Below are 115,343 nucleotides of genomic sequence, written 5' to 3'. Positions count from 1 at the left end.
GTCCAGCGGGGCGGCGACGACACGGCCTTGATGAGGAATCACCTCGGCGGGTGCCAACACGGATTGGCGCACCGGAATGAACAGGCAAGCGAGCAGTAGCAGCGCAGGGACGGCTATTTTCCACCGAGTCTGTCGGCGACGCCAGCGGGTCGTTTGTGGTTCGAGAGCCAGCCAGGCATGGCTAAAAGCCCCGCTGAGTTGCTCTGCCAGCACCTGATCGGTACTTTGCCATAGCTGTTCTCGTGCATACCAAATAGCACCGAAGGGTTTCCCCTGACGATCGTTGAGGGGGGACCATAGCACTTCAGGGGCTGAGAGCGCCTGCCAATCTTTACGGCTTTGTTCATCAAGCTGTGAGGCTTCAATCACCGCGCATTTAGCTAGGGCTTTCTCATCGACTGATGATAACTGGGTGCAGGCACGTTCGATAAACGCAACAAAAGGGGCATGGGGGGCGGGTTGCGTGACGCCAGTCACCGCGCGTACCCGGCCATTGATGATCAGTGCAGCATGGCGAAAACCAAACAGCGGTTGGCTGTCGTTGACGATGCAGTAGGCCAGCTCTTCGGTGCTCTTTGCCGCCCGTGCTTGTCGTTCAACGTCAAGAAAGCGGGCAAACGCGGCGGTACTGGCAGAGGTTGGCGCGGTGCTCACTGCGCCTCCGAAAACTGTGCCGTTCCGCTCATACCTGCCATTAAGGTATTGTCCGCGTGAGCCAGTGTACCGGTGAGTCCCAGAGTTTGGCTGCTCTCATCAATACGTGCACCAAGCCGTGTGACTTTGGCTTGTAACGGTTTTCCGGTTTCATCCGGCGTGAAGGTAAAGGCTAATCCCGGTTTGAGCACCGACAGAAGTCGTGATGGGACTAGCAGGTTGATCTCTAGATTGCGGTTATTCACCACGTCCAGCAGGGGCGCACCTTGCGCCACGCTCTCAAATGCCTGTGCACGGCGTTTCACCACCTGACCGTCGAAGGGGGCTGTGATGCGACAACGATTGACCTGAATTTGGTAAACCTGGCTTTCTGCCTGAGCTTGTGCAAAGTGCGCGGCTGATAACGATACCGCGTGTCTCCCCACTGATTTCATCTGTGCTAATTGCTGATTTTGGCTCAGTTCTGCTTCTGCGGCGCGTGTGGCGGCAGAAGCCGCAGCTAATTGAGCTTGGTAAATAGAACAGTCAAACCGCACCAACAGATCGCCTTTCTTGAAGGATTCCCCTTCTCTAAACGGTATTTCCACAATACGTCCAGCCAGTTCGCTGGATAGTGTGGCTTGTTCCACCGCTATCAGAATGCCGCGAGCCTGATTGTCCGTCGGCGTGAGAGACGGCGTGTCATGAGAGGGGATAGCCAGAAGAGGGTCGCTCGTTTGCGCATGAGCCGTAAACGCGAATAAGCAAAGTGCCAGCAATTGGAAAGTGCGGCGAGATATTACGTTACTGAAACTATCCACACTGACCTGCCTTGTTTGTTGAGGTGTGTGCCACGTCAGAAAAGAGAAAGAGACTTTCTGAATTTTCACTTATTAGCGGTGCTTATTTTGGGGAATATAATGGTACAAAATGCGCTGAATTGACAACTGCAATAGCGTGCCGTTCTGGCCTTAGTTTGTCGCTTAGCGCATGTTTGTGCGATGTGAGGCCTGAGGGATATTCACACCTGAAAATAACAGGGGCAGCGCTGCCGCCCCAATCATACGATGCTGTGATTCCCCACCACGAGGAGAGGAAGAAATGTGCGTACTGTTGTCGCTTACTGGTGTTCCTGATGAGCGTCATCACCAAACGTGATCGCACGTCCACGCGCATCTATTTTCGCTTTATCGCGGTTGAAACCCATCTTCGCGCGAACGCCGCCTAACATACCGCCCCGCTGATAGATTTCGTTCGCACGATCGTGGTTGTACTGGCTATCGGGGCTGATTTCCAGCGCCCGGTCGATCCATACTTTGGCCAGATAGCTATTCTGGGTGACGCCTGCGCCATTACGGAACGCATACGCGTAGTAACCTGCAGCATAGTCGCGGTTATCATCATCCTCGTCGCTCCATAATTCGGGCAGGACGACATCCACACAGCGTGCCTGATCTTCAGGAATGTTGCTAAACAGCAGCAGCGTGCTCAATTCCCTTGCTGCACGTGTCCACACGGTTCTCCCCACGTTGGGGCGATGCAGTATGCCGAACATCAGTTCGCGTGCGCGCTGGTACTGCGCTGGCGACAGCGTTTCATTATCTCTGATCAGGCAATAGGCAATGTTGTACTGGCAAATCTCATTGCCGGCATCTGCGGCTCGTTCCTGCCAGTAGTCTGATTTTTCTTGATCTTCGTAAGGAGAGGGATCGCGTTCGTTGCGGCGGGAAAGGTGGCCGGAATATAAATCTGACAGTGCTGCCATTGAGGAGGCTTCGCCCCAATTGGCGGCTTCGTGCAGCAGGAATACGCCCGCTTCCTCAGAAACGTATTCGAACAGGTTGGTTCCCGCCTGACCGAAGTTCGTCTCTGATTTCAGTACGCGGCAACGTGCGAGCAGCGCATTGCTATCAAACTGGCCTTTTGCGATACCGTAGAAGCCAAATTTACTGGCAAGTGCCGCGATGGTGGTTTCATAGTGCGCGTCGCGCCAGTATTGGCAGCGTTCTAGCCATTTCGGCATTAAACCGAAACTATCTTCAATCCGGACGAAATCCAGACAGCTAATTAACGTGGCGAATGCATCGCTTTCGGGATCGGATTCTGGGAGATCGACCTGCCATGCCTCAACCATCAGGTCATAGGCCAACTGCATGTCCGATTTATTCCAGCGAATGCCGTTTTCATCCTCAAGGCGTGCATAGTTGCCGAGGAACCAGGCGTACTGGCGTAAAACAAGGGCGCGGATATCTGGAAAGAGTTCCAGACCCAGCAGCCAGTCGAACGTTTCCCGACAGTACGTGATGCTTTCGGCGTCGTTTGCGTCTGGAATGAGTGCCGCGTAGCCAACATAGTCCCAGCACTGGGTAACGCGCAGGCTGTTACGCTCGGGCTCTGTCAGTGCTTCACACAGTGGCCCATCAATAAATTGCGTTATTGCCTCATGGCTGCCGCCCCAGCGTGGGTACAGGAAGTAAACGCACTCTTTGCGAATCGCCAGATCCTGTGGGCGAACGGCTAATGTGATGCGCAGCCAATAGTTCATGGGCTCTTCCCACTCATGATCCTCTCTGGCTCGCAGTGAAGCTGGCAGCGCTGTGGGAAGCTCAACCAGCGTTTGCGCCCCTTCATTGCGCAAGCGCTCTAGACCCGCTTCCCACAACGCGGGGTCCACCTGCGACTGACGCTGTGCGTAGGTCAGCGGCTCACCGCCTTGCAGTAGGACACCCAGCCACTGTGGCTCGCCTAAATAACAGGTCAGACGGAACAGACGTGAAAAGGTCAGGGCAGGTCGCTGGTGTAGCGCACTGGCGTGCAGGTAAGCCGCAACGCCCAGATCGCGTGCCAGCTCAGCGCCCATCCAGCGATCGTCTTCGACATATTGCCCACCGTTGGCAGTACGGATCCGCGCCGCGGCATTCTCCCAGTATTGCCCAGTGAGATGATGCGCGTGATAGCTCTCAGGGCGCGCGGCAGCCCAGGCCTGTAGGCGCGAGAGAGTATCGGCATCAGAGAGCGCGGGGTCAAAGAGCGAATTAATGAGCCAAATATAGGTATAAGGCAGGTTAGGACCGTCCAGCCAAATCTGGTGTTCTTGCTCCAGCAGGGTATCAAGCGTATCGAATTGATGTGTCGTGAACATCTCGCGCAACTGCGCGCGGCGCTTCACCAATGCGGTGAGGGATTCAGAGATTGATGTCATAGAGTAAATTCTTAGGCCATTGTTGAGTCATAACGCCGACGGCATCAGCATGCGCAGGCAGGATTTCAGGGGGGAGCTGTATCTCATTGATAATGAATACTGTTATACCAATAAATCGGTATGCAGACATAGATATTTACATAAATGTAAACAATCGTTTAAAACGGTGTAATTGTGGGAGGGGAGAAGAGGCATGTTTGGGGACGTGTCCATACTGCTATCGTGAAACAGAAATCAAATTGTCATCAAACTATGAGAATTTATAAGTATTCCCCTGCCTTTTCATGCTCATTATTTACCCGCGAATAATATACTCAACGGTGAATACTCATAAGAATAGTATTTCCGCTCTCTACCTCATTCATAAAACCCTGTGTTGAAGCAAAAAACTAAAAATGACTGTTTTTTTAGTTTTTTAATATGAATAAACTCATGTGTGCTAATTAATATCCTGCTTTATTAATTTATTTTCGTTCAAATCGATTCCATTTCAATAAGGTAGGTGAAATTAAAAAATAAACAAAAAATTTTTACTCCTATTGAAGTGTTGTTTCCAAGGAATAGAATCACCCTGTTGGTATATTTAATTTAAATAAATATAACGTTGCGTGGTCTTGTTGTTTTTGCGCTTGGTTTACTAGGGAAAGTATACCCCCAACTCTATGGTACATAGGAGATAACCATGTCTGTTATTTTATCTAATCATACCCCGACGGATTCCTATAAAGGGTGCACGCCGGGTTCACGCCGCAGTGCGCTCCGTGAATTATTACAGCAGCAAAAAGGCATTCGTGTGATGGAGGCTCACAGTCCGCTTTCTGCTTTATTAATTGAACAAGCCGCTTATGAAGATGGCGATATTCATTATCAATTTGATGCATTTTGGTCTAGTTCACTCACCGATTCTACTTTACGGGGAAAACCCGATACGGAGTTGGTCGATATCAGCCATCGTTTCCATGCGATTACGGAAATATTTGATGTTACCACTCGCCCATTAATTTTTGACGGCGATACTGGCGGGCAAACGGAGCATTTGGCTCACCGTATTCGGGCTGCCGAAAATCTGGGTATTTCCGCCATGATTATCGAAGATAAAACGGGTCTGAAGAAGAACTCTTTATTTGGTAATGATGTAAAGCAAACGCAGGCTTCCGTAGAGGACTTTTGCGAAAAAATTACGACAGCCAAAAAAGCACAACTGACGCCTGAGTTCATGCTGATCGCCCGTATTGAGAGCCTGATTCTGGACGTCGGCATGGAAGATGCGATCAACCGTGCCCTGCGTTATGCTGATGCGGGTGCTGACGGGATTATGATCCACAGTCGGCATAAGAACCCTTCCGAAATTTTAGCTTTCGCCAGGCAATTCCGCGAGCATTACCCACATTTACCTCTGGTTTGCGTGCCCACCAGTTTTAACGATATTACGTTCGATCAACTGATTGATGGCGGATTTAATATCGTGATTTATGCAAACCATATGTTACGTGCGGCTTATCCTGCAATGAAGTCAATTTTGCCGGAAATCCTCAAGCATGGCCGAACACTGGAAGTTGAGGATAAATGCATGTCGATAAAAGATATTCTGGATCTTATACCTGGTACGCGATAGCGAAATATATTGGGGTGTCAGTATAATTATTTTATAACGCGATTATTAGGCGCGAGAGGCTTGCTGTTATTATTTTATAATAAGCCGATTTGATGAGTTGAGTTATCTTTTTAAGTAAATGACTGTTTTTGGTTAAATAATTATATTACCCCTTATTATTTTTATCACATAATGAAAAATCAAAACGTCATCATCGCTGTTAAATACAGTGGGATGCGCAGGGGAGGTTTATTGTGATTGACCCGAATAAGCTCATTGAATTTCTTGCTCAACGCGGCGTGCATTTTTTCAGCGGCGTCCCTGATTCATTATTAAAAGCATTTTGTCTGGCGGTTGAAAGTAATCATAGTGGGCTTGCGCACCGTATCGCGAGTAATGAAGGCTGTGCGATAGGGATGGCAATTGGCCATTATCTATCGACGCGAACGTTGCCCGTGGTCTATATGCAAAACTCGGGGTTGGGCAATGCGATCAACCCCCTCTGTTCTCTGGCTACGCCGGATGTTTATGGTATTCCGCTATTACTCATTATTGGCTGGCGCGGCGAAGTCGATGACGGCGGCAAGCAACAACACGATGAGCCACAGCATGTGATGCAGGGGCGAGTCACGTTGGCTCAGCTCGATGTCCTTGATATTCCGCATATCGTTCTGGATAGCCATAGCGCACCTCGGTGGGATGATATTCAGGCTCTGCTCCAACGCGCGCATGATGAACATCGTCCCGTGGCGCTGGTGGTGAGAAAAAATACTTTTTCCTCGTCAACCGCACCCGCCAATTCCACGGTGGAACCGGTGCTGATGCAGCGAGAAGCTATCGTCGCCGCCTGCCTGAATGTGCTGCCCCCTCATCTTCCTATCGTGAGTACCACGGGCATGTTGTCCCGCGAACTCTATGAGCTACGTGAGCAGCGGAGCGAAGGGCATCAGCGAGATTTTCTCACTGTCGGCGGCATGGGCCTTGCCAGCCAGATCGCGCTGGGTCTATGTGATGCGCAGCCGCAGCGGAAAGTCGTGTGTCTGGATGGGGATGGGGCGCTGCTGATGCACATGGGCGGGCTGACGAACACTGCCCAGGCAAACAACCTGATACACATTGTCATCAACAACGGTGCCCATGACTCCGTGGGAGGACAGCCCACGGCAGCGTCCCGTTTACCGTTGGCACCCATCGCCGCTGCCAGCGGCTATGGCGACACGTATTACGCCGAGACAGAAGACGCCTTGCAGGCGGCGTTGCAGCAGGCGCTGCGGGCGCACAGCAGCCAGTTCATTGAGGTGAAATGCCGTGTCGGCTATCGCAGCGACCTGGGGCGGCCTGCGACGTCCCCCGCTCAAAACCGCGATGCATTTATGCAGTTTCTTAATACACCTCCTCAGGCCTCTTGATGAGCGGCAATACCCGGAGTATTGCCCATCCCCTTAGCGACAAGGAATGCCGATATGACCCATTCTGTTTCTTTAGTTGGTGTTGGTGTATTAGGAAAAGCGATTTCGCTCAGACTATTACAGCGTCAGTTTTCGCTCAGTGTGTTCAACCGGACTCACAGTAAAGCGAGCGAGGTTGCCGCCGAAGGCGCTCAATCCGTCCCTGAACTACACCAGTTGTTCACGCAGGAAAAACAAGTTGTGCTGATCTGCCTGAAGGATGCGGAGGCGATACGTGACGTTTTTCAGTCGAAGGAGGTCACACAAAAACTGACCCGCTATCGTCCTTTATTTCTCAATATCAGTACGATAGGGCCAGAAGAGAGCCGCTGGATGGCGTCTTTCTTTCATCAGCACGGCGCGCATTATGTGGAATGCCCGGTGTCTGGCGGGCCGGAGGGCGCGCGGCAGGGCAAGCTTGCCGCCTGGGTGGGACCGTGTGTGGATGATTTTGCCCGCACGGTTAACGATATCGTAACCAGCCTGTCGGATCGCTATGTGCTAATGGCGAACAACCACAGTGCACAAACCATGAAGGTGATTAATAACTATTGTGAGGCGGTGCATCTGCTGGTGGCGGCAGAAGCGCTGTTGGTGGCGGAAGGCCACGGCATCGCTCCCGATGTGCTGGCAAATGCGTTAACGCTGGGGCGTGGTCGCTCGACCTATATGGAAGTTATGCTGGATCGCTATCTGAATCCGCGTGAAACCGTGTCTGTCCCTTTATCCATCCGCCTGAAAGATCTCGATCTGGCCCATACGCTTTTCCAACGCGCCGAGATCCAAAGCGAATTCTTCGATACGGCGCGTCAGTGCTATCAAAACACGGCGGATCTTTCGGCTGTGCCTCAGGATCAAACCGCCTGCTTTGCTTATCTCTCACGTACCTTGCCAGCGGGGAGGGAGTAGATGTCAGAGTTAACACAGCGACAGCGCTGGATGTCCATTCTTGCTCACAGCGATCCTGTCGAGCTGGAAGAACACTGGGGAACGTTGAATTTCCCTACGGGTTACCAGCTCTTACGTCCGACGCAGATTGGTTTAATCCAGCTACAGGGAAGAATGGAGGTTGATGGCCCGCGCTTTATTGTGGGCGATATGACCGTGACCCGCGCGGCGGTACAGTTGGAAGATGGAACGTGCGGTTACAGCTATATCGCGGGCAGAAATAAACCGCATGCCGAGCTTTGCGCCTGGATCGATGCGTTACTGCAAACCCGATCCTATTTCCATGAAATATGGGAGCGCATCATCACGCCATTAGCAGACCAGCAGCGTGCATATCGGGAGCAGCAACAGCATGAAGTGGCTGCCAGCCGCGTAAATTTCTTTACTTTGGTCAGGGGGGAGTGATTTGTCATGACAACGATGACGGGCTTCGCCCACCCTGTATTTGGTACTCAGCTTTGCTTTCGCAAAATCGTGAAGGCAATGAGCGAGCCGGGCTCTCTGGTGACGGTGCCGAATGTCTCCGGTCTGGAATCGATATCGTCTGCCACGGCGGCTACGCTGCTGACGCTGACCAGCCACACTACGCCGCTGTTTATCGATCCCCGAATTGGTAACCCGCTGCTGCTGCGTACGCTTTGCCTGCATACGAACGTGCCGATCGCCACGACGCTGGAAGAGGCCTACTTTGTGCTGCTGAGCGGCAACCCTTTTTCTTACGATCTGATGGCGCTCTCCTGTGGCAGCGAAGCCGAACCAGAAAAATCAACCACCGTTATTGTCGAGGTGGACGGAATGCATGACGGGCCTTGTTTAAAACTGACCGGGCCGGGTATCAAGACACATCGCATTATCTCTCCCCGCTTGCCCGGTAGTGTCAGGAACTACCTGTGCAACCGCCCTCATGCTTTCCCTACAGGATTGGATTTTCTCTTTACCTCTGGGAAAAAGCTCTTTGCGATCCCCAGAAGTACCCACGTGGAGGAATGCTAATGTACGTTGCCGTCAAAGGTGGGGAAAAGGCCATTGAGGCCGCTCACCAGCTACAATCCTGTCGCCGCCGCGGGTGCACGGATATTCCAGAATTAGACTGTTCACAGATAGAACAGCAGCTGAATTTAGCCGTCGATCGCGTCATGACCGAAGGCAATATTTACGACCGCCAACTCGCCGCGCTGGCTATCAAACAGGCCAGTGGCGATCTGGTGGAGAGTATCTTTCTCTTACGAGCCTACCGTTCTACGCTGCCACGCTGGGGAATCAGTCAGCCGCTTAATACGTCTGATATGCGTCTTGAACGCCGTGTTTCGGCCATTTTCAAAGATTTACCGGGCGGGCAGCTACTGGGCCCGACCTATGACTATACCCATCGCTTGCTGGATTTCTCCCTGCTGGCCGCAGGCGAGGATCCGGTCGCCCCGCAGCCTAACGCTGCTGATGCGAATGAAGAAGCCGATGAGCACGTTGCTCACGCGTTTCAGTTTCTTGCTCAACAACACTTCGTCCCTGAACGGGATATCCGCGACGACAGCGATCCGCCAGACATTACGATGGTTCCACCGAGTTACCCCGGTACACGTGCGGCGCGTCTCCAGCAGCTGTTTCGCGGCGACGAGGGGTTTCTTCTTTCGCTCGGGTATTCCACTCAGCGCGGCTATGGCCGTAACCACCCCTTTGTCGGCGAGATCCGTACGGGATATATCACTGTCAGCATCGTCGCCGAAGAGGTGGGTTTTGCCATTGATATCGGCGAAATCTTACTGACCGAATGCGAAACCGTGAACGGCTTTGTTAAACCCACCAACGACGCGCCGCATTTTACCCGTGGTTACGGGCTGGCATTTGGCCGTTCGGAACGTAAGGCGATCACGGTGGCATTAGCCGATCGCGCGCTTCAGGCCGCCGATTATCAAGAGGAAATTCGCGGCCCGGCTCAGGATGAGGAGTTTGTGCTTTCTCATGCTGACAATGTGGAAGCGGCGGGGTTTGTTTCGCATCTGAAGCTCCCGCATTACGTCGATTTCCAGTCAGAGCTAGAGCTATTAAAACGACTACGTGAGGAATACCTCGCGTCTGTGCCAAGGAGTAACGCGTGATGGGCCAGACAACGATCTCCCGCCAGACAGGCAGCCGACCAGAAACGGCATACGATGATTCCGACACGGAATATAACTATGCTTATCTGGATGAAAGCACGAAGGGCATGATACGGCGCGCGATCCTGAAAGCGATCGCTATCCCTGGGCATCAGGTGCCGTTCGGCAGCCGCGAAATGCCGATGCCCTACGGCTGGGGCACCGGCGGCATTCAAATCACCGCCAGCATTATCGGGCCGGATGATACGCTCAAAGTGATCGATCAGGGATCCGACGATACGACCAACGCGGTATCGATCCGCACCTTTTTCCGCAAGGTGGCCAACGTACCCACTACGGAAAAAACCAGCGACGCAACGCTGATTCAAACGCGGCACCGCATTCCTGAAACGCCGCTTAAGGAAGATCAGATTCTGGTTTTTCAGGTGCCGATTCCTGAGCCGCTGCGCTTTATTGAACCGCGTGAAACCGAGACGTGCAAAATGCATGCGCTGGAAGAATACGGTGTGATGCAGGTGAAGCTCTATGAAGACATCGCCCGCTTTGGGCACATCGCCACGACTTACGCTTATCCGGTGAAGGTGAATCACCGCTACGTGATGGATCCATCGCCTATCCCGAAATTTGACAACCCGAAGATGGACATGATGCCCGCGCTGCAACTCTTTGGCGCAGGGCGTGAAAAGCGGGTCTATGCCGTTCCGCCGTATACCGTGGTGGAAAGCCTCGATTTCGACGATCACCCTTTCACGATACAGCAGTGGGACAAGCCGTGTGAGCTGTGTGGCGCACGCGACAGCTTTCTGGATGAAGTGGTGATGGATGATGACGGTACACGCATGTTCGTCTGTTCCGATACCGACTATTGTCAGCAGCGCCAGAGCCAGGGAGGAGAAACGTCATGACGACGGAACATCATGTACCCGATACCCCGCTGTTGGATGTGCGACACCTCACTCACCTGTATGCGCCGGAAAAAGGCTTCCGCGATGTGTCGTTTCAGCTGTGGCCGGGGGAGGTTTTAGGGATTGTCGGCGAATCGGGTTCAGGGAAAACGACGCTGCTGAATGCGATCTCCGCACGTCTGGCACCGCAGGACGGTGAGGTGATCTATCGTAACGCCGAACAGCAGGTGCTCTCGATCTATGACATCAGCGAACGGCAGCGGCGCGCGCTGGTGCGTACCGAGTGGGGAATCGTCTGGCAGCACCCGCTGGCCGGGTTACGCCCGACCGTGTCTGCGGGCGGCAACATCGGCGAACGGCTCATGGCTATCGGCAACCGGCACTACGGCGATATCCGCAGCAAGGCCGCGCAGTGGATGGCAAACGTCGAATTGCCTGAAAACCGGCTGGACGATCTGCCGACCACGTTTTCCGGCGGGATGCAGCAGCGCCTCCAGATCGCGCGCAATCTGGTGACGGCACCGCGGCTGATCTTTATGGATGAACCCACCGGCGGGTTAGACGTATCGGTACAGGCGCGATTGCTCGATCTGCTCAGGACGCTGGTAGTGGAGATGCAGCTTTCTGTCGTCATCGTGACCCACGATCTCGGCGTTGCCCGTCTGCTGTCGCATCGCCTGCTGGTGATGCAGCGAGGGCGGGTCGTCGAACAGGGATTAACGGATAGGGTGCTCGACGATCCGAGCCATCCTTACACCCAGTTGCTCGTTTCTTCCATTCTGTAAATCCAGACAAAAGGACGCTTGATGGATACGCAATTACGCATCGAAAACGTTGATAAAACGTTCGTGTTATATAACCAGCAGGGCGCACGATTGCCAGTGTTCCACGATGTCAGCCTGTCCGTGAAAGGCGGCGAATGCGTGGCGCTGCATGGGCACTCTGGGAGTGGAAAATCCACCTTGCTGCGTTCTCTGTACGGTAACTATCAGCCCGATGGCGGCCATATCTGGGTGCGCCATCGTGAGCGCTGGGTCGATATCGTCAACGCGGATGCCCGCCATGTGCTGGAAATCCGCCGTGAAACCGTGGGCTGGGTGAGCCAGTTTCTGCGCGTTATCCCGCGTATTAGTACATTGAACGTGGTCATCCAGCCGTTACTGGAACGCGGTATGTCTCGTCAGGAAAGCGAGATTCTTGCCGGTGAATTGCTGACGCATCTGAACGTCCCCGAGCGGCTGTGGTCGCTCGCGCCCGCCACGTTTTCCGGCGGTGAGCAACAGCGCATCAATATTGCCCGTGGGTTTATTGGCGATTACCCGATTCTGCTGTTAGACGAACCGACAGCGTCGCTGGATGCCAAAAACCGACTGGCTGTCACACAGCTCATCAACAATGCGAAAGACAAAGGGTGTGCCATCGTCGGTATCTTTCACGATGACGAAGTGCGTCAGGAGGTTGCCGATCGCCTGTATACGATGTCGCTGCACACGATGCCGGTAATTTCCAACGCTCAGGAGACCGCAAATGATCATTAATAACGTCAATATGGTACTCGCACAGGAAATCATTCATGGCTCACTGGAAGTGCGCAACGGTGTGATTCACCACATCAGCGATCGACCCAGCCGTCATCCCGGTGCGCTGGATGGTGAACAGGCCTGGCTCCTGCCGGGGCTTGTCGAACTTCATACGGATAATCTCGATAAGTGCTTCACCCCGCGCCCCGGCGTTAATTGGCCTTCTGAAGCGGCGATGCGCAATCACGATGCGTTGATTATCTCCTGCGGAATCACCACCGTTCTGGATGCTGTCGCGGTAGGTGATGTGCGCGATGGGGGGCATCGGCTTGAGAATCTGCGACGCATGACGGATGCCATACTGTACAGCCAGCAGCACGGCGCCAATCGGGCGGATCATCATTTGCACCTGCGCTGTGAGCTGCCGCATCAGGATACGTTTCCCCTCTTTGAGCAGTTGGCCGATATTCCACTGGTCGCGCTCGCGTCATTGATGGATCACTCTCCGGGGCAGCGGCAATTTTCCTCTCAGGAGAAATATCATCAGTATTACAAAGGCAAATATCACCTGAATGACGAGCAAATGGCTGCGTTTGAGGAAGAGCAACTGGCCGGTTCACGCCGCTGGTCGCAGCCTAATCGCGAGGCTATTGTTCGCCTCTGTCACGATAGAGGCATCACGCTAGCCAGCCATGACGATGCGACGCCGGAACATATCAGCGAAGCCCACCAGCATCGTGTGAGCATTGCCGAATTTCCCACTACCGCGATCGCGGCGCAGCAGGCACATGGCGTCGGAATGAATGTACTGATGGGAGCGCCAAATGTCATCTGCGGCGGCTCGCACTCGGGCAATGTGTCAGCACATCATCTGGCGACGCTGGGCGTACTTCACATCTTGTCTTCGGACTATTACCCGGCCAGCCTGCTGGAGGCGGCGTTCATGATTGCAGAGGATGAACGCAATGATTACGACTTGCCGCGCGCTATCGCGCTGGTCAGCAACAATCCCGCTCAGGCTTTGCAATTTGACGATCGCGGCTGCATTGAAGAAGGACGGCGAGCTGACCTGCTGCTCGTCAAGCGGCACGCGCCGCAAATGAAACTGATGCGCGTGTGGCGTCAGGGTGTCCGGGTATTCTGATCATGCCGAAACTCATCTACCTCATTGGGCCTTCCGGCGCAGGCAAAGACAGCTTGCTGCGTGCGATTCGCCAACTGGCGCTGCCCCGACTGCTGGTGGCACATCGGTACATTACCCGTCCCGCTGAAATACAAGGAGAGAACCACATTGCGCTGACCCCTGAAGAGTTTGCTATCCGCCAGCGGCTTGGCCTTTTCGCGCTCAACTGGCAGGCGCATCAGTGCGACTATGGTGTCGGGATAGAGATTGATGGTTGGCTCCAGCGGGGAAGCTACGTCATTGTGAATGGCTCACGGGCTTACCTTAGTCAGGCGCGTGAGCGCTACGGCAACACGCTGTTTCCGATATGCCTGACCGTTTCTACATCGACACTGCGAGAGCGGTTATGCGCCAGAGGACGGGAAAGCGAACAGCAAATCGCCACGCGATTGCAGCGGGCGGAAGAGGAACAGAACCGCTTACAAAGCGACTGTGTGTTATTGAATAACGATGGCGACCTGCAACGCACGTTATCCACCTTTCAGTCGCTGCTGCCGTTCGACAGCGTTAGTGCGGCGCACAGCGAACGATAGGCCGAGCGGCAAGCGAACCAGAGAGCGGGAGAAAACCGATGGCAGCAAATAGGGCAGCAAACAGTGACGGGATCGTTTTTCACTTTTTGGGAACCGGCAGTGCGCAGCAGGTTCCCGCGTTTGGCTGCGAATGCGAGGTCTGTCAGCAGGCACTGCAAGATGAAAGGAAACGGCGGCGCGCCTGCTGCGCGGCAATCACAACCCAAGACCGGGTCATCCTGATTGATGCCGGATTACCCGAACTCGCGCCGTATCTGCTCCCTTATTCGCGCCGGCACATTCTGCTGACCCACTATCATATGGATCACGTTCAGGGATTATTTCCCCTACGCTGGGGTTACGGCGATCCCATTCCGGTCTTTGGCCCCCCGGATGATGCGGGCTGCGACGATCTCTTTAAGCACCCAGGGATTCTGCATTTCCAACCGCCGCTGATACCTTTCCAGCCCTTCGATCTGGACGGCATAACGATCACGCCGGTTCCCTTAATCCATTCCAAATTAACCTACGGTTACCTCATCCAAACGCTGACGCACACGCTGGCCTACTTGACCGACACCATCGGTCTACCGCCTGAAACTGCTCAGTTTCTCTCAGCACACACGCTCGATTATGCGGTTGTCGATTGCAGCCACCCTCCCCAGACAACGCCCCCACGTAACCACAATGACGTCCCCCGCGCGCTGGAGATCTTCACTCAGTTAAACCCCAAACAGCTATACCTGACCCACATCGGCCACGAACTGGATCGCTGGCTCCAGACACAAACGCTGCTGCCTGAGAACGTTCATGCCGCGTATGACGGGGTTGAGTTGGGGTTGTAGGGAGGGTAGGCGAGCGGTTTTAAGGCGAACAGGTAACATAGATGTGCCATCAATAATGATGGCAGCGTTCTATGTTAGAGCATGACTCAGCCTGATAGTCGGTTAGGAGCGAAAGGCGGACTCGCAAGCCTTAATGTGGGAGAAAGAAATGGCGTATTGAATGACTCAGTGACCGTGAACAGTCAACCCTACCAACCGGGTAACAATAGGACGGACAATCAGTATGCAAACAAAAGCAGCTGGCATGGCAACCTGATAGGCATTCATCACATTTTCCATGTAATGTGGCCCCATTCCAAATTCGGCCAGAATGATGACCAGACACATCAGAAATGCCATGATGGTCGCCATATAAAGAGCAAATACGTAGGGTAAAGTGTGCTTCGGGAGGCGGAATCGCGGGGTATTTTTAGCAACAGCATTAGTCATCAAGTTATCCTGGTTAGCAACGGTTAGTGAAACGGTTGCTAACCTATCAAGCTAACCAGAATGGTAGTAGAGCAGCTATGCTTTAATCATTATTAAATAAAAGTAACGAATCAAGCATTGGGGATAATATGGATGTGTTAGGGCTGATTAGCAATTTTATCCGCGTGGTGGAGAACGGCAGTATCGCTGCGGCGGCACGAGCTAAAGGTATGAGTCCGGCGGCGGTAAGCCAGAGCCTTTCACGGCTTGAGACACATTTGGGCGTGCGCCTGCTATCGCGCACTACTCGTAGCATGACATTAACCGAAAACGGTAAACGTTATTTCGAGAAAGTACGCCATATTCCACATGACATTGAGCTCGCCTCGCAGGCTGCGGCGAGTGAAACCAAACTGCAAGGTCCGCTTTGCATCGCGACGACTGCCGCGTTTGGTCGGTACGTTATCGCTCCACTGATGCCTGCTTTCAAAGAATCTTTCCCCGATATTGATATCGAACTGATTAGTACCGATCGCAACGTCAACCATCGGTTGGAAGGCGTTGACGTCAGTATCCGCATCGAGGCACAGCTGAACGATCAACTGATTGCCAGAAAAATCGCATCGCTGCCATTTATCTTCTGCGCGGCTCAGGCTTATCTGGATCGCGCGGGTACCCCTCAGACTCCCGAAGAACTTAGCCAGCACGCCTGCCTGGTTTTCCGCTATCCCACAGATGGACGTTTTCTTCCCTGGACTTTTATGGTCAATGGGCAACCTGTTAACGTGAAGCTCAACCCCAAATTCATCAGTGATGATATTGATATTATTGCAAAAATAGCAGCAAACGGAGGCGGCGTTACCCGTCTGGCAAGCTTTGTTGCCCAGCCGTTGATAGACAGTGGCCAACTCACGCCTTTGTTCTGCTCAGACCGCAGTAACGGTAACCACGTAGAGTCTTTACCGATGAATATTTATGCCTGTGTCAATGAACGTTCGGCACTGAATTCAAAGGTAAGGGCATTTATTGCGTTTTTAGAAGCTGAGATTTAAGACGAGGACGCAGCGATTTTCTGCGTGAATGCAGTTAAATGTAGGATCAGTAGCTAGGCTGGTTTCTTTGAATTAGTGGTGCCCGGACTTGGACAAACGCCGGAGGCGTTGAGCTGCGCACTTGTCGCGCTGGCCCCAGAAGGGTGAGGCTTGCGGCGAATAATCGAACGGTGTTCGATGGAGAATCGATACGCCAGAAACGAAAAAACCCCGCCAAAGGCGAGGGTTAAGAATTAGTGGTGCCGGACTCGGAATCGAACCAAGGACACGAGGATTTTCAATCCTTTAGTTCTATTGTTAATCAAATGTAGAGTTTTTTTGGTGTGAGCATATACATCCTGATTAGTTATCAGGTGAATCTATATGCATGTAATTCCTGTAATTTCCACTAAAGGTGGGGAAGGAAAGTCTACTCAGGCCGCAAATTTGGCGGGGTTTCTGGCTGATGCTGGATTAAAGACTTTATTGATAGACGGCGATTACGCCCAACCTACATCAAGTAGTATTTTTGCTCTGGAGTATGAGGCTCCTTGTGGTTTGTATGAGCTGTTAATGCAAACCGTCAATCTCAACGATCCCACTCAAGTTATCTCCAAAACCGTTATCTCTGGGCTGGATCTCATTATTTCAAATGATCCTAATGCCCAATTACCTATTGCGATGTTAAATGCGCCAGATGGACGGTTTCGTCTGCGCAATATTCTCCAGCACCCACTTTTTTCTCAATACGATGTGATCATCGTCGACTCACAGGGGGCTCGAACTATTATGTTGGAGCTCATTGTTCTGGCGGCTACGAACACCGCAATTGGTGTTATTAAACCTATTTTGCCGGATGTAAGGGAATTTATACGTGGCACCATCCATATGTTGGAAAGCCTGCTGCCGTTTTCTGCATTTGGGCTGGTATTGCCGCAGATAAAGGTCCTCATCAACTGCATGAAATACACTCGTCGCGCAAAGGAAACATACAAGGTTCTTAGCGAAATTATTGATACGGGTAAGTATAGCCAGCATAGCCAGTCGATTTCAGTTTCTCTTTTAGATACATATATTTATGATTTAGATATTTATCTTGAGGGACACTCAGTAGGTCAACCTGCCCATCGCCTTGAAAGTGAGACCAAACGCGTAAGTGATTCCGCTGCAACGACGATGCATGCATTGGCGTGTGAATTATTTCCTCAGTGGAAAGATAAGTTTGATTCCGCAGTGCCGTTCCAAATTAGTGCAGAACGCGAGGATTCATGATGAAAACTCTCCATCGCGCAATCTGTTTCTGCTCCGATTCTCAGTATCGCGGTTTTGATGAGCAGTATGTCTTTTTTGAAACGGTAAATGATGAGCATGCTGGGGAACGCCTGCAGGCCATGTTATCTGAGGTCTGGGCTGTCCATGAATCTGCCGTGGGCATTTGTAATATCTCTTCGGAGAAACAACTGGTTCTTGATTCGCATGATGATTCTCCTGGACGTGGTGACAAGGCCCTGTTTGAAAATGGCTGGGATAATGGCTGCGTTCGGTATATTTCCCATAACGATTGGCCCTTGATGTTAGTTTCTCCCCGAACTCACGAACGTCTGCTGAAAGTCTTTCTGAGTTTGAATGAAAGAAATGTGGAGGCGAACCATGGCTAATCAAAAGCAAAAGGCATCACCTCCTCTCCCTTACTCCACGGGAGCTGAGCAATCTGTGCTCGGGTCGCTGATGCTCGATAATGAACGCTGGGATGAGGTTGTTCTCATTATTGGCGAGAATGACTTTTTTAATCTCATGCATCGCGTGATTTTTCGTGAAATGGCTCGTCTGGTTGGTGCCGGACAGCCTATAGACTTAATTACGCTGTCCGACTCACTGGAGAAGCAGGGAAGCTCTCGTGAGGAACATATTTTTGCCTATCTTGCTGAGATGGCGAAAAACACGCCAAGTGCAGCGAATACAGTAGCATATTGTGAAATCGTTGCCAGAGACAGCCGGGCCAGACAGCTTGCCGCTCTTGGTGCAGATTTGACTCAGCAGGTTAGCCAGCCTCATGCTGATATCCCCCAGATTATGGAGATGGCTGAACGACGAATTATTGATATTGCAGAAAAGGCGGAACCGCAAAAGACAATCACAGTTGTTGACGGGCTTGAAAAGGTTGTGGCTGAACTGGAGGTTCGCCATCGTTCCGCTGATGGTATCACTGGAACGGCAACAGGATTTATCGAGCTGGATGCAAAAACCTGTGGTCTACAGAATGGCGATCTGATTTTGTTGGCAGCCCGCCCTTCAATGGGAAAGACGGCGTTAGGGCTAAACATTATCACCGGAACGCTAAATCACAATAGCGCGAATGTTACCCAGATATACAGCCTTGAGCAGCCTTCGACTCAACTCCTTATGCGTCTTATCTCTTCCATTGGGTTTGTTCCATTGCAAAACCTGCGTAGTGGCGATCTGACTGATGAGCAATGGTCACAGATTGGCTCGGCAGTTGAAACCATTACTAAATGGCAAAAAAGACTGGTTATCGACGATACCAGCGATCTTACGCCAGCAATGCTGCGGGTGAGAGCCCGCCGTAATGCCAGGAAATACGGTAAACCCGCGTTGATAATGGTTGACTACCTGCAGCTAATGCGATGCCCCGGCATGGAGAACAGAACGCAGGAAATTGCTGAGATATCTCGTTCGCTAAAATCTCTGGCCAAGGAGATGGACTGTCCTGTTGTCGCGCTTTCTCAGCTTAACCGCTCTCTGGAGCAGCGTGCTGATAAACGCCCCAATAATGGTGATTTACGTGATTCCGGTTCGCTTGAACAGGATGCGGATGTCACGTTATTTATTTATCGTGACGAAGTTTACAACCCGAATAGTCCAGACAAAGGATTAGCTGAAATTATTATGGGTAAACAGCGCCAAGGGCCAATAGGAACTATAAAAGTTCAGTTTGACGGGCGTTTCACTCGCTTCACGAATATGCCTTTCGATGCTCGTGGAGGTTACTGATGGCGAGTAAACCGAAAGCGCTGAATATGACGGATGCGCTCCTGATGCGAGGAAAATCGCCAGCTCAACAATCGCAGGTTGCTGTACTACCTGTGAGTGAAATGGCGATGGTACTGACGCTCGACGAGCTGCGTCCTAACCCCGATAACCCCCGTACGTCGCGTAACCCTAAATATGCGGACATCAAAGCGTCTATCCGTATGCGCGGTCTGGATTCATTGCCTAAAGTGACCAGAGACCCTGATGGTGATGACATCTATATCTTTAGTGACGGAGGGAATACACGCTACCAGATATTGTGTGAACTCTATCAGGAAACCGGGGATGAACGATTCTATCGGATCCATACGATATTCAAACCCTGGCCGGGACGTCTGCAATGCGTGATTGGTCATTTGGCCGAGAATGAAGTCCGTGGCGATTTAACCTATATCGAAAAGGCATTCGGTATTCACAAGGCTCGAACGATTTGGGAAGAACAACTGGGGCGTAGTGTCACACTGCGTGAGCTTTCCGAACTGTTAAATCAGCAGGGTTATCCGATTGATAACTCCAGTATCAGCCGTATGGAAGATACACTGAAATATTTGCATCCCCACCTGCCAAACCTGCTGAATTCTGGCTTAGCCCGTGTGAGAGTTTTACCACTATTGGCACTGCGCTCAGCGGCAGAGAAGACGTGGGCAAAGCATCAGATGCAGGTGGAACATGAATCTGTGTTTGATGACGTTTTTGGTCATGCCTGTCAGCAGTTTGATGACCCTGATCGGTATTCACTGGAAATGTTTCGTGATGAGCTGATTGGGGAGTTATTGAAAGCGCTGCCGCATCCGTCACTCAACTATGATCGCTGGTTGATAGAGTTGGATCCCAAAGAGCAACAGCGCCGAGAATTATTTGGTGAGCCTCCGGCTCCACCTGTTGTGCAAGAGCCCATCCGTCAGCCATTAAAAGAGAATGTCACTCAGCTTCCGCCACAAACAGGGCCAGAGAATCCGGTGACTGGTTTACGTTCAGGGACGCTTGTCGGTGGAGTAACTCGCCCCGAACCTGCTCCGGGTAACGCTCCAGAAACAGGGCTGACTCCTGATGAGGGTATGCAACCGATTGATGCAGGGATAGCTTCCACTTCGCCATATCGTGCCGAGCTTCAGCCGGATCTCTACGGTGGCCAGACTGTGATTGGTGGTGAAACGGTAAGCCCTATGGGAAATGGTTTTTCGCAGACATCATTGATGTCCGCGTTATCTGAAAACCGTGACAGCGCATTATTAGAAGAAGGACATGTTTCATCCTCTTCATCTGTTTCTTTCGCGGCTACAGGGCTGGAGCCTGTCGCGGATATCTGGCACATACCTGCACTTCAGGACGACATTGAGCACCTACAGGATATGTCCTACAGACTGGCTTTTGAGTTGGCTGAAGCCATGGGATGTGCCGACGATATTTCAGAAGCTAAACGTTGGGATCAGGCTGGCTATACCACGTCGGACACAAACAACAACGAGTTTGTTTTGTTCCTTGCCGGGCTGACTGGGGAAGATCGCGAACTGCCTTTTAATACATTCGTTTTTTGCCTGAACTTCCTGGGTTTTCCTCAGAAATCCGGCTCTCCCGTCCTTCATGATGTCCATGTCGTGAAATTTATGCGGTTGATTCGCGTGCTGCGCCGCTTGCGTGAACTGCAACGTGATGATGCCCGTGGAGGTGACCATGTCGCATGATCTTGATGATGAAATGGCAATGGCCACAACCGAACAACTGTTGCAGAGCAGCTTGTCATTGATTCTTAGAAACGTTCATAACGGGCGTATTTCAAATACATGCTGTGATGCATGCGGGAATGAAATCCCCGAGGCTCGTCGTCTGGCGGTTCCTGGTGTAGAGCTTTGTGTCGGATGTCAGGAAGTCGAAGAACATCTGACAAAAGTCGGTAGCCGGAGGGGGAAATGAATAACAGTACCAGATTACCTAAACGTATTCGGAAACTGATGTCTTTAGTCACGCGAAATAACGATCTGAATGACATCACCCGTGCATTGCGTTTGGCTCAAAAGCTCATTCTGCGTCATTCAATCCTGGAGCAAGAACCTGAAATTTCATCGATTCGTGAATCGATATGCCGCCGAGTCCCATCAGATGCGGTCAGTATTCCTGGGTGGCTTAACGGACTTGCTGCTGTTGTGTGCATGGCCACAGGTTGTAGCTGCTGGTTTGATCTATACAGCACGACCAATCGTTATCGAGGAATGTGTCTTCGCCGTTCGATCCACTTTTATGGATTCAGTGGCCGTTCTGATATCGCCGCTTACCTTTTTAAGGTGCTCTCTCAGCAACTAAGGGGAGCGACTGAGCGGCATATGAAGGATTTTCCTCGTTTGAAATCCCAGCTCCGCCGTATTCGTACTGACCAGTTTCGGGAAGGCTGGGTGGGGGGCGTGTGGTGCGCTTTGGAACCATTCACTCCATCTGAACGTGAAGGCCAACTTCTCAAGTCGTGGCTACGCCTGCGCTGCGTGAAAAACGCATTATCTCCCTCTCCGGCGTACCACGCTCATCAGGATAGTGCTTTGAATTCTCCCGATTACCAATATGCAGGGGATATTCATGGATAACTTACTGAAAAACCTGGCTGGAAATACGTTTTTGTTCATTTGTTGCGGGATGAGTTGGGCTGTTGATTTTTTGTTGATCGTCGATTGGGTGAATGGGGGGCAGCTATGAGCCAGGGATTATCTCAGGCAACAAATGCGTTATTGACGCATATCTTAATGGAACTGAAGTCAGGAAATATCCGTCGTTGTGAAGCATTGGGAATGACGATGGAAGAGGTTCGTCAATTGAGCCAACTGACGGTGGACGATCTGTATTACCTGACGCAAAGCAGTGTATCCGTACTCAACTTTCAGATTAATCACGACAATTTTTGGTCAATGGTTAACCAGGCTCGTACTGAACAAAAACGGTTACAGCGAATTGATCGCGCTCTGGCGTTAGGTGGCTCAATAGAACTGATGCAATTCTACTTTGGCCTGTCGACGTCGGAAGTTAGCTCAAGACGCCGTTTAAATGGTGTTGAAACACGGCAGGGGAGAGTTCAGGCCCCCACGGAAGAAGAAGACGCTGCACTATGGGAACAATGGCGCAGCTCTGGACTGTCATCGCCTGATTCACATGAGGCACTGGACGTCATGATGTTGGCGGCAGAACAGCAGAATGTTTCTCTCACTGCGGTCTGGACTCGTGTTAATGCCTGGTGCCGTGAAGCAGTACTGGAAAGAAAGGAAAAGGCGGGAGGCTGAGATGCAGCTTGCTGAGTTTCGTATATGTCAACGCGCAACCCCTAGTGTTGTGCGTAAAGCGACTCGTTTCATCGCGGCATGGCAGCGCGGTGAACGAATTTACAAGCGCTTGCAAACCAATGGCTACCTCAAAATCGACATTGGGCCGTTTTGGCGTTTGTTAAGCAAGGATGGTGGCGGACATTGGCATTTGATGAGCCATGAGACTTATAACAGGGAAATCAAAAAATGACGATAAAGCGCAAGATCTGGGCTGCCAAGACGACGCTATGGCTACCGTCATCCCGCGTTCAACTGGATGGTGACGTTGAGTCGGTAGTCGTCGAATTGTTTTGCTGTTTACCGGAAGAAAAGCAACAGTCATTGCTTGCCGCAATACACCGTGCCCATGTTCGTATGGGCAAATTACCTCAGGAGAGCAAGTGATGATACTTGCCGATAAATCGTATGTTCTGGGGGCGATGTTCATTCAGTTCCTGCTGGCTGATGAGCTGTGGTATACAACAACCAGAAGCGAAGGGATCATTTATCATGTGATTCATTTGGGGTTCTCATCGTTAAAAAAACCGTCTTCCCGCTTTCCATTTCGAACTTTTCATATCATTACGTTCTCGTTTCTTATCATGAATGTCCGTGTTGGATTGATTCAAACAAACGGTAAGCGATGATGGGATTACCTGCTGACAGTGTCATCGCATTCACACTCCAGAGAATGGAGGAGGGTATTTCCCGACAGGGAAATAGTGACTCCTCGAGCCCAGTCAATGAACGTAGCGGATTGCTTTATCTGGGGAATGTGCATGATGCCGTTCCCCGGCGACTGTTTCTGGATAGCAGGCTTAGCCCGCTGGATAAAACAGCATGGGTGATGATCCGTTTGTATGCCCAGCAAAATGATGGTGCGGTATTTCCTACATACGATGAGCTGCAACTCCAGCTGGCTTCACCTCACGCTGAGAAAGCCTCGCGTGAAACCATCAGCCGTACGCTGCTAATGTTGCGAATAACCGGCTGGCTTAGTCTTTGTAAACGTGTGCGCGATGAGTATGGGCGCGTACGCGGGAATATCTACGCTCAACATGATGAGCCGCTGAGCTGCCGCGATGCGGAAACGTTCGATCCAGGCTGGCTGGATTTGGTTGCACGTAGCTGCGAACATAAGAATAAATCGGTACGGATGACTGCACTCAATGTTTTGGAGGCGATCCGCAACGACCCCTCGATGCGACATCGCCATTCCAGAGTATCCATGATTGAGGCACGCCTGGATTCACCATCAACGCCCTCTCAACTGGCATCACTCCAGCGGGGAATGCAACCGGGTTCGAATTCCGAACTCAGTAAAAAACAAGGCGAGATAAGAGAAAAATCACTGAGTTCGGAATCCGAACTTAGTGATGGGAATAGCAATAATACACTGAGTTCGGAATCCGAACTCAGTCTAAAATCAAAAGGTTATAACCAAGTTCGAAAATCGAACTGTAACGTACGTAGTTTCACACACAGTGTGAATAAAAAAACGTACGTACCCGAGGGAAGGGATCGTTTAACGCTGCCTGAAGCGTTGCTCAGCCGGATCAAGCCCCATGATGCCGACATGTTGACCAGGCAGCTCTCCGTATTGCCGGTTGAGCAAGCATCTGCTCTGCTGACCATGCTGAATACACAGCTCAAGCGCGGGCAGTTAGCCAACCCACTTGGTTGGCTATTGTCGATGATGAAATGCGCCCGGGAAGGGCGGCTGGTGCTGCCAACTGAGCAAACAGAACAATCAACAGGAAGCGTAGCGCTTTCTGAAACGGCGAAGGGAAGAGCGTCGGCAACAATGACACCAACGGTGGAGCGTCCCGCTCCTGAGCTGGCAGAAAGCCTTCCTGGGCAGCCAGCCTCCAAGGCGAGTCAGGAAAGAGTTTCCAGCCTGGTTTCTGATATCAGAGCCAGAATATTGAACGCTGGAAAATAAGGTGGTTAAAAATTGTGCTTGCTGCCAGTGGCAGCAAGGTCAAGAAATGAGCGACCTGATATCCAGGATGGCATGCGGGGTATCTGGCTAGTACGGATTTGGTGTGGTGGTTAAAAAGTGTACTTTGCTGCCACTGGCAGCACGGTATGAAAAACAACCAATGTGATATTTAGGGTGATATTCGGGGTACCTGGTTAGCGTGGATTTGGTCGTGTGGTGAAAAAGCGTACTTGTTGCGCCCCGCAACAAGGCTAAAAAACAACCATATTGATGCGCTTGCGTCAAATTCGTGAAACCAATATTGAGTTTCGCGTTGTTGGGGGAGTCCTCTTTTATTAACTATTTAGTCTTTCTTAACTGATTAATTAACAAGTTAGAGAGACAACGATGGCTGAAAGAGTGGGAAAGACGACGGGTGCATTGCAGTCTGAGTTAAAAATTGAATTGCATACTAACTATGCAATCAATCTCTGGGTAGGGCGCCGAAGAGTAAAACAGAATGACGAAAATAGTGTTGCTGCCCGTCCTCCTATTATGGGAATGCCCGGGTTCCTGCATCAGGCTGCGCGTATCAACAGCGATTCGCTGAAGAACAACCCATGGGCTGACAAGACCATGTTGGCTCTTGAGGAAAAACTCAATGAGGCCAGCACATTGATGCATGAAGAAATTGCATCCCTGGATAAGGAAATGAATGTATTGCCTCGGGGAGTCACTCTGACGGAAGCCGTTGCTAAAGAGCCTCTGGACATCAAGGTATACAGCAATTCGCCACTGGGATATCGCTGTGTCTATCTGCTGATTGGGTTTGACCAACTGGCTAAACAGGTTTTACAGGCATTTCACTATGGCTTGATTTCACGTAATCGTCGCGATCAGTTACTTCAGGGGAATGGTCGATCGCTACGCCAGATCTACTCGATTGTTTTGAAATACCGATCGGTTCCAGTGTCACGAATTGACGCTATCGAACAAAATGAAGCCTGGCAGAAAGCCTGTGAGGCCTTAGGTGAGCCCGATCGTGATGTATTACTGGGTAAGAAACGTTCCATATTCTCTCCGCCAATCCATGAGGCCAGTGTTAATTTGTTGCTCATGCACGATAAAGCGCGTGCGACTCCTACGTCCACTAATCGGTAGCCTGGAGGGACGTTGTGCGCCTCTTTATCTGTGAAAAACCCTCCCAGGCCAGAGACATCGCTGCTGTACTGGGAGCAACAAAGCGAGGGCAAGGTTTCTTATCTGCTCCAGGAATAACCATAACCTGGGCCCGGGGGCACCTTTTAGAAACCGCCTCACCAGAAGTCTATGGCACCCAGTTTGAGAAACCGTGGCGAATAGATGTGTTACCGGTTTTGCCCCCCGTATGGCAGATGGTTGTGAAGTCAGAATCGTCAGACCAGTTCACGGTCATCTCCCGATTGTTGAAGCAGGTTGATGAAGTCGTCATATCAACTGATGCTGATAGGGAAGGAGAAGTTATCGGATGGTCTCTGTTGGAATATTGCGGATGGAGAGGTCCCGTTTTTCGTTTGTGGCTGTCTGCATTGGATGAGTCCAGTATTCGTGCTGCATTAGCTGCTATCAAACCAGGTTCAGAAACAAAGCCGCTTTATTATGCTGGCCTGGGGCGTTCGCGAGCGGACTGGCTAATAGGTATGAACCTGACCCGGCTTTATACCGTGAAAGCGAGGGATAAGGGATATGACGGGCTTCTGTCTGTTGGGCGAGTGCAAACCCCTGTATTGGCGATGGTCGTTAATCGTGAGCGAGAAATAGCGACGTTCGTCCCTAAACCTTACTGGCAAGTATGGGTAGCACTACAGTCTAATGGTGTCCGTTTCTCTGCGCAGTGGGTTCCAGCGAAAATGTATGTCGATGAAGAGAAGCGCTGTATTCATCAGGACATCGCTCAGCAAGTTGCACAGCTTTGTAAACAAACAGGCAAGGCAACGGTAATTGAGCAGGAAACAAAGCGAGAAAAAGAGGCTGCACCCTTGGCGTTCACCATGGGAACGCTACAGCAGGCCTGCGGCAGACTTTGGGACATGAGTCCTCAGAAAGTGCTGGACATAGCACAGAGCCTGTATGAGACGCATAAAGCAACGTCTTACCCGCGAACCGATTGTGGGTTTCTTCCTGAGTCAATGCGTGAGGAAATTCCTGATGTCCTGAGTGCATTGGTGAAAATCGACCCCTCACTACAGGCGTTGATTTCTCAGCTAGATACTCGTTTTGTTTCCCGCATATGGGATGACAAAAAAATGACTGCCCACCACGGTATCATTCCGACACGGCATGTTTGTGACATGTCGAAGATGAGCGATCAGGAAAAGCAGGTTTACGTGTTAATCAGACGACATTATCTAGCCCAGTTTTTTCCTCTGCATGAAGTCGATTTCACGCGACTTTCCCTAAATATCGGAGGCCAACTGTTTCAGACAACGGGGCGGGTCGTTGTTGTTCCTGGGTGGAAACGTTTGTTTAGTCAGGATGACGGTGAACATAAAGAGGCTGCGGCAGATGAGAAAGACCAATCTTTACCTATGCTCGTAAAGGGAGATAACTGTGGCGTGGCTGGCTCTGAGGTAAAGGCACTGAAAACAAAGCCTCCCCAGTATTTTACATTCCAATCATTGATTGCGGCTATGATGAACGCTGCGGCGTATGTGACCGATTTAACGCTGAAAAAAGTACTGAAAGAGAACGCAGGGTTAGGCACAGAAGCGACGCGTGGTGGGATTGTCGAAACGTTACTGGCGCGTAACTTCATCAGCATAAAAGGGCGTTACTTGCGTGCAACAGATATTGCGATGGATCTTATCGATGCTTTACCTCACGCGTTAAAAGAGCCCGGTATGACGGCGCTTTGGGAACAGGCGCTCGATGAGGTTGCTAAAGGGAGTATGACGCTGGATAGCTTTATGTCCCGACAGACTCAGTGGATTTGTCAGTTGGTTTCCCTGGGAACTCAACAAGATGTTGTCGTTCGTGTTCCTCCTACGCCTGCTTGCCCTCTTTGTGGTAGTAAGACGCGGTTACGAAAAGGGGCAAAAGGAGCATTTTATGGTTGTGAAAAATATCCAGACTGTAAGGGCATGATAAATGTCCCTGGCCAGAGCAAGAATGCGGCATCTAAAACACGAAAGAAAAAGCAGAATTAACTGATTGCAGGCGGGGGGATGAGTTGTTATTGTTCATCCGGCTCTGAAGCCGCACCCCGTGACTGCGGTCTCTGTCAGCGTTTGCATAGCGCTGTCAGTGAACAGTCTGACTGACAGCTCCCTCACCTGAGAGCCGAGTCTGAAGGCACTAAAACTCCGTGAAACCAGTGTCGGGTTCTGAACATACCCCGGAGCTACTGTGAAAACAGATATACCGAAGATCGATGGTGCAGATCGTATGGCGGTGCCTTATGGCACCGCTTTTTTTTGGTTTTTTTATTTTCATTCTTCGGTGATGAGTTTTTCCATAGCTTGAAGATTGACTTCTTTTTCACCAGGTTTAATGATTAACAGGCCAATCGTTGTCTCTGACAACTGCTAATGTTCCCGTGATTTGAGAGGAACGCCTTCGGGTAATCACATGCCAATGCCATCGTTAACCTGAGAGATGGCGCTTTCGAGCGGTAAATCTGTTTAACCTTTGAAAACAGAGACCGAATACCGGTTAAGGCCCACTTCACTCATACAGCCAGTCAAAGGCTCAATTGTCTTTGACTCCCCTGCGGGAAACATACTCCCGCCAGGGATGACTGTTTCTCCGCTACCTGTTTATTTTTTACTCCGGAGAAACATCATGACTGCAAATAAATCTACCCAGAATCAAGCGACTAACACTCAAAATGGCAAAAGCAATGAGTACTTCAATCTGAATGTTACTGGATTGGGGTATCTGAGCGATATTCGCCATGTTACTGGACCGAATGGCGCATTCATCAGTTGTGTCATCAATGCCTTAAGTGGTCAGAAAGACAATGCGAATTATGTTCGCTTTGACGTGACCCCAGCAGGTAAAGAGACCATCGCTTTGATTAAACGCTGCGAAAAGTCTGTTGATGAAGATAAGAAAGTGCTGATTAATTTCACACTGAGTAACTTGTCTCCCAGCATCTTTACGCTGAACTCTGGTGACCATGCCGGTGAACAACGTGTCAGCCTCAAAGCCCGTTTAATCAAGATCACCAGGATTAAAGTGGGTCAAGAAGAGGTCTACAAAGCGGAGAAGTCTGATTCATCTGACTCCACGCCAGTTCAGAACAGCCCTGCAACCGCAGCTTCTAAAGCGTATGCGGAAAATTCATTCTGATAACAGGCATCCCTTAAACCCTCTATTTACAGAGGGCTTCAACAGGAAGGAGAACGATTATGGCTTCACGTGGCGTAAATAAAGTAACACTTATCGGATTTTTGGGGCAGGATCCCGAAGTCCGTCATATGCCAAATGGTAACGCAGTTACTGGTATTACTATGGCAACGTCAGAAACCTGGCGCGATAAACAAACTGGCGAAGAGAAAGAGCGTACTGAATGGCACCGTGTGGTGATATTTGGCAAGCTTGCAGAAATTGCCGGAGAGTATTTGCGTAAAGGATCTCAGGTTTACATTGAAGGGCAACTTCAAACACGTAAGTGGCAAGATAACGCGGGTGTAGATCGTTGGACGACCGAAATTGTAGTCAGCCAGCGTGGCACGATGCAGATGTTAGGATCTCGCCCGAACGACGGAAATAACAACCAAAGTGCGGCCAACACTTCATGGGGAAAACCTCAGCAGCCAGCAGCACCGGCACACAGTGGTACCCCTCAGTCTCAACGTCCAGCTGGCAATGAACCGCCGATGGATTTTGACGACGACATACCGTTTCTGGGGTTTGGCTATGGCGTATGTCGTAAAGCGATTTATGCCGTATCTTAATCTCATGCGCCAGGTTTTTTCTGGCGCTTTTCTTATTTACCTTTCCTTGCGGGAGAATTTCCCCGCGGGAAAGTTCTCCTAATCAATCAGGAGAACCGAATTTATGATCAACAATATACCTTCTTTTTTTCATACACCCTATGAACCAGGTATTTCGCTACGCGAAGACATCTTCAACAGGCAGTTCACCGCTGACGTTATGGGCAGTGTTGAGTACCTGGAAGATGATCGGAGCTATGGTTCCTTTTACCGAACTGAATCACTTCAAATCTCTGGCGGTGCAACTCTTGTTGAGGCGATTGATCGATTGATGACCCTTTATAGCAGTGATAGCTGGCCGTTTCGTGATGAAGATGCTGATTACTATGATCCCGACCTTGGGCATGATTGTGGGCCACAAAGTTTTTATCCTGGCCAGATCAGAATTCTAGACAGATTCGGAAAGCTGGTTCTCGGTGGTGTCTTTGCTGGGGATGGCATTCAGTGGACTAAGCCAGTTTCTAGTGATGTTGAGGCGAAACAGTTGTATTCCCAATGTGAAGAACTCCGCAAAGAAGCGGCGATTGAAGCATCATGGGATAATTATTCGACCGCCGAACGAATGAGGGAACAGGCAAACCGTCTATTGCTTGCTGATGCGGATCGGCGTTGGCGACAGCATCCAGAAGTTCTCGCTCTTGTTAGCTAAATTGACGGGTACTTTCTTACATGACAGACTTAGTAGAACACTTACTTTTTCTGTGATCCTTCGGGGGTAAAATGACTACTCATACTCGATACGAGACTGATGTTGTCGCCTGGTCTAATGAGCAGGCGGAACTTTTACGCTCCGGTAAATTTTCAGAGATCGACTGCGAGAATATCGCGGAGGAGATTGCAGACGTGGGTAAGAGCGAACAACGGGAGCTGGCAAGCCGCATGGCTGTCTTGATTGCTCACTTACTGAAATGGAAATATCAACCGGAACGTCGTGGTTCGAGCTGGGAAAAGACGATCAAAGCGCAGCGTAAAGATGTGGCATACGCGCTGAAAGAGTCTCCGAGCCTGAAAACCAAACTGAATGACCCTGATTGGTATGATGTGATCTGGTCTAAAGCCGTGGCCATTGCGGCGTCGGAAACACAGCTGGAAAACTTACCGGACGAGCAAATCTGGACGGTAGAAGATGTGCTGTATTCTGAGTTTTGGCCAAATTAACCTTTCTCATGTAGCTATGGGACACTAACGCTGGCTTCGGTCAGCGTTTTTCTTTTCTGAGCTCGTTTTTAGTTTAGCGTTGTTCAGTCCGGGCTTGTCGGCAGAATAACCACCTGATTTTGAGATTTCTCTTAAACACGGTGGAGACTGATGACAAGACCTATGCGGCACCCTCGAAATACGCCAGCTACGACGACGCTGGCATGCCTTTCTGCTGCAATGCTGGTAGTGGGGTGTGCACAACAAACAACCTCTTCAGTTTCCCGCCCAGCTGTGCAGCCAAGGACGAACGATATTTATCAAAATCGTTCACCTGAAGTCGTGCGTTATGACCGTTACACACTGGTCAGCACTCGCCCTGCAGATTCACAACGCGATCCACTCAACCAAGTTATCGACATCACGATGCCGCCGCAACTGGTGCGTAGCGTCGGGGATGGATTTCGTTATTTGTTGCTGGAGTCTGGTTATTCGTTGTGCCCCTCAACGTCATCAACGTTTTCTGAGCTGCTTGGTCGACCTTTGCCAGGTGTCCAGCGCAATATTGGTCCGGTTCGTCTCAGTGAAGCGTTGCAGATAGTTGCGGGGCCCGCGTGGCGGCTACGAGTTGACGATGTGAATCGTGAAGTCTGCTTTGCTCTGCGTGACGAATATCGTTCGTTTGCTCCGGCCGCTTCTGCATCATTGTCTACTTCCCCCGTTAAATCGGCCATTTCTGTCCCGCCTCGCACTTCCGGAAATCCTTTTACGAACCCAGGGGCGCAGACGAAGTCAGGCATGTTAAAACCGGACAGCCAACCCTTACCTGTACCAACCCTGACAACGCTTTCGCCGACAGCGACAGAGAGTAAACCTTCGGTATTGGCCACGGGGGTACCTGTTTCTGTGAACAAGCCGGTCGCTTCTGCCTCCATATCGAAACCTTCTGCTGCCGCCCAAACAGCCCCGTTGTCTGCGCTGCCATCACCTGTAAAATCCTCAGTCGCTCCAGCTCCAGCTGCAAAATCAATCCTGGCACCGACGACAGCATTGCCGCCGGCTCCTGTCGCGCAGCCGCCAAAAAAAGATGAAACGGCAACGTTGCTTTCGACGTCGTCTAAGACGAGCCCAGCAGTAGTTGCACCTGTGGTCCCGACGCCAGTAGCGTCTCCAGCCCTAGCTTCTGAACCCAAGTCCGCACCAGTTATTACACCCGTCTGGAAAGCAGAGCCGGGCACCACCACATTACGTGAGTTTTTGACGCGGCAGGCCTCCACGGTGGATTGCCCGTATGGCGGTAAATGGGCCGTTGTTTGGCCGATCAATGTCGATTACCCCTTGCCGCCTCGTCTGGTTATCCATGGCAGTTTCGATGCATTTGTGAACCGCATTTTTTATTTATATGGACCAGAAAGGGTGGATGGGAAAGTGGATACCCCGCTCTATGGCCTCGCTAACCGCAGCCAGTGTGTTGTTGTGGTCTCTGATAAACCCCTAAGAACAGGGCTGAACTGATGCAAGGCATGTTGGTGTTAATGGCGTTGTTAGTCCTGGTTGGCGGATACCAGGGGGCACGCTCTACTGGTGATTTGTCGGTGGATACGGTCATAGAAACTTCTACGGCACGCCAAATGCTTCAGACAGCCAACACGCTAGGAAGGTTAAAAGCTCTGGGGGGAAATGTCCTGTCCTTATGTCCCGGGAACCGTCCTTCGAATCTGCTTTCAATCCCTGGTTTGGAAGATAACCCAGACATTTACTGCACCGAATATAACGGACGAGTTTTCGTGTGGGCAAAAGAAAAACCAGGTATGGCCAGGGTGTTACGTGAATTATCACGCGACTCACGGCTTCTGGCTCGTATCAACGAAGGGCGTGTGAATACTCTTGTTGACCCCGCTCCCTGGCCAGTTCCATTGCCTGCCGGCATCACGGAAGGCTCTTTGGTATACATCAACTAAGAGAAGACGATGTCACAATTTACCCCGCATTTTACATACCGGAACGTTGCGCTGGCATTGCTTGTTTCTACCGTCCTGAATGGTTGTGCTACCAACGGGTTTAGGGGGGCAGATGAGCAAGCGGAGCGGGATATCCGAACGGCTGAGCAGTTACATGGATTATCTCGCACACAGCCTTCCTCTCCTTCACTTGTCTGGGTTGACGAGCCCTGGGTCAATCCCCGTCCTATTCGTGTCAGTGCACGGGCGCAACAGGTCAAGTTACCTCCATGCAGCCTGACATTGATTATTGATGGCAGCTTGTCTCTGTATGAGGTTGGCCAGCGTATTACCCGCAGTTGCGGGTTCCCTGTTGTGATAACGCCTGACGCCATGAGTGCGCTATCCGGCTCAGCATCACAGGGGGGCGCTGGGGCGACTCGCGCTATCCAAGGGGCACTTCCTCGTCCGGATGACGGTGGGCGTCCCGCACTGGCCAGTATTGGCGGCGTAACGTCTACCTCGTCATTTTCACCGAATATCGGTGCGGGACTGATTACTGATATCAGTTGGGAAGGTGAGCCTCTCGGTGGGGCACTGGACCAAATCACATCGCGTACGGGGCTTAACTGGAAATTCGAAAACAATCAGGTGGTGCTGTATTACCTGGACACGCGAACTTACCGATTAAAGGTTCTCAACGCTGAAACATCCATGAATTCCAACTTGACCGGCACTAGTAGCTCGACAGCCGGAGGTGATAATAGCTCGGTAAGCGGCAGCCAGAATTCAGGACAGAGCACTAGCGTTAAGCTGGAAAGCAAAATTCATAATGACATCGGTCAATCCATTAAGTCGATGATCAGTCCATCGGGGAGCTGGCACCTTTCTGGTTCAACGGGCGAACTTGTTGTAACAGATGTTCCCCAGGTACTGGACAGAGTTGAGGGTTATATCGACAACCTGAATGTGCGTATGAATCGGATGGTCAAGCTTATGGTCAGCGTCTATTCGGTTCAGCGCAAAGGTTCCAGTCAGACGTCACTGGACTGGTCTGTCGTTGCTAAGCGTCTCGATCGATTTGGCTTAACGTTGGCAGGGACGCCAACGGCTACTACTTCGATTTCATCCGCAGGTATCAATGTTATTGATGGAAAATTTGCAGGCACGACGGCGTTGTTTCGGGCGTTAGAGACGCAAGGCAAGGTGTCTGTTGTGATGGCTCATGAGGCAACGACGACTAATTTGGTTCCTGCACCATTTCAGATTGCGGGGCAAATGGTTTACCTGCGTAACCAGAAAACAACTGTGTCTGAAAATTATGCCACGACGGACATGGAACCCGGAAGCATCACTACGGGGACGCAGATGACGCTATTGCCTGATATCCGTGATGAAGGGGATATCCAACTGCAATTTAACTTCAGTCACTCCGATCCGGCTCAGTTGCGCAAAGAGTCATCTGAGGACGGAAGAACCAAAATGGAGATGCCGTATACCACCGTACGGAGCTTAAGTGAACGGGTTAATCTGAGGCCGGGTCAGACGTTGATCGTCAGTGGTTATAACTCGCGCAATCTGACTACATCTCGGGAAGGCGCATTTGATCCTGATGTCACTGTCGCCGGCGGTGGTAAATCCAGTGAAACGGATGATGTCACCCTGATCATCGCCGTTACGCCAGTTCTGATGTGAGGGCGGCGATGTGATTACTGTACCTCATGAGAATGGTGGGTTAGTCGCAGGATTGCGCTGGGAGCCGACAGCAGAGAAAAGTGTCCAGCGGTTTGGGCGCGATATGTTATCCCTGAAGCTCAACCCTGTTCGTCGGCGCAATAAAGCGAACTCAGCTCCAGCTTCCGATATTCATTCTGGTGCGTCAGCGGTCACGGGCGCTTGCCCATGGAGGCCTGGTCGGTTGTGGTCACTTGCCGCACTGGCGACGAACTGGACGGGGGAAAACGGGTATGGCGTTGTCCAACTCGGTGACGATGAATATGTTTTTTTAGCGACTATTCACGGTGTTCCTGCGCTTAACGGCGACATTTGCGGTACGCGCGACGATATGTTCGCCATCACAAATGAATTTATTAACCTCACGCTTGCGCCGGAAGCGGGATGGCATGTGGCCTCTACGCCGGATGCGCCTGCGGTACCCGCTGATATCCTGCCGTTGCGTCGTCGCGACTGGCCAGCACGTTATCGATTGACATGTCCCGCCAGAATACAACGTACGTTATTGATTAGTGTGCCTGTGCTGTTTGCGGTCAGCATTGCAGGGATGTGGGGCGTGCAGTATTGGCAGAACTGGTCTGCTCGCCAGGCCCAGGCAGCAAAAGCAAAGTTGGCTGCGATGGCTGCAGGGGGCAACGAGCTTTCTCAAAAAGAAAAACGTGTATTACCCCATCCATGGGTGATGCAACCATCGGCTCAGACGTTGCTAACGGTCTGCGAACGTAAATTGGATGCGCTTCCTCTGGATCTGGGTTTTTGGCCATTGTCCTCTGCCGACTGCCGGGCTGATGGCGTTATGACCGCATGGGTGCGGGATAAGAACAATCGACTGGCGACGGTCAACCGCCTGATTCAGGCTGTGCAGTCTCTTCCAGGCTCACCGGTTGTCTTTATCGATGAGAGTGGGGATAACGCGCAGGTGGCGTTCTCCTATCCTGCGCTGCCCAGTGGCGGTGACGATCACGTGATTGACAGTGAAACTCACCGTCGACTTTTGCTGAGTTTCTTTCAGTCCCGGGGGATCCCTCCATCACTCCAGAATGTCCCGCCAACATCAACTCCGGTGGATGAAACGGTCGAGTGGATTCAGGACTGGAGCGCATTTGCCTTTTCTCATACCTCTCGCTTAGCCCCTTCCTTTCAGCTGGCAGGTTTGTCTGCGGTGGGACTCCGTCTGACGCGTATTGGACTGAAGGTTGAGGGGCGGTCATTGACCTGGTCATGGGATGGAACGGCGTACAGTCGTGCCCAGGACAGCGTTGCACCAGAAGGAAATACACCATGATGAAAGTTTTTTCCCTATTTCCGTTGCTGTTTACAGCATCGTTTACAGCATCGGTATTGGCTTCTGATATGACGGAAATTAGTCCTGTTCCCTCAGGGGACGTCCTGGTTTCTGATGAAGTGACAGTCAGGACGCTGAGAGCTGTCGAGCTGGAAATTGATTTGATAAAAACACAGCAGGCTCGTCAGGACGCGCAGAACGCACTGGCGGAAAGTCGGTTGAAGGGGCAAACGCTGAAGAACCGACCCGATATGTTACTGCCTTCAGCTACACCAGGTGTTGGGCTTGGGACTGCGAGCAAAGGCGCCGGGGTAAGCCTGGCTATTACGGCTGCGCGGTTGAAAGAGATATGGAGTGAAAACAGAACGCTGCGCGCGGCGGCTGAATTTAATGGTCGCCGTATCGTACTTCAGCCAGGCGATACCTGGCCAGGCAGTGAGCATCGCGTGAAAAGCATCACTTCACGCGGTGTCGAACTTAGCAACGGACAGATGATCCAGACAGGGGTAGCGCAGTAATGAAAACGGATAACCATCAATCAGCTGATGCCGATTTGGCCTGCCGCGTTCCAGAGCCATACAGTGATGACATTGAGCTCATTCGTCTTGATAACGAGTCTGTGAGTGTGCGCATTAACCGGGAAATTAGTAAGGAGCCGGAATTCATCAGCTGGTTTGCCGGATTGCGCCGGGCCGGGCTGAAGCCATTGCCGCCTGAATTCGTGATGAAAAGTGAGCTTGGTCAGGTAGGGCTGGCCAATACGCATGATGTGGAAGCGGGGATCAGTGGTGCTCAGCGCGAGGTCCGTCGGATGTTCCGCGATGTCATCTCGATGAGCGCCTCTGATATTCACGTACATCTCGACCGTCGCCAGGGAAGTCGGATCCGTACCCGGATCAATGGGTTGTTGTACACCATTCGTGAACCGGATTTTGAAGAGGGAGGAACGCTGCTGTCGACTATGGTGGAAAGTATGTGTGACACCAAATCTCAGGGTTACAACCCGCGTGTTGCTCAGGATGGTCGTGTTAAACCTGAATTTCTGGCGGATATGAATTTGTATGCAGCCCGCTATAGCCATCGTCCGACTGACGATGGTGGTGTTTTTGCGGTGATGCGCCTGATTGAAGACGATCGTGGGCGTACCCGAACGCTGCAAAGCTTAGGCTATCAGCCGGAGCATGAAGCGGCGGTGGAAGAAATTGAGCTGACATCACAGGGACTTATCGGTCTGTGTGGGACGACCGGGTCGGGTAAATCCACTACGCAAAGGGTACTTGCAAGTCGATGGCTGGCCAGAAACAACGGACAGGTCAGTCTACAAACCCAGGAAGCGCCGATTGAAGGGCTGATTTTGGGCGCAGTGCAGTGTGCCGTTAATACCGACAATCTCAGTCTGCATCAGGCGGGAGAAGCCTGGGCGGGCAGTGTGGTGATGTCCATGCGTCTTGACCCGGATGGTATCTATACCGGAGAAGCCCGCGACTACGCATCAGCATACGCTGCATTGGAAACGTCCGTCAGTGGCCACCCTGGCTGGTTTGGGCTCCATTGTACCTATCCGCTGGATGCACTGACCCGCATGCGTAACTGGGGAATTGATGCGCGTGAGCTGGCGAACCCGACGTATTTTCGGGGACTGATTGCACAGTCGTTGGTGAATACGCTCTGCCCGTCCTGCTCATTGCCGTGGTCTGAAGCCCTTAAACGTCAGTTGATCCCGGCTTCGCATCAGACGCTGGCAAAGCGCATGTTTAATGCGGATGAGCTTGAGCAGTTACGTTTTCGAAACCCTGACGGTTGCGGTAAGTGCACGAAGCAATTGCTGGGAACCGCGATTAACCAGGGGATTAGTGGACGAACCATCGTGGCTGAAATCGTGCGCCCCGACCGTCATATCATGAAAAGCTGGCTGGAAGAGGGGAGTTTTGTGGCGCGCCGGCTCTGGCTTCAGGCGGGCGGGTTTAGTCGTGGGCAGCATTTGCGGCGTCTGCTGCTGGCTGGTCAGACAGACCTGGTGATGGCCACAGAGCACATGGATCCAGATGAAGACCGCGATTTTAGGGAGTGCGTCTAGCTATGGTGACATTACTGATAGTCATCTTCTGTGTGCTGCTGGTCTTAGGGATTTTGCTGATCCTCTCTGTAACTTGGCCGCCGATGATGCGCCGGACGTTTTGGCTGACGGAACGAATTAAGTTTTGGCAGATGGTGCGCACATTCTGGCGTATGGGGATGCCGCCGGCAGAAGTGTTCGACATTATGCGGGATATCTACAGCGATAACGGAAAACGGCGTAATCGCGGTAGCCTGCTGTGCCAGCAATTGAGTGATGCGGTTAGCAAACGCACATTCGGGGAGATGAATCTGCCCGGCCCCCGCGATCAGATAGCGACACCGGAAGATGTTCTGGCAGCCTGGTGCTCGCCACTAGAAGCTGTGCTTTTTCGGGTGGGTAATGTCTCGGGCAATATGTCTGAGGCATTAGCCCAATCTATCAGCCTGCTTAAATATATTCAGCAAATACGCAGTGCGATGGTCCCTGCATTGGGCCAGATGGGCCTGGTTCTGTGCTCTGTACCCGGGATACTCTACGGCGTATCACAACATCTGTTGCCGGCAATGTCCAAACTGATCCCAGAGGAGCGCTGGACGTTGCATATCATCATATTGAACAGTGTCAGCCACGGGATACAAGAGCACGGAGCCGTTCTGTGTTTTGTCATCGGTATGATCACTTTCCGCATTATCCACACTATTCCGAAGCGTGGGGGCATTATCCGTCGCCGCTTTCTTGAGTTTATTCCTCCCTGGTCGATCTACGCCACCTTGCAAGGGGCGCTATTTATGCTCAGTGCCGGTTCGTTGCTGAAGGCGGGCATGTTGCCGCTGGACGTCCTGAATACGCTCAGTAAGCACGCCTCTCTGTGGCTTGTCGCGCGCCTTGATGCTGCGGCTTTCCGTGTGCGCAGTGGCCGCAATCTGGGGTTGGCGCTCTATGAAAGTGGCTACAACTTCCCTTCCAGGGAAAGTGCCATCTTTCTTAGTCGTGCCGGCGCCAGCCGGGATATTGCTGATGTGCTCAATGACTGGGGGCAGGAGCAAATGCCTGTCGCACTGGAGCGTATTCGGTCACTGAGTAACTGGCTGACCTTTGGTCTGGGGAGCGTGATCGGCGCTTTTCTGATTTACGTCATGTTCGCTGTGGTCGGACTGACGATGACCTTGAGTTCTCAAGGGGTTTGACCCGTATCACTACATTATATTTTTTTAACGCTAGTTATTTATCAAGAGGTTATTGAATGGAAATGGAAACGTCTCTGATTACGTCCCGCCGTAAAACTGGTATCGCGAAGTGGCTTATCAGCCCTGCACGGGGAGGTAATTTGAAAGATGCAATTATCGCCGTGGTGGTCATTGCTGCGGTCATTATTCTGGTTTTTCAGTTGGGTACTTTTCTGTGGGGATTGTATCAGAACAGTGCTACACAAACTGAAGTCACAACCATGCTGGAGCAGTCCCGCAAGCTGAAGAGCCGGGCCGGGTATACCGGTGCATCGATGGCAACCCTGCGGGCGGTCAATGGTGTTCCAAACTCGGTCGATCGCACCGGCGATGTTTATTACAACCGTTATGGCGGAACGTATGCCCTGGCTCCTGCCAGAACAAATGGTTCACCCTTCAACAACTCAGTTGCATTGACGTTAACGGGGGTATCGGAAGGGGGGTGTGGTGATCTGGCGCAAATGTTCCTGAATGCCGGGGAATCAATCTATTCCGTCACCATTGGTAGTACGGCGATGCTGACAGCAAATGTCACCACCGGCACATCAACGGCGGCGACGCTGATTGGTACCCAGTGTGATGGTGGTGACAAGACATTGATTCTTACCACGTCGCGTTAATGATAATCATGGCCAACGTGTTGCTGCTTATCACTGTTATCTTGCTGGCGTATTTCCCAGGCAACAGCGTTGCTCAGGGAAATACGCCGGTGAAATATACGGTGCAGCCCTGGCTGGTCTGCATTAATGCGGCAAGTGTGAAGTATTTCATCGACGCGTTGTTGATTGAGGCGGTGATGGAGCAGGAAAGCAGCTTTAATCCGCAAGCCGTCAACCGCAGCAACTCGGATGGTAGTGCGGATTACGGTCTGATGATGGTTAACTCGGGGAATGTACCAAAACTGATCCGGGAGGGCATTATCGCGACAGTGCAGGATTTGCTGGATAAGCCGTGCCTGAATATTCAGATTGGTACCCGATTGTTGGCATCCCATTTCCAGGTGTGTGGTGTGAGCTGGAACTGCCTGGGCAGTTACAACGCGGGGTTCGGCGATAAGCGCCACCGGCTGCGTGAGAAATACGCCAACCTCATCTGGGAACGCTATAAACGGTTGTTACGCGAACGGCGGGGTATCGTACTGAAATGAGTCTATTCATTTTAGCCCCGTTACTTTTCGTTGTATTGACGATGGTCGCCTGGCTGGCTTGCCAGCATGTTCGCTGGATAGAGCGTTTTTTGGCGCTGCAACCTACACGGGTGCTGAACGGAATGACCTTGTTGTTGCTCGTTATTCCGTTCTGGCTTGCCAGTCTGGTATCACTTTATGTTCATGAGTCCGGCTCTCTGTTGCTACTGGTGATGCAGGCGGGTCTGCTTGCCTGTGCTGTGGCTGATGTGGAAAGGGAATGGCTACCTGAGAGTTATACCGTCCCGCTGTTTTTTCTTGCGCTGAATTACTCACCGTTGCCAACCTACATCATTCAGCCGGTGATGGTGATGTCTGCCGTGGTTGTGGTGGCTGCGCTTATTGCTGTTATTGTCCGACCGTCGCTGTCCGCTCTTCTACCCGGGCGGGGAGACATCATGCTGTGGCTGGTATTGAGCGCCTGGGGCGGAGTTGCAGGCAGCGTTATTCTGTTTGTGTCTCTGGTTACTGGTGCGCTGACGATGCAACTGACCAGACGCGATCATACGCCGATTGGCCCCTGGATGGCAGGATTTGGGGGGCTGCTTATTCCTTTTACGACGGACATCCAACGGTTAACGGACCGTTGGATGTTTACGCTCTGGCACTGATAGAGGTTGCCTTATGTTTTCGATAATCCAGTCATCACAGGGCTTTTTGAGCCGCTTTATCCGACGCCAGCCCGCCCGCGGTAGCTTAATCAAAGATTCGATCATCGGTGTGCTTGTTTTTATTGCGTTGATTGGTCTTGTAACGCAGGTGATCAGTAACTACGTGACTGAGCTGCACTATCAGACTGTGGCTCGTCACGCGAGTAAAGTCTCCCAGGCTGCAGGTAAGTATGTATCTGATAAACATGATGCTTATTTATGTCAGTTGGCGCCTGCCTCCTGTACTACGGGAACGTCTACACCCTTGCCACAGCCTTTCACTGCTCAGACGTTGATTGATGCCGGATATCTGGATGACGGGATGGGTACAACGACGGTGGACAGGCAAGTCTATCGTTTCGGGGTCAGGGCTAGAACACTCAGTGGGTCAGTTAAACCATCACTTGAAGCCCTGATGGTGACAACAGGCGGTGACGCGTTGGATGAGGGCGCCGTTCGTCGTATTGCACAGTTGATTGATGGGATGGGGGGATTTATCAGCGATCCATCGTTAACTGAACTCGGTGGGCAGGCAGATACCGCTTATGGTGCTGAGCTTTCCTGGTCACTTCCTGTAACGCCGTTTGGGTTAACTGCGGAACCAGGGCATATCGCTGTAGCCATTAGCGGCGGTGTGATTGGAGGCCTTAACAAAGAAAGCGATCGTCTGTACCGATTTAGTAGTGATGCGCATCCGGAATATAACCAGATGAATACTGCTATCGATATGAACTCGAACAACCTGAACAATGCTGAACAGGTCAACGCAAATGAAGTAAATGCCGCAAGATTTGTGGCATTGGAGAGCAATGGCTTTTTTGGTTGGCGCAATGGGAATGATATTGAGGCCTGGCTCAAATGGAATAATGACAAAAAGCGCGCGGAGCTCAATGCAGGGATTAATGCTGAAGGCGACATTAGTTCAGAAAAAAGCGTTAGTGCTGCTGCTGATGTCAGTGCTGGTAAGTTGGTTATTGCTGACCAATTTTTGTATCAAAAGACAGTTGTTGTTTCGGGCGATTCCTGTGATGCGGTGACGCTGGGACTGACATCAATCAGTGATACCACTGGCCTGATAGGCCATGATAGCACTGGAGCCATACTTACTTGCCAATCCGGTGCGTGGAAATCATCTTCCTCTATCCAGCCCGGCACCATCACTATGTGGGGGACACCCGTCCCTCCCGATGGTTGGCTGGAACTCAATGGTCAAGTGTTTAACCCTAGTGGAAATCCCGTTCTGGCCAGCCTGTATCCCTCCAGTCAGGTACCGGATTTCAGGGGATACTTTCCTCGGGGCTGGGATAATGGTGCTGGAATTGATACCCCGCGCGTTTGCTTTTATCTGCAAGCAATATCTGAATTAGGGAACATTACCGGTACCGAGTTTCAATTCGACTGGAGGCTATTCCAACTGGCGGTATTCTAGTAGTTACGGCGGGCCTTACGCTGTCTAACTCAGGTCAGCAAGGAGCATTGAGTAACAAATTGATCCATCTGAGTTCAGTCCTAAAGCTGGTTGAGGTTGTTCGAGAAAAAATCCTAAATATCGCTGTGATGTTCATCATTAAAGCTGGTTGAACCGCTTGTGAGCACCTTGATGCAAAACCAATCCGGTGCCTGGAAATCACCTTCCTCACGATCCAGCCCAAGCCATCACTATGGAGCTTTTCCCTTAATAGGCTGGAACATCATGGCTGTTTAACCCATAGGTTAAATCCCGTTTATAACTGCTTGTATTTCACAGCGGTCATTCACAACATTTTCAATTTGAAAATGGGATAATGGTGCCAGTCGGTCTCCTGATACCAACCGCTGATTAACCAGCTATCAACCTGACAGGGAATGAAGAACATTCTGCCCGCTCTATCAAATGTCACATCGATTAAGACCATATACATGGGGTTGGTCGTATTTTTTCCAGAGGGATGGCAAGGTGCTCACATAATGCAACCAGCTTTAATATGAACATCACAGCGATTTTGTGGAGGTGTTCTGACAACCGGCCTGTTGGGAACATCGCTTGATGCATCATAACCGGTTGATTGATGCGATCAACAGCTGAAAACCTCCCGTTAACGGGTAAGGCCATGCAAAACTACACCTAAATACACCCCCCGAGTTTCATCATGAGCCTCCAGGATGGCAAACAGTCGCCTGGATAGCTTGCCAGTATAGCAACCCTAATTTTTCAGGTTATTTTAATTCTGCTGTCAAAGATCTTATATTTCACTCGCACCATTATCAACATTGCAGGAAAATCCCCTGTTCCGGTACCTGACTGGAGGGAAATACCTACTGAAACGGGATTTCCACTAGGGTTAAACACTTGACCATTGAGTTCCAGCCAGCCCTCGGAGGGACCATGTCCCCCACATAGTGATGGTGCCGGGCTGGATAGAGGAAGATGATTTCCACGCACCGGATTGGCAAAGTGATTAATTTACTTAATTACATCGTTGCGTATGCAGGCAAATGACTGGCACGGTAAGCACCCGCTGATGTAAATATGGAACTGTTGATAGGCTGTGTAGTCAGTTGGACATGAGCACGATCCCGTCATTGGATTCGCGACGCATGAATAGCCATCCCAGCCATTATTAGTCCAATAACTCCCTCCGAAATTGGATTTTTCAGCACTTTTCCAGGCACCGGATTGGCAAGGTGCTCACAAGCGGTTCAACCAGCTTTAATGATGAACATCACAGCGATATTTTTAGGTCGATTTTCGTCTGCTGTAGGAACAGTACTAGAGGCGTCAATTTGTACTACTGAATGGCTCCACGCCTGAGGAGTGCCAGACACGGAGGATCCGCTTCTAGATTGGTGAGAGAACACGCCAGTTGGCGAATAGCCGTTGTAGTCGAACGTTTGAAACGAACCGGTAATGTTCCTAATTGCATCGTTTTGTTCAGATAAAAGCAAACGCGCGTGATCGGTATCAAGGCCAGCACCATTATCCCAGCCCCGAGGAAAGTATCCCCTGAAATCCGGTACCTGACTGGAGGGATACAGGCTGGCCAGAACGGGATTTCCACTAGGGTTAAACACTTGACCATTGAGCTCCAGCCAACCATCGGGAGGGACGGGTGTCCCCCACATAGTGATGGTGCCGGGCTGGATAGAGGAAGATGATTTCCACGCACCGGATTGGCAATTAGGCAAACTGCGGTATTGTCTTCCCTTTTAAATTTTAGGGACTGACATTTCTGATGAAAAAACGTATAAAAAAGATGCTATTAAGCAAGGCGCTGGACAAATATTTCGCTACTGTCTCACGCTATAAACGGGGGCAGTTGCAAGAATTTTATCGAATAAACGTTATCAAAAGATCACCGCTTGCTAACCGACATATGGATGAAATTTCATCTGTTGATATTGCTGGATATCGAGATGACAGACTGGCCCAGATTAATCCACGCACAAAAAAATCTATCAGTGGCAACACTGTTCGTCTTGAGCTTGCGTTGCTCTCCGCATTGTATAATTTGGCCAAAGTCGAATGGGGAACATGCACGATTAATCCAGTTGAACATGTAAGAAAACCCACGGTTTCATCTGGCAGAGTGCGTCGATTAACGTCACAAGAAGAACGAGGTCTGACACGTTACTTCAGAGGTAAAAAACCTGAGTTATTAGCTATTTTCCGGTTGGCCATTGAGACCGCAATGCGGCAGGGCGAAATACTGTCATTACGATGGGAGAATATCGATCTGCGACTCGGGATTGCTCACCTGCCGTTAACAAAAAATGGCTCTGCTCGTGATGTGCCATTGTCTTCAAAGGCGCGTCTGGTTTTGAAGGAAATTGGCGAACTGGGGCGTGATGATATGGGGAATGTTTTTACATATACGTCGAGTGGCTTTAAAAGTGCCTGGCGTATCGCATTACAATCCTTATCGATTAATGATCTGCATTTTCATGATTTGAGGCATGAAGCGATTAGCCGGTTGTTTGAATTGGGGACATTAAACGTCATGGAGGTCGCTGCGATATCGGGGCATAAGTCCATGAATATGCTAAAAAGGTATACGCATCTCAGGGCTACTCACCTTGTCAGTAAATTGGATGCTCGCAAAAAGCAGGCACAAAAACTGACCTCAATATTTATTCCTTACCCCGCAGACATTTACACTTATGATGGTACGATCACCCTGAAGTTTTCTGATTTTGATGACCTTGAGGTGACTGCTGCAACTCACGATGAGGCATTACGGAACGCATCGGTAGAGCTGTTACGGTTCCAAGCTATAGCAGCTAAAAATGGCGAAAGGCTCCCCCCTCCTGGTCCTGTATCTGTGAATTCAGTTAATAGGCTTCTCATCAGTCCCTTGTAACAAGACTTGGTAATTTTCACATGACGGTATTGAGTTAAATATCGTCATTCTTCTCCGTATTTAGCACTGTACATACCTCATTATATTTGAAAGGGCTTTGTTCAGTGGCTACTGAGATATTTCCTGGTACAGCGTCGTCACCCAATGATGATGCGCCGCGCGCCAAAACGACTTCTTGGGGGCGCCGCACTTTAGTTAAACCTGTTTTATACACATTCCTGGGGTTGGGAACTGCTGTTCCATCTATTCTCTGTGTGATTTTTTACCTGCAAATGAGTGAGATGGATATACGTCTTAACTCTCTTGAAGCCACGCTCCGTAGCGGCCAGCTCAATCAATTGTCGGTTTCTGTTACTGAGTTGGAAAAATATGTGGCAGAGCAGGATTTACGCTTTGCAACTAATGAAAAACTCGATGCGGGTATGCAGGATCTTTCTTCCCGGGTTGATAGGAATGTTGCATCGTTATCGAAAGAAAATGAGGACATTCGTCAGCAACTGGTGCAGGACGATAACCGATTCATTGAATTGAAGTCAGCTTTCAATCAGTCGCTATTACGTCTTGATGCTCTAAGTCAGCTAAAGGAAGCATTTGAGAAGAAAAATGCTGAGCCTCCTTCTAGTGCAGCCAGCTCTCAATCTCGGCCTGCTAATTCCCCTGCTAAGTCAAAAAAGTCGATACGGTCAGCCAAAAGTGTGCCACTGGCTGCACCGTTTATTCTGACGGGCATTGAACAGAGGGGAGGGCAAAGGTACGCCGTAGTTATGCGTCGTGGCGCAACAACGCTATCAGAAATGCAATTGGTTGCAGTGGGCGATTCTGCATGGGGATGGACACTACGAGATATGCAGGGCCATGAAGCGATATTTTCCGTCGGCGGCAGTCAACAGCGCCTTTCAGTTCAATAGGACACCCTATGAAAAAATGTAGCATTGCTATTTTGAGTTTATTTTTTGTTTATTCCCTTTCTCATGCGGCTCTTCCAGGGCCAGTGCAACAAAAAGAACTGCAACAGCGTGATATTCAGATCAAAGAAACTGAGCAGGAAGCACAGCGGTGGGGGCTGAGCCATTCTGAATGGGAAAAATACCAACAACTCAAGCAAGGTAAGCGTGGAATACAATCCCCAGGCTTGGATCCGCTGACGACCCTAGGGATCGAAAGTGATAGTTCAGCGGAACGACGTCGTATGGCTGAGCTTTGGGTTAAAGAAGAGTATCAACGTACGGAAAAAGAACTGGCTTTTCAGCGTGAAGTGAATGCTGCCTGGAACCGCCTGTACCCTAATGCTCTCTCTGTAAACATGGGTAACGCTGCCGGCATCGCTCATGATACTGATGGTCGGCTGGCATTATTTGTTCGCGATAACTGTACCCGTTGCGATACCCGATTAGCGGCTGTTCTGGCTGATAACCGAGAGGTAGATATTTATTTGGTTGGGAGTGACGGAAAAGACGAAACAGTCCGACAGTGGGCAGTCAGCCATAGTATTCCTGTTGAGAGAGTCAGAAACCGACAGATAACGCTCAATCATGATCAGGGATTGTGGGCGCGTTATGGTCAAGGTCAAATGCCAGTCATCCTGCAACAAGGGGAAAATGGATGGCAAATCGCAGCATTTTAATCAGTATGCTCATCGTACTTGGGATAATGCATAGCGGTATTGTTAGCGCACAAAAACGTCCTGTTGCCTTGCAACAAATCCCAGCGGCATACCGACAAATTGCTAAAGATGCGCGTGTGCCAGCTGAGTCACTTTATTCACTTGCACTAACGGAAAGCTCTCGTCGATTGCCTTACGGTGAGCGGCCATGGCCGTGGTCGATCAATGTTGCCGGAAAAACGTATCGGTATGAGACACGCGAATTGGCATGGCAGGCATTGCGCCAGTTTATTCGCCAGACACCGCTAAAGAACATTGATGTTGGGATCGCTCAGGTTAATTTGGGCTGGAATGGACATCGTTTTCGTTCTTTTTATGACGCATTTGAGCCGTTTACTAATTTACGTGTTGCTGCCCGAATCTTACGTGAGTGTTATGACGCAAAACCTGGTAGTTGGTTACGTGCCGCAGGGTGTTATCACCGTCCTGCCGGCGGCCTGCCAGCTGAAAGATATATGGCGATTGTGCGCCAAAAGCTGAAGCTTATTTCTCCAGTTCAGGAACCATTGGAGTCATCACCGCCCATCCTGCTTGCATCTTCCGAAGCAATTATTCCCAGCTACCAATTAACATGGATAGAGCCAGAATGAATACGTTACGCCCTTTCTTATTATTCACATTGTCGATTATTTTCCCTGGTATTTTTTTATTGCCATCTTTCGCTTCAGCGGAACTTACTGTTGTAGCCGATCTTGGTGGGGAATCTACTGAACCGTATTTTGAAGCGATTAACGCACAAACGGATCCGAATTTTTCCGGCTCCATACCGCCTCAAGAATTATCCTCTCCTGCCACAGGTCCAGGTCTGACAATAGCCTCCGTTCTTCCCGTCACTACACCTGAACTTACTCCAGGTAAGGTTTCACCAAGAGCGTTAAGACTCACTGGTATGCCGCCAATTTTCATTATTGGTGATGATCCTCTGTCTCGGGATTGGGTCGTGAAACGAGCAGGGGAGCTGCAGCGTCTGAAGGCCACTGGGTTTGTGGTCAGTGTTTCTACAGAAGCGTCTCTGCGTGAGCTGCAGGTTTTATTGCCTGAAAATGATATTGCCCCCGTATCAGGAAGTGACCTGGCGAAGCGTTTACAGCTATCCCACTACCCCGTACTGATAACTGAAACCGGATTGTCACAATAATAGGGCGCTAAAAGATGAAAATTAATTATCAATATGGGTTACGGACAGTAATGTCATTTATGGGCGAATTAATAACATTTATTTTTAGAATGTTTATTTATTGGCCATCCATTTTTGTTGGCGGATTCGTCGTTGGATATTTTTCTCTAGGATTGCTATCTGGTGAAATTATATCTGATTTGAGTAATGTATTATCGGCCTTAGCACAGGCGTATCAGTCTGCTCCCCCGGGAAAGCTTATGGTAGAGCTCTGCTCTCATCATTATTCCGGAATTGATTTACCCGGAGGTTTGGCCTCGGCGAATGTGTGTATTTTAACTCGAGAAGCCATGACGCCGGCTGATATTGTCGCCCGGGTTATTCAGCTTGCAAATGGTGTCTATTGTATTCTTGTTGTAGTTGCGGGATGCATTGAAGCACTGATTCGCTATGGTTATCCTTTCACTCGCTTTAGTTCGCTAAGCCGTCGCTGTGAACCTGTAGTATGTGAGCATGGTTCATACAGCGCGAGTCGGAATTATCCTCATAAAGGTGAGGATAAAGTAGATGAGTGACCGCTATGTTATGGAATCATTACTGCGTCCCGCTGTTGAGTTATATACGGCGACAACGGCGTGGAGTGCGACCTATATCTGTCTGACCGCCCCTTGGGCTGTTGCTCTTGCTCCATCCGTTAGCTGGGTTACGGCTGCGGGGTTTGGCGTGCTGGCATTGAAGCGTACGAGGCAAGGGTTGCGGATCCTTCGTTACCGTCGCAATATCCGGCGACTTCCCCGTTATGTGATGAGTAGCAAACAGATCCCCGTGAGTAACCGTTATCTGTTTCTCGGAAGGGGATTTCAGTGGACGCAAAAGCACACCCAGCGATTACTGGAGGCGCGCCGGCCAGAGACAGAGTGCTATGTTCAGCCATCAGTGATTTATCGTATGGCCCGTGACCTGGAGAAAAAGCTGGAGTACAGCCTGCCATATCTCTGCCGGCTTACTCAATCCGACACCGTCTTTAATCCCGTCAGACCGTTACCTCCCGTAGGGGGAAGCCCCATCTATCACGGTGTTGAACCTGATGAATCCGATATTGGTTATGATCTGGGGGAACGTGTAGGGCACTCGTTAGTCATGGGAACAACACGTGTTGGTAAAACACGCCTGGCAGAATTATTGATCACGCAGGATATCCGGCGTGGCGATGTCACCATCGTATTTGACCCCAAAGGAGATGCTGACCTGCTGAAACGGATGTGGGCGGAAGCGCGGAGAGCTGGAAGGGAAAGTGAGTTTCATGTTTTCCATCTTGGTTGGCCAGATATCAGCGCACGTTATAACGCGATCGGGCGTTTTAGCCGTATCTCTGAAGTGGCTTCGCGTGTTGCCGGACAGCTTTCAAGTGAAGGTAATTCTGCCGCTTTTAAGGAATTTGCCTGGCGATTCGTCAATATCATTACACGAGCGCTGGTTGCCCTGGGCCAACGGCCTGATTACAGCCTGATACTCCGTTATGTCACCAATATAGGCGACCTCTACGAAACCTATGTTGAAAATCTGTTAAGTACCCAAGCTCCAAATCTGTGGGGTGCGGTAGAAAACTTACTTAGCTCAGGCATGCTCAATGAACGCGATCTTCCCCGGAATATGCAGGGGCAAGCGAATGCGATGAAAGTGTGGGCCATAGAGACCGTTCTTGGCAGTGATGAGGGTAAAAAAATATGGGATCCGGTACTGGATGGATTGCGGTCAGCAGTACGTTATGACCGGACCTACTTCGATAAAATAGTGGCGTCGCTATTGCCCTTGCTGGAAAAACTGACGACGGGAAAAACAGCAGCGTTGTTGGCACCTGATTACACCGATATGGATGATCCTCGCCCCATCTTTGACTGGCAGGAAGTCATTCGAAAAAGAGGGATTGTGTATGTCGGACTCGATGCGCTGTCGGATGCTGAGGTCGCATCAGCGGTAGGCAATAGTATGTTTGCCGATCTTGTGTCTGTGGCGGGTTATATCTACAAGTTTGGTATCGGCGGTGAAGCTCCACAGAAAAAAATCCCCATTAACCTCCACTGCGATGAGTTTAACGAACTGATGGGTGAGGAGTTTATACCGCTCATTAACAAAGGCGGCGGCGCAGGGATTCAGGTAACTGCCTATACACAGACCTTGTCGGATATTGAAGCCAGGATTGGCAGTAGTGCCAAGGCCAACCAGGTGATTGGTAACTTCAACTCGTTAATCATGCTACGGGTTAGAGAAAATAGTACAGCGGAGTTGCTGACCAGCCAGCTTCCTGAAGTGGATGTCTATACCAAGACGCTGGTTTCCGGCGTAACGGATATTACTAATCCTGACCAGGGTTCTGACTTTACCAGTAATGTTCAGGATCGTGTCAGTAATGTCAGGATGCCAATGATTACCCCAGCTGACATTATCAACCTGCCGAAAGGGCAGGCGTTTGCATTGCTTGAAGGGGGGCGGTTGTGGAAAATCCGTATGCCATTACCTGATAGCGCAAATGACCCGTTTATGCCGGAGAGTATCAGCCGCATTGCCGAGTACATGCAGCAGAATTACCGCACCGGCGAAACCTGGTGGACGGGGAGTACATTGCCTTCTGATAGCCTCACAGGATCTGCCTTTGAGCCAAAAGATGAGGTGGCGTAATGGCAGAGCAGCCCCAGTCATCTCCACAGCGTCAGGAGCCGCCTAAAAAGCCGGGTTTGTTTCAAACGCTATTATGGGTTTGGCCACTGAAAGTGATTGGCATTCTGCTGGTTTCTTTGTTGGTTAGTTTGCTTATTGAATATATCGGCATGCTGTTTTTTTGGACCAATGAAGGCGCAGAACACAGCCGCCAGGTGATGTTGACGGAAAGTGGTTATCTGGCTGAAGGGTTTACCCAAAGCTTATTGATGTCAGAACCGGTTACTCTCATAAGCGGCATGGTTCACCAGTCCTATCAATGGATCTTTGTAGACAGCGGGTTTATCAGTTGGCTGCATCAGGCAAAACAGATGAAACCGCAGGATGGGGCGGCGCAAATGTTTAATTGGTTTGGGAGCTGGCTGGCACTTGCGCTGTGGGAATACTTACAGGCGACGGTTTATGTCACGGTCATTTTTGCGATACGGGTTGGCATTTTGGTGCTATCGATACCGCTTTTTATCATGGTTGCTGTGACAGGGATCGTTGATGGTTTGGTTCGTCGGGATTTACGGCGCTACGGTGCTGGGTACGAATCCAGTTTTATCTATCATCATGCGAAGCGGTTTGTGAAGCCTGCTATGTATGGCCCCTGCATGCTGTATTTGTCCTGGCCAACTGCGGTATGGCCTAATCTGTTGCTCTTACCCGCTGCGGTGCTATTGGGTATTGTGTTGTCGATCGTTACTGGTGCGTTTAAGAAATATCTTTAGTTGTACTTGCAAATCATGTTGGATGATAAATATGCATAATAGTTATGTTGTCGTAGGAGCTGCCCATCCTCAAATTGGTTGTCTTTTTTTAGAAAGAATTCCAGATAGTGAGGTTGGCTACGTTGATATTTATCAGATTACGAACTTACTTAGCCGTGCTGACGTTCGTACTGCCGGATGGCGAGAGCATCTATCTTATGAGAATCCTCCCTTTGATATAAGGGCTGTTAGCGAACATATTCGTCGTATTGACTGGTATGATAACAGCCATGTTCATGACATCTGTTGGAAAAATCATATTCAGATAAAAGAGTTAAGAGAATGGAGCCTTGATATCCAGCGCTGGAAGGACATCCCTGTTATCGCCAAACGACATGGAAATGACTACGAAGCAATGACGATCATTTGTTGTTAATCGGGTATTGTCCTTTCTGATGTTCTAAATTTTCATCCTTTCATAAACAGTTTCCTGCTGTGCTTATCCCCCTGTTACGTCAGTCTTTCTCCTCGCCGTTATGCGCTACAGGAGAAGAGAGATGTGCCGATTTATTGGGCTGAGTGTACTGCTGGCTTCGGTTTGCGTAGTTCAGGCCCATGCTTCCGAAAAAGACGAACTTGCACTGGTTATGCGTCAACTTGATCAGGTTCAGGCTGGATTAGATCGTGCCCGGGTGGTTGCCAATCAGAATAGCCAGGATGCACGCTTTTATTTTGATTACAGCAGTGCTTCCCGAGACATATCCGCTATGCGGAAGGGTATTGAGCAATACCTTGAGCCCTCTCGTGCCCAACCTTCGGTACCGCTGTCTGTCAGTGGGCAATATCGCCAGGAGAGAGGGCAATGAATGCTGCACAGAAGGCCGCCTGGAGCGCAGCATCGGGTAATACCGATCCCTCAGTACTCAATCTGCTGATCCTCGGTCTTCTCTTCTCCATCTTATTTCTGTTTGCAACTTGGGCATTAGTTACGGCTTACAAGGGTTGGACCTCAAGAACTATTGATGCTGAATCAGCGGGTTCATTTACGCTCCGGCTCGTTCTGCTTCTGGTTATCTCCATTTTTCTCTTCGCTAGCTGATTTTCACACTGAATAAAAAGGTTAATTCATGAAAATAGTCTCAATGATGCGTCGTGCCACAGAACGTCTGACAACGTTGGCTGTACTAGGAGGACTCTATTCAGGTCAGGTGCTGGCAGATTTGCCGCCTATTGAAGCACCATCAAGTGGAAGCGGAGGCGGTTTATTCGGCACTCTGAAGGGGTATATCAAAGATGGGGTATCTCTTACTGGGCTTGTTATTGCTGCAATCGCGTTTCTGATCGTTGCCAAGATCGCTATATCTGCGTTTCATGATGTCAGAGGGGGTAAGGCTGACTGGGGGACCTTTGTTGCGTTTATCATTGTCGGGGTGTTACTGCTGGTTGCTGTTATCTGGTTAGCCACTAAGGCGCTGGACATTCTGTAAGGAGCGGGAGCATGGCCGTGATTGAGTTTCTCCCCGATCGTTTGAATGTTGCTCCTATGGTTTATCGTGGATTCACTACAGGTGAGCTAGGACTGGCTGCGGGGTTAGGGGTTGCACTGGGAATACCGTTGGCATTTCCACTGGCATTTGTCCCTTTTATTGGTTGGATTGCTTTTCCTACCTGCATGCTGATAACCCCGTTATTTGTGGTGTTTCTTGGTGGTAAATGGATCAGTTCATTTAAACGAGGGAAACCCGAAAATTATCTTTGGCGGCGGTTGGATGAGCTTAAAGCAACATGGGGCATGAGTCGCGGCCTGATCCTGATTTCCCGCTCATGGGAGTTGAAACGTACTCGCTCCGTTTTTCAGAGGAGTAGATCATGAGCCGCTTTCGTAATGCTGTCAGTGCTCGCGACAATCATATTTTTACCTTGCGGGCCATCGTTGTTGGCCTGTTTTTATTGCTGATTTTCACTGCTTCGGGCTGGATGATGGCGCCAAGTAAACTGACGATCCACAATCCTCCAGACCTACGTTCTGGTAGCACGCGCGAGTGGTGGCGAGTTCCACCCTCAACGGTATACAGTTTTGCCTTCTATATTTTTCAGCAACTCAATGCCTGGCCAAAAAACGGTGAAGTGGATTATCCCGCGAAAATCGCGCAGTTAAGTCCTTATCTGACACCTGCATGCCAGGACTTCCTGAACAAAGATGCTCGATTTCGCACTGACAATAGCGAGCTGCGTGATCGCGTTCGTGTTGTGTATGAGATCCCCAAACGCGGTTATAGCAGTAAAAGCGTCGATGTTTTGTCTGATGATGACTGGATTGCCCGTCTGGATTTGGTCGCTGACGAGTATTACCACACTGAACCCGTAAAACGGGCAATGGTGCGTTATCCATTGCGGGTCATCCGCTGGGAAGGTGATCCAGAACGCAACCAATTTGGGTTGGCTCTCGATTGCTATGCCAGCACGCCTCAACGACTGGAAGCGATGCCGGTTGCTGCTCCTGAGAAAAAATCGGGGGTATTCCAGTGAAGCTGAAGGCCTTATTGGCGATATGCGTATCTCTCTTGTCATTACCTATCAGCGCACTGGAACTCATGAAGTGGGAGCGTATCCCACTCCAAATTCCTCTGAATGTAGGGCAAGAACGTATTGTTTTTGTCGACAAAAACGTACGAGTTGGATTCCCCCCGTCACTGAGCGGAAAACTGAGGGTCCAGAGTAGCGGAGGATCGGTTTATCTCAGCGCCAGCGAGCCTTTTTCTTCTACACGCCTGCAATTGCAGGATGTTGAGAACGGTGAGGTGATCCTCCTGGATATTAGCGCTGTAGAAGGGAAGAGCGTTCGTGAGCCTGTGCAGGTCGTTTATGCCGGGGAGGTCTCTTCTGTCTCTACCAATGATAATGCAAAGGTTAGCGGCAGTAGTAACAAAGCAAGCCATCCATCTTCCTCCCGTGAGTCAGCAGATAAGGCTGAACGGCATTCTCCCGTTTCTTCTGTCCCCGTTCCTGTCCTGTTGACGCGCTATGCAGCACAAAGTTTGTATGCGCCATTGCGCACCGTTGAGTCAGTCCCTGGGATTGGGACTGTATCCCTTAAGCTACCGAGCCCGATAACAACATTATTTCCTTCTGAGCCGGTCGTGGCTGTGCCATTGGCGGGATGGCGACTGAATAATTTTAGTGTTATCGCATTGCAAATACGCAATACCTCATCCGGTAAGGTGATCTTGGATCCTCGCAGGCTACAGGGAAGATTTGTCAGCGCGACGTTTCAGCACCGTTGGCTGGGGAATGCCGGAACGCCGGAGGATACGACCGTCGCCTATCTGGTCATTGATGGTCAACCGGAAAGCGCATTTCTGCCAGAACCTGTGCTACCTGCCAAACCGGTTAAATCAACATCCAGGGGCGTGACAAAATGAAAATGCAGTCAAATATGCTCGTTAAACTGGCAGTACCGCTAACGTTGCTGGTGACGGTTTTTATTGGTTTGAAGGCATGTTCTCCCGACAAGGCGCAACAACAGCCAGATACTGCGGCAAAAAATGATGCCACCCTGAACGATGTCACTCCTGAGCAGTTAAGGGCGCTGGGGATTGAAGGGGACACGCCTCAGGATACGCTACGTACGTTGATTGGTCGTCTGAATACGGTCACAACCAAGCAAGATCGGCTGGATGCTGAAAATAAGGCGCTGGCTGAGGAAAATAAGCGTCTGAAGCAGACCAATCAAAATGTGGATGAACGTATTGGTCAGGCGATTGCGAATGCAAAAACAGAAGAGAGTAGTGAGAAAAGCCAACTGAAATCTCAGGTGCAATCGTTAAGCTCTACTGTCAGCGATCTCGTGCAACAACTTAAAGAGGTCGGAACGCCAGGCTCGACGTCTTCAGCGTCTTCCGGCAGTCATGTCGGACCGGGGAGTGATATCCCGATAGGGTTGGGGTTGGATGGCGGTTTTACCGAACAAGGAACGTCGTCTGGATCGTCTGGTACTGATGGATTTCGATGGATTGAACCGATAGATGCTGTTGCGGTGGATGCCAGTGGTAAACCCGTGGCAGAGGGAAGCAGTAACAGAGCGGCGGGGTTTACCTTTGCTACTTCTTTTCTGGAAGAAAATCCGGTCACTCGGCAGCAAGCCGAACTGGCCAGACAAGCAGGGAATGGACAAACGTTAAGTGGAAATAATGCCTCTGAAGGCCCTGTTGAGCCCGTCTATACCTTGCCCGAAAATTCAACGTTGATTGGCAGTCGTGCCATGACGGCCCTGTTGGGGCGAGTGCCTGTCGATGGGAAAGTGACAGATCCGTATCCATTCAAAATTCTCATTGGCAAAGACAATCTGACCGCAAACGGGATCGATCTGCCTGATGTCCAGGGGGCAATTGTGTCCGGTACGGCGACAGGGGACTGGACGTTGTCATGTGTCCGCGGTTCGGTATCCAGTATCACGTTCGTCTTTAGCGACGGAACGGTGCGTACGTTACCGCGGCCATCTGGTCAGACGGAAGGTAACAACAGCCAGAACAGTAATAACGGGGGAAGTATTGGCTGGATTTCGGATGAAAACGGTATTCCGTGTCTTTCCGGTGAACGTAAATCTAACGCATCGACCTATCTACCTACACTATTTGCTCTATCGGCAAGTTCTGCGGCGGGTGAGTCATTGGCACAGAATCAAAATACCACACAAGGGAATGGGTTTGGCGGTGTGACGTCTTCACTGACCGGTGATGCCGGACAGGCCGTAATGGGGAAGGCGATTTCAGGCGGGATGCAGGAAACCGTTGACTGGGTTAAGGCGCGTTATGGCCAGACGTTTGATGCTGTTTATGTCCCCCCGGGCATGAAAGTCGCGGTTCATATTACCCGTCAGCTGGCGATCGACTATGAAGAGAAAGGGCGGAAAGTGAAATATGACTTCAATCTTGGCCAATCTGGCACTGGGATGGATTAACCATGATGACTGAAAATTATCGTTTTGTTGAACAGGTACGATCTGCTCCGCCCTCGTGGGCTAATGATGAGATCCTTCGTTGGGATGATTCGTGTTTCCGTCGCGAGAGAGATTTCATCACCCGTCATTACTGGACGACACAGGGTAGCATCAACGTCTTTCGCATTATTGGTACTGATCACCCACAGTATGCCGGTATGAGTTGGCTGGAGCTGCTGGATCGTGGAAAGCGGATGGATATCAACATTCCTCTGCTGGAAAAGAACCCTGGCTATTACACGGAGCCTGGGCATAAACGGTCGAGCATGAATTTTAACAGTCTGGATGGGATTAATTGGTTTATCGGCTCAGATGGTAATCATCGCAGTTGTCTGGCGCGCTTTTATTTTCACGTCAATGGCCAGGGGGTAACGCAACTGCATGATGTGACGATGAATCACTATGATATCGACCACCCGTATTATGAAGCGTGCAGTGAGATGCGAAAGATTATCGATGCGATGGCTCAACTGGGCATCTATTTGAAGCTTGAGGTGCGGAACCAGGCTGTACATCGTGACGATACGCCAGGATGGAAGTTGGATCATTTTCAGATAGAGGCGCAACTGCACCAACTCGGGGAGCATGATCTCCCTGAGCTATTCGCCGTCAGCTACATGCAAAATGCACAAGATGCCCGAACGTGTCTTTCTGTACTGAAACAACGTTATGAAGAGCGCCTGAACTCGCAACAGGTAAAACCTGGACGAGCGAGATCGAGTTGGATACGTTGGTTAGGACTGGGGACATCGCATGAAAGAAAATAACGGCAATCCCATTAGATGGACCACTAAGTGGTACTTCAGTGCTGGCTCTGGCTATTCTGTGGCGGTCAGTCATGGTGAGTTTGATCTCGAGTTGGCTCAACGTGTTGCGGTATTTCAACAGGCATCTTTGTTTTGGGAGCATAACGCATTAATTCTGATGCTGGGTCCTACCCGTATTGAGGTGCAAGACACTCAATTAACGATTGCTCGGTTGTTTCCTGAGGCGCTTGAAAGATGCAGGGTAGCTTGCTTTCTGGAGCACGTTTCTGCGAGTAATGGCGAGATCATATCGATGGCTCTGAAAAGATTACATGGTGAAGAGTACTGGCAGATGATGCCAGTTCATTTAAGTGAGATGCATCGTGTCCCTGAGCTGCAATCATTCTCCTATGTTTCCAGTCGCTGTGCGCTTTCAGATTCTTCAAAGGAAGGTGATCGGCATGAATATTAAAGCTCAATGCGCGATAGCCTCGCTTTTTTTCGCCGTAACACTTTCAGGATGCAGTACCAGCAAAGAGCAGATGCTGCCTCCGGGCGACAGCACCATGCTCGAGTTGTGGAATGGTGGGGCGTCAACGACTCAAGCCAGGCATGAAGGGCGCACTACTCTGCGGCGCACCCTGACGGATACTGACCAGGTCAATGTGCTGCGGGAGGCGGAAAACTATAGCCGCACTCAGGAGAATGAGATCCAGCAGACGTTTCCTCGTTTGCCGAATCCTGACCTGGTGATGTATGTCTATCCCCATCTCAGTAAGGGTAATACTCCGGTGCCGGGGTATAGCACGGTATTCCCGTTCTACAGCCAGGTGCAATATGCCCTGCCGGGTGAACGGACGGAGGCATTTTAATGTTTTCACTGTTTCAGCGTAGAACGACATCTTCAGATGAAAATCTGAAAGGGAATGGGCCATTTGCGGTAAATGGCCATGAACCGCTTAGCCGTGATGGGCGATTAACTGAGAGGGATGAACAACAACTTTATGGCGTTGCGCCATCCATTATTGATTATATGCCCTGGGCGGAATACCTCTCTGCGGATCAATGCTTGTTGTTGGATGATGGCGCGTCTGTTGGTGCGGTTTATGAAATTACGCCAGTGGGTACGGAAGGACGGCCGGCTGAGCGCCTGGAAGAGATCCGCGATGTGGTTGAAGATGCCTTGCAGGACAGCTTGCCTGAGTTGGATAGTCACCAGTGGGTCGTGCAGCTTTACTGCCAGGATGATACGGATGTGACGGCGTATATGGATAAGTTACGTGGTTATGTCAAACCTTGGGCGGAGGGGACGGCATTCACACAGGCCTGGCTGGCTGAAACCGATCGCCATATGAAAAGCATTTCGGCAGAGAAAGGCCTGTTTGACGATAAAATTGTCACGGGTGCACCCTGGCGCGGACAAACCCGCCGCACACGTATGGTGATTTACCGCTATGTTGAAAAGCAGTCCCGCGATCCGTTACCGCCGGCGACCATGCTGAACCAGGTCTGCGACCGTTTAACCTCAGCATTGTCCGGCGCCGGTATTCGTTGCCATCGGCAAAATGGTGAACAGATACATAACTGGCTGCTACGCTGGTTTAACCCTAAGCCGGAATGGGTTGCGCCCGAACTGCTGTACCGTACAGCGTCACATGACGACGGCGCACCCGATTCTCTTCCTATATTGAACGATTTTAGCGAAACATTGTGGTTTACGCGGCCGCGCAGCGATGCCGAACGTGGAGTATGGTGGTTTGATAATGTGGCGCACAAAGCAGTACCCGTAGAACGGCTGAGAAAAGCACCACAGACGGGGCACTTGACCGGTGAAGTCAGGCGTGGAGAGAACATCAATACGCTGATGGATCTGATGCCGCAGGGAACGGTTATTGCGATGACATTGGTTGTTCAACCTCAGGATGTTTTAGAAGAGGAGTTCGCCAGCCTGGGCAAAAATGCAATGGGCGAAAATGTTGAATCTCAGCGTGTACGCGCAGATGCGGCAACAGCCAAAGAGTATCTGGGTGAGCGGCACAAACTGTATCGCTCATCGTTGACGTTTCTGATCAAAGCGTCAGATCTGGATACGCTCGACAAACGCTATCTCGATATTAGTGCCAAGCTGCTCAATGCCGGCCTTCAGCCGATCAACCCTGAACATGATGTTGCGCCACTCAATGGCTATCTGCGTGCTTTACCGATGTGTTTCAACCCTGAAACGGATCAAAACCACTGGTATACCCGGCTGACGTTTGTACAGCACTTTGCCTGCCTGCTGCCAGTTTTTGGCCGTGATACGGGAACGGGTAATCCCGGCCTTTCCTTTTTCAATCGCGGAGGGGCGGCATTGTCATTTGATCCAATGAATAAGGCAGACAGGACACAGAATGCCCATTTACTGTTGTTTGGACCGACAGGTTCGGGTAAGTCAGCGACATTGTGTAGTGTTTTAGCGCAGGTGATGGCTATCCACCGTTCACGGCTGTTTTTACTGGAGGCGGGAAACTCGTTTGGGCTGCTTGGCGATTACTATGAGTCATTAGGGTTGACGGTGAACAAGATCAGCATCAAACCTGGGCGTGGTGTCTCACTGGCACCGTTTGCCGATGCTCACCTGTTGTTACAGGTAGATCCCAGAGAACTCATTACTGATGAGTTGTCTTTGCCTGAGCTGGATGATGATGCAAAAGAGCCGGATGATGACGATGAGGAAAAGCGCGATATTCTGGGAGAAATGGAGATAGCTGCACGTCTTATGGTCACGGGGGGAGAGGCAGCAGAAGAAGCAAGAATGACGCGTGCCGATCGGGGCATGTTGCGTGAGGCTATTCTGGCTGCGGCGAAACAATCGTATGAAGCTGGACACCAAATGTTGCCCTCGGATTTGATGTCTGCGTTGGAGCATATCGCCCGGGATAACACCAAGGACAGTGAGGGGCGAGACCGCCGAACGGCAGCAAGGCGTGCGCGTGCTGAGGAGATGGCTGAGGCGTTGCGCATGTTTACCGAAGGGTTTGAGGGAGAACTGTTTAACCGCCCAGGAACGCCCTGGCCAGAAGCGGATGTCACTATCATCGATCTCGGTACATTGGCGCGTGAGGGCTATGAAGCACAGATGGCCGTCGCTGTTATCGCCCTGGTGAATACCGTCAATAACATCGCTGAACGTGATCAGTACCTGGATCGTGAAATCAATATGGTTATCGATGAAGCCCATATTGCGACGACGAACCCCCTGCTATCACCGTATATGACTAAGGTGGTGAAAATGTGGCGTAAATTGGGGGCGTGGCTCTGGCTTGCAACACAGAACTTGGCGGATTATCCGGATACGTCGGAAAAAATGCTCAATATGGCAGAATGGTGGTTGTGTCTGACCATGCCACCGGATGAAGTGGAGCAAATCTCGCGGTTCAAAAAGCTGAATGAAGAGCAAAAGGCGATGTTGCTCTCTGCGACAAAGTTACCCCGATGCTATACGGAAGGTGTGGTTCTGGCTAAACGGGTAGAAGCTTTATTCAGGGCCGTTCCTCCCAGCCTTTACCTTGCGTTGGGGATGACTGAAAAAGAAGAAAAAGCGGAACGCCGGCAACTGATGAACGAACATGGCTGCAGTGAGCTGCAAGCGGCTTTTCTCGTGGCGAAGAAGCTGGATAAGGCAAGAGGGATTATGACCGAAACGGAGGCTGCGTGAAGCGATTAACGATGTCTAAACCTGAAGTGGTGCCGGATAATGCACTCCCGTTTTCTGTCCTGTTTGATGTGCCTCCGCAGGGTGTTGCCCGTATTGGTGAAGGTGATTCACTCCAACTTGCGAAGTTGGGCGATGAAGTCAGAAAACGCCTAGTCTGCCCGGCTCAACTTTCTGTGTTACCTCATCGTGTTGGTAACCGTTGCTGCGTTTCGGTACATATTAGCGATCCGACAGGAAAGGCGCTTGATCTCCTGATTACGGTTGCCGGCAATACCGTATGGCCAGATGATAATGAATATGCCCGTGGTATGCGCTGGTACATCAATGTCTCCGATGCGACAGACATGATGTGGTTGCTAAAGGCTATTGAGCAGGTGACAGGCGAAAAAGGGTAATTCGGGAACTGGTGCGGGGTTCGCAAAAGCTTTTCTTTGCGGAGCCTGCGCCAGTTGAACAAGCCGCAGGCGCGTTAGTGGGGTGAGGTTGTTAATACCATCCTGTTTTTTACGGTGGCAGTACATGCTATAACCACATGATTACTCAGTCCTATCGGTATTACTCACCATGAACGTTTACAAACTTTCCGTAAAGACTCAGGCCTATTATTTGATTGAGAAAAATGACTATGAGCAACGTACCGCCCGCCGCCCGCCGTGGTACAAAACAAACTCCAGCGGTAATCCTCAATACTTTGCTGTTTGCCCGGCCTGCAATAACCCTATTCAGATAATCGGCTTGTATAAAGCACTGGCCAATACCCCTAATCCCTATGGCAAGCATTGCGGCAGTTCCGTGTACGGTGTCGGTATTTATGACAACGAGGCGTATCTGTGGTGCCCTTATTCGAATACTAAACGCGATGATGGCGATGGCAGACCCAGACGTGCGCCAGGCATACTGACGCAGCAAATCCTGTCTATTCTGATCAATCATTTCGATAAAGTAGTCTGGTTACTCAGTCGGGCGACAGGGATAAAGATTGATGAAGGATTGGCCAAAAGCATGCTACAGCAATATCGTCGGGAGGAAGGGTGGCTGTATGCACGGGCGACATTGATGAATATCCCCTGGGTTTTTCTTTATATGACCGATTTTCAGGCGATCCTGTATAAAAAAGTGGATGCAGATCTGGCGAATGAACTGGTGAGCCGAACATCAGGTCGTCTGTGCTACAGCGACAAAGGCTATGTGATCAAAGATGCAGCCTGCCGGGATTATATTGAGCTTGGTATTTACCAGACGCTGCACCGTTCCCGAGTGGAAGAAGATGAACTGGTTGAGATGATGGATATGGTGTTTACCCTAAGAGAGGGAAAGGAAGCGCCAACAGAAATCTATCGTCAGACGGTTGGTTTTGACTTTAACTATTTCAATAACCTCGTCAACTTCAGTCACTGGAAATCTTCAGCATTCAATGACGCATTGCTGGCGCTGGCCAAAGAGACCTTGGGAGATTTGGTCAATTAACGCAGGGAAGGGAATGTCCCCTGAAGTGTGTGCCACCACTCACTTTCCAGAGGAGGGACTTCGCCCTGTTTTTCTGCTTCTTGCAGGCAAAGCAATATGTGTTCTAGTGACACAAAAAATACATGATGATTGTCCTGCATTACAAAGTGTGTTGTGGGTAACTCGATAGAAGGTAACACGATCCCCCGTGGGTGAGCCTGAGAGGGATTTTTTTTGTCTGACATGTGGGCTTTCCTGTCACGCTTTTACAGTGGAATACTGTGTCCGTTTTTGCCCATGATTACAGCGCTAAACTCATTTCGTGCTGGATATAATTTCTTTCGGTAATTGTGATTACTTCAAACAGAGTTGTTGCTTCTCTCCCGTCGCTGGCTATCGAGAATGGTTGTTTACCTTATTAAGGAGAACACATTCATGCGATACCCTTTCGAGCTTGATCCCCAGATTATTCATCACATTATATACAGCCAGGCGGGTTCCCTGGGAAAAGCCCTGATAGAGCTGCTCATGAACAGCGTTGATGCGCAGGCGTCTTCGGTATTATTGACGGTGTCCCGGGAGGGATTTAGCTGTAACGATGATGGTCATGGTTTTGCATCAAGAGACGATGTGGTGAATTACTTTGGTCGTTTCGGCACACCGCACATCGAGGGGGATGCGACCTACGGCCGCTTCCGGTTGGGGCGTGGGCAGATTATGGCGCACGCCAGAACACTTTGGCGTTCACAGTCCTGGCAGATGCATGTCGATACGCGCCTCATGGGTTATCACTATGACCTGGACGATCTGGGAGAAGGAGTAGCCGGCTGTCAAATCACTGGCGAATGGTATGAACCATTGAGCGAGGCCGAATTGATGTCAGCCATTCAGGAAATCCGCGATCTGGTCCGTTATACCCCGATTCGTGTAGAGCTCAATGGACGGTTGATCACCCGTAATCCGGCTACGGAGAAATGGGATGCTGAAGATGAGTTCGCCTGGTATCGCGTACGTGAAGAGGGGGCTGTATCCATCTATAATCAGGGTGTACTGGTTCGCCATGATCCTGGACATATGTGGGGTGTTGGCGGCCTTATCGTTAGTAAACGTGCTATCGGACTTAATGTCTCACGAACGGAGATCCTCCGTAAAACCTGCCCGGTATGGCAAGGTATCGCTAAACGCTTTGGTGAGTTGGCCGCCGCGCTGGCGAATCAGCTTGGTCACTACCGTAAGACGGAGTCCCGTAGAGAGAACGCGGCGCGTTCGCTGATTGCAGGAGATAGATCGCTGGTCACCTTGTATCGGAATGAAGAGGTAATTACCTTATTGCCAGGGAAAAAGCATGTCACACTGGTCGATTTTCTGTACAAATGCAGGCGGCAGCGACCTGGAGGATATGAAGGGTGTTTCACCATCGCCCGTGGCGCTGATGTTCCTCGCGGAGAGTTGTTGGCCAGCGCCGATATTGTGGTGGTGATGCACCCAATTACACTGACCCGGTTCGGCTGTTACAGCAACGATGAATTTATTGAGTGTCTGACTCAGATCCATAATAACTTGCGTGAGCGCGATCAGACCGAGAAGGGTGCGTGGTATGTTGAGAGAGCCTTTGAGCCTGCCATTATTGATTTCAATACGCTGAGTAATGCTTTTGTCGAACGAACTCAACTGGTCAGGGAAAAGGATGCACTCGATGCTGAAACCCTTCGAGCCTGGAGAGCATTACGTTGGTGCCTGATTCAATATGCCCGTCGTTGCACTGGAGGTAACGGTCGCTGGGCAAACTACACCCGTGGTGGGAAAATTTTTCATATCCTGTTAGGGGAATCGACGTCGGCAGAAGCCTGGACGGATGGTGAAAGCTACATCGCTTATAACATTAAAGTGGTTCAGCGATTGCGTACTGATCCATTACGCGCTGCGAGTTACCTCTTTAGCCTGACGGAGCATGAGATTGCCCATGAAGGAGACAGCATGGACTGTGGCCATGATGAAGCATTCTATCAACGTTTCCACGATGTCAGTATCCGTATGGCGGAAGAACGTCAGCGATACATGCACGTTTTTCTGATGAAATACACCACCAGTATGGAGCGTGAGGGTAAGAAAGCGGCAGGGAAAGCCTGGCAGGAACGCTTTCTGGTCGACCGGGTTGGCAGCGGCCGTGAGAAAAGGGGGTTACCCCGGCTCACCGATGAAACAAAAATAAGTGAAGAGATCAATGAGGTTGTTCCGGATGAACCTGCGTCGCTGATTCAGTTGATTAACCTGCAACCACGGCAACAGTGTGGCGCCAAGCCTGAACCTGACTGGAATGAGGTTATGCTGGAAGGGATTGTTTCAGAAATCAAGCAGTCCCAGCAGAAAAACGTGGAAGATGAGGGCGAGTGGCTTGATTGGATGCTTGGGGGGACTGGGGAGAATGAACGTATTGATGACCGTGAATACCAGGAGTTTATGGAGCAGGTTAACCTGGATATGCATAAGCAGGACCAGGAGGAGAGAGCCAGAATGCTCTCCGTGCTCGAGATCAATTCAGCCCTTCTGACAGAGGATATTTTTTATTTCCTGTATTACGAAACATCAGATGATGACGATTTGCGGGCAGCATGGCAGGAAAAACGCTGGGAGCAGAAGCAAGATACTGATGATGAAATAGAATTGCCTATACCAGAGCAGTGGAAGCCTTATATGCACCCCGAAGAAACACGCTGGATGATCGAAAGAAACGCAGCGGCAGCAGGGTTCTGTGGCTGGCAGGCGGAATTGAGCTATTTACGCTGGCGAACTGAACAGGATCATGACATGTTGGGGGAGTAAATTCCCTCTTGCTTTAGGTCGTGTAAGCAGCCTTTTCCTGTTCTTCCTTAGAATTCACACATATGAATTAAGACTACGGCATTCTATGCCCGAAGGCTATGCTACGTCAGCCTGTCGGTGTACGATAAAAATCCAACTTTCCAGTTATGAAGGTGTGTAGATGATGAGAACAATAGCGATCGTTCAGGGCTCAAGGAAAGGATATGTACTTCAGCAAAACGAACATGGACGATTCGACATGCGGGCACCTGAAAAGGATCAATCAAAAAGTAAAGATCGAGAGCGTGATAAAAATGATTATCATGTTGGTCGTGTTGAAATAGAAGGAAGCATCCATGAAATAGCTTATGTGAGCCGCCCTGGATATGCAGAAATCGTTGCCCAATTGCATTCCATGGGATTAATTCAATAGATAGCTAACTGTTTACCATGGCTGTTTTTCTATCTATTTTTATTAATTTGAATGTTAGAGCTCGATTTTAAATAAGGAACCTACCAAATGTCAGGTATGCCTCAGGCTGAAAATAAACTAAACGATATTTTTTTAGCAAAAATCATTCTTAATGAGTCGAAAGGCATAATTTCTGACTTGGCGTGTCAACCTAAGCTAATGATCCCTTTTATGGGGGTGAACGAAGATGAGTATGATAATTGTTTGAATTATATATCAGAAGTAATGGTAACCTGTTTTCGTAATGGAGAGTTGAAAGTACTCATTAACTGTACTGGTGAACGGTTAAATGGATATGCAGTATTTTTCGATCATCCGGACACTTCATTTTCTCGTTATTGCCATAAAATATTTGTCTTTGAAGAGTTTCGTAATCAAGGGATTGGTTCGAAAATACTAATCGATTTACTTGAGGAATCTAAAAACCTCACATTACTTTGTTCACCAGATTTAATACCATTTTACGAAAAATCAGGGATGACCTTCGTCGGATATAAGGAAATTCCTGAAAGGACTGATGGGTTTGAATTCACAAGAGATATGTATCACGGTTTAGCTGTAATGAATGGTCCAGAAGTATCAGGGCCATCACCTGTTTTCATGTTAAATGATAACGATATAAAAAAAATTCTATCATTTATTGGTAAAACACTAGCATAGATATTCTAACTGCCATGCGAATTTTCCCATTCGATGCAACTGGTAACCTAAATTTTCACAGCCCCATATAGAGTTGTTTACTGACGTATCGCATTGATGATCGCACCTTAGACGGGTATCTGTCTAAGGAGTGTTCACTATGATAAGAGTTATCAGCGTGCTGCCGGTCATGTGTTTTGCTTTGAACGCATTTGCCGGCACGGTGATTTATACCGACAGCGCGCACCCCGTTTCCTCAGTATCTTCAGATATCCCCGTTGTTTATCTCGATGCGGTTGCTAAAGCGGAGCAGAACCTGTTCGGCCAGTTGCCCACTGACGCTGTGCAGGCTGAAAAACAAGCTCGGGAGATAGTGGGATCGCCTGCCTTTATTCAACAGCAGCAACAGATTCAGGATGCTTACCAGGGCGTTGTCCGGGCATGGTCATTGGGTGTAAAGAAATACCCGGCCATAGTGTTTGACGATCGCTGGGTAGTGTACGGAACCACCGATGTCGACCTTGCTCGTCAACACCTGACGCACGCGCAGGAGGCGAAGCCGTGAAACTTTCTTCTCCTCGTAGTCGGCGATTACTTTTGGCTGTCTTGCTCACTGGCAGTGGCTTATGTACTGCCAGTGTCAATACCGCCAGTCTGATGGCCAGTGCAACATCAGTGTCTTGTATTAGCTGGCGTGTAAAAGGGATTTGTTACTGGCTCCTTTGTACCCCATTTGGTTGCTCAATTAAGACGTCGGTAAAAGTGGAACACTTTATTCCTGAAGCGGTGGTTTCTGCCTATGCCAATGAGGGCGAAAATCCCTGGGTAGAAATGGCGACAGTGAGCCAGGCCGCGGGAAGTGGTGAAAGCGCGCTTGTTGGCTCACTGTCCGGTGTTGCGACTGGCGGCGGAAATCAGGAACTGAAAGCGCCAGGGTTGCGCAAGAAAAATATCCATTTCTACTATGCAGATGCGTATGGCCATCCTGCAACCTCAGCGATCGGCGGTATGGTGTCTGGCTATTCATGCCAGACGGCTGCTACGCCGTTTATGCCGTATTTTATGAGCTCACTTGATGCGCTGGTCTGGCGCAGCGGTATTCCTGAATCGCTTTATCCTGAAGCATTGATCCCCGGACAACGTGAACTGGGGAGCCAGGCATCAGCGAATATGTGGGGGAATGTTTATCCACGTAGTGGCTTTGTAACGCAGCATGACGGGTATAAATCTGCCGCTTTAGTCGCACAGCGTGTTGCTGATGTCATTACGCGCAGTGGGCAGCTTCATGTCTATCAACCCCTGGTTGGACAACGCTCACCCGGCTACTGGCCTCCTGACCCGGTTCGTGAAAATACCGGGACGCAAAATCATAAATGGCAGCGCTTATCCCCTCAGTTATCCAATTCATGTGCGGTTTTTCCTGATAGCGGTGCAGTTGCACAGAATGGCCAGTATGCCTGGACATTGTGGCAACCCTATAGCTGTTGCAAACGGCGTGGCCAGACTTTCCTTTACAGCACTGATTTCTAAACAGGCAGAATACCAATGAAAACACAGCAAACTCGTTATTTCCCGTCAGTTTCTATTTTATCCGGCATTCTGGCCATCATGATCCTCGGTACTTCAGCCCATGTGGGAGCTGAAATTAATACTTCACCCTCCGGGGCATCTGTCAGCGGTGCGGTCAGTGACGGGTTGTTCTACTCGATCGGTGGCGGTACGGTGATATCACCTCCGTCATCACGAAACAGCATGACGCGTCTGGGCGTTACCGGTGGTTGGAGCAGCGACCTGATGTGCGGTAATTTCGATATGAAAACGACAGTCGGTAATCAGCTTAACGGTATTACCAGTGGCTTTAAGGATCTGATGGGAACTGTGATTCAAGGGGCTACCGGTGCTGTGGCCAGTATGCCGGCGATGGTCATCCAGCGTGCCAATCCTGCGCTGTATGAAATGCTGACCAATGGTGTTTTGCAGGCAGGACTCAGCTTTGACAAGGCCAAGCTGAGTTGCCAGAGCATGGCCAACAAAATGGCCGATTATACCGTGGGTAATAAATGGACTCAGGCTGCAGTTGTGGAGGAATACAAGGATATTGTGGCATCCAGTAACGGCGATGCAGTCAGTAGCGACCAGAAGTTGCAGAAAGCAACAGGGGAAGAAGGGGCAACCTGGATTGGTGGCCAAAAACGCGGCGGAAAGGGACAGGCAGCTATCAGACCCACCCGGGATTTGGCGAAAGCCGGCTTCAATATGATGAACAACCTGCCAGTGACGAGTAACAGCAGTGTCAGCTCATCAAGCTGCAACGGTACGTCATGCCAGCGTTTCCCTTCTTCTGAAAAAGCGGCTGAAGCGGTCGTCAAGGTACTCGGCGATCGCTCGATTCGTACCTGCCGGGATGCCAGTCAGTGTTCAAGTGGCGGCGTGGAGAACGAACCTGGGAGCAGTGTTGCCGGCACGGGATTCTCCCCAATGCTGGAAGAGGCAACAAAAGAAAATACGGAGCAGTTGGTAAAACTGGTTGGCGGTGCTGAAGCGCCGACGGCCAGCAATTTGGCCAAGCTCAAAACAGGCAGCATGGTTGTGACGCGTAGCGTTATCCAGTCCCTGAAAGATGATCCGGACAATAGCGCACTCATTCAGCGTTTAGCCGGTGAACTGGCGATGTCGGATACCGTTGAAACCGCACTGACGATGCGCAGGATGCTGACTACGGGACAATCCGAACCGAATGCAGCCGATCAACCTGAAGCGCTGTCTGAAGGTGACCGGCGTATTGATGCCCTGGACAGGGAATTGGCTGCATTGAAAAACGAAATGGATATTCGTAAAGCCATCAGTAACAACAGCTTGCTGACCACGCTGGAGCGTCAGGGAGTACGTAATCAAGGCAACCGGTTCCAGCAAAAGAGTGGGAGCCAGGATCAAGGCTTTAACGGATTGAGCCAGAATCAGGGAGGGCAGTAACTGTGGCGAACTCTAAGACCAAGCCTTATGGCTACTGGCGGCGTTATCTGCTGTTCTTCATTACTTGGTTGTTACTTATCACGCTATTGATGCTGTTGGCTGCCGTGCTGTTTGAGAACGATCCGGATGGTCAGGGCATAAAAGTCTGGTTGCATGACAGCCGTTATATCTTGCTGGCCTGGCGCATGATGGTATACGCCGGACTGGCGTGGCTATGGTTTTATGCTGTTCGTCCCAGGCTCATTTCTGCCACTGCATCGCCAGCTTACTTAAGGCGACTGGAATGGTTGGCCGCTGGATTCCTCCTCTTCATCGAGCTGGCCAACTTACGCGCCTTAGTGGCATAAGGAGCGATTGTGACAGCGAATAGTTTTCTTGAATATTTCCTGGTGCTTTTTGGCTGGATATTGAATAACGCCTTCTGGGACATTCTGCTCAGTACCGGGCTCTTTGCGTTGCCATTGGTGTTTAAAGTGCTAGGTATCTGGCTGAAGGTGAGGGAAGAAGGGGCTGATGAAGGGAACAAGGGGATACTGGCATTACCAAGGATGGAGCATGCGCTTTACATTGCGTTTTGTATGATGCTGTTTTGTTGCATTCCACTGTTGCCAGTCGATATCAACGCGATTAAGTTTGACAGCTCCCGGGCGAAACAGTGTGGCATAAACGTGCCGTCGCCGCAGAACTCTGGTTACAGAGGGATGGTTAATGACTTTGATGGCAGAACGGCTGAGGTACCGGTGTGGTGGTATATGTTGCATCTGGTATCGAAGGGAACGACGCAGGCAATGATAGCGTCAATCCCCTGTGGGGATAATCTGCGTCAATTACGTTTCGAAGTGCAGAATACCAAGCTGCGAGACCCTGTATTACAGGATGAAATCCAGTCATTTGCAGACCAATGCTATGCCCGGAGCTATTTTCGGCTGAAGAGTACAAATAGCCAGTTAAGCGATGCGACGATTAACTCAGTGGGTTGGATAGGCAGTAGCTATTTTCTGACTACGTCTGGCTACTACGATACCTACACATCGACAGAGCCACGCAGCCAATGGCCGTATGACAGCCAGCGAGATAGTGGATATACCGACGTCGGCCGCGGAGGATATCCAACCTGTAAGCAATGGTGGTCTGATGGTGATAATGGTCTGAAGAGTCGGGTACTCGCCAATATCAGTGATAGTACAAAAAAAGGGTTGCAACGTAGTGCTGGTAGCCAATGGGAAGAGGCTGCTTTACGTTGGCTGGTCAGCCCCAGAAATGTTGGTCTGTCTGGAACGGGGGAATCCTATACCATCGGTGGTAATGAGAACTATGCAACCGGTGGTTTGTCTGGGGTTTCGTCATTCCTGTCTCGCATGGCATCCACGGCTGGCGTTGGCATGAAGCAAATAGAGGCCGCGCCGGGATTTGATGCGTTGAAGCAAGCACTTCCAATGATCCAGGCGCTACTGGAAATGATGGTGATTATTTCCATACCGATATTAATGATGTTCAGCGCCTATGAACCTAAAACAGTCGTGACGATTTCTTTTGTGTTTTTCGCATTAGTGTTCATTACGTTCTGGTGGGAATTGGCTGGCTGGCTTGATGACAGGCTAATCACAATACTCTATGACAGCATGGCCGAACAAGGTTTGACAGATAAGTCCCCAATGGCTCCATTGACGGATTTTCTCAGTTCGGTATCAGATGGCTGGATCATGAATCTTGTTATGGGGGCGATGTATATTATTTTCCCAATGTTCTGGATCGGTATGTTTAGCTGGATTGGTGTGAATTTAGGAGGGGCAATAGCAGCTTCGTTGAAAGATGGCGCTAACATGCCTCAGCAAGCAGGCCAAGATGCGGGTAAGATGGCTAAAGATACTGCGATATCACAAGGGAAAGGAGTTATGAATAGTGTAACCAAATCTAGGTGATTCAGTGGGCGATTAGTATCTTTCAGGCTAATCGCCTACCTTTATGCTACCACAATAGAAACCAGGTCCCTCATTACCAATTCGGTAACCATCACCTTCGTTTGAAGTGCTTTGATGGTGACTGAGTGTATTAGCAACACAGGATAATACAATAGCTCCAGCATCATGGGTCGCACTGGGGAGGGCTCCTGTTTCCAAAGTCTTACGCTTTAGCTTGCTCTCATCAATGTGACGGCGTTTGCTGTAACGAGCAACAATGCTGTCGATGTCATTTGTGTTAAATCCTTCTTTGCTCATATCCCTATCCTCGGATAAAAAATCCCAATTAATTGTACCATGAGTGTTTTTTGACCGCAATTATTCAAAATACTCCTGACTAATATTTGTGTCTTTGTAGGTGGCTAATTACTGTCAATAATATTTAGCTAGAATTGAACTGTGAACTGGTGTGCAGTATTAATTGACGAAGCGATATGTCGGGTAAATGTAACAAAGGAAAAATAAAAGGTGATACGGAGCCAAGGAAAATGATGTTTGAGCCGAAGATATTTGTGGGAGCTCTGGCGTTTAGGGACAATGTTGTGCCGTTGGAGTTTGAAATTTTGGCGGATGAAGATGGATTTTTGTCTATCAGGCCACTACCTCTGGAGGCTAAAGATCTATTGAAGCTAAATGGTGCTATGGGTAAACCTGGATCTTATGTTGAGTCCTTAGTGCTTAAGGGGGTAGCTAAAGATGGTTCAGCTTTTTTATCTGAGACAATAGAATTGCAAGGTATGAGTCGCGGCCCTGATAAGGGTACTGTTTCGCTCAGGGCGAGAGAATCGATTTTGACGTTCAATATCAATGAACCTGCGAAGGAGCCGTTTATGCGGCTATGGTTCAGGGGGTTCAAATCACATCGAAACCCTGTAGTGACGATGTCCCTAGGTAAGGTTGAAGTCGGTGGGTCGAATAAAAAGACAAGTAAAGATGAGATGTCAGGTTTTGTATCAGTTTATGCTTCTGAAGCAGAATTTCCCGATATAGATAGTTGGGTGAAAAAGACCGACGCATTTCTCACATTTATGCATCGCGGGCTTGGATTTGCCCACGGAGGCCGTCTACAGACACCACGTTTGGATGTAGTTATCGGGACTCGTTGGCAAACAACATTCTATGATGGCCATGGTTTTTTAAAAAACCTTTCGCCGATTCACCATTTGAGTCAAGGTCCGTTTATTGAGGCATTAGCCAAACGTTTCGATGATCCCGCTCCTTTTCCTGAGATGCTATGGACAGCAATAGGTTGGCTTTATGATGACATCTCAATACCCGAGGGGCGTTTTCTCATGGCAATGACTGCTCTGGAAACTGTTGTCGAACATCTTGTTCCGAAGATTTGTACAACTGTTATTCCTAAGACAGATTTCGCCCCCATTCGTGAAAAGTTGATCGGAATTTTGGCGGATTATGAATTAGAGGAAACGGCAGCAAAGATATTTGAGAGTAAGCTCAAAGGACTCAATGCTCGAACATTGTCGGGGAAGATCCAAGGATTAAGGGATTACTATTGCCTATCTGACACTATTTTCCCTAATAGTATGATTGTTGACATAATCAAGATGCGAAATGACATTACCCATACAGGCCAAAACAAAAGACAGCAGGATCTTTTGGCAAAAGAGATATTTATTCGTGAGTTTATCTCTCAAATAGTATTTTGTGAGATTCATTACTTGGGGCCATACCAGAGTTATATTAATGGTTATCAGATTATACCTTTTCAGTCTAATTATAATAAAGGTTGAGCTGTTATCCACATATCCACGGGGAAATAAGCCAGTGAGCGAGCCCCAACCAAGGGGGCTCGCGAACGGGAGCGGTCGGCGAGTGTCGAGCCGACTTTCCCGGTGGGTATGTAGATAACTGTATTTAATTAATATTTTATTTTAACTCGGATTGATTTAATGGACAGGCTAATCCTGCTTCTTTCATTTTTTCTTTTATATGCCTAAAATATTTATCCGATGATTTTGGATGTGTTCTTATTTCATCTATTATTTTATTTAAATCATATTTAACAACAAACCCATTTCCTTTTTTATATATATCATTTTTAGGGTCTTTGCCATTGCCTAGATCTTTATAAGATCGCTCCCCCCCGATGCATGGAATTGATTCTAAACCGCCTGAAAAAGGTGTTAGTACATTTAGTGTAAAATTATCTATGACGAGCCTAAATTCATTTTCAGAATGAAATTTCTGATCTTTATATTTAAAGTTGTCAGTGAAATCATTATTGTTGTTTTTGTCTCCATATATACAGTCATAATGGGTTATTACTTCGCTTAAGCTATGAGGAATCATCCATATTATTTTTATATCATTACTTTTTATTACAACTCCTTCATCAGCGTTCTTTATGTAGTCATTCCACATATTTATATTTTCGTTGTTATTTTTATGCCAGCAAGAAATGTAATTATGCGATGGTGAACGATCCCTTATTCTATTGCTCATTTCTTCTGCACTATTGATGGCGTTCAGAGTATCTTCATCTGACTCATTCCTTCTTAAATTTTCAAAATATTTATCTTGTGTGTAATAACCTTCTCTTTTGTCTTCGAAATCAGATGCTTTGCTAAAATAAATCCCCTTGTCATTTATTAATTGTTCAAATTTCTCAGTAGTTAAATATCGCCATATTGTAAGATGATTCATCTTGTGCTTCCTTTATTAGATTAAATATAAAGTTAATTTTCTGGCTCATATTGTAAACTTAAGTAATGTTCAGGGATTTTATAAAAATAGGTTGAGTTGATCAATATAAACAGATAGCTAAATTTTATTGATCTCGTTATCTAATCGGATCTACTATACACGCGTTGTACTGTTGCTCGAATGCAACATGCCAATGTCCTGGTGATCAGAGAGGGACGCCTTCGGGTGATCACATTGCCAATGTCATCATGACCTGAGAGATGACGCCTTCGGGCGGTAAACCTGTTTAACCTTTGAAAACAGGGGCCGGTAACGGTTAAGGCTCACTTCAAACTTTACGTCTTGCGATATGCAGGCGCTTCTTTAGCAGACTTCTTGATGTCTGCGTACTAACGTCATTACGTCTTCAAGGCTTATCTTGCTTTGCTTACTGGCTGCGAACTTTACGGCTCGTGGGTATGCCAATTGGAACATTTGGCATCTTCCACGTCCGGATTGAGAGCAGAAGTATGCGCGCGTCACTTGCGTATGAGCATCGCGAATACCAAGTGACGCGCGGGCGCGTATACGGTCAGAGCTTACGCACTGCCCGATAGACGGTTTCTATACCATCTGACCAACACGTAGTAACGGTTTTACGGACGTATAAACGTCGAACAACCGTTAACGGTCATGAATTTAACAACCAATCCGAGTGTATGAAGGACATCATCATGAGGACATTTCAATTAGTTAGGAGGTAAATCGGCACGACATCGACGGCGACATCTTTAGTTTATTTTTAACGAACTGATGGCGGAGACGGACGGCGCAAGCAGCGTCGCAAAGGGTTAACACCTGGAGAATCTCGCATGAGTTCAACATTTCGCCCCCCGATGCACAGATGTCTGCTGAGACGCAGGAAGCGCAAAACCAAACCGTGTCATCGGGGATGAAATGTTTCAGGGAATTTGTAGTTAGGTGTTCCCGGTGAGTCAGGTATTCCGTTCACACGGACGGAATACCTGACTCACCTCATTAGAATAGGAGGGCTAAATGGCCAAATTAAATAAAAGCTTGGTAACTCTGGCTCGGCATGGTGGCGGAAGTTTCAAGACCGTTCATGACCGTATGAAAATTGCAGATCGCGTTGCAGATAGGTTGAGAAGCCTAAATATTCAAATTCGTGATGCTAAAAATATCAAACCAAAACACGTCGAGATGTATATGAAGAGTCGACGTCTTGAAAATATATCCATACGGACTCTGCAAAATGAGATGTCTGCGATACGCTGTATCTTACGTGCGTGTGGTAAAACGATTATGGCTAACCCTGAACATGAAACGTTAAATAACCGGGCATTAGGTATTTCTGGGGCCAGCAGAGAAGGGACGAAAGTTGCCATTCCGGATAGCGTATACGAAAGCGTCTTGGAAAAAGTTAAAATTGTCGATCAAGGTGCAGCTGCTGCAATGGAACTATCACGGCTTCTTGGTTTACGTAATGAAGAGACCATTCAATCTGTAAAATCACTTAAAACATGGCAGAAAGCTTTACAAAATGGTGATGAAAAAGTTCGTGTGGTTTTTGGAACGAAAGGAGGGCGCCCTAGAGATACGACTATTATTGACAGAGATAAATTGTTAATCGCAGTGAACAACGCAATCAGCATATCTGATAAAAACAATAACCGTCTGATTGATAGCCCTGCCTTACATTTGGCTATTGAAAAATACCGTAATATTGTAAGAGGTGCTGGACTTTTTGGTAAGTACGCACCTCATAGCCTTCGATATGCGTACACTAACGATGTGACCAATCTTCATATTAAAAATGGCTTTAGCCAAAAGGAGGCTGAAGCATTAGCTTCTATGGATCTGGGTCATGGAGATGGTAGGGGGCATTATGTTGCTCGTGTTTATAACAAAGTTGACCAAGAATAATTCTAGTCCATATTAATTTAGGAAATTAATTTTATGAAAAATGATGAGAGTAATAATACACATCACCAAGTCATGTCTATGTATGTAATCGATATATATGTTAATTGCCCACGATGTGGAGAGAGGCAAGACGGATTCGTTGGTAATCCTGCAGGAGCTTCATTTAAGTGTGACGACTGTGGAGAGACTTACTCTATAGATAAAGATGCTAATGTAAATTTTCGGTAATTGCGCTTTGATATTTTACCAGGCTAGAGAGTTGTAGGGCTTGTCGGCGTTGAAGATTTTGTGTACGATTATTTTGCAAACCGTTGTCTCTGACAACTGCCAATGTTCCAGTGATTTGAGAGGAACGCCTTAGGGTAATCACATGCCAATGCCATCATTAGCCTGGGAGATGGCGCTTTCGAGCGGCAACGAAAATCTGTTTAACCTTTGAAAACAGAGACCGAACATTATCGGTTAAGGCTCACTTCACACAACTGGCTTTTTGCCATTCACTTTTCAGTCTAGCGTCGACTCGTTCTGCAGTTGACAACCACCCATGCGGGGAAGATTTCTTCCCGTGTGGGCAGAAATGTTCTCCGTTTTTCATTTGGAGAACATGATGCAAACTTTAACTACTCAACGTTTGATGGTTTTTGGTAAAGCAGTCTCTGCTTTACTGGGGCGAATGCATTTTCTTAAATGTTCCCCAACATCCGTTGAATCCGATTGGATCATAAATCGATCACGAAACATGAGTTTTCAAGCTCAGGTTGAACGAGATACTGATGGTTTTTGGTATTTTCGCATTTGTGCGCGTACTGGAACCCATCCAGGTAACTACCGATTTGAACATTTAAAGACGCCACGCGAAGCTTTTATTAACAATCGTCTGGCGTTGCAAGCTGGAGAATTGCTGGCTAAGGAACTGGCAACGCTGCGTTACCGCTTCCAGTGACTTAAAACATACCCACATGGGGATTTATCCCCGGTGGAGATAAATCCCTTTTCGTTTTGAACCGAAAAAAGGATTTATCGATGCACGATTTCAACACGAAACCTTTCGTCTCGCGCCTGGCCATTTTGCGACGCGATGATGAATTTTTACAACGTTCCACAACAGACCTCATCAGGATTGTCTCTGACATTGAGTCTGTATTGATGGAAGCGACTGCGCTCATACGTCTCGACATTGATACGATGGACTGGGATGACTTAGCGATGATGACGCTTAACCAGAAAAAGATAGCGTGGGTTGCACGGCAGGTCGGTGAAATTATCAACCTGGAACTGCTACCGCGCACTTTTTTCGACAAATACTTCGCAGATATTCTTGAGTTCGGCCTTTCCGTTAATACTGCCCTGTGGCAGTACTATTTTAATAAAGGCCTGAAGGATGCTGCCCGTGTTCATGAGAGCCCTGATGCGAGCATTTGGCTCATTGACTACTACCTTTACGTGCTCAGTGTAGATGTTGAGCGCAATTGGTATGAAGGCCGGACGTTCTACTGACCGACTGCCATATCGTGACTTAACCCATGCGGGATCTATCCCGTTGGGGATAGATCCTTTCACATTGAATTTAGAAGAGGATTTATCCATGACTCAGACTAACAAAGCGTCAGCCTTTGAAACTTTCTACTCTTTCATGTCGAAAGAGACTTACGACGTATTCGTTCAGTACATTATTGAGGTCTGGCAGTCTAAGCTCCATGTTAGCAGTGGTAGCTGGAATGACTGGCACCCTCAGGTGACCAACGATCTGGAAACCCCGGTATATGCCGTTCCTGACGGTGATAAACTTTATAATGTTTACGCATCCCGGTTCCGAGTCCAAGTAACAACGGATGCATTCGGGTTAATGGTGACGTTATGCGCCCTTCATGGGGTGCTACTCGATTTCAAAGATAACCGATTGCCAATGATATCGGACACAGAAGGCAAGCAAATCCAGGACGCATTCGACGATTTGCTGCGTTACGCTCGCACTCATGCGGAAGCGAATGCAATAACGCCGGAGTTCGGTTCAGACAACAGCAGTTATCGTGATTTGGCTACCGAATCTGTTGATGATCTTCTTCATCAGCGTGCTCTTTTCGCCAATGCAATTGGCGAAGGCGCAGTGAAGCTCGGGATTATCGCGGAAGGTACACCTTTGACCATGCCACAATTGCTTATGGTATTGGGTGACATCATCGAATATGCATCTCGTAACCTGAATAAGAACAGCCATGCTGGCTGAGGTTTGCCTGACGCTGTTTAACTTAACCCACACGGGGATTTATCCCCACGTGGAGATAAATCCTTTTTCAAATTGAAAAAAGGATTTATCCATTATGAATACTTTACTTAACCGTCTTGCTCGTAATCGTCATTCTGTCGTTGACCTGCTGTGTGTGATTTCTGACATAGAAGGAAAATTGATGGAGGTTGGTGCATTCGAGGCACTTCAGATCAACTGTTCCCCTGATGAGGATGGTTTTACAGACAATGACTATCAGATTTTCGAAATCGCAGAATGTCTTGGCGAAACCGTTGGGCTGAATTTTATCCCTGATAATTACAGTCATTATTTGAATGATGTGATTGCACTGGGCAACAAAGTTGCTCAAGGGTTTTGGGACAAAGCCTTTCAGAATGGCGTCCAGGAAGGTAAGCATACTCGCTGGGAATTTTCTTCCTGCCTGGATGGCAACAGCGATTTTGATGGTTATATCACGTACCTCAGTCGGGCCCACTGAATACAGTTCTCGATGCATTTTTTGTTACTTAACCCATATGGGGATTTTTCCCCTCTGGGGATAAGTCCCTTTTCAAATTGAAGAGAGGATTTATCTATGAATACTTTGCTTAATCATCTTTATCGTAATCGTCATTCTGTCGTTGAGCTGCTTTGTGTGATTTCTGCAATAGAAGGCAAATTGATGGAGATGAGTACATTCAAGCAGTCTGATATCAAAAGTGTTCCTGATCATAGTGGCACTATAGGTCATGATTATCTGATTTTCGAAATCGCAGAGTGTCTAGGCGAAACCTTTGAGTTAGGCTTTATTCCCGAGAATTACAGACATTATTTTGATGATGTTATTTCACAGGGAAAGAAAGCTGGCAAGGGGGTCTGGGACACCTATTTTCACTATGGTGTCACCGACGTTAAGTATACTCGTTCGGGTTTTTCTGATGAGGCTGCGCACATTAAGTACCTTAGCGAGTCAAAAGTTATAAGACTCGTCTTGAGTGACCAGTGTGTACGGCTCGTTCCCAACACTGAGTGTAAGCCTTTGCTTGAAGGTTGTTTGATGCACTGACAGTCTGTTTTACGTTAATTATCGACTTACGATAATTTTACCTTTCCCCTTAGTGGCAATGTTTTCCGCCACTAAGGGGAAAGCATTCGCCCGTAAAAGGTCTTTTATGCGCGAATTAACACCCCCCAGTACTACGGCTTATACCGAGCGTGAGGCACGTGTCATCAATATGGCATTGGCACTGCTTGAACGGAGAGTCAGGAAACGGGAAGTCATGACATCCCCTGAAGATATTAAAGCTTACTTGCGTCTCAAATTGGAGCACATGGAACGAGAAGTTTTTGTTGTTATGTTCCTAGACCGTAAGGAGCGTTTAATTGCCTGTGAGTCCATTTTTGCCGGCTCGATTGCAAACGTTGAAGTCCATCCACGTGAAATTGTTCGTCGTGCCATTTCTCTGAATGCGGCCTCGGTCATTTGTGCGCATAACCATCCGTCTGGTAATGCTGAACCCAGTAATGCCGATCGACAAATCACCGAGGATCTGGTTAACGCACTAGATCTGATTGAAACACGCCTACTAGATCACATAGTGGTTGGCCACGGTGAAATGGTGTCGTTTGTTGAACGCGGCTGGTTATAACCACATAAATTAAATACTTTCGTCTAATCAGACGTTACCCCACGGGGAGAGCCTTCTCCCGCTACGGGATGACTCTCCCTTTTTTTATCACCAAAAAGGAGAGTTCATGTCTCATATCACTCAAGAAGCTCCCACTCAGGATGCTTCGTTTACACCAGAGCAGGAAGACGCATTGTGTCAGCTCATACGTCGTGAATGTTTTCGACGCGATCGCAATGCACTGCTGAAGCTGCTTGGTTATCTCACGTTGCTGAAAGTCGCCGGTTCTCTGGTGCTTTTAGCTGTTGTCCTCGCACTTCGCGGATTAACGCATTGAAAGGAGGGGTTATGCCAATGCCTTTACACATACTGATTGTTCTGTTTACAGGGCTGTGGTTCATCGTGCGCTGGACGAGCAAATTGTCTGCGCGAGCGCTTGTCTGGCTTTATCAGACCTGGCGACAGCGTTCAGAGCCGATGGAATCGTCAACTCATCGAATAATTTATACAGGGAAGTGGCTGCTTGCTGACGATCACCAGTGCTGTGGCCGAGCAATCGTACTGCAACACCGGCACAGCTATAAGCCTGGCGTCGAACTGCTGTATTTCGGCGAGGAGGCAGCTGAACCGTTTTACGGTGAACGTTATATGGATAGCGAAGACGAGGCGGTTGATACCGCATTGGCCATGCACCAGAAGTTATTACGTAATGTGCGCCAACGACCTAAACCTGAAAGGATGCCCGCTGTCGTGACGATTTCGTCAGCTGCTCAGAATGATGAAGCAGCATGATGGACAGGCCTCATTCCTCTCCGGCCGTTGCCATTGATGACAGCGCCTGGGAAAGACTCGTCGCGTTTACGACCGAGCCGGCATGCGAGACTGAACGGCTACATCGTCTGATTCGTCATGCATTAAAAGCGCTGGCTTCAAGTACGCATTCAGAAGTAACGACAGGTATTTTTTGTTTACCCTGTGATGGCGATAGGACGACACCCTTATGGCAGCAGTTTTATCTGCGCTATGAGAATGATGTTGTTCATATCAGCCTGACCGTGACCGACTAATACAGCATCTTACTAACCCTGACGGGGACACCCGCAGGGGGGGACCCGTCTTTTTTTTTCGGAGTCCATACCATGAGTTTACTGACCACTAATGAACACCAAGAATCGGAATCGGCCCTGGCCACGCAAGGCGCAATGAAGTCTCTGACTCGCGAGCCTGGTGCCATCGAACGTACCCGTAACCGTTTCTATGACTGGTTACAGGCTGAGTTTGATCGGCACTATCACACGTTGAGAGACGGTGGGTACCGGCGTTTTCTTGAACAGCGTCATCCGGAAGAACTGGAACGTTATGATGCAGCTTGTGAAGCACTACGGCGTGAAGAGTTCAGTCGTTTTGCGGAACTGCAAACGCTGGGACTGTTTTTGCACACACAAGTCTCAGAGAAAGAAGCACTGTTCCGCCGGCGGCGTAACCAGTTTCTGATGGCCATGTCGGCGACAGGGATAATCACATCTGCTGTTGTCTGGGCCTATCTGCATCATGAGCAGTTTGTGCAGTTGTGCCAGCAGGCTGTTATTGCGGGTCACGCAATTCTGCAACTGTTCACCACTGTACTCTGATTTTTGATTTTCCTGAGGGAGCCATCCCTTAGGGGATGGTCCCGATTTTTGATGGAGACCATGATGAAAACTTTCACATTACAGGATGCTGGTGATATTTGCCGGCTGTTAACAGAGCGTTTGATGCAGAGTGTTAAGGCTGGAACGGCTCCGTGGCGACAAAGTATTATTCGCCACGGTATGCCAATTCACGCACTGAGTGGGCAACTGTTTACCGGCATTAACGCTTTATTACTCTGGCAATCAGCGTTACAAAACGGTCTGATCTCAAACCGTTGGCTGACTGGCGACGACTTGCGTTCTCTGGGGGGCAGGATAATACCCGGGCAGCGTCCAACCACCGTCGTCAGGTACAAACCGTCACTCTCACTGTTTCGGGTTATCAATATAGAACAGTGTGACGGATTACCAACGGAGCTGCGAGCAGGGTGGCCATGGCCGCCATCTCCCGTACCTGGTCTTGAACGTGTGAGCGGCTGGCAAGCAGCGTTGCAAGTTCCGATACTGTTCAGGGCACAATATCCAGCTGCGTATCTGCCGGAAAGCGATCGTATCGAGTTACCCGCTCCCGATCCAGATAGTCTTGTCGCATTGCTCGTTAGAGCGACAGGGCATCCGGACAGACTCGCTCGTTTCGATTGTCTAAGCAGCATTCCGCTCGACGATTTGAAAGAATCGCTGATTGCAGACTTGGGGCGTGCGTTCCTGGCTGCGAGAGCAGGGTTACATCTTGCCGGTGAGCCGATGTGGCATGGTGAACTGGGTTCGGACCCATGGATACTGTTTAAATCTGCTTCTGAAGCGGGGAAGGCTGTCGACTGGATTGAAACACAGCGGTTGGTCACATTGCCATACGACGATGTTCAACATTGGCAGCAAGAGGCTAATCATTTACTGGCCACGCACTATGGTCAGCAGTTGGATGACACGACGCTAGTGTGTGACAGTGCAGTTCGTCAGCACTTGCGTTACAACATTTCTCCAGGTAATGCGGTAAATGCGCTGGCCCGGATCTACGACTGGCCACGGTGTGATATGCCGACGGCATTGTTTACGCCTGAGCTGAATAGCGTTGCTGAGGCACTGGCGCGTTTCTCACTGAATCCCGGAAGCCTGGCTGTTCATCGTGTCGCCAGCGACATCGATGATAGCAACGAGCCTCAGGATATTCCTGAACTTGAAACTCTGTTGCTACCGCCACCGTCTGCCGAATCGATTGATGAGGTTGCAGCTAACGATGAGGAAGAAGGGGATGACCCGGACGATCCGGGGAATCTTGCCGCGCTCCCTTGGGTAAGAAACCAGGGACGTTCCAATCCACATCGGGCAACGTTTATTCGGCAGTTTCAGGAAATTGCACCGTATGAGAACCGTTGGACGGTCTTCAGCGATTTTATTCACATGTCGGCAGCGGCGTTACATAACAGGTGCCATTTTGTGCAGGAAATCGAAGATGACTACATGCGGCGAATAAAACGTTACAAGGCAGTTGATCAGCGTCGTTTCCCTGCACTTTTCAACACGCTGGTCGAAGGCATGGAATTCAGTCCTTCGGATTTTCTTGGATCTGTATTCATGGAGCTCGAGCTTGGCGATCGACGCCGGGGGCAGTATTTCACCCCTTACTCTGTTGGCTACATGATGGCGAAAATGCAACTGGCTGATGGTTTGCCTGCACTTACAAGCGGGGAACGGGATTTCATTACTGTCTCAGACCCTGTATGCGGAGCCGGTGGGCTGATTGTCGCGATGGCGCAAGCCATGCTTGACGCGGGCTTCAATCCACAGAAACAGATGATGGCCGTTTGTGTCGATATCGATCCCGTTGCAGCCATGATGGCGTATGTGCAACTGGCTTTATGTGGCATACCTGCGATGGTGATTGTCGGGAACAGTCTGAGTATGGAGTTCCGTCAAACCTGGCGCACGCCCTTCTGGCTGATGTTCGGCTGGGAGCGTAAGTGGGCTCTTGAACAGGAACGACAAACGCAACAGAACGTCGCCTGACATAACAATTTAACCCTAACCGGGCGTTTCTCCCGGAAGGGGAAACGCCCTTACTCTATTTGTAAGGAGCATCATGACAGAGCAGTTTATTCAACAGATATACCTGAAGGAGATGAACCTCTTTCTCCATCCGGATGAGTGGCAGATTGATATCAGTAACGATCTGCAGGACTACATGAATACGGATATCGTGTTTCACAGCAATCGACTGTTACCGATCATGCAGTTTATGCTCGATCAGATCCCCGGAAATCGTCAGCTGCGGGCTCGTTGTCAACTGAGTGAACGCATTCTGACCCTGTGGATTTTGGGACTGGATGCGCTGGCCACAGCCAGTGGCAATACACGATTGTTGCCGCGGACGTCTCCGGAGAGCAGTGGTCGGGTTGATTGCCTGTTACCTGGTGAGCCGTCTGCCTTGCTGGATTTGTCTGACGACGACTTTATCCGGCTGACGTCCCAGGGCGATCGACATGCTGATGACGTTATTCCCCGCGCGCAACTGGCACAAACGATGCAGCACTGGTCACGATTTGAATCCTGGCTGAGTCGCACGTTGGCGCAGACGGGAGAGCATTGCGTGGCGCAGTTGGCTGCATTGCAACGGCGTTGTGATATTGATGAACGGGTTGTCCGACGTTTTGATACGGACTTCGGGTTTATCACGGTGAATCTGGGGACGGTTAATGCAGAGAGCGTGAGTGCGACAGATCCTGTTGAGTTCGTCAAACGGGTTTGCCGCCGCGAGATACACCTCGTTGCGTTGGAGAGCCGGATTCACTATCACAATGGTGCCATCATTGGTCGTTTTTCCGTTCAGAAAGAAGTTGTGAATGTGGACCGGCTGACAGTAGCAGACTACGGTGATGTTGTGCAGCAGGCGATAGCCTGGTTGCGTGACGAACGTCGACGTCTGCAACGTGATGACGACTCACCGGCGCCAGCGTTACGTCTGGTTGCCTGACTTATTACTTAACTTTACCCGGCAGGGGGAACGCCCTGCCGGGCCTCCTGCCATCACTATTTTGACAGGAGTAGATAATGTGCATTATTCATGAATACATTCAGCAGGCGTATCAGCGGACATTAGGTTACGCACCAGATTATGACGAAATATGCTGGCAGTTGGATGATGACGCCGGTATTACTTACGTTAATACGCAAACGTTGTTTGAAAACGAGCAACTGACGGCCGTGATGGAAACCATGCTGGAACGCCTTGATACAGACGACGCTAAGCGTGAACGTAGCAGGAAAGTTCTGACGTTGTGGATAAACGCCACGAACTGGCTGGCTAATGGTAACGGGGTAGAGCATGGGTATTTGTATCTTCCCCGTGTTCACCCGCAAATCAGTGGTCGAACCGACCAGTTGCTGCGCGCTGACATCATGCCTCTCTACGAACTGGATGAAGCGATGTTTCGTGAAGCTTCTGGGCAACGTGACAATGCATCCGAGGAATACATCACGTTGGCTCAGTTTCGGCAGAGTGAACGCTACTGGTTTCGATTTATGGATCACCTGGAGCGATCGTTGCGTGATGTTTCTCATCAGTGTGCAGAAACGCTGACGCAGTTTGTCAGCAACTGCACATTTGAGGAAAAACAGATACGGCATTGGCGTGGCAGCGCTGGTGAAATACGTTTGTATATGTCTCAACAGTCCATTGACGAGATAGATATCATGGAGTTTGAGGATGATTTTCTGACCCAGCACGTCGATGCGATAGCCGCGGGAATTTATGTACCAGTCACATTCCGTGCTGACATCTATTACCGTAATGGTGCGGTGATGAAAAGCTTTACGGGGGATACGGAGGTCAATGATCCTGAACACCCGAATGCATCGGATTATTATGAGGTTATGGTCGATGCAATTGAGTGGATTAGGGAGGAATCAGATCATGTGGTATCGCTGTTAAACAACATTAGCCAACCAATCGGTGCAGTTCACCAGTTGGCTGCTTAAGAGCAGAAAGCACTCCTTCGGGGGTGCTTTTTGCTATGGACACGAATCACCAGGGAAAATGAAGTATATTAAGATAAACGAAACAGAACCAAGCAGGAGAAACTGTGACGCACAATTTAGGCGATTTGCCACGAGAGGAACGGGAAAAAGTGAATGTCGATTTGGCAGCATCAAGCGTTGCATACAAAGAACGCCTAAACCTGCCTGTGATCGCTGAGCATGTTGAGAGGGAGCAGCCCGAGCATTTACGCGAATATTTCCGACAACGCGTGATGCATTATAGAAATGTGAGTAAAAGTCTGCCTCATGGTACAGATCCTTTATATCAGAAGATGTCAGAGAATAATGGTAAGAAATAAGTGATTTTAGTAAGAATGCTAATTTATGAAAGCCTAATGGTTTTTTAAAATGCATTAGTTCAGACTTGAATTGACAGTTTTTTTCGGACAGAACACACTCAAATCTGACTTACGGTTGTATTGTCTGGTTGATATTTTTTGACAAGAATCAACCTAGGATTGGAATAGATAGTCTTTACTGTCGAGGCTTAGGCGTATGATTCTGCGATAAACCTTACACTGACAAAATTTTCTAGACAAATTTTAATAAGGTTTATCCTCATTTGACATAAATACAACAACAGGGTGGAATTGTGCTCATACTTCATTTGTCAGATATACATTTCCGTAAATCAGAAATTGGTACTGCTCAAGACCCGAACTTCCATCTTCGTAACGAGTTGATTCGTGATGTCGAACAACAATGTAAGCGATTAGGCCCGCCTGATGTGATTATTGTTTCAGGTGATGTTGCTTTTGCGGGTGATCCAGAAGAGTTTGAGTTTGCTACGCGTTGGCTGACAGAATTATGTCAACGAAGCGGTAGCTCAATGGAAACTGTATTTGTGGTACCTGGTAACCATGATGTCGTCCGTGAACAAGCTGACAGCTACATGGTTCAGTTAGTGCACAAGGCCATCAAGGAAGCCGGTGATAACGCTAGCCAGGAAATAGCAAAGCAGCTAAGGAACACAGAAGCACAGCGATTGCTGTATCAAAGCCTGGGTAATTATAACCAGTTTGCTTTGCAGTTTTTTTGCGATCTGCTGCCGCCGGATCGCACGCGCGTCAGACGTGATGTGAAGCTGAATGATGGATCTATTCTACGATTATGGGGGCTGAACAGCGCATTTGTTTCAAGTAGCCACGACAGGCCGGGGGATCTATTTGTGGATCCGGCGAGCTTGCAAATTACCCGAGAGTACGGTGTGGTCAATCTGGTTGTGACCCATCATCATCTATCATGGCTAAGGCAGTCACGTGAACTGGAAGATCATCTGAATTCCGTTGCGCCGGTACAAATTTTTGGCCATGTTCACCTTAACCGAATTGACAGACACATTGAGTATCTCAGGCTTACGGCTAGTGCAGCCAACCCTGACAGGTCTGAGGGCGGCTGGGAGCCGGGCTACAACTTCATTGAGCTATTGGTAAAAGGAGAACCTAATGCACGCATACTGCATACGCAATCACACGTCAGGATTTGGCAGGTTTCTTCTTCAAGCTTTCTTCCAAAGATTGACAAGGATTCCCTCATTTTTGAGCACAGTATAAGTCTCGAAAACTGGCATCCGCCTCAGTATGTGGAGCCAGCAATATGCACGTCTGCATCGTCCATGCCTGAAATTGCGGCGATGGAGTCTGGTAGGGGAGAGGCTATGGACAGTCTCAGGGACCTGGGGCTTCGATTTTATCGTCTTTCATTCAGTAAAAAAATGGAAATTACGGGGCGCCTTAATCTTCTTGAAGAAGACGATATGCGCCTGCCTGACTATGAACGTTTCCGGCGTGTATTCATCCGCGCAAGTGAACGAGGTATTGTGCGGGAATTTAACAATGCTGTAACGGCAGCAGAACAAGGATAAAAACAAGCATGACAACTTATACCTTTGCGGATCGCTATTCAGAGGCGGGGCTAGCGCCTACAGCGGAAAAAATTCTTTTGCGAGAGGAGCCGGTCAGGCAGATTGTCAAGACTATTAAAGGTCAACAAATTGTGGACCTTGCCCTGTTTTACTATGACTGCTCTGGAATTGATCTGACTTGGTTCAGGAATGCCTTTGTGGAAGCAGATGCCAGTTTCAGTATGGTCAATAATGAACGTGAAGCTCGGGTGCTATCGGCTCTGGTGCTAAGTGAATTAATCAAAGGACATAATACAAATGCCATTCTGGCGGTCAGCACTGGAAGTGTCAGAGGACTGAGGACGCCACCTCAGTCCTCTTGGCTTGTATACCAAGCGGAAGAAGCCTTTTTAACATGTTCAGTGGAAAATCGCGCTTACAAACACGTTCCATCCAAGGTTTCACTAACAGTCAGTCAGGAACTTATTGATGAACTGAAATCCGCATCAGAAGCTCCTGACACCGTGACACTGGCTTCTCTGCTTATTAAAGTGAGAAATGAGTTTCATTCTTCAACTCTTACTATGTCAAAGCAGATTTCGACTGCACTAGGTGAATTCGATCATCAACTTTCCCTAATGCGAGAAGAGAGCCAGATGCTCTGGTGGCTCACTGGAGGGTTCAGTACAACCTTTTCCCGAAGTTTTGCAGCTTTTACACCGGCACAGGCCGCACTTATCGGGGCGCTAGATTTAGGTAAGCTCACGACCTATACGCATTTGGGACCGGTTGCTATACCTGCTATGTTGGACAAAATAATTGCGCTCGCAAAAAAAACTCGTACGAAAGGTGAAGTCTCACTAAATACACTTATTGACAGCTTTGTGCCTGAAGATCTTGAGCAGTTTAATGTTTTTCAGTCATTGCCTCCTTACATTGCGCCTGTCACAGCAGCGATTGATTGTGCCAAGACGATGGGTGCCGGTGCGTGGCATGCCCGATTTGCACAGAAAACGGGCTTGAATGCATCAATGTCATTGGATCCGAGTGTGATGGCAGAGCAGCTTTATCGTGAACATTTATTAGGGCAACTGATGTGATTGATGAAAAGAATGATGTGGATGCCCTTGTAGGTGCTGATGAGGATATCGATGTCTTTGACGTTTCTGACAGGGAAGGTCTGCCTGATGTATCACCCCGATGGGTCGAATTACCGCAATCTTCCGTCTTGACGGTTAAGGATGCGGATGATTTTTTGTGCTGGCGCGATGCTGCGGTTGTCGCAATAGTGGGTGAGCGAAACGGGGGTAAAACAACTCTGGTGACTGAAATGTACAGCTGTTTTCTGCGAGGTACCTTTGCTGACGCTGTGTTCTGCCACAGTCTAAGCCTGATGGGATTTGAAAAAAAATGTTTTCAGTCTCGGGCTGATTCGGGTGGTTTACGTCCTGAAACACCTAGGACCTCTGCGCAAGATGGACTCAGTTTTTTCCACCTTGCGCTGGCGAATGAATCGGATATGAAGCGGCGCGATTTGCTTATTTCAGAGCGGGCGGGGGAGATTTACAGAGATATACGCGATCGCCCGGAACGCGCCGCAGAGATGGATGAGTTACGCAAAGCGTCGTCGGTTGTCTTTATTGTTGACGGGGAAAGGGTTGCCAGCGAGCGTAAGCGAGCGGAGGCGTTTGCTTCCGTCCGTCATCTAGTTCGCGCGATGCTTTTTTCAGGTAACGTTTCTGCGCAGGCGCAGGTACAGTTGGTGACCACAAAATATGATTTACTGGAGGGAGAGCAATTTGCAGAAGCGCGGGAATCGCTGGTCGCATTTGAACGTGCCATAACTGATCTTATCGCCGGTAAACATGAGGTCGTTACTTTTCACACCGCCGCACGCGATCCTCGACCAGGAGTGGCACCTGCTAAGGGACTTGACCTTTTACTGCGTAGTTGGCTACGACCGTCGTCTCCGCTATCTTTTAACGACATTCCGCTGCCGGTATTAACGGATGAATTTGATCGGCTGCTGCTTAGCAGGGGGGGGCTGTGAACACGAATTTTACTATTATGGGACTTCCCGCTTCAGGAAAAACAACGTTTCTGGCTGCTCTGTGGCATCTGGTCGAGGCGAACGAGGCCGAATGTCGACTTAAGTTCCATGGCAGCAGCGGGGATTTTACCTATCTGAATATGATCGCGGAGGCGTGGCGTAGCTTTACTCCTGTACCACGAACATCTCAGATTGGTGACAAAGACGTTATTATTCAGTTAACTGATTCAGAAACCCAAGTGAGTGGTCAGGCATTCTTCCCAGATTTAGCGGGTGAGACGTTTGCTCGCCAGGTTGAAGAGCGGGTGTGTCAGCCTGAATTTATTGAGGCGCTGTCGCAAAATCGGGGCATTTTATTTTTCATTAATGCTGATGTTAAAGAAGATTCATTATCCATTAATGAATTTAATGCACGTATTCCAGTTCAAGTGTCTGATGTTAACTCTGCCAGCGACATTAAACCCGACGAACCCACTTCTGAGTTGCGCGAATGGGTACCGCGAGATTTACCTGCGCAGGTTAAAGTTGTTCAGTTGCTGAGTGATCTGATCCGGCCTCCCTTTGAACCCCTGAAACGTCGGATTGCGGTGATGATTTCTGCCTGGGACTTGGTCCGGGACATGGAACTGACGCCATGTGACTGGCTTGCCTCGCATATGCCACTGGTGGCGCAATTCCTGAGGGCGAATCAGACTTATTTCGAGTTTCAGATCTACGGGGTCTCCGCACAGGGGGTAAGTCTTGAAGACGAGCAGGCGATTAGCGAAGTTGCGCGACATGCTCCCAGCCACCGCATCCAGATTGTGGGTCAAGGGGGGGAGGGGCATGATCTAACAGAACCTCTTGTCTGGTTAATGTCGGTGAAAGAATGAACGTGGATCAGTGTCTCTTTGGCTATGAGGATGGGCATCGACTTCTGGCGTCCTCACTTCCGTTGGGAGAGGCGTTATCACTCCTGACTGAACTGAGCGATCTTGCTCCAGGTACACTTTTTGGCGATTCCGAGGGCTACTGGACGGGAGTTCCGGTTGCCTCACTGGGACGCTACGTATTAATGCGAACATGGCCCGCCCCTGAGATGTCACGCCCAGGGTGTGTCTGGACGCATGCTTTGCTGATTGAGCCTAGACTTCTGGAAGCCATTGATGATTTAACGATATTGCAATCCATAGTTATGCGGCCAGACAAGCATACAAATCGTGCGAGATACCAGACGAAAGTAGAGATAAACGTGTCTATGGCTGCTCCTATAGCCGACCGTAATGATGGCAGTGTGATCAGCACACTGCTTTCCGCGTTGTATGGCACTCTGACGTCGTCGGTTGAAATTCAGCAACCAGGAGAACTGGATGCGCCGTTGTTTGCGGTTTGGTCTCAGCAGTGGCCACGCTTGCGACGCAACTTTCGCTTTCAGACGGCAGCCTCCCGTGGTGTGAAGACAGGCACTGCGGTACGCTTTGATGCCCTCTCGCTCTTGGCCTCCCCTGACAGGTATTCTGCTATAGCGGACACTTGCTATCCGGAATGGTTAACCGTTGCGGCTAAAGATGCGCAATGCATAGGACATCAGGGGCTGCGTGCCTTTCTATGGCGTTATGGGGGCGATGTGCGGAAGCAGCGTGGCTCGTTCCGCCCGCTCACGGAAATTTACGTGCTGAACAATAACGAATCAGAAGATTATTCCGCCCGCGTATTCAGACTCATAAGTTGGGCATTTCCTGATGCGAATGATGCACTGAGGCTAAAGCAAGATTTGATAGATGGCCTGCTGATACCGGGTGCGCAGGCGGGGCTTATGCAAAGAATGCTGGAATATGCTGCCCAAGGCGAGCAGGTATTCCCTCGGCCGACTTCAGCCGGAGTGGAAAAACTTGCTGCTTTATGGCCTGCACAGGCGGAGACGATTATCGGACTGCTTTCTGTCACAGTCAGTGCGCAGGATAGTGTTGGTGTACTAATCCAGTCAACGTTGCTTGAAGTTGCCAAAACGGAGGCCTTCTGGCTTCTGAGCCATTCATTACCAGCCTTACAGGAAGTAATGGTGAAAAGCAGCCCCGCGTTTCTGCTGTCGTCTGAGAGATTGCTGGACGATGAGCGGCTCGCGACATTAATAGGCTTCATCCCAGAAGATACCACTGGGTTAGACGAATTTATCTCTGCACTTTTGTGCAGAGATAATCCAGATTTAACTGACGCCGTTTACGAGCATTTTTCAGTCAGAGCGGCGACGGCCGTGGTCACTCGACTTTCCGATAATAAGGGGGACATGTCTCCTCTGTGGATGATGTCGCTAATACAGCATCCCAGTTTGTTACTCCAGGATGCAGTGCTGGGGCATGTGCCCCGTACACGCTTATTGTATGATATTGCAGAACAATTAGGCTGGTTTTCTCCTGCGGTTTTCAGCGCGGGCATAAAACCTTGGTTACATGGGCTTGTGCATGCTGAAAATGATATCCAGGGTGAGGAGATGGAGACGCTGGGTTGTTTTCTGCTGATTCTGGCGTGTCATTCTGGTGGAGAGGAAGGGCTTCAGAGTGTTGAGCTTTTTTTCAGTCATCTTCACCGAAAGCTGATGGATTCGACCCTGTCATCGCGTGCTGCGGCCTTACTTTACCCGTTTCTGCCGGGTATCGGGTGGTCTCGTGACTGGGATATGGCACTGCGTTTACGCATTATCATCGCGGAAGCCTTCATAAAAAATCGCTGGCCACCGGCGCGTTATTTCACTCTGGCGAAGGGGAAGAAAGAACGCGCGTTGCTTGTCAAAACTACTGAGGGAATGCCTGGCGGATACTTCTACATGGATACTGATTTGTATTAGGAAAAATACCACACAGACCGCTTGCGTTCGAATAAAAGCACTAATTTGTATTAGCTCAGACCTGAGCTGGCAATCTTACAGTCAGCTCTTGCCATGAGCGGACATTATTTATCCCGAAGCCAGGGAGTTATCGTCAGTCCTGTGAGCAACCCTTAAGGGCTCAACAACGGGTGACTGTTTTCCCCCACGGATCTTTGCGGTTAGCCACCAACAGTTGCAGTGAAACTCGTATTTTTTAAGGCGCCCTTGGACTAATGCCGATCGTTTAAGGATCGGTTGAACGATCCAGTGGCTAGTGTAAAAAGGGTTCATGTCTCTACATGGACCCTTTTAAAATGGAACTTTCTCAGGCTCTCGGCATTATTAATCTTACCGCCCCAGATGACGTTCAAACTCTTGCCGACCTGCTTTCCCCTGACCTCATCCAGCAAGCTTTTTCTCTCACTGATACCGTAACACTGCGCAAGCGCAAGCTTCCTCTTGAGTCCATGGTCTGGTTGGTTATTGGCATGGCGATTTTCAACAATAAGCCGCTTTCCCACATCGTTAATCTGATGGATATCGCTGACCGCACTGGAAGCCCCTTTACAGCACCCAGTTCTGTTGTTGCACGCCGAAAAACGCTGGGTGAGGATGCCGTTCGGGTGCTCTTCGAGCTCACACAGCAACATTGGAATAAAGAGGCCAGACATCCGCTTTGGCACGGACTGACCCTGAATGCGGTTGATGGTGTCGTTTGGCGCACGCCGGATACGCCAGATAACGCGAATACTTTCGGTAAAGCGAGTAATCAGCATGGTGAACGCGGATATCCGCAAGTGCGCATGGTCTGCCTGATGGAACTAAGTAGTCACCTGCTGCGTGCCAGCGTCATAGATAGCTACGATGTCAACGAGATGCGCCTGGCTGCCAGATTGGCAGCGCAAGCCCCAGATAACAGTGTCACGCTGTTCGACAGAGGGTTTTGGTCAATAGGGCTGCTGAATAACTGGCACAACGCGGGAGAAAACCGGCACTGGCTGCTTCCACTTAGGAAGGGAACCCAATATGAGGTAATCCGCAGATTAGGTAAGCAGGACGAGTTGATCATGCTGAAAACGACGGTACAAGCCCGCAAACAATGGGCCGGACTGCCAGATGAATTAATAGTGCGGTTAATCAGACGTAAAGTAAACGGCGTAGAGCGGCAGGTAGTGACTTCCATGACTGATGCGATGCGTTACCCGGCAGCAAGCGTGGCAGAACTGTATAAACACCGATGGGAAATCGAACTGGGTTACCGTGAAACTAAACAGTTTTTAATGGGTAATAGGTGGACGCTACGAAGCAAACTGCCGGAAATGGTGAAACAGGAGCTATGGGGAATACTGCTGACATATAATCTGGTTCGCTATCAAATGGTAAAAATGGCGTTCAGTCTTAAGGGTGAATACCTGCCCTATCAGTTGAGCTTCAGCGGAGCTATATCAGAAATATTAAGACTCTTGATCAGCCTACCATGGGCATCACCGGGAGCAATCCCGGGCCAACTGAAACAGTTTTACAGCAATGCTGCAATGCTGATATTGCCCCCGAGACGAGAACGGGAATATCCTCGGGAGGTCAGAGAAAAACGGTCAAAATATCCGTTAAAAAACAATGCCAGCCACCTTAAGTGACTGGCATTAGCCCTTGGACGCCTTATTTATTACTATTTTGCCAGTGACAAACATAGCCCTTGAACTGACCTGGAGTTTTAGTGCACACAGACTGTGTCATGCATAAAATCACCTGTTACTTCATTCAGTGCTGCTATTTACCACCGCAGGATCTTTCTGATCCAACTCATTTTGGCATTGAGTGACAAGCGAGGGTTGAATTGCCATGCTAACGCATAGCTGTCCTCAAAGCCTTCCTCATCTAAAGAAGTCGTCTGAAAATACCTCTTATGATTATCCAGCAGATAGTCGTGCAGGCGGACAAAAAAATCCTCAAAATCGACATCGTAATAACATTCTGACAGGTATTGTGACTCAAAGTGACACGCTCGTTTTGTCAGGCCGCTATCGTAGCGGAACACGTCGTCAAGATAGTTTAGAGCACTGTGTTCAATACGTTTGAGTTGTTCTTTCGTTGTGCTTTGCTGGCACTGAAAGGCACAAAATAGGTAATAATTGGGATTAGCGGAGCTGTATGAGCGGGATTTTAGATCATTCATCGTAATCCCTACTTTTGCAAAATTGAGGTTTCTGCAGTCAGCGCCCACGTAAAACCATATATTGGGAGATTCAAAATTTAACCTGTCACGTTCCATGACTGCTGCCATTTTAAAGTCGTTAGGAATTTCCAGGTCGTATGACTGGTATGGCTTTCTCACGGTTCCCTCTTTGAATCTGGGTGGACGAAAAAGAACTACCTGATATAACAAAATTTAAATCAGCGCAGGAATGCACCAACGATCATTGGATCGTAACTGGCGTTGCGATCCAGCCAGTTGTAACCCTGGCGGTCGCAGTGCTCCCGGATTTGCTCGAAAGTCTCACCAAGCAGCGCGTCGCTAGCAGGCTGTGGCTCCTGGCCACTGGTTATGTCGAATCGGCGGGACACGAACTGGCCCTGGAAGTCTCTGGGGTTATCGTAGATCGTGTCGATGTGTCAGTTACCATTCTTCTTCAAACTCGCCTTCGCGCAACTCGCGCTTGCCATCAATAATTTCCCACGCATGAGCCATGCCCATACTCATCAGCTTAATGGTACGTTCGCGGCTGTTGGAATAGGCACCCACAAATATAACGTATTCCAGTTTAGGTTTACCGAACTCAGGCGAGCAACCGAAATCATGGAAAGCAGCCTGCCATTGAGTACCTCCTTTCTCATCTGGTATATGGAAGAGTTGCATAGGGCGTTCGCCAGGTTCAAATTCAATAAAGCTCGCAGAATCACTCTGGGCTGTGAGTACCCGAACATGGCCATCAAAAAAATAATTCCGGGCACTTCTCATTCCTTCCACATAGAACAACCGGCCATCAGATAGCTGTTTCAAGACCAGATACACTTCACGTCGCTGAATACTCATTATTATTCCTGTAGTTATGGGCAGCGTTAGATATTAAGTATGCCCCTGCGAGTGCCAGAGAGATAGAGAAAGAGTGATCGCCTTCAGAGGAAATTTTCAGTTATTTGAGCGATGCCCCGATTTCAATCAGTTTGGCCACAACCTTGTTCAGTTCCTCGTTGCCAGTTGCGCCGCCATGTAGAAGAGGATGTGTAGCGACATCGTGCGCGGACTTTCGCCGCCGGTGTATTTACGCCACTGGCTATTGCTGACCACGCCAGTGAGATCCACAATCTGGGTGCCGATATAGGCAAGGCTGTCTTTCAGCTCGTTTAAGTCTTCCTGTAAGTATCCCAGAAAGTCGCGCCAGTAACATTTGAAGCCCCCTTAAACTCACAGGACAAGCTGTCATTCATGCCCTGTTCCCCATTGCTGTTGGTCTATCACTGCGCTGAGTTATCTCCCTATTTTCCCCATTGAGGTTCCGTTAATTGCTTGGTGCAGCCTGGCGTGTTTGCCAGAATTATAGCCAGCCGAATATGCATCGTCATCACCACGACAACTTTTCGCTTCCCGGCTTTCAAGTTTACTAAACCCTTCGGAGATCTGTTTGTAATACAGCAACATTAACTGCAGCTCTTCTGGCTCAGCAGAAAATTGGCTAATCGCATTCCAGGTACTACTCACCCAACCAGCACAAAATTGATCAGCACGATTGGTCTTTGTGCTGCGTTTGATTCGTTTATTTTGTGAAGTAACGTATTCCCCTCTGGCTTTAACTAACTGGATACTCAATACATCGAACCCGTACGCAGCAATCTGCGGTCGCTCATTCGGACCATAGAACGCAACAGAGCGTCGGTGGTTCCTTGCCCAAGTGTAATAACAGCGCACACCGAATGCATAGCACAGCATGTTGGCTAGGCTGACCACATATTCAGGGAGTTTGTTAGCATCAGACGGACAATTTTCGCTCTGAAACTCTTTAATAGACTTCAGATCTATATCCAGTTCACTAAGGCCAAATTTACGCATTAAATTTTGAGCCTGGTTGATGGCATTTGCAGCCTCATGCTCATTTGTACTGCGTTTTGCTAAATGGAGTAGTTTTTGGATTTTCTCAATGTATTTCTCTTTTTCGTCACTCACGGGCTTTCTCCTTTCTACTGATATTCACAGGAGGGGCTATTGGTGAATAGCCCCTGTCCATCGTCAGAATGTGAACGTCAATTGAGCAACAGCACCATACGTTCTGTCTGTTCCTGCCATGCCGGTGATATCCAGATGTACGACATCGAACGGGGACAAGCCAATGCCAGCAGTGAAGTAGGAGTTATCGCAGTCATGAATATCTGTACGATACCCTGCACGCAGTTGTGCCCATTTCCAGGCATTCAACTCACCGCCCACGCTGACAAACTGGCTGTCTTTATCAGAGTTAAAACGGCTTGCTGGAGTCAGATCGACATCGAGAGCAGTAGTAAAGAAACCGTTGCTGTATGCCGTTCCCAGCGTTGCCTGAGGCTTGATTTTGAACGTGTCTTTGACGCCGTTGACTTCTTTCGTCTCGATGCTGCGTGCAACAAGGTTCTGGCCGACAAGCCCAACAATCCAGTTATCACTCAGATTGGTTGAAAAACCGACATCTACGTTGGCGCCCGTTTTATCGTTACGATAGTTGCCACTACGAAAATCCGAGCTGTCATAGTTATTGATCGCAACGTTGTAATTGAATGTATAGACGCGTTGTACCTTCGGTGTAATACCGGCAGAGAACTCGAATCCGCCAACGTTGAATTCGTGCGCCATCGCAACGCCCACGTCTGCAACGACAGCGGCACGGCCATTGGCGGATGACGTTAACGAACTCAGATCTGAGCCGTTTGCAGTACCGTTTGAAACCCCATCAAGCCACTGGAGATCGCTATCTGTCACGTTGGTTTTTACTGTTGCCGTTCCCCACGCCTTAGCAACGACCGCAAAGGGCAGAACGCGATTGGGAACTGCAGCAACAGTTGACGCACCGGCATGTGCCTTAGCATGGCTTCCAGAAAAATCTTGTAAGGATCCACGCAGCTTTGACGCAGCTAAACTGGCATCTCCGCTAGCACTAACGATACGCTCAAACGATTTCCAATCATTGTTGATGCGATCGACACCATCCTCCAGATTATCCGGGTCTGAAACCTGAGCGCCGACTGCCGGCAAAATCAAACTAAAATCATCTGACTTGTTGAATTTCGTCAGCAGCGCGGGGTTAACCAACGCAGCAGCGCCGTAGTGTGATGATGCAACCCCTGTTCCGCCCATCGCATCATTGCGCGCTTCCGTCCATGTTCCGGCTGCATTAGCTGAAGCAGCGGTCACGATGCCCGCAATAATAAAACCGCGTGTAATTAATGAGTGTTTCATTCTTTATTCCTATATGGAGGTTAAATATTTATGATTATGTTTTTTGGATATTCCCTGGTACTGGCACAACATTCACTTCTGAATTTTTTGACAAAAAGATCCCCTGATGCTGGCGCACCATAAAATACAAAGATGATTAATTAATTTTATTTAATACTATTTTACAGTGGTGAGCTGTTTATCTTTTTTCTTCAGAGAGAAACTCTGATACATCCCAAGGAGGACTTTCTTCTATAGTCTTCAGCAGCATAATAGGAAGTAATTCCCCCATAGATAGAAAGAACGCATGTTGCTTAGGGAGTGAAACTGCTTTCCATGTCAGTGTTTTACATTCACTGGCGCATTCACAGTAATTAATCAATTTGGCGATATTTTCCTTGCTTACGTCATTCAAGTAATAGGAATATGAAGCAAACACAGAGTCAAATTTAACGCCATTAATATTTCGCCGTTCTTTTATTATAATTCCGTACTTACGTGAATGTGCCCCCTCTTCTGAATTCCAGAATATAACCTCATTAGCGCGATGTTTATCCCTGTATTCTTCACTGTTTTCCGCTTCCAGGCATAACCCGTTCGTCAGTGGAACGGCTGGTGTACAACCCGTGACGAAATGGCGACATATCGCTTCCGGCTCCACTTGCTCATACCAACTATAACTGGCGCTGGGGGCGATGAACCGTGATTCACCCGTTAACCATTCTGGCGATACCCGGAACCATTGCGCTACAGTGGCTAGCAAATCGCTGGTTAGATAGTCCATTGTTCTTTCACGGTTTTCCAGAATGCTAAGCTTCACATTCCAGGGGGCTAGCAAGGCAGCAATATCGGTTACCCCTAACCCATGAGCATCCATCAGTAATTGAAATCGTTCATAGACGCTTGCAGCACGGTTTTCCAGAGGAAAAAAAGTGGAGCGAAACAACCCGTCGAGCATAATATTGGTCACCTCAGATGCGGTAATCCCCATACGCTCAGAAAGCACGTCCAGTACTGCTTTAACTTTAGGCCGGTAACGGATGGATGTTGGCTGAAGAGGGAGTCCTTTACTGTTCTCAGCTTCTTCACGTAACATGTCCGCATCCACGTTGATTAACATACCTGCCATAATTGACGTGAATGTACTATTTGCGATTTTCATTTTACCTTTTACCTTTCCTGTCTATTCAGGCTGTGTTCTGGCCTCTGAATCCAGACTAGTCCTTCACCTGACGTATGTATAACGAGTAATTTCGATCATTCAGATCGACTACGTTTATGTATTGATTTTGAATACGACAGAACCCTGCGTGAAGCGTTAATTGTTTTCTGTCTGCTGAAAATTCTTTTCCTTCTGATAACAACAATGGCTCCTGTGGTTGCCGGATAAAACCAGCGCCATTCTTTCAGAAAAACCTCTATTTGCAGCCCGATGGCTTCAGTCGTCCCGACAGTTCTCCGAACGATATGGAAGTGATAATCCGGTCCAGGGAAACGTTGACGCAGTCGGGAAATCCTCCATGAATTCAGTAAATGGGAAGACATCACTACGGTTGCGTTCTCTTTTTCCAGCATCGTTGATGTGAGTGTCATCAATCCCGACCAGTAGAAACAGAGGCGATCCATTGTTAATCCGCCCGTTTTTGACCAGGGATTTAAATGGATGTGATAGTGGTTTCGCCTTTGATTGCATTGAAATGCCTGTGTTTTAAAACGACCGATGACGGCGGAGACAGGACGAAGAAGCAAGGGGGATAAGAACAAAGAGAGCGATAAAACGCCAGTGACCAGTGAATGTTGTGTCCCGGTCTGGCTCGTCATGACAATGGCCACCAATACGCATGCTATACCCCAGAATCCGAGTACTCCTGAAATGATAAATTTGCTTTTCATGATCCCCCCTTATGAAAGTCCCGTATTCAGACATGCCAGGTGTACGGTTGCATTACGAAATTCTTCACGAGAAGGAAAAAGAAAACTTCAAGGCCTTAATGGATGTGGCTCGCTATACACTTTTCACTTGTGTAGTGGGGGATAAAACATAGCGTAATGCCCCTTTCCCCCGATTAAACACAAGGACCTGCATGTTAAAGTGGTTCAGAAATAAAGTGGGCGCTACCACGGAGAGCATGCCGATACCCCTTCAACAGGTAGACGGATGGTTTACTCCGCAAAACGCGGATGCACTGCTGTCTACTAAGGAAAGAAAGCGCGCGCTCCAGCAATTGTGGGATAACAGCCCGTTTTCTCAGGACGTGTGGGACATTTACTGGCTGCAAACAGTGAGATCTCTGGCCGTTACTGTTCAGCAACTCCCCCTCGATAATGAAGACGAATACTGTCGTCCAGGTGGTTTCCTGGATATGGCTCTGGATGTGGCTGTATGCGCTGTCAGGCTTTCCAGAGGATATATGCTGCCTCCAGGCGCACAGCCAGAAGAGCAGGCTGCTCAGAGCTCTGCCTGGACGTCTGCGATTTTTTGGGCTGCATTGTTACACAACATAGAGCGTTTATCAGGGTTGAAGGTTGTTGTGCAAAACGGTGTGTGGATCCCCGGTTTGTCAGTTCCTGATGCGCCATGGCGTGTCAGATTTGAAGTGAGCCCTGGTGATGTTCATGCCAGAACTGCGGCAGTGGCGTTACGACTGATACCCTCTCCAGGCATCACATGGATCGCTCGCTGGCCTCATATTCTGGATTTACTGCTTGTTTATCTTTCCGGTAAAAAATCTGAAGCTGGCATACTGAATGCGATTGTACTTAACGCCAGAGAAAAGTGCGGTATCAAAACGAATGATATTGCGCTCCCTGCACCGGTCGAACTGGCGATTCCTGCTGCCACTATAGAACAGAATCCTCCTGTAGTATCCGTTGAGCAAGGGACAGCCACGGTAATTTCATCACTCATTGATTCTGTTGATAATAATTACAATGATAATCAATTAAAGGAAGCGCAGCCTGTTGTCTCTGCGTTGGTATCTGCAATTGATCAGGATGATTTATCCGACAGCTCATCAGGGATTGATGAATCACAAACTCATCTCCCTGTTACTGCTGATTTACTGAATGTTCTTGACCAGCAATTAACTGCAACGGTACCGGCTACTCCGGCTCCCGAGGTCAGTATCACTTCATCGAATGAAATGAATGAAGTAGAAAAAAAACCAGTCCCTCAGGAAGAACTATTTTGGGTGTGGTTGATTAATGCTGTCAGGGATGGTTCGTTGACGATAAATAATTCGGATAGCCTGGTTCATATTATGAGCCAGTATGTTTTCCTGCAAACGCCAGACTGTTTTTATCGTTTTTTTTCTATCTGTAATGATTCTTCTATTGATAAGGATACGCTTCAAAAGAATTTTGAAAGTCTTAATCGACACTATTCACGGAGCGGAAAGGGAATTTATATTTATCGAAAATATGAAAATGAAAATAAAGAGGGGCGTTATACAAAAATGTCGGGGTATATGATTGCATCTGAATTGATATTTGATAAGGGGGCATGTCCGTCAGATAGTATCTGGTTATCGCCTAATAAGTGATTTTTTAATTTTAAATTAGTTTTTATAAGGAAATAAGGTAATGACTGTAACCTATGAAGATATCATTCAGGATTACTTTTTTAGTAAGCCTTTACGACCTGCAACCGAAATAAGCTACAAGAAAGTCCTGAATCTTTTTTTACGATTCACGGGAGAGAAGGTTTTGCCGGCTGATGTAGATCGTCATACGGTGCTCAGTTGGCGGAGACATCTGTTGAATGAACGCCAGCTCTCTACTATCACATGGAATAATCGGGTAGCTCATATGCGTGCCATTTTTAATCACGCAATGAAATATGATTTTGTACAAATGAAAGAGAATCCCTTTAACAGTGTGGTAGCCAGACCTGACGTTAAGCGTAAAAAAACGCTATCAGAAGAACAGATCCGAAAAATCTATTTGGTGATGGAAGCCAGAGAAGAAAAAGAGTTTGAGGATTGTGATTTCCGAAGTGCACTACGCCCAGCCTGGTTCTGGCTGACAGTCATCGATACGCTGCGCTATACGGGCATGAGGCAAAATCAGCTGCTACACATTCGCCTGGAAGACATTAATCTGGATGAGGGCTGGATAAATCTGCGGCCAGAGGCTTCCAAAAATCATAAAGAGCATATCGTCCCAATCACGACGTTACTCAGACCACGTCTGGAGCGACTTTATCATGCAGCGCTTAATCAGGATGCGAACATGGGGGATCAGCTTTTCAACGTTCATCTGTTTAAAGGACGGAAAAGCAATGTATCTAAAAACATGGATCCTCCACCAATGCGGGCTTTTTTTCGTCGACTGTCAGTGGAATGCCGTTGCACGATAAGCCCACACCGATTCAGGCATACGATCGCCACCGAGATGATGAAATCACCGGATCGCAATCTTAAAATTGTTCAGACGCTACTGGGGCACTCGAATGTCAGCGTGACGCTGGAGTATGTGGAAGGGAACATGGATATTGTCAGGAATGCACTGGAGCAGGAATTTAGCAGGAAAAGTGTGCGCGTTGCCGGCATAGTATGATGAAAATATCGTAATTTTCTTTACACAAGATTGACATAACCAACGTGGCACTGTAAAAATCCGTTTCGGAAAGACGAGAGAAACCAGAGGCATCTACTAAATGCCTCTGGTTCTTAAGTCCCGTATGTTCAATCCACGATGTAAATGCTCTAACCATCTACATGAAGACGACTTGGGTGCTTTTTTCATGCCCGTTAAGGATCTCATCTCTTAACGAACAGGCTCTGAAGAAGTGGTGCCCGGACTCGGAATCGAACCAAGGACACGAGGATTTTCAATCCTCTGCTCTACCGACTGAGCTATCCGGGCAACGGGGCGCATTAAACCGTATTGGCCGCGTGGCGTCAACGGGTTTATCAATGAAAGCATGGAAAACCCTACTGACTGCCGACTTTTCAGCCAAAATGCGGGCTTTACCGCATTTTGTGCCTGAAATCAGGTGAGTGCGCCGTTTTTGCGGCACAGCGCAAAGCGTAAGACATCTTCTGCCAGCCGCTGGGCGGTGGCGATGCTGGCGGCCTGATGTTTGACCAGCAGGTTGCTCAGGCAACCTTCCAGAATCAATTCCATCTGCTGCGCCACCATTTCGGGATCGTCGGTTTCCAGCTCTTCCAGTAAATCGCGGGTGTACTGATAAGAGGCTAGCTTTTGCTGTTCCGCGATCTGGTGGATGGGGTGATTGATATCAGGGAAAAAGCTGCACGCGGCAATAAACAAGCAGCCCGGATAGCGCTGTTTGTTCACCGACTCATGCAGCACCTGATAACGTGCCAGCAGCTTCTGCTCAATGGTTTTCTCGTCGTCTAGTAACAGCTGACGCCGCCAGGTATCGACCTGCTGACTATGGTGGCGCAGGCCGTCGTACAGCAGCGCCTCCCGATCCGGCCAGAATGGTGTCAGTTCTTCTACCGGAACCCCCAGTCTCTCCGCCAGCATATCCAGCGTCGTCATCGCGAATCCGTGCTGCTCCAGCAGAGTAAGCGCATGTTCAAGAACGTCTTCCCGTTGCATTAGGTCTCCTCCAGAAGCACAACAAGCGAATTGAAAGTGTCGTTTATGGGCTGAACTTCTGCAAATGTGCCTGAAATTGTTCAGCGTTCATAAAACCGGTGACGCGTGAGCCGGGGATCTCTTTCCCCTGAGCGTCAAAAAATACGATGGTTGGCAGCCCTAAAACCTGTAGCTTTTTCAGCAGCGCGTTTTGTTCTTCGCGGTTCGCGGTGACGTCCGCCTGTAGCAGCGTGATGCGCGACAGATGGTTCTGCACCGCCGGGTCGCTGAACGTGTATTTCTCAAACTCTTTGCAGGCCACACACCAGTCAGCGTAAAGATCGAGCATAACAGGCTGAGCGCTCTTTGCCAGCGCGCTGTTGAGATCGGCAATATTGGCGACAGGGGCAAAGTTCAGTGCTGAGGTGTGGGCTTGTGCCACGCCAGCCGGAGGAAATACCCAGTCTTGCAGCGGCTTGGCGCTGATCACCACGCCTGCCAGCAGCAGTAACTGCACGCCACGCATCCAGCCTTTGCCGCTGCGCAGCGTCAGCATAAGCGCCCAGCCGAAGAAGGCGATACCCAGCGCGCTCCACAGCCGCATTCCCCAGGCTTCGCCAAGAATACGTTCCAACAGGAAGACGGGCAGCGCCAGAATAATAAAGCCAAATGCTTCCTTAACGTACTGCATCCACGGGCCGCTACGCGGCAGCAGTTTGTTGCCGAACAGCGTGACCAGAATGAGCGGCAAGCCCATGCCCAGCGCGTAGAGGTAAAGTGTGCCGCCGCCTGTCAGCATGTTGCCGCTCTGGGCGATGTAAAGCAGGATGGCGCTGAGCGGGGCGGTAGTGCAGGGCGAACAAATCAGCCCGGCCAACGCGCCCATGCAGAATACACCCGTAACGGAGCCGCCTTGCTGACGGTTACTCCACTCTGTCAGTCGGGTTTGTACCGATGACGGGAGCTGGAGCGTATACAGGCCAAACATAGAGAGCGCCAACGCGACAAACATCACTGACAGGCCAATCAAAATATAAGGATGCTGGAGCGCGGCCTGAAAGCGCAATCCGGCCGCGGCGACAACCAGCCCGAGCAGCGTGTAGGTCAGCGCCATCCCCTGAACATAGGTCATCGACAGCAGTAGCGTGCGGCGTGGCGTCAACTGCTCTTTTCTGCCCAGCACCAGACTGGCAATCAGCGGGTACATCGGCAGAACGCAGGGAGTAAAAGCGACGCCGATACCAATCAGCAACGCCCACCACGGCGAGAACGGCATCGGCGTGGTCTGTGGCGTCTGGGCTGATGCGGTATTCGATGTGTCTGTGCCTGCGTTAGCCAGCACCTGACTGAGAGGAACAACTCGCGTTTCCGGTGGATAGCAGAAACCGGCATCGGCGCAGCCTTGATAGGTTACTTTGACGGTCGCACCGCTCTCGGCCTGTTCAATGGGAACCGCTAGCGCCAGCCGATCCCGCAGAATAAAGACCTGACCAAAGAACTCGTCGTTATGGCTTTCGCCCTGTGGCAGCTCCACCTTGCCAAGCGTGGCACCGTTCCCTTCGATCTTGATCTGTGCGCGGTACAGGTAGTAATCAGGGTGGATATCCCAGCGCAGGTTGAGCTGATTGTTTTTCTGCTGAAACTCAAAGGCGAACGCCCCATCAACCGGCAGAAAGCGCGATGTCGTGCTGTTGCCAAACAGTTTTTGGCCGAAAGAAGAAGCAGCCACATTCGGTGTGCCGAAAGCCGTCCATAACAGGAAAATCAGCGTAAAGATGCGTTGAGCCATGTCAGATAATCGCTATCGCCCCCGGATACCGGCAGAACTAACAGTTCCGGCGTATCGTAAGGGTGTTGTTGTTTCAGATGAGTCAGCAGGGCTTGCTGATGTGAGGTATCGCTTTTTATCAGCATTTGTACTTCTGATTGCTGTTCGAGCTTACCTTCCCAGTAATAGAGCGAACGAGCGCCGGGCAGCAGGGTGACGCAGGCGGCAAGCCGCGTTTCCAGCAGCGAATGGGCAAGCTGTTGCGCACAGACCTCGTCAGGTGCGGTACATAATATGACGACGGCATCGCAAAGCGGGCGGTCAGACATCATATCCTCCGTGTCAGATGAACAAATCCCAGACAACCAGAGCCACACTATACCTTGCTTTATTTGTGTGAGGAAATGATGCGGATCGACGTGTCAGGTCGATCCGCGAGGGTCTGTCAGAAAGGCAATCTTTAGATCAGGATGCTGCCGAGGATAAAGCCAAATATCACCGACAACGTAATCGCGATCACGCCGGGAATCAGGAAGGAGTGGTTAAACACAAATTTGCCGATGCGCGTTGAGCCAGTGTCGTCCATCTCCACCGCTGCCAGCAGAGTGGGGTAGGTCGGCAGAACGAACAGTGCGGAAACGGCAGCAAAAGACGCTACGGCCGTGACCGGAGAGACGCCCAGCAGCAGCGCCGCAGGCATCAGCGCTTTCGCCGTTGCCGCCTGCGAGTAAAGCAGCGTCGCGGCGAAGAACAGCACGACGGCCAGCATCCACGGGTAGCTTTGCAGCAGCGCGCCTGCGGTGTCCTGAATATCAGAAATGTGTGCTTTAACAAAGGTATCGCCCAGCCAGGCCACGCCCATCACGCAGATACAGGCGCTCATGCCGGACTTAAACGTGCTGGCAGAGAGGATGCGTGCGGTGTCGATTTTGCAGGTGATGCAAATCAGCGTGGCGATGGTCAGCATGAAGACCACAATGGCTTCGTTACGAGGTAGTACCGGGTTCTGAATCAACCCAACGGTGCCGCTGATTGCCGTGGCATACAGAACGACCGCGACGATACCAATCAAAAACAGCACCACGGAAAGTTTGGCGCCCGGTTTGATCTCATGTTGGCTATTACCACGCAGCGTAGTTTCACCTTTTTTCAGACGTTCCTGATAAATCGGATCGTCTTTCAGCTCTTTACCCAGGAAATTGGTCACTATCGCCGTCAACAGGATGGCTGCCAGCGTGGTAGGAATACAGATCCCCAGCAGCAATAGATAGCTAACCCCATGTGGTTCAAGAATACCGGCGACAAACACCACCGCCGCTGAGATTGGCGACGCGGTAATCGCGATTTGCGAGGCGACAACGGCAATCGAAAGCGGACGAGAAGGGCGAATCCCCTGCTCTTTGGCGACTTCGGCGATAACGGGCAGGGTGGAAAACGCGGTGTGTCCGGTTCCGGCCAGAATCGTCATGAAGTAGGTGACCAGCGGCGCGAGAAAGGTGACGTATTTCGGGTGTTTACGTAGCAGTTTCTCCGCCAGACTGACCAGATAATCCATTCCGCCCGCCACCTGCATGGCGGCGATGGCGGCGATAACGGCCATAATAATTTCAATGACATCAAAAGGGATTGCGCCGGGCTTTATCTGGAACCCTAGCGTAAGTACAAGCACCCCTAGGCCACCAGCGAAACCAATGCCGATGCCTCCTAGTCGTGCCCCCAAATAGATGGCGAGCAGAACGATGAATAACTCAAGACCAAGCATGACTATGCTCCTTAATTAATAAAAAAATTCAATCTACTCGTCATACTTCAAGCTGCTTGTGCGTTGGCTGCCCTTACTCACCCCAGTCACTTACTTGTGTAAGCTCCTGGGGATTCATGCGGTTGCCGCCTTCATGCAACTCGAATTATTTAGAGTACATAACTTATTCTTATGGCTGTATGCAGCAAAAAATAAAGGCACGCTGTTCTTCGTGAACGGACGTGCCTGTTGGAATTAAATGTTGGTGTTAAGGAAGCTCGTTTTCATCGGTGTAGCGTTTAGCTTTGTACGCCGGGTGCATCAGGTTCTGTATGGAGAAAATGTCATCCAGCTCGGCTTCGGTTAGCAGGCCGCGTTCCAGTACGACTTCGCGTACGCTTTTTCCCGTTTCCGCACAGATCCTGCCGACGATGTCGCCGTTATGGTGGCCGATGAACGGATTCAGGTACGTCACAATCCCGATGGAGTTGAAGACATAGGCTTCGCAGACGCTCTTATTCGCCGTGATGCCGTTGACGCATTTCTCCAGCAGGTTGTAACAGGCATTAGTCAGGATGTGGGTCGATTCAAACATGGCCTGACCGATAACCGGCTCCATCACGTTTAACTGCAATTGCCCGGCCTCTGATGCCATCGTGACGCAGGTGTCGTTACCGATGACCTTGAAGCACACCTGATTGACGACTTCCGGCACGACCGGGTTAACCTTGGCGGGCATGATCGAGGAACCCGCTTGTAGCTCCGGCAGGTTGATTTCATTCAGGCCAGCGCGTGGACCGGAAGAGAGCAGGCGCAGGTCATTACAGATTTTCGACAGCTTCACTGCCAGACGCTTCAGCGAGCTGTGTACCATGACATAGGCGCCGCAGTCTGACGTCGCTTCGATCAAATCTTCTGCTGGCACACACGCCAGGCCGCTGACTTCCGCCAGACGCTGCACCGCCAGTTGCTGATAGCCGTCTGGCGTATTCAGACGCGTACCGATTGCGGTAGCCCCCAGATTGACTTCAAGCAGCAGCTCCGCCGTGCGCAGTAGGTTTTTGATTTCTTCCTGCAACAGCACGTTAAACGCATGAAACTCCTGGCCGAGCGTCATCGGCACTGCGTCCTGCAACTGGGTCCGCCCCATCTTCAGAACGTCTTCAAACTCTTTGGCTTTGCGCTCGAAGCCATCGCTCAGTTTCGCGATCGCTTCCGTCAGCTTCAGTACGGAGGCATAGACCGCGATACGAAATCCGGTGGGGTAGGCATCATTCGTGGACTGGCATTTATTCAGATGATCGTTGGGGTTCAGATACTGGTATTCGCCTTTCTGGTGGCCCATCAGCTCCAGACCAATATTGGCTAATACTTCGTTGGTATTCATATTAACTGACGTGCCAGCGCCCCCCTGATAAACATCGACCGGAAACTGATCCATGCATTTTCCGTTATTCAGCACTTCATCACAGGCACGGATGATGACGTCGGCGATTTTTTTCGGGATAGTTTGCAGCTCTCTGTTCGCCAATGCCGCGGCTTTTTTCACCATGACCATGCCGCGTACGAACTCGGGTATGTCGCTGATTTTATTGTTGCTGATGTAGAAGTTTTCGATGGCACGCAGCGTGTGAACGCCATAATACGCGTCTGCGGGAACTTCTCGGGTGCCTAACAGGTCTTCTTCAATACGGATGTTTTCTGACATGAAAATTCCTATCCTGTTGTGCGACTAGTGATGTGACTAGACGTTGTGGGCTGGTTGTTCGGATGGCTTACTTCGGAAAACGCCTGACTTTAGAAAACAATGCGACTACGGATAAACCGTCTTCTCTCAGCAATAGCCTTGGGATGTTTGACCAACCATATATCCATTGCCGTGAGGATATGTCGTTACGACAGTGAAAAACAGGTGTTTAGATCACTATACTGGCGTTCTCTACCGTTACGGTAAATGAACTGTGATTGTAGTCACGAGTCATTATTTTAGAACAATAATCGAGGGGTGACGGCTTGAAAATGTGCAAAGACGCCTCCATTTACGTAATCACGATGTGCCGAATCGCAGAGCAGGCGTGCCTTTTACCTTATCCATTGGTCGTAAAGCCCATTGGTAGTAGAGCGTACTGATTTTTCAATCGCGACGGCTTAACACGTTCTTATTCACACTCGTTCTGCTTAACACAGTACGCGTAAAAACACACAGGAGAACCGGGTGCGCTGGTTACCGTTATTACTGATTTTTCTTTTAGCTTACATTGAGATATCGCTGTTTATTCAGGTGGCTGAAGTGTTGGGCGTCGCCATGACCCTGCTGCTGGTGGTCTTCACGTCTTGCGTGGGCGTGTCGCTGGTGCGCAATCAGGGAATGAAAACGCTGGTGCAGATGCAGCAGAAAATGGCGGCGGGTGAAAGCCCAGCGGCTGAAATGGTTAAAAGCGTGTCGCTGGTGCTGGCTGGTTTCTTACTCCTGATTCCGGGTTTCCTGACCGACTTTTTGGGCCTGTTGCTGCTGCTGCCACCGGTACAGAAAAGCCTGACCCTCAAACTGATGCCTCATCTGCATATCTGGCGTTCTGGCTCCGGCGCGTCGTCGTCTTCTGGTGGTAACACCTTTGAAGGTGAATACCAGCGCAAGGATGGCGGGAGCGCAAATATTGAACATCGCGACGATCGTGACGACCGTTAACGTCAAGGTGAACTGAAAAGCAGCTAAGGATTATCATATTGATAATCCTTATTTTTTATCTGCTACCTGCGACGAGTGGGCACCTAACGCAAAAAAAATGAATTTTCTCCCTTGAAGGGCGACGAAACGCCCCCACTTAGAACACCACAAGGCCAATGATGAAAAGCATAAGCAAGACATCGTCGGCGTTTATCCTAAACCGATATGGACTTTCTCAAAGGAGAGCTATCAATGAATATTCGTCCATTGCATGACCGCGTGATCGTCAAGCGCAAAGAAGTCGAGTCAAAATCTGCTGGCGGTATCGTACTGACTGGTTCCGCTGCTGGTAAATCTACCCGCGGTGAAGTTCTGGCCGTAGGTCACGGACGTATCCTGGAAAATGGCGAAGTGAAGCCGCTGGACGTGAAAGTTGGCGACATCGTTATTTTCAATGATGGCTATGGCGTGAAGGCAGAGAAGATCGATAACGAAGAAGTGTTGATCATGTCTGAAAGCGACATTCTGGCAATTGTTGAAGCGTAATTGCGCGTAATCATCTGAACTGAACGAATTTAAGGGAAATACACCATGGCAGCTAAAGACGTAAAATTCGGTAATGACGCTCGCGTAAAAATGCTGCGCGGCGTAAATGTACTGGCTGATGCAGTGAAGGTTACCCTGGGCCCGAAAGGCCGTAATGTCGTGTTGGATAAATCCTTCGGTGCACCGACCATTACTAAAGACGGCGTATCTGTTGCGCGTGAAATCGAGCTGGAAGACAAGTTTGAGAACATGGGCGCGCAGATGGTGAAAGAAGTTGCCTCTAAAGCGAATGACGCAGCAGGCGACGGCACCACGACCGCAACCGTATTGGCGCAGGCTATCATCACTGAAGGCCTGAAAGCTGTTGCAGCGGGCATGAACCCGATGGATCTGAAGCGCGGTATCGATAAAGCCGTTATCGCCGCTGTTGAAGAGCTGAAAGCACTGTCTGTACCGTGCTCTGACTCTAAAGCTATTGCTCAGGTTGGTACCATCTCTGCTAACTCCGACGAAACCGTCGGCAAAATGATTGCTGAAGCGATGGACAAAGTCGGTAAAGAAGGCGTGATCACCGTTGAAGAAGGTACCGGTCTGCAAGACGAGCTGGACGTGGTTGAAGGTATGCAGTTCGACCGTGGCTACCTGTCTCCGTACTTCATCAACAAGCCGGAAACTGGTGCTGTAGAACTGGAAAGCCCGTTCATCCTGCTGGCTGATAAAAAAATCTCCAACATCCGCGAAATGCTGCCAGTATTGGAAGCCGTCGCGAAAGCCGGCAAACCGCTGGTTATCGTTGCTGAAGATGTTGAAGGCGAAGCACTGGCAACGCTGGTGGTTAACACCATGCGCGGCATCGTGAAAGTGGCTGCGGTGAAAGCACCAGGCTTCGGCGACCGTCGTAAAGCCATGCTGCAAGATATCGCGACGCTGACTGGCGGTACCGTTATCTCTGAAGAGATCGGTCTGGAGCTGGAAAAAGCGACGCTGGAAGATCTGGGTCAGGCAAAACGCGTTGTGATCAACAAAGACACCACCACCATCATCGATGGTACCGGTGAAGAAGCTGCGATCCAGGGCCGTGTTGCTCAGATCCGTCAGCAGGTTGAAGAAGCGACGTCTGATTACGACCGTGAAAAACTGCAAGAGCGTGTGGCTAAACTGGCTGGCGGCGTAGCCGTTATCAAAGTTGGCGCAGCAACTGAAGTTGAGATGAAAGAGAAGAAAGCACGCGTTGAAGATGCCCTGGCTGCGACTCGCGCCGCGGTAGAAGAAGGCGTGGTTGCTGGTGGTGGTGTGGCGCTGGTTCGCGTTGCCGCTAAACTGGCTTCTCTGACTGCTCAGAACGAAGACCAGAACGTGGGTATCAAAGTTGCGCTGCGCGCGATGGAAGCACCACTGCGTCAGATCGTTTCCAACGCTGGTGAAGAGCCATCTGTGGTTGCGAACACCGTTAAAGCGGGCGAAGGTAACTACGGTTACAACGCAGCAACGGAAGAATACGGCAACATGATCGACTTCGGTATCCTGGATCCGACCAAAGTTACCCGTTCTGCGCTGCAATACGCCGCTTCCGTTGCGGGTCTGATGATCACCACTGAATGTATGGTAACCGACCTGCCGAAAAGCGATGCGCCTGACTTAGGTGCTGCTGGCGGTATGGGCGGCATGGGTGGTATGGGCGGCATGATGTAGTGCGACGAGAGTCGTGTAGGTAGCTAGCCTAGCGGACTACTTCCATAGTGAGTATTAACGAATGTTATGCTCACTATTTCCCGCTAAATTAGCACAAATATGATAAATGTCCGATGTTCCGGACTTTAAATGCCTCCGGAACATCGGCTCTTCGCTAAGCGAAGAACTAACTTCTGGATATGGCTTTAAAGTCAGAATCCCCTAAAACTTACAAATGTATTAACTGTTATAACTATTTGAAATTTATCAAATATAGTAACGATTATAACTATTGTAACGTCCAAAAGATTCACGCTGAAGCAAGTTGAGGTTTGACTTGTGATGTAGCGGGGTAACTATCGTCTTTATCAACACTATGTGCACTAGCGCCTACCGGTGTGAAGCTGTACTGATGATTGTCTGACTGTATTGCTGTTTGATGCAGAGCCAGACCTGTTATGTAACTAACAGTAGCCTAGGAGCAGCGCGTTACCAGTAATGGTGAGGTGTGAGAGCGTTCTGACAATGTACTCCTCGATGTGTGGGCATTGCGTTACTGTGAGGTAAGCAATGGATTTTGCCAGTAGCAGGCGGATGAGAGGCTAGGCTGGATCATAGGGTTAACGTTAAGTGAACTGTTGTAAGCACCGTCAGCCGCAAACAGCAAAAGCTACTGTTATGCTGTGACCAAAAAAGGTACAGGGTCGGTTATTCCTTTTACATCTGGGAATACGTTGCCATCAGACCTTCGGTGTATAGGCAGAACCTAAGTGATTCGTGTCATGAGTACGGAACTCGGTAAGCCCGTATTTTTGCCCTTGTGGCAGGGGAGTCGTAAGACAAACTGTTGAGAGTGCGGGTAGAGGAGGTTGGAAGAAGCGAATGCCATTCTTTAATCGAGTGGATAAGGGGTTAAATGTTCCCCTACCGGAAACGGGGCAGACTTCTGGCTGGTCTTTAATTGTGTGCAGTAATGTAAAGCAATCTAACGTGACAGAAAGTGATTAAGGCGGTATCCGCCATCTTAATCTTACCCTTGCGGGAGCAGATAACACTCCCGCAAGGGGGCTGTTCGTCTGCTACTTGCCTGGGGCTTTCCAACATAGCACTGAGGAGGGTAGCAAGATGAGTACGTTAGTAAAAGTACCTGCGCCTTTCGGCAGGACGAATGATTGGCACCGCATCGATTGGGTACAAATTCATCGTCATGTCAGAGGGCTACAGATACGAATCGCAAAGGCAACGGAGCAACAGCGCTGGCGTAGGGTGAAAGCCCTGCAAAGGATGCTGACGCGCTCGTTTGCAGCTAAAGCACTGGCTGTCAGACGAGTTACCGAAAATCGAGGCAAAAAGACAGCCGGAGTGGATCGCCAGTTGTGGAACACTCCCGGAAGTAAGTGGCAGGCGATCGACCAGCTAAAACGGACAGGTTACAAACCTTATCCGTTAAGGCGTGTTTACATTCCCAAGAGCAACGGCAAACTCCGTCCTCTAGGCATACCGACGATGAAGGACAGAGCTATGCAGGCGTTATACCTGCTGGCACTTGACCCCGTCTCGGAAACAACGGCCGATCGCAACAGCTATGGATTCCGTCCGGCACGTTCGGCGGCAGATGCGATTGAGCAATGTTTTGTTAATCTCAGTCGTAAAAGCTCTGCTGAATGGGTACTGGAAGGCGATATAAAAGGGTGTTTTGACAATATCAGCCATGACTGGTTACTTGACAACATTCCGTTGGATAAACAGGTACTCGGAAAATGGCTGAAAGCGGGATTCATGGAATCCGGTCGGTTACACCCGACGGAGGCTGGTACACCACAGGGAGGCATTATTTCCCCCGTACTAGCGAATATGGCACTGGATGGGCTGGAAGCGGTCTTAGAAACCCATTTTGGGAAGAAAAACACCAAAGCCAGTTACAAAACCAAGGTCAATTATGTGCGTTATGCAGATGATTTCATCATCACTGGCATCTCTCAGGAGTTGCTGGAAAATGAAGTCAAACCCCTCGTTGAAGCCTTTATGGCGGAACGGGGGCTGCAATTGTCACCAGAGAAAACGGTGTTGACGCATATTTCCGAAGGGTTTGATTTTCTGGGGCAGAACGTGCGCAAGTACCACGGCAAAATGCTGATAAAGCCGGCTGCTAAGGGATTGCGTAACCATCTTCAGAAAATCCGGCAAATAGTGAAACGCAATGCGGCGTCAAAACAGGGTGACCTGATAAGACAACTTAATCCGGTACTAAGGGGTTGGGCAAATTATCATCGTCATATTGTTGCCAAAGAAACGTTTAGCTACATCGACTATCGCCTCTGGAAATTACTCTGGCGCTGGTCAGGCCGACGGCACGGCAATCGCAACAAATACTGGGTGAAGCAGAAGTATTTTCACTCTGTAGGTAGCGAAAACTGGGTATTCCAGAGTGTCGATGCAGAAAACGGCCTGCAAAGGTTGGTGTCTTGCAAAGATATCCCTATAAAACGTCACATTAAAATCAGGTCTGAGGCTAATCCATACGATCCGGTTGACGAGTTGTACTTCGAACAGCGGCAGGTTAAGCGTTGGAAAGAAGGTAAAATGCAGCGTGGAAAACTGAGATTAATTTGGGAGCGACAAGGCCATCGGTGTCCGATCTGCCACCAGCTATTCAGAGATAACGATGATTGGGATGTCCATCATATTGTCAGACGGGTAGATGGTGGCGGTGACGAAATCGATAATTTAATGATGCTGCATCCTAACTGCCATCGGTTGGTGCACAGTTAAAATACGCTCGACAGTCACTAGACCCACATCTAATCTATGGTTTTATACCTTGATGGGAGTGGTCTATGAGCATTACTAAACGTCATATGGAAGATCAGCAGGATAAATTCAATGTTGCCACAAATATCGCAATTGAAGCTGGGGTATTAGAACGCTGCGAATACTGTGAAGCTACGGTTTTTCAAGGTGACGAGGACATTGAAGAAGCCTATAAGCTTGGTAACACTCAATTTAGTAAAGGCGAATTTGAAGGTTTCTTTGAATCTCGAAGAGAGATGACAGATGCTATCAAAGACGCAGTAGAATCGGGTGACCATGCGGCAGAATGCTGTTTCCATTGTCACGATAAAATGTACGGTGATGACTGAGCATTAACGTTGTCGGCCCAAACAGTAGTGCGGGCTTATAAAGGCTTGAGCCGTATGCGGGGAAACTTGCACGTACGGTTCTTAGGGGGCGGCGGCACAGTAATGTGCTGCTGCTACCCGACATGTGACGCCATTGTCACCGGAAGCGATTTTCCGGTGACAGTGAGTCAGGTTACAGAAGCTCGTCTTTCTGTCCTTCAAAGAGCACTATCCGGTCGCGATACCGGGTGGTGCTTTTTTTATGCGTCGCGCATCCAGCCACATTGCCGAAATGTTGCCACATCGGGGATGAATTGGTTTATAGCGTGTTATCGGGGCAAGCATTCTGCGCTACAATAGGGGCGCTTACTTTATTTACGAATGCTGTTATTTGGCAAAGTAACCCTGTTTGGAGTAGGGACAATGTCTGACGATGTGTCTACGCTTTTGCGCACCATTTCCTGGTTTGCTGAACCTCCTTCGGTATTACCTGAGCATATTGGTGACTGGCTGATGGAAACCAGTTCCATGACGCAGCGGCTTGAAAAATATTGTGCCCAATTGACCGTGACGCTTTGCCGTGAGGGATTCGTGTCGCCACAATCGCTGGGTGAAGAGAGCGAACAGCTTCCACCTGACGAACGTTATTGGCTGCGTGAGGTGGTGCTGTATGGCGACGAGCGTCCCTGGCTGTTTGGCCGTACCATCGTTCCGCAACAGACGCTCGACGGAACGGATTCCGCCCTGACGAAAATAGGCAATCAGCCGTTAGGCCGTTATCTGTTTGAGCAAAAATCGCTAACGCGTGATTACATTCATACCGGATGCTGCGAAGGCTTATGGGCGCGGCGTTCCCGCCTGTGTCTTTCTGGTTTTCCGTTACTGTTGACTGAGCTTTTCTTACCGGAATCACCGGTTTATTACACACCGAGTGATGAAGGTTGGCAGGTAATTTGAGGAGATAAATCCTTGGAAAGAAGTGTTACAGCAGGGAAAT

The 115,343-nt window shown here is 49.5% G+C and carries 121 protein-coding genes, 1 tRNA gene and 1 pseudogene (2 of these 123 running past the window's edge); 102 read left to right on the top strand and 21 right to left on the bottom strand.

What is annotated here, in order from left to right:
* The 3 genes from AB8809_RS20580 to AB8809_RS20570 form a co-directional block, all read right to left on the bottom strand.
* Positions 1-654, bottom strand: partial view of an HlyD family efflux transporter periplasmic adaptor subunit gene (locus AB8809_RS20580; RefSeq protein ID WP_349855648.1) — the 5' portion only. It extends 675 nt beyond the left edge of the window; the window shows 654 of its 1,329 coding nt (coding positions 1-654); the start codon lies at positions 652-654; the stop codon falls past the left edge of the window.
* Positions 651-1,454, bottom strand: coding sequence for an efflux RND transporter periplasmic adaptor subunit (locus tag AB8809_RS20575; protein ID WP_012773184.1), 804 nt, complete (start codon positions 1,452-1,454; stop codon positions 651-653). The genes AB8809_RS20580 and AB8809_RS20575 overlap by 4 nt, the downstream gene beginning before the upstream one ends.
* A 299-nt stretch (positions 1,455-1,753) precedes the next feature.
* Positions 1,754-3,835 carry a DUF4034 domain-containing protein gene (locus AB8809_RS20570; protein WP_349855647.1) on the bottom strand — a complete coding sequence of 694 codons (2,082 nt, stop codon included), beginning with the start codon at positions 3,833-3,835 and terminating at the stop codon, positions 1,754-1,756.
* Between the two features lie 682 nt (positions 3,836-4,517).
* Between AB8809_RS20570 and aepX the strand changes: the two genes are divergently transcribed.
* The 12 genes from aepX (at position 4,518) to phnP (ending at position 14,886) form a co-directional block, all read left to right on the top strand.
* The gene (gene aepX / locus AB8809_RS20565) at positions 4,518-5,450 is read left to right on the top strand and encodes a phosphoenolpyruvate mutase (RefSeq protein ID WP_180777399.1); all 933 of its coding nucleotides are present in this window, start codon (positions 4,518-4,520) and stop codon (positions 5,448-5,450) included.
* Between the two features lie 233 nt (positions 5,451-5,683).
* A complete protein-coding gene (gene aepY, locus AB8809_RS20560; protein ID WP_349855646.1) occupies positions 5,684-6,838 on the top strand; it encodes a phosphonopyruvate decarboxylase in 1,155 nt (384 codons plus the stop codon).
* A gap of 54 nt (positions 6,839-6,892) precedes the next feature.
* Positions 6,893-7,786 carry an NAD(P)-dependent oxidoreductase gene (locus AB8809_RS20555; protein ID WP_180777408.1) on the top strand — a complete coding sequence of 298 codons (894 nt, stop codon included), beginning with the start codon at positions 6,893-6,895 and terminating at the stop codon, positions 7,784-7,786.
* The gene (gene phnG, locus AB8809_RS20550; RefSeq protein ID WP_012773189.1) at positions 7,787-8,230 is read left to right on the top strand and encodes a phosphonate C-P lyase system protein PhnG; all 444 of its coding nucleotides are present in this window, start codon (positions 7,787-7,789) and stop codon (positions 8,228-8,230) included. It abuts the gene before it with no gap.
* A 6-nt stretch (positions 8,231-8,236) separates the two neighbouring features.
* Entirely contained in the window at positions 8,237-8,818 is a 582-nt protein-coding gene (gene phnH / locus AB8809_RS20545; RefSeq protein WP_012773190.1) for a phosphonate C-P lyase system protein PhnH, read from the top strand.
* Positions 8,818-9,921: a carbon-phosphorus lyase complex subunit PhnI gene (locus tag AB8809_RS20540; RefSeq protein WP_349855643.1), complete on the top strand. Its 1,104-nt coding sequence runs from the start codon at positions 8,818-8,820 to the stop codon at positions 9,919-9,921. Before phnH ends, AB8809_RS20540 begins: the two co-directional genes overlap by 1 nt.
* Positions 9,922-10,028: 107 nt before the next feature.
* On the top strand, positions 10,029-10,826 hold the full coding sequence (locus AB8809_RS20535) for an alpha-D-ribose 1-methylphosphonate 5-phosphate C-P-lyase PhnJ (protein ID WP_230458250.1): 798 nt from the start codon (positions 10,029-10,031) through the stop codon (positions 10,824-10,826).
* A complete protein-coding gene (phnK, locus tag AB8809_RS20530) occupies positions 10,823-11,611 on the top strand; it encodes a phosphonate C-P lyase system protein PhnK (RefSeq protein WP_012773193.1) in 789 nt (262 codons plus the stop codon). The genes AB8809_RS20535 and phnK overlap by 4 nt, the downstream gene beginning before the upstream one ends.
* Positions 11,612-11,632: 21 nt before the next feature.
* Positions 11,633-12,364 carry a phosphonate C-P lyase system protein PhnL gene (gene phnL / locus AB8809_RS20525; protein WP_012773194.1) on the top strand — a complete coding sequence of 244 codons (732 nt, stop codon included), beginning with the start codon at positions 11,633-11,635 and terminating at the stop codon, positions 12,362-12,364.
* The gene (phnM, locus tag AB8809_RS20520) at positions 12,354-13,490 is read left to right on the top strand and encodes an alpha-D-ribose 1-methylphosphonate 5-triphosphate diphosphatase (RefSeq protein ID WP_349855641.1); all 1,137 of its coding nucleotides are present in this window, start codon (positions 12,354-12,356) and stop codon (positions 13,488-13,490) included. Before phnL ends, phnM begins: the two co-directional genes overlap by 11 nt.
* Positions 13,491-13,492: 2 nt before the next feature.
* Positions 13,493-14,062 carry a ribose 1,5-bisphosphokinase gene (gene phnN, locus AB8809_RS20515; RefSeq protein ID WP_256553873.1) on the top strand — a complete coding sequence of 190 codons (570 nt, stop codon included), beginning with the start codon at positions 13,493-13,495 and terminating at the stop codon, positions 14,060-14,062.
* A gap of 71 nt (positions 14,063-14,133) precedes the next feature.
* A complete protein-coding gene (phnP, locus tag AB8809_RS20510; RefSeq protein ID WP_369987618.1) occupies positions 14,134-14,886 on the top strand; it encodes a phosphonate metabolism protein PhnP in 753 nt (250 codons plus the stop codon).
* Positions 14,887-15,051: 165 nt separating this feature from the next.
* Here the strand turns inward: phnP and AB8809_RS20505 are convergent, their stop codons facing one another.
* A complete protein-coding gene (locus AB8809_RS20505) occupies positions 15,052-15,315 on the bottom strand; it encodes a DUF2798 domain-containing protein (RefSeq protein ID WP_012773200.1) in 264 nt (87 codons plus the stop codon).
* A gap of 128 nt (positions 15,316-15,443) precedes the next feature.
* Between AB8809_RS20505 and AB8809_RS20500 the strand changes: the two genes are divergently transcribed.
* From AB8809_RS20500 to pilV, 28 genes are all read left to right on the top strand, one after another.
* Entirely contained in the window at positions 15,444-16,346 is a 903-nt protein-coding gene (locus AB8809_RS20500) for a LysR family transcriptional regulator (protein ID WP_181829723.1), read from the top strand.
* 363 nt (positions 16,347-16,709) lie between these two features.
* Entirely contained in the window at positions 16,710-17,597 is an 888-nt protein-coding gene (locus tag AB8809_RS20495; protein WP_349855637.1) for a ParA family protein, read from the top strand.
* Positions 17,594-17,983, top strand: coding sequence for a hypothetical protein (locus tag AB8809_RS20490; RefSeq protein ID WP_349855635.1), 390 nt, complete (start codon positions 17,594-17,596; stop codon positions 17,981-17,983). Before AB8809_RS20495 ends, AB8809_RS20490 begins: the two co-directional genes overlap by 4 nt.
* Positions 17,976-19,337 (top strand): SPI-7-type island replicative DNA helicase, encoded by a 1,362-nt coding sequence (dnaB-PI, locus tag AB8809_RS20485; protein WP_349855634.1) that lies wholly within the window; start codon positions 17,976-17,978, stop codon positions 19,335-19,337. The genes AB8809_RS20490 and dnaB-PI overlap by 8 nt, the downstream gene beginning before the upstream one ends.
* Positions 19,337-21,061, top strand: a complete 1,725-nt coding sequence (locus AB8809_RS20480) for a ParB family protein (RefSeq protein WP_349855633.1) — start codon at positions 19,337-19,339, stop codon at positions 21,059-21,061. Before dnaB-PI ends, AB8809_RS20480 begins: the two co-directional genes overlap by 1 nt.
* A complete protein-coding gene (locus AB8809_RS20475) occupies positions 21,051-21,290 on the top strand; it encodes a TraR/DksA C4-type zinc finger protein (protein WP_012822368.1) in 240 nt (79 codons plus the stop codon). The genes AB8809_RS20480 and AB8809_RS20475 overlap by 11 nt, the downstream gene beginning before the upstream one ends.
* Positions 21,287-21,952: a hypothetical protein gene (locus AB8809_RS20470; protein WP_012822369.1), complete on the top strand. Its 666-nt coding sequence runs from the start codon at positions 21,287-21,289 to the stop codon at positions 21,950-21,952. Before AB8809_RS20475 ends, AB8809_RS20470 begins: the two co-directional genes overlap by 4 nt.
* 105 nt (positions 21,953-22,057) lie before the next feature.
* Positions 22,058-22,639, top strand: coding sequence for a DUF2857 domain-containing protein (locus AB8809_RS20465; RefSeq protein WP_012822371.1), 582 nt, complete (start codon positions 22,058-22,060; stop codon positions 22,637-22,639).
* Between the two features lies 1 nt (position 22,640).
* Positions 22,641-22,871, top strand: a complete 231-nt coding sequence (locus AB8809_RS20460) for a hypothetical protein (protein ID WP_012822372.1) — start codon at positions 22,641-22,643, stop codon at positions 22,869-22,871.
* Positions 22,868-23,065, top strand: coding sequence for a hypothetical protein (locus tag AB8809_RS20455; protein WP_012822373.1), 198 nt, complete (start codon positions 22,868-22,870; stop codon positions 23,063-23,065). The genes AB8809_RS20460 and AB8809_RS20455 overlap by 4 nt, the downstream gene beginning before the upstream one ends.
* A gap of 241 nt (positions 23,066-23,306) precedes the next feature.
* On the top strand, positions 23,307-24,602 hold the full coding sequence (locus tag AB8809_RS20450; protein WP_349855653.1) for an STY4528 family pathogenicity island replication protein: 1,296 nt from the start codon (positions 23,307-23,309) through the stop codon (positions 24,600-24,602).
* Between the two features lie 387 nt (positions 24,603-24,989).
* A complete protein-coding gene (locus tag AB8809_RS20445) occupies positions 24,990-25,742 on the top strand; it encodes a PFL_4669 family integrating conjugative element protein (protein WP_349855631.1) in 753 nt (250 codons plus the stop codon).
* Positions 25,743-25,756: 14 nt separating this feature from the next.
* Positions 25,757-27,766: a DNA topoisomerase III gene (locus AB8809_RS20440; RefSeq protein WP_349855630.1), complete on the top strand. Its 2,010-nt coding sequence runs from the start codon at positions 25,757-25,759 to the stop codon at positions 27,764-27,766.
* Between the two features lie 634 nt (positions 27,767-28,400).
* A complete protein-coding gene (locus AB8809_RS20435) occupies positions 28,401-28,910 on the top strand; it encodes an STY4534 family ICE replication protein (RefSeq protein ID WP_193398433.1) in 510 nt (169 codons plus the stop codon).
* 59 nt (positions 28,911-28,969) lie between these two features.
* Positions 28,970-29,518: a single-stranded DNA-binding protein gene (locus AB8809_RS20430; protein WP_193398434.1), complete on the top strand. Its 549-nt coding sequence runs from the start codon at positions 28,970-28,972 to the stop codon at positions 29,516-29,518.
* 103 nt (positions 29,519-29,621) lie between these two features.
* Entirely contained in the window at positions 29,622-30,206 is a 585-nt protein-coding gene (locus AB8809_RS20425) for a hypothetical protein (RefSeq protein WP_341614625.1), read from the top strand.
* Between the two features lie 71 nt (positions 30,207-30,277).
* Positions 30,278-30,715 (top strand): DUF29 domain-containing protein, encoded by a 438-nt coding sequence (locus AB8809_RS20420; protein WP_012822381.1) that lies wholly within the window; start codon positions 30,278-30,280, stop codon positions 30,713-30,715.
* 150 nt (positions 30,716-30,865) lie between these two features.
* Positions 30,866-32,209 (top strand): TcpQ domain-containing protein, encoded by a 1,344-nt coding sequence (locus AB8809_RS20415; protein ID WP_369986686.1) that lies wholly within the window; start codon positions 30,866-30,868, stop codon positions 32,207-32,209.
* Positions 32,209-32,655, top strand: a complete 447-nt coding sequence (pilM, locus tag AB8809_RS20410; protein ID WP_116164956.1) for a type IV pilus biogenesis protein PilM — start codon at positions 32,209-32,211, stop codon at positions 32,653-32,655. Before AB8809_RS20415 ends, pilM begins: the two co-directional genes overlap by 1 nt.
* A gap of 9 nt (positions 32,656-32,664) precedes the next feature.
* Positions 32,665-34,329 carry a PilN family type IVB pilus formation outer membrane protein gene (locus AB8809_RS20405; protein WP_349855626.1) on the top strand — a complete coding sequence of 555 codons (1,665 nt, stop codon included), beginning with the start codon at positions 32,665-32,667 and terminating at the stop codon, positions 34,327-34,329.
* 10 nt (positions 34,330-34,339) lie between these two features.
* Complete coding sequence (gene pilO2 / locus AB8809_RS20400; RefSeq protein ID WP_349855625.1) at positions 34,340-35,653, top strand: type 4b pilus protein PilO2; 1,314 nt, start codon at positions 34,340-34,342, stop codon at positions 35,651-35,653.
* Complete coding sequence (gene pilP, locus AB8809_RS20395) at positions 35,650-36,171, top strand: type IV pilus biogenesis protein PilP (protein WP_349855624.1); 522 nt, start codon at positions 35,650-35,652, stop codon at positions 36,169-36,171. The genes pilO2 and pilP overlap by 4 nt, the downstream gene beginning before the upstream one ends.
* Positions 36,171-37,730 (top strand): ATPase, T2SS/T4P/T4SS family, encoded by a 1,560-nt coding sequence (locus AB8809_RS20390; protein ID WP_116167163.1) that lies wholly within the window; start codon positions 36,171-36,173, stop codon positions 37,728-37,730. Before pilP ends, AB8809_RS20390 begins: the two co-directional genes overlap by 1 nt.
* A 2-nt stretch (positions 37,731-37,732) precedes the next feature.
* The gene (locus AB8809_RS20385) at positions 37,733-38,899 is read left to right on the top strand and encodes a type II secretion system F family protein (RefSeq protein WP_349855622.1); all 1,167 of its coding nucleotides are present in this window, start codon (positions 37,733-37,735) and stop codon (positions 38,897-38,899) included.
* A 56-nt stretch (positions 38,900-38,955) separates the two neighbouring features.
* A complete protein-coding gene (locus tag AB8809_RS20380; RefSeq protein WP_341614634.1) occupies positions 38,956-39,558 on the top strand; it encodes a type 4 pilus major pilin in 603 nt (200 codons plus the stop codon).
* Between the two features lie 8 nt (positions 39,559-39,566).
* Entirely contained in the window at positions 39,567-40,085 is a 519-nt protein-coding gene (locus AB8809_RS20375; RefSeq protein WP_349855621.1) for a lytic transglycosylase domain-containing protein, read from the top strand.
* The gene (locus tag AB8809_RS20370) at positions 40,082-40,735 is read left to right on the top strand and encodes a prepilin peptidase (protein WP_341614636.1); all 654 of its coding nucleotides are present in this window, start codon (positions 40,082-40,084) and stop codon (positions 40,733-40,735) included. The genes AB8809_RS20375 and AB8809_RS20370 overlap by 4 nt, the downstream gene beginning before the upstream one ends.
* 13 nt (positions 40,736-40,748) lie before the next feature.
* Complete coding sequence (pilV, locus tag AB8809_RS20365) at positions 40,749-42,203, top strand: shufflon system plasmid conjugative transfer pilus tip adhesin PilV (RefSeq protein WP_369986682.1); 1,455 nt, start codon at positions 40,749-40,751, stop codon at positions 42,201-42,203.
* 1,250 nt (positions 42,204-43,453) lie between these two features.
* On the opposite strand, the gene AB8809_RS20360 is transcribed toward pilV, so the two are convergent.
* Positions 43,454-43,876 carry a phage tail protein gene (locus tag AB8809_RS20360; protein WP_349856436.1) on the bottom strand — a complete coding sequence of 141 codons (423 nt, stop codon included), beginning with the start codon at positions 43,874-43,876 and terminating at the stop codon, positions 43,454-43,456.
* Positions 43,877-43,986: 110 nt separating this feature from the next.
* Here AB8809_RS20360 and AB8809_RS20355 point away from each other — a divergent pair, with 110 nt between their 5' ends.
* From AB8809_RS20355 to AB8809_RS20250, 22 genes are all read left to right on the top strand, one after another.
* Positions 43,987-45,111 (top strand): site-specific integrase, encoded by a 1,125-nt coding sequence (locus AB8809_RS20355; protein ID WP_349855475.1) that lies wholly within the window; start codon positions 43,987-43,989, stop codon positions 45,109-45,111.
* 104 nt (positions 45,112-45,215) lie between these two features.
* Entirely contained in the window at positions 45,216-46,019 is an 804-nt protein-coding gene (locus tag AB8809_RS20350; protein ID WP_349855474.1) for a hypothetical protein, read from the top strand.
* Between the two features lie 8 nt (positions 46,020-46,027).
* On the top strand, positions 46,028-46,735 hold the full coding sequence (locus AB8809_RS20345) for a TIGR03759 family integrating conjugative element protein (protein ID WP_349855472.1): 708 nt from the start codon (positions 46,028-46,030) through the stop codon (positions 46,733-46,735).
* A complete protein-coding gene (locus tag AB8809_RS20340; protein ID WP_102118371.1) occupies positions 46,714-47,364 on the top strand; it encodes a lytic transglycosylase domain-containing protein in 651 nt (216 codons plus the stop codon). The genes AB8809_RS20345 and AB8809_RS20340 overlap by 22 nt, the downstream gene beginning before the upstream one ends.
* Positions 47,361-47,912, top strand: a complete 552-nt coding sequence (locus AB8809_RS20335; RefSeq protein ID WP_349855470.1) for an integrating conjugative element protein — start codon at positions 47,361-47,363, stop codon at positions 47,910-47,912. Before AB8809_RS20340 ends, AB8809_RS20335 begins: the two co-directional genes overlap by 4 nt.
* Before the next feature lie 14 nt (positions 47,913-47,926).
* Complete coding sequence (locus AB8809_RS20330; protein ID WP_349855468.1) at positions 47,927-48,466, top strand: hypothetical protein; 540 nt, start codon at positions 47,927-47,929, stop codon at positions 48,464-48,466.
* Positions 48,459-50,570, top strand: a complete 2,112-nt coding sequence (traD, locus tag AB8809_RS20325; RefSeq protein ID WP_349855466.1) for a type IV conjugative transfer system coupling protein TraD — start codon at positions 48,459-48,461, stop codon at positions 50,568-50,570. The genes AB8809_RS20330 and traD overlap by 8 nt, the downstream gene beginning before the upstream one ends.
* A complete protein-coding gene (locus AB8809_RS20320) occupies positions 50,570-51,322 on the top strand; it encodes a TIGR03747 family integrating conjugative element membrane protein (protein ID WP_349855464.1) in 753 nt (250 codons plus the stop codon). The genes traD and AB8809_RS20320 overlap by 1 nt, the downstream gene beginning before the upstream one ends.
* Positions 51,323-51,353: 31 nt before the next feature.
* Positions 51,354-51,737: a hypothetical protein gene (locus tag AB8809_RS20315; RefSeq protein WP_349855462.1), complete on the top strand. Its 384-nt coding sequence runs from the start codon at positions 51,354-51,356 to the stop codon at positions 51,735-51,737.
* 121 nt (positions 51,738-51,858) lie between these two features.
* Complete coding sequence (locus AB8809_RS20310) at positions 51,859-52,167, top strand: RAQPRD family integrative conjugative element protein (protein ID WP_349855460.1); 309 nt, start codon at positions 51,859-51,861, stop codon at positions 52,165-52,167.
* A complete protein-coding gene (locus AB8809_RS20305; RefSeq protein ID WP_349855458.1) occupies positions 52,164-52,400 on the top strand; it encodes a TIGR03758 family integrating conjugative element protein in 237 nt (78 codons plus the stop codon). The genes AB8809_RS20310 and AB8809_RS20305 overlap by 4 nt, the downstream gene beginning before the upstream one ends.
* Positions 52,401-52,428: 28 nt before the next feature.
* Positions 52,429-52,788, top strand: a complete 360-nt coding sequence (locus AB8809_RS20300) for a TIGR03745 family integrating conjugative element membrane protein (protein ID WP_349855456.1) — start codon at positions 52,429-52,431, stop codon at positions 52,786-52,788.
* Between the two features lie 11 nt (positions 52,789-52,799).
* Positions 52,800-53,174, top strand: coding sequence for a TIGR03750 family conjugal transfer protein (locus AB8809_RS20295; protein WP_349855454.1), 375 nt, complete (start codon positions 52,800-52,802; stop codon positions 53,172-53,174).
* Entirely contained in the window at positions 53,171-53,830 is a 660-nt protein-coding gene (locus AB8809_RS20290; RefSeq protein ID WP_119888221.1) for a PFL_4703 family integrating conjugative element protein, read from the top strand. The genes AB8809_RS20295 and AB8809_RS20290 overlap by 4 nt, the downstream gene beginning before the upstream one ends.
* The gene (locus AB8809_RS20285) at positions 53,827-54,723 is read left to right on the top strand and encodes a TIGR03749 family integrating conjugative element protein (protein ID WP_349855451.1); all 897 of its coding nucleotides are present in this window, start codon (positions 53,827-53,829) and stop codon (positions 54,721-54,723) included. The genes AB8809_RS20290 and AB8809_RS20285 overlap by 4 nt, the downstream gene beginning before the upstream one ends.
* Positions 54,720-56,261 (top strand): TIGR03752 family integrating conjugative element protein, encoded by a 1,542-nt coding sequence (locus AB8809_RS20280; protein WP_349855449.1) that lies wholly within the window; start codon positions 54,720-54,722, stop codon positions 56,259-56,261. The genes AB8809_RS20285 and AB8809_RS20280 overlap by 4 nt, the downstream gene beginning before the upstream one ends.
* 2 nt (positions 56,262-56,263) lie before the next feature.
* Positions 56,264-57,067 carry a hypothetical protein gene (locus AB8809_RS20275; protein ID WP_226293462.1) on the top strand — a complete coding sequence of 268 codons (804 nt, stop codon included), beginning with the start codon at positions 56,264-56,266 and terminating at the stop codon, positions 57,065-57,067.
* On the top strand, positions 57,054-57,518 hold the full coding sequence (locus AB8809_RS20270) for a hypothetical protein (protein ID WP_349855447.1): 465 nt from the start codon (positions 57,054-57,056) through the stop codon (positions 57,516-57,518). The genes AB8809_RS20275 and AB8809_RS20270 overlap by 14 nt, the downstream gene beginning before the upstream one ends.
* On the top strand, positions 57,508-57,918 hold the full coding sequence (locus tag AB8809_RS20265) for a TIGR03751 family conjugal transfer lipoprotein (RefSeq protein WP_349855445.1): 411 nt from the start codon (positions 57,508-57,510) through the stop codon (positions 57,916-57,918). The genes AB8809_RS20270 and AB8809_RS20265 overlap by 11 nt, the downstream gene beginning before the upstream one ends.
* Entirely contained in the window at positions 57,918-60,743 is a 2,826-nt protein-coding gene (locus AB8809_RS20260) for a conjugative transfer ATPase (protein ID WP_349855443.1), read from the top strand. The genes AB8809_RS20265 and AB8809_RS20260 overlap by 1 nt, the downstream gene beginning before the upstream one ends.
* Positions 60,740-61,138 carry a hypothetical protein gene (locus AB8809_RS20255; protein WP_349855441.1) on the top strand — a complete coding sequence of 133 codons (399 nt, stop codon included), beginning with the start codon at positions 60,740-60,742 and terminating at the stop codon, positions 61,136-61,138. Before AB8809_RS20260 ends, AB8809_RS20255 begins: the two co-directional genes overlap by 4 nt.
* 169 nt (positions 61,139-61,307) lie before the next feature.
* Positions 61,308-62,210, top strand: a complete 903-nt coding sequence (locus AB8809_RS20250) for a hypothetical protein (protein ID WP_349855439.1) — start codon at positions 61,308-61,310, stop codon at positions 62,208-62,210.
* Here AB8809_RS20250 and AB8809_RS20245 read toward each other — a convergent pair.
* The gene (locus tag AB8809_RS20245; protein WP_349855437.1) at positions 62,207-62,434 is read right to left on the bottom strand and encodes a hypothetical protein; all 228 of its coding nucleotides are present in this window, start codon (positions 62,432-62,434) and stop codon (positions 62,207-62,209) included. The two genes, AB8809_RS20250 and AB8809_RS20245, sit on opposite strands and share 4 nt — an antisense overlap.
* A 190-nt stretch (positions 62,435-62,624) precedes the next feature.
* On the opposite strand from AB8809_RS20245, the gene AB8809_RS20240 reads away from it, so the two are divergent.
* From AB8809_RS20240 to AB8809_RS20205, 8 genes are all read left to right on the top strand, one after another.
* On the top strand, positions 62,625-65,012 hold the full coding sequence (locus tag AB8809_RS20240) for an ATP-binding protein (protein ID WP_349855435.1): 2,388 nt from the start codon (positions 62,625-62,627) through the stop codon (positions 65,010-65,012).
* 160 nt (positions 65,013-65,172) lie between these two features.
* On the top strand, positions 65,173-65,424 hold the full coding sequence (locus AB8809_RS20235; RefSeq protein ID WP_349855433.1) for a hypothetical protein: 252 nt from the start codon (positions 65,173-65,175) through the stop codon (positions 65,422-65,424).
* A gap of 87 nt (positions 65,425-65,511) precedes the next feature.
* Positions 65,512-66,123, top strand: a complete 612-nt coding sequence (locus tag AB8809_RS20230) for a GNAT family N-acetyltransferase (RefSeq protein WP_349855431.1) — start codon at positions 65,512-65,514, stop codon at positions 66,121-66,123.
* Positions 66,124-66,262: 139 nt separating this feature from the next.
* Positions 66,263-66,667, top strand: a complete 405-nt coding sequence (locus AB8809_RS20225) for a TIGR03757 family integrating conjugative element protein (RefSeq protein WP_258884383.1) — start codon at positions 66,263-66,265, stop codon at positions 66,665-66,667.
* The gene (locus AB8809_RS20220) at positions 66,664-67,632 is read left to right on the top strand and encodes a TIGR03756 family integrating conjugative element protein (RefSeq protein ID WP_349855428.1); all 969 of its coding nucleotides are present in this window, start codon (positions 66,664-66,666) and stop codon (positions 67,630-67,632) included. The genes AB8809_RS20225 and AB8809_RS20220 overlap by 4 nt, the downstream gene beginning before the upstream one ends.
* A 78-nt stretch (positions 67,633-67,710) precedes the next feature.
* Complete coding sequence (locus AB8809_RS20215) at positions 67,711-69,075, top strand: integrating conjugative element protein (protein ID WP_349855502.1); 1,365 nt, start codon at positions 67,711-67,713, stop codon at positions 69,073-69,075.
* Between the two features lie 2 nt (positions 69,076-69,077).
* Positions 69,078-69,422: a hypothetical protein gene (locus tag AB8809_RS20210; RefSeq protein WP_349855426.1), complete on the top strand. Its 345-nt coding sequence runs from the start codon at positions 69,078-69,080 to the stop codon at positions 69,420-69,422.
* A gap of 9 nt (positions 69,423-69,431) precedes the next feature.
* Positions 69,432-70,997, top strand: a complete 1,566-nt coding sequence (locus AB8809_RS20205) for a conjugal transfer protein TraG N-terminal domain-containing protein (protein ID WP_349855424.1) — start codon at positions 69,432-69,434, stop codon at positions 70,995-70,997.
* Between the two features lie 27 nt (positions 70,998-71,024).
* Here AB8809_RS20205 and AB8809_RS20200 read toward each other — a convergent pair whose 3' ends face one another.
* On the bottom strand, positions 71,025-71,294 hold the full coding sequence (locus tag AB8809_RS20200) for a hypothetical protein (RefSeq protein WP_349855422.1): 270 nt from the start codon (positions 71,292-71,294) through the stop codon (positions 71,025-71,027).
* 176 nt (positions 71,295-71,470) lie between these two features.
* Here AB8809_RS20200 and AB8809_RS20195 point away from each other — a divergent pair, with 176 nt between their 5' ends.
* Positions 71,471-72,787, top strand: coding sequence for a hypothetical protein (locus AB8809_RS20195; protein ID WP_369986672.1), 1,317 nt, complete (start codon positions 71,471-71,473; stop codon positions 72,785-72,787).
* Between the two features lie 136 nt (positions 72,788-72,923).
* Here AB8809_RS20195 and AB8809_RS20190 read toward each other — a convergent pair whose 3' ends face one another.
* Positions 72,924-73,700: a hypothetical protein gene (locus AB8809_RS20190; RefSeq protein WP_349855418.1), complete on the bottom strand. Its 777-nt coding sequence runs from the start codon at positions 73,698-73,700 to the stop codon at positions 72,924-72,926.
* 1,035 nt (positions 73,701-74,735) lie between these two features.
* Between AB8809_RS20190 and AB8809_RS20185 the strand changes: the two genes are divergently transcribed.
* The 22 genes and pseudogenes from AB8809_RS20185 to AB8809_RS20080 all read left to right on the top strand — a co-directional run bounded on the left by AB8809_RS20185 (position 74,736) and on the right by AB8809_RS20080 (position 93,519).
* A complete protein-coding gene (locus AB8809_RS20185; protein ID WP_349855416.1) occupies positions 74,736-75,623 on the top strand; it encodes an integrase domain-containing protein in 888 nt (295 codons plus the stop codon).
* A 607-nt stretch (positions 75,624-76,230) separates the two neighbouring features.
* Positions 76,231-76,566: a hypothetical protein gene (locus AB8809_RS20180; protein ID WP_369986670.1), complete on the top strand. Its 336-nt coding sequence runs from the start codon at positions 76,231-76,233 to the stop codon at positions 76,564-76,566.
* An 80-nt stretch (positions 76,567-76,646) separates the two neighbouring features.
* On the top strand, positions 76,647-77,120 hold the full coding sequence (locus AB8809_RS20175; protein WP_349855412.1) for a hypothetical protein: 474 nt from the start codon (positions 76,647-76,649) through the stop codon (positions 77,118-77,120).
* Positions 77,121-77,208: 88 nt separating this feature from the next.
* Positions 77,209-77,850: an antirestriction protein gene (locus AB8809_RS20170; RefSeq protein ID WP_349855410.1), complete on the top strand. Its 642-nt coding sequence runs from the start codon at positions 77,209-77,211 to the stop codon at positions 77,848-77,850.
* Between the two features lie 94 nt (positions 77,851-77,944).
* The gene (locus tag AB8809_RS20165; RefSeq protein WP_349855408.1) at positions 77,945-78,349 is read left to right on the top strand and encodes a hypothetical protein; all 405 of its coding nucleotides are present in this window, start codon (positions 77,945-77,947) and stop codon (positions 78,347-78,349) included.
* 96 nt (positions 78,350-78,445) lie between these two features.
* Positions 78,446-78,916, top strand: coding sequence for a hypothetical protein (locus tag AB8809_RS20160; RefSeq protein ID WP_349855406.1), 471 nt, complete (start codon positions 78,446-78,448; stop codon positions 78,914-78,916).
* 106 nt (positions 78,917-79,022) lie between these two features.
* Positions 79,023-79,499 carry a DNA repair protein RadC gene (gene radC / locus AB8809_RS20155; protein ID WP_349855404.1) on the top strand — a complete coding sequence of 159 codons (477 nt, stop codon included), beginning with the start codon at positions 79,023-79,025 and terminating at the stop codon, positions 79,497-79,499.
* 106 nt (positions 79,500-79,605) lie between these two features.
* Positions 79,606-79,815, top strand: coding sequence for a hypothetical protein (locus AB8809_RS20150; RefSeq protein WP_039507466.1), 210 nt, complete (start codon positions 79,606-79,608; stop codon positions 79,813-79,815).
* An 11-nt stretch (positions 79,816-79,826) separates the two neighbouring features.
* Entirely contained in the window at positions 79,827-80,270 is a 444-nt protein-coding gene (locus AB8809_RS20145; RefSeq protein WP_349855402.1) for a hypothetical protein, read from the top strand.
* Positions 80,267-80,545 carry a hypothetical protein gene (locus tag AB8809_RS20140; protein ID WP_349855400.1) on the top strand — a complete coding sequence of 93 codons (279 nt, stop codon included), beginning with the start codon at positions 80,267-80,269 and terminating at the stop codon, positions 80,543-80,545. The genes AB8809_RS20145 and AB8809_RS20140 overlap by 4 nt, the downstream gene beginning before the upstream one ends.
* A gap of 72 nt (positions 80,546-80,617) precedes the next feature.
* A complete protein-coding gene (locus tag AB8809_RS20135) occupies positions 80,618-81,109 on the top strand; it encodes a hypothetical protein (RefSeq protein WP_161528305.1) in 492 nt (163 codons plus the stop codon).
* A 63-nt stretch (positions 81,110-81,172) separates the two neighbouring features.
* Positions 81,173-83,116, top strand: a complete 1,944-nt coding sequence (locus tag AB8809_RS20130) for an ArdC-like ssDNA-binding domain-containing protein (protein WP_369986666.1) — start codon at positions 81,173-81,175, stop codon at positions 83,114-83,116.
* Between the two features lie 73 nt (positions 83,117-83,189).
* Positions 83,190-84,080 (top strand): hypothetical protein, encoded by an 891-nt coding sequence (locus AB8809_RS20125; protein WP_349855395.1) that lies wholly within the window; start codon positions 83,190-83,192, stop codon positions 84,078-84,080.
* Positions 84,081-84,157: 77 nt separating this feature from the next.
* Positions 84,158-85,084, top strand: a complete 927-nt coding sequence (locus tag AB8809_RS20120) for a hypothetical protein (RefSeq protein ID WP_349855393.1) — start codon at positions 84,158-84,160, stop codon at positions 85,082-85,084.
* A gap of 104 nt (positions 85,085-85,188) precedes the next feature.
* Positions 85,189-85,443: a DNA polymerase III subunit theta gene (locus AB8809_RS20115; protein ID WP_349855391.1), complete on the top strand. Its 255-nt coding sequence runs from the start codon at positions 85,189-85,191 to the stop codon at positions 85,441-85,443.
* Between the two features lie 293 nt (positions 85,444-85,736).
* Positions 85,737-87,008 carry a metallophosphoesterase gene (locus tag AB8809_RS20110; protein WP_349855389.1) on the top strand — a complete coding sequence of 424 codons (1,272 nt, stop codon included), beginning with the start codon at positions 85,737-85,739 and terminating at the stop codon, positions 87,006-87,008.
* 8 nt (positions 87,009-87,016) lie between these two features.
* Positions 87,017-88,087 carry a GTPase-associated system all-helical protein GASH gene (locus tag AB8809_RS20105; protein WP_349855387.1) on the top strand — a complete coding sequence of 357 codons (1,071 nt, stop codon included), beginning with the start codon at positions 87,017-87,019 and terminating at the stop codon, positions 88,085-88,087.
* Positions 88,084-89,037 carry a hypothetical protein gene (locus AB8809_RS20100; RefSeq protein WP_349855385.1) on the top strand — a complete coding sequence of 318 codons (954 nt, stop codon included), beginning with the start codon at positions 88,084-88,086 and terminating at the stop codon, positions 89,035-89,037. The genes AB8809_RS20105 and AB8809_RS20100 overlap by 4 nt, the downstream gene beginning before the upstream one ends.
* On the top strand, positions 89,034-89,909 hold the full coding sequence (locus AB8809_RS20095) for a hypothetical protein (RefSeq protein WP_349855383.1): 876 nt from the start codon (positions 89,034-89,036) through the stop codon (positions 89,907-89,909). Before AB8809_RS20100 ends, AB8809_RS20095 begins: the two co-directional genes overlap by 4 nt.
* Positions 89,906-90,145 (top strand): annotated as a pseudogene (locus AB8809_RS20090) (hypothetical protein); the annotation flags it as partial. The gene AB8809_RS20095 and the pseudogene AB8809_RS20090, both read left to right, overlap by 4 nt.
* A 3-nt stretch (positions 90,146-90,148) precedes the next feature.
* Entirely contained in the window at positions 90,149-91,861 is a 1,713-nt protein-coding gene (locus tag AB8809_RS20085) for a hypothetical protein (RefSeq protein ID WP_369987630.1), read from the top strand.
* Positions 91,862-92,196: 335 nt separating this feature from the next.
* Positions 92,197-93,519, top strand: coding sequence for an IS4 family transposase (locus AB8809_RS20080; protein ID WP_349855379.1), 1,323 nt, complete (start codon positions 92,197-92,199; stop codon positions 93,517-93,519).
* A 137-nt stretch (positions 93,520-93,656) separates the two neighbouring features.
* Here the strand turns inward: AB8809_RS20080 and AB8809_RS20075 are convergent, their stop codons facing one another.
* The 7 genes from AB8809_RS20075 to AB8809_RS20045 all read right to left on the bottom strand — a co-directional run bounded on the left by AB8809_RS20075 (position 93,657) and on the right by AB8809_RS20045 (position 99,179).
* Positions 93,657-94,217, bottom strand: coding sequence for a hypothetical protein (locus AB8809_RS20075; RefSeq protein ID WP_349855377.1), 561 nt, complete (start codon positions 94,215-94,217; stop codon positions 93,657-93,659).
* 282 nt (positions 94,218-94,499) lie between these two features.
* A complete protein-coding gene (locus AB8809_RS20070) occupies positions 94,500-94,916 on the bottom strand; it encodes a hypothetical protein (RefSeq protein ID WP_349855375.1) in 417 nt (138 codons plus the stop codon).
* Between the two features lie 147 nt (positions 94,917-95,063).
* Entirely contained in the window at positions 95,064-95,186 is a 123-nt protein-coding gene (locus AB8809_RS20065; RefSeq protein ID WP_349855373.1) for a hypothetical protein, read from the bottom strand.
* Positions 95,187-95,351: 165 nt separating this feature from the next.
* Positions 95,352-96,044, bottom strand: a complete 693-nt coding sequence (locus tag AB8809_RS20060; protein ID WP_349855371.1) for a DUF2786 domain-containing protein — start codon at positions 96,042-96,044, stop codon at positions 95,352-95,354.
* Between the two features lie 63 nt (positions 96,045-96,107).
* Complete coding sequence (locus AB8809_RS20055) at positions 96,108-97,307, bottom strand: conjugal transfer protein TraF (RefSeq protein ID WP_349855369.1); 1,200 nt, start codon at positions 97,305-97,307, stop codon at positions 96,108-96,110.
* A gap of 178 nt (positions 97,308-97,485) precedes the next feature.
* Positions 97,486-98,448: a hypothetical protein gene (locus AB8809_RS20050; RefSeq protein ID WP_349855367.1), complete on the bottom strand. Its 963-nt coding sequence runs from the start codon at positions 98,446-98,448 to the stop codon at positions 97,486-97,488.
* A 95-nt stretch (positions 98,449-98,543) separates the two neighbouring features.
* Positions 98,544-99,179: a hypothetical protein gene (locus AB8809_RS20045; protein WP_349855365.1), complete on the bottom strand. Its 636-nt coding sequence runs from the start codon at positions 99,177-99,179 to the stop codon at positions 98,544-98,546.
* A 191-nt stretch (positions 99,180-99,370) separates the two neighbouring features.
* On the opposite strand from AB8809_RS20045, the gene AB8809_RS20040 reads away from it, so the two are divergent.
* Together AB8809_RS20040 and AB8809_RS20035 are read left to right on the top strand one after the other, a co-directional pair.
* Positions 99,371-100,828, top strand: coding sequence for a TraI domain-containing protein (locus AB8809_RS20040; protein ID WP_349855363.1), 1,458 nt, complete (start codon positions 99,371-99,373; stop codon positions 100,826-100,828).
* A 40-nt stretch (positions 100,829-100,868) separates the two neighbouring features.
* Positions 100,869-101,843 (top strand): tyrosine-type recombinase/integrase, encoded by a 975-nt coding sequence (locus tag AB8809_RS20035; RefSeq protein ID WP_349855361.1) that lies wholly within the window; start codon positions 100,869-100,871, stop codon positions 101,841-101,843.
* A 233-nt stretch (positions 101,844-102,076) separates the two neighbouring features.
* Here AB8809_RS20035 and AB8809_RS20030 read toward each other — a convergent pair.
* The 6 genes from AB8809_RS20030 to aspA all read right to left on the bottom strand — a co-directional run bounded on the left by AB8809_RS20030 (position 102,077) and on the right by aspA (position 108,050).
* A tRNA-Phe gene (locus tag AB8809_RS20030) sits at positions 102,077-102,152 on the bottom strand.
* A gap of 126 nt (positions 102,153-102,278) precedes the next feature.
* Positions 102,279-102,854: a transcriptional regulator gene (locus tag AB8809_RS20025; RefSeq protein WP_119871152.1), complete on the bottom strand. Its 576-nt coding sequence runs from the start codon at positions 102,852-102,854 to the stop codon at positions 102,279-102,281.
* Positions 102,855-102,897: 43 nt separating this feature from the next.
* Positions 102,898-104,622, bottom strand: a complete 1,725-nt coding sequence (locus AB8809_RS20020) for a protein-disulfide reductase DsbD (RefSeq protein ID WP_349855359.1) — start codon at positions 104,620-104,622, stop codon at positions 102,898-102,900.
* Positions 104,598-104,930: a divalent cation tolerance protein CutA gene (gene cutA / locus AB8809_RS20015; RefSeq protein WP_012773213.1), complete on the bottom strand. Its 333-nt coding sequence runs from the start codon at positions 104,928-104,930 to the stop codon at positions 104,598-104,600. The genes AB8809_RS20020 and cutA overlap by 25 nt, the downstream gene beginning before the upstream one ends.
* A 131-nt stretch (positions 104,931-105,061) precedes the next feature.
* On the bottom strand, positions 105,062-106,363 hold the full coding sequence (locus AB8809_RS20010) for an anaerobic C4-dicarboxylate transporter (RefSeq protein WP_180777427.1): 1,302 nt from the start codon (positions 106,361-106,363) through the stop codon (positions 105,062-105,064).
* A 247-nt stretch (positions 106,364-106,610) separates the two neighbouring features.
* Positions 106,611-108,050, bottom strand: a complete 1,440-nt coding sequence (gene aspA, locus AB8809_RS20005) for an aspartate ammonia-lyase (RefSeq protein WP_181845104.1) — start codon at positions 108,048-108,050, stop codon at positions 106,611-106,613.
* A 507-nt stretch (positions 108,051-108,557) separates the two neighbouring features.
* On the opposite strand from aspA, the gene AB8809_RS20000 reads away from it, so the two are divergent.
* The 7 genes from AB8809_RS20000 to ubiA all read left to right on the top strand — a co-directional run.
* Positions 108,558-109,031, top strand: coding sequence for an FxsA family protein (locus tag AB8809_RS20000; protein WP_012773216.1), 474 nt, complete (start codon positions 108,558-108,560; stop codon positions 109,029-109,031).
* Positions 109,032-109,262: 231 nt separating this feature from the next.
* Positions 109,263-109,556 (top strand): co-chaperone GroES, encoded by a 294-nt coding sequence (locus AB8809_RS19995; protein ID WP_005971295.1) that lies wholly within the window; start codon positions 109,263-109,265, stop codon positions 109,554-109,556.
* 45 nt (positions 109,557-109,601) lie between these two features.
* Positions 109,602-111,248: a chaperonin GroEL gene (gene groL, locus AB8809_RS19990; RefSeq protein WP_012773217.1), complete on the top strand. Its 1,647-nt coding sequence runs from the start codon at positions 109,602-109,604 to the stop codon at positions 111,246-111,248.
* A 1,104-nt stretch (positions 111,249-112,352) separates the two neighbouring features.
* Positions 112,353-113,999 (top strand): group II intron reverse transcriptase/maturase, encoded by a 1,647-nt coding sequence (ltrA, locus tag AB8809_RS19985; RefSeq protein WP_349855355.1) that lies wholly within the window; start codon positions 112,353-112,355, stop codon positions 113,997-113,999.
* A 65-nt stretch (positions 114,000-114,064) separates the two neighbouring features.
* On the top strand, positions 114,065-114,367 hold the full coding sequence (locus AB8809_RS19980) for a hypothetical protein (protein WP_349855353.1): 303 nt from the start codon (positions 114,065-114,067) through the stop codon (positions 114,365-114,367).
* 402 nt (positions 114,368-114,769) lie between these two features.
* Positions 114,770-115,303 carry a chorismate lyase gene (gene ubiC, locus AB8809_RS19975; protein ID WP_012773218.1) on the top strand — a complete coding sequence of 178 codons (534 nt, stop codon included), beginning with the start codon at positions 114,770-114,772 and terminating at the stop codon, positions 115,301-115,303.
* Between the two features lie 12 nt (positions 115,304-115,315).
* Positions 115,316-115,343: the 5' end (the start) of a 4-hydroxybenzoate octaprenyltransferase gene (ubiA, locus tag AB8809_RS19970; RefSeq protein WP_349855350.1), read on the top strand. The gene runs 836 nt beyond the window's last position; only the first 28 of its 864 coding nucleotides appear in the window; the start codon lies at positions 115,316-115,318; the stop codon falls past the right edge of the window.

The organism is Pectobacterium aroidearum (assembly GCF_041228105.1).
GTDB lineage: Bacteria > Pseudomonadota > Gammaproteobacteria > Enterobacterales > Enterobacteriaceae > Pectobacterium > Pectobacterium aroidearum.
Note: the sequence above shows the minus strand (reverse complement) of the source record. Positions and strands in the feature narration are given on the sequence as shown.

Bases quoted from the DNA above. Each gene is read 5' to 3' on its own strand.
- pilP (WP_349855624.1), top strand. From the start codon at position 35,650: ATGATGAAAGTTTTTTCCCTATTTCCGTTGCTGTTTACAGCATCGTTT.
- groL (WP_012773217.1), top strand. From the start codon at position 109,602: ATGGCAGCTAAAGACGTAAAATTCGGTAATGACGCTCGCGTAAAAATG.
- AB8809_RS20465 (WP_012822371.1), top strand. From the start codon at position 22,058: ATGAGCCAGGGATTATCTCAGGCAACAAATGCGTTATTGACGCATATC.
- AB8809_RS20390 (WP_116167163.1), top strand. From the start codon at position 36,171: ATGAAAACGGATAACCATCAATCAGCTGATGCCGATTTGGCCTGCCGC.
- AB8809_RS20435 (WP_193398433.1), top strand. From the start codon at position 28,401: ATGACTGCAAATAAATCTACCCAGAATCAAGCGACTAACACTCAAAAT.
- ubiC (WP_012773218.1), top strand. From the start codon at position 114,770: ATGTCTGACGATGTGTCTACGCTTTTGCGCACCATTTCCTGGTTTGCT.
- AB8809_RS20295 (WP_349855454.1), top strand. From the start codon at position 52,800: ATGGCCGTGATTGAGTTTCTCCCCGATCGTTTGAATGTTGCTCCTATG.
- AB8809_RS20040 (WP_349855363.1), top strand. From the start codon at position 99,371: ATGTTAAAGTGGTTCAGAAATAAAGTGGGCGCTACCACGGAGAGCATG.
- AB8809_RS19980 (WP_349855353.1), top strand. From the start codon at position 114,065: ATGAGCATTACTAAACGTCATATGGAAGATCAGCAGGATAAATTCAAT.
- phnM (WP_349855641.1), top strand. From the start codon at position 12,354: ATGATCATTAATAACGTCAATATGGTACTCGCACAGGAAATCATTCAT.
- AB8809_RS20290 (WP_119888221.1), top strand. From the start codon at position 53,171: ATGAGCCGCTTTCGTAATGCTGTCAGTGCTCGCGACAATCATATTTTT.
- AB8809_RS20240 (WP_349855435.1), top strand. From the start codon at position 62,625: ATGCGATACCCTTTCGAGCTTGATCCCCAGATTATTCATCACATTATA.
- AB8809_RS20025 (WP_119871152.1), bottom strand. From the start codon at position 102,854: ATGCAACGGGAAGACGTTCTTGAACATGCGCTTACTCTGCTGGAGCAG.
- AB8809_RS20470 (WP_012822369.1), top strand. From the start codon at position 21,287: ATGAATAACAGTACCAGATTACCTAAACGTATTCGGAAACTGATGTCT.
- AB8809_RS20050 (WP_349855367.1), bottom strand. From the start codon at position 98,448: ATGAAAATCGCAAATAGTACATTCACGTCAATTATGGCAGGTATGTTA.
- AB8809_RS20460 (WP_012822372.1), top strand. From the start codon at position 22,641: ATGCAGCTTGCTGAGTTTCGTATATGTCAACGCGCAACCCCTAGTGTT.
- AB8809_RS20480 (WP_349855633.1), top strand. From the start codon at position 19,337: ATGGCGAGTAAACCGAAAGCGCTGAATATGACGGATGCGCTCCTGATG.
- AB8809_RS20320 (WP_349855464.1), top strand. From the start codon at position 50,570: ATGGCAGAGCAGCCCCAGTCATCTCCACAGCGTCAGGAGCCGCCTAAA.
- traD (WP_349855466.1), top strand. From the start codon at position 48,459: ATGAGTGACCGCTATGTTATGGAATCATTACTGCGTCCCGCTGTTGAG.
- AB8809_RS20370 (WP_341614636.1), top strand. From the start codon at position 40,082: ATGAGTCTATTCATTTTAGCCCCGTTACTTTTCGTTGTATTGACGATG.
- AB8809_RS20045 (WP_349855365.1), bottom strand. From the start codon at position 99,179: ATGAAAAGCAAATTTATCATTTCAGGAGTACTCGGATTCTGGGGTATA.
- AB8809_RS20020 (WP_349855359.1), bottom strand. From the start codon at position 104,622: ATGGCTCAACGCATCTTTACGCTGATTTTCCTGTTATGGACGGCTTTC.
- AB8809_RS20420 (WP_012822381.1), top strand. From the start codon at position 30,278: ATGACTACTCATACTCGATACGAGACTGATGTTGTCGCCTGGTCTAAT.
- AB8809_RS20555 (WP_180777408.1), top strand. From the start codon at position 6,893: ATGACCCATTCTGTTTCTTTAGTTGGTGTTGGTGTATTAGGAAAAGCG.
- AB8809_RS20475 (WP_012822368.1), top strand. From the start codon at position 21,051: ATGTCGCATGATCTTGATGATGAAATGGCAATGGCCACAACCGAACAA.
- AB8809_RS20200 (WP_349855422.1), bottom strand. From the start codon at position 71,294: ATGAGCAAAGAAGGATTTAACACAAATGACATCGACAGCATTGTTGCT.
- AB8809_RS20535 (WP_230458250.1), top strand. From the start codon at position 10,029: ATGATACGGCGCGCGATCCTGAAAGCGATCGCTATCCCTGGGCATCAG.
- AB8809_RS20300 (WP_349855456.1), top strand. From the start codon at position 52,429: ATGAAAATAGTCTCAATGATGCGTCGTGCCACAGAACGTCTGACAACG.
- AB8809_RS20105 (WP_349855387.1), top strand. From the start codon at position 87,017: ATGACAACTTATACCTTTGCGGATCGCTATTCAGAGGCGGGGCTAGCG.
- AB8809_RS20245 (WP_349855437.1), bottom strand. From the start codon at position 62,434: ATGTCAGACAAAAAAAATCCCTCTCAGGCTCACCCACGGGGGATCGTG.
- AB8809_RS20125 (WP_349855395.1), top strand. From the start codon at position 83,190: ATGACAGAGCAGTTTATTCAACAGATATACCTGAAGGAGATGAACCTC.
- AB8809_RS20445 (WP_349855631.1), top strand. From the start codon at position 24,990: ATGGCTGAAAGAGTGGGAAAGACGACGGGTGCATTGCAGTCTGAGTTA.
- AB8809_RS20265 (WP_349855445.1), top strand. From the start codon at position 57,508: ATGAATATTAAAGCTCAATGCGCGATAGCCTCGCTTTTTTTCGCCGTA.
- AB8809_RS20360 (WP_349856436.1), bottom strand. From the start codon at position 43,876: ATGTGGGGGACACCCGTCCCTCCCGATGGTTGGCTGGAGCTCAATGGT.
- AB8809_RS20195 (WP_369986672.1), top strand. From the start codon at position 71,471: ATGTCGGGTAAATGTAACAAAGGAAAAATAAAAGGTGATACGGAGCCA.
- AB8809_RS20120 (WP_349855393.1), top strand. From the start codon at position 84,158: ATGTGCATTATTCATGAATACATTCAGCAGGCGTATCAGCGGACATTA.
- phnK (WP_012773193.1), top strand. From the start codon at position 10,823: ATGACGACGGAACATCATGTACCCGATACCCCGCTGTTGGATGTGCGA.
- AB8809_RS20570 (WP_349855647.1), bottom strand. From the start codon at position 3,835: ATGACATCAATCTCTGAATCCCTCACCGCATTGGTGAAGCGCCGCGCG.
- AB8809_RS20160 (WP_349855406.1), top strand. From the start codon at position 78,446: ATGAATACTTTGCTTAATCATCTTTATCGTAATCGTCATTCTGTCGTT.
- phnH (WP_012773190.1), top strand. From the start codon at position 8,237: ATGACAACGATGACGGGCTTCGCCCACCCTGTATTTGGTACTCAGCTT.
- AB8809_RS20450 (WP_349855653.1), top strand. From the start codon at position 23,307: ATGGGATTACCTGCTGACAGTGTCATCGCATTCACACTCCAGAGAATG.
- phnL (WP_012773194.1), top strand. From the start codon at position 11,633: ATGGATACGCAATTACGCATCGAAAACGTTGATAAAACGTTCGTGTTA.
- AB8809_RS20330 (WP_349855468.1), top strand. From the start codon at position 47,927: ATGAAAATTAATTATCAATATGGGTTACGGACAGTAATGTCATTTATG.
- AB8809_RS20055 (WP_349855369.1), bottom strand. From the start codon at position 97,307: ATGAAACACTCATTAATTACACGCGGTTTTATTATTGCGGGCATCGTG.
- AB8809_RS20455 (WP_012822373.1), top strand. From the start codon at position 22,868: ATGACGATAAAGCGCAAGATCTGGGCTGCCAAGACGACGCTATGGCTA.
- AB8809_RS20035 (WP_349855361.1), top strand. From the start codon at position 100,869: ATGACTGTAACCTATGAAGATATCATTCAGGATTACTTTTTTAGTAAG.
- aepX (WP_180777399.1), top strand. From the start codon at position 4,518: ATGTCTGTTATTTTATCTAATCATACCCCGACGGATTCCTATAAAGGG.
- AB8809_RS20270 (WP_349855447.1), top strand. From the start codon at position 57,054: ATGAAAGAAAATAACGGCAATCCCATTAGATGGACCACTAAGTGGTAC.
- AB8809_RS20305 (WP_349855458.1), top strand. From the start codon at position 52,164: ATGAATGCTGCACAGAAGGCCGCCTGGAGCGCAGCATCGGGTAATACC.
- aspA (WP_181845104.1), bottom strand. From the start codon at position 108,050: ATGTCAGAAAACATCCGTATTGAAGAAGACCTGTTAGGCACCCGAGAA.
- pilM (WP_116164956.1), top strand. From the start codon at position 32,209: ATGCAAGGCATGTTGGTGTTAATGGCGTTGTTAGTCCTGGTTGGCGGA.
- AB8809_RS20180 (WP_369986670.1), top strand. From the start codon at position 76,231: ATGCAAACTTTAACTACTCAACGTTTGATGGTTTTTGGTAAAGCAGTC.
- AB8809_RS19995 (WP_005971295.1), top strand. From the start codon at position 109,263: ATGAATATTCGTCCATTGCATGACCGCGTGATCGTCAAGCGCAAAGAA.
- AB8809_RS20355 (WP_349855475.1), top strand. From the start codon at position 43,987: ATGAAAAAACGTATAAAAAAGATGCTATTAAGCAAGGCGCTGGACAAA.
- AB8809_RS20540 (WP_349855643.1), top strand. From the start codon at position 8,818: ATGTACGTTGCCGTCAAAGGTGGGGAAAAGGCCATTGAGGCCGCTCAC.
- AB8809_RS20225 (WP_258884383.1), top strand. From the start codon at position 66,263: ATGATAAGAGTTATCAGCGTGCTGCCGGTCATGTGTTTTGCTTTGAAC.
- AB8809_RS20500 (WP_181829723.1), top strand. From the start codon at position 15,444: ATGGATGTGTTAGGGCTGATTAGCAATTTTATCCGCGTGGTGGAGAAC.
- AB8809_RS20405 (WP_349855626.1), top strand. From the start codon at position 32,665: ATGTCACAATTTACCCCGCATTTTACATACCGGAACGTTGCGCTGGCA.
- AB8809_RS20430 (WP_193398434.1), top strand. From the start codon at position 28,970: ATGGCTTCACGTGGCGTAAATAAAGTAACACTTATCGGATTTTTGGGG.
- AB8809_RS20375 (WP_349855621.1), top strand. From the start codon at position 39,567: ATGGCCAACGTGTTGCTGCTTATCACTGTTATCTTGCTGGCGTATTTC.
- AB8809_RS20070 (WP_349855375.1), bottom strand. From the start codon at position 94,916: ATGAGTATTCAGCGACGTGAAGTGTATCTGGTCTTGAAACAGCTATCT.
- AB8809_RS20140 (WP_349855400.1), top strand. From the start codon at position 80,267: ATGATGGACAGGCCTCATTCCTCTCCGGCCGTTGCCATTGATGACAGC.
- AB8809_RS20230 (WP_349855431.1), top strand. From the start codon at position 65,512: ATGTCAGGTATGCCTCAGGCTGAAAATAAACTAAACGATATTTTTTTA.
- AB8809_RS20190 (WP_349855418.1), bottom strand. From the start codon at position 73,700: ATGAATCATCTTACAATATGGCGATATTTAACTACTGAGAAATTTGAA.
- AB8809_RS20250 (WP_349855439.1), top strand. From the start codon at position 61,308: ATGAACGTTTACAAACTTTCCGTAAAGACTCAGGCCTATTATTTGATT.
- cutA (WP_012773213.1), bottom strand. From the start codon at position 104,930: ATGTCTGACCGCCCGCTTTGCGATGCCGTCGTCATATTATGTACCGCA.
- AB8809_RS20135 (WP_161528305.1), top strand. From the start codon at position 80,618: ATGAGTTTACTGACCACTAATGAACACCAAGAATCGGAATCGGCCCTG.
- AB8809_RS20345 (WP_349855472.1), top strand. From the start codon at position 46,028: ATGAAAAAATGTAGCATTGCTATTTTGAGTTTATTTTTTGTTTATTCC.
- AB8809_RS20145 (WP_349855402.1), top strand. From the start codon at position 79,827: ATGCCAATGCCTTTACACATACTGATTGTTCTGTTTACAGGGCTGTGG.
- AB8809_RS20215 (WP_349855502.1), top strand. From the start codon at position 67,711: ATGATCCTCGGTACTTCAGCCCATGTGGGAGCTGAAATTAATACTTCA.
- AB8809_RS20490 (WP_349855635.1), top strand. From the start codon at position 17,594: ATGATGAAAACTCTCCATCGCGCAATCTGTTTCTGCTCCGATTCTCAG.
- AB8809_RS20495 (WP_349855637.1), top strand. From the start codon at position 16,710: ATGCATGTAATTCCTGTAATTTCCACTAAAGGTGGGGAAGGAAAGTCT.
- AB8809_RS20010 (WP_180777427.1), bottom strand. From the start codon at position 106,363: ATGCTTGGTCTTGAGTTATTCATCGTTCTGCTCGCCATCTATTTGGGG.
- phnN (WP_256553873.1), top strand. From the start codon at position 13,493: ATGCCGAAACTCATCTACCTCATTGGGCCTTCCGGCGCAGGCAAAGAC.
- AB8809_RS20380 (WP_341614634.1), top strand. From the start codon at position 38,956: ATGGAAATGGAAACGTCTCTGATTACGTCCCGCCGTAAAACTGGTATC.
- AB8809_RS20080 (WP_349855379.1), top strand. From the start codon at position 92,197: ATGGAACTTTCTCAGGCTCTCGGCATTATTAATCTTACCGCCCCAGAT.
- AB8809_RS20170 (WP_349855410.1), top strand. From the start codon at position 77,209: ATGACTCAGACTAACAAAGCGTCAGCCTTTGAAACTTTCTACTCTTTC.
- AB8809_RS20260 (WP_349855443.1), top strand. From the start codon at position 57,918: ATGTTTTCACTGTTTCAGCGTAGAACGACATCTTCAGATGAAAATCTG.
- AB8809_RS20185 (WP_349855416.1), top strand. From the start codon at position 74,736: ATGGCCAAATTAAATAAAAGCTTGGTAACTCTGGCTCGGCATGGTGGC.
- AB8809_RS20275 (WP_226293462.1), top strand. From the start codon at position 56,264: ATGATGACTGAAAATTATCGTTTTGTTGAACAGGTACGATCTGCTCCG.
- AB8809_RS20235 (WP_349855433.1), top strand. From the start codon at position 65,173: ATGATGAGAACAATAGCGATCGTTCAGGGCTCAAGGAAAGGATATGTA.
- AB8809_RS20165 (WP_349855408.1), top strand. From the start codon at position 77,945: ATGAATACTTTACTTAACCGTCTTGCTCGTAATCGTCATTCTGTCGTT.
- AB8809_RS20415 (WP_369986686.1), top strand. From the start codon at position 30,866: ATGACAAGACCTATGCGGCACCCTCGAAATACGCCAGCTACGACGACG.
- ltrA (WP_349855355.1), top strand. From the start codon at position 112,353: ATGAGTACGTTAGTAAAAGTACCTGCGCCTTTCGGCAGGACGAATGAT.
- AB8809_RS20130 (WP_369986666.1), top strand. From the start codon at position 81,173: ATGAAAACTTTCACATTACAGGATGCTGGTGATATTTGCCGGCTGTTA.
- dnaB-PI (WP_349855634.1), top strand. From the start codon at position 17,976: ATGGCTAATCAAAAGCAAAAGGCATCACCTCCTCTCCCTTACTCCACG.
- AB8809_RS20175 (WP_349855412.1), top strand. From the start codon at position 76,647: ATGCACGATTTCAACACGAAACCTTTCGTCTCGCGCCTGGCCATTTTG.
- AB8809_RS20425 (WP_341614625.1), top strand. From the start codon at position 29,622: ATGATCAACAATATACCTTCTTTTTTTCATACACCCTATGAACCAGGT.
- pilV (WP_369986682.1), top strand. From the start codon at position 40,749: ATGTTTTCGATAATCCAGTCATCACAGGGCTTTTTGAGCCGCTTTATC.
- AB8809_RS20385 (WP_349855622.1), top strand. From the start codon at position 37,733: ATGGTGACATTACTGATAGTCATCTTCTGTGTGCTGCTGGTCTTAGGG.
- AB8809_RS20335 (WP_349855470.1), top strand. From the start codon at position 47,361: ATGAATACGTTACGCCCTTTCTTATTATTCACATTGTCGATTATTTTC.
- AB8809_RS20505 (WP_012773200.1), bottom strand. From the start codon at position 15,315: ATGACTAATGCTGTTGCTAAAAATACCCCGCGATTCCGCCTCCCGAAG.
- AB8809_RS20280 (WP_349855449.1), top strand. From the start codon at position 54,720: ATGAAAATGCAGTCAAATATGCTCGTTAAACTGGCAGTACCGCTAACG.
- AB8809_RS20315 (WP_349855462.1), top strand. From the start codon at position 51,354: ATGCATAATAGTTATGTTGTCGTAGGAGCTGCCCATCCTCAAATTGGT.
- phnG (WP_012773189.1), top strand. From the start codon at position 7,787: ATGTCAGAGTTAACACAGCGACAGCGCTGGATGTCCATTCTTGCTCAC.
- AB8809_RS20340 (WP_102118371.1), top strand. From the start codon at position 46,714: ATGGCAAATCGCAGCATTTTAATCAGTATGCTCATCGTACTTGGGATA.
- radC (WP_349855404.1), top strand. From the start codon at position 79,023: ATGCGCGAATTAACACCCCCCAGTACTACGGCTTATACCGAGCGTGAG.
- AB8809_RS20310 (WP_349855460.1), top strand. From the start codon at position 51,859: ATGTGCCGATTTATTGGGCTGAGTGTACTGCTGGCTTCGGTTTGCGTA.
- AB8809_RS20150 (WP_039507466.1), top strand. From the start codon at position 79,606: ATGTCTCATATCACTCAAGAAGCTCCCACTCAGGATGCTTCGTTTACA.